At 59.4% G+C, this 115,343-nt stretch carries 87 protein-coding genes, 2 tRNA genes and 1 riboswitch (2 of these 90 only partly in view); of the genes, 32 read left to right on the forward strand and 57 right to left on the reverse strand.

What is annotated here, in order from left to right; translation table 11 throughout:
• Positions 1-1,210, reverse strand: partial view of an L-piperidine-6-carboxylate dehydrogenase gene (gene amaB, locus VSQ83_RS21510; RefSeq protein WP_326427489.1) — the 5' portion only. Its footprint begins 281 nt before the window's first position; only the first 1,210 of its 1,491 coding nucleotides appear in the window; the start codon lies at positions 1,208-1,210; its stop codon lies off the left edge, out of view.
• A gap of 155 nt (positions 1,211-1,365) precedes the next feature.
• Here amaB and VSQ83_RS21515 point away from each other — a divergent pair, with 155 nt between their 5' ends.
• From VSQ83_RS21515 to VSQ83_RS21530, 4 genes are all read left to right on the forward strand, one after another.
• Positions 1,366-2,262, forward strand: a complete 897-nt coding sequence (locus tag VSQ83_RS21515; protein WP_133076622.1) for a LysR family transcriptional regulator — start codon at positions 1,366-1,368, stop codon at positions 2,260-2,262.
• 224 nt (positions 2,263-2,486) lie between these two features.
• Positions 2,487-3,701 (forward strand): nicotinate phosphoribosyltransferase, encoded by a 1,215-nt coding sequence (pncB, locus tag VSQ83_RS21520; protein WP_326427491.1) that lies wholly within the window; start codon positions 2,487-2,489, stop codon positions 3,699-3,701.
• Between the two features lie 3 nt (positions 3,702-3,704).
• The gene (gene nadE / locus VSQ83_RS21525; RefSeq protein ID WP_326427492.1) at positions 3,705-4,532 is read left to right on the forward strand and encodes an ammonia-dependent NAD(+) synthetase; all 828 of its coding nucleotides are present in this window, start codon (positions 3,705-3,707) and stop codon (positions 4,530-4,532) included.
• 207 nt (positions 4,533-4,739) lie between these two features.
• On the forward strand, positions 4,740-5,762 hold the full coding sequence (locus tag VSQ83_RS21530) for a 2-oxoadipate dioxygenase/decarboxylase family protein (protein WP_133076626.1): 1,023 nt from the start codon (positions 4,740-4,742) through the stop codon (positions 5,760-5,762).
• A gap of 58 nt (positions 5,763-5,820) precedes the next feature.
• On the opposite strand, the gene azu is transcribed toward VSQ83_RS21530, so the two are convergent.
• Entirely contained in the window at positions 5,821-6,267 is a 447-nt protein-coding gene (azu, locus tag VSQ83_RS21535) for an azurin (RefSeq protein ID WP_016783322.1), read from the reverse strand.
• Between the two features lie 406 nt (positions 6,268-6,673).
• Between azu and VSQ83_RS21540 the strand changes: the two genes are divergently transcribed.
• Entirely contained in the window at positions 6,674-6,874 is a 201-nt protein-coding gene (locus VSQ83_RS21540; RefSeq protein ID WP_219262127.1) for a hypothetical protein, read from the forward strand.
• Between the two features lie 335 nt (positions 6,875-7,209).
• On the opposite strand, the gene VSQ83_RS21545 is transcribed toward VSQ83_RS21540, so the two are convergent.
• The 8 genes from VSQ83_RS21545 to rnr form a co-directional block, all read right to left on the reverse strand.
• The gene (locus tag VSQ83_RS21545) at positions 7,210-9,516 is read right to left on the reverse strand and encodes a YgiQ family radical SAM protein (RefSeq protein ID WP_133076628.1); all 2,307 of its coding nucleotides are present in this window, start codon (positions 9,514-9,516) and stop codon (positions 7,210-7,212) included.
• 226 nt (positions 9,517-9,742) lie between these two features.
• Positions 9,743-11,137, reverse strand: a complete 1,395-nt coding sequence (gene dnaB / locus VSQ83_RS21550) for a replicative DNA helicase (protein ID WP_095035110.1) — start codon at positions 11,135-11,137, stop codon at positions 9,743-9,745.
• Positions 11,138-11,257: 120 nt separating this feature from the next.
• Complete coding sequence (gene rplI, locus VSQ83_RS21555; protein WP_003439047.1) at positions 11,258-11,704, reverse strand: 50S ribosomal protein L9; 447 nt, start codon at positions 11,702-11,704, stop codon at positions 11,258-11,260.
• Positions 11,705-11,723: 19 nt separating this feature from the next.
• A complete protein-coding gene (locus VSQ83_RS21560; protein ID WP_133076630.1) occupies positions 11,724-12,620 on the reverse strand; it encodes a hypothetical protein in 897 nt (298 codons plus the stop codon).
• Positions 12,621-12,656: 36 nt separating this feature from the next.
• Complete coding sequence (rpsR, locus tag VSQ83_RS21565; protein WP_003171373.1) at positions 12,657-12,887, reverse strand: 30S ribosomal protein S18; 231 nt, start codon at positions 12,885-12,887, stop codon at positions 12,657-12,659.
• 28 nt (positions 12,888-12,915) lie between these two features.
• Complete coding sequence (gene rpsF / locus VSQ83_RS21570) at positions 12,916-13,341, reverse strand: 30S ribosomal protein S6 (protein WP_003439045.1); 426 nt, start codon at positions 13,339-13,341, stop codon at positions 12,916-12,918.
• Between the two features lie 306 nt (positions 13,342-13,647).
• On the reverse strand, positions 13,648-14,415 hold the full coding sequence (gene rlmB, locus VSQ83_RS21575; protein ID WP_326427493.1) for a 23S rRNA (guanosine(2251)-2'-O)-methyltransferase RlmB: 768 nt from the start codon (positions 14,413-14,415) through the stop codon (positions 13,648-13,650).
• The gene (gene rnr, locus VSQ83_RS21580; RefSeq protein WP_133076632.1) at positions 14,412-17,075 is read right to left on the reverse strand and encodes a ribonuclease R; all 2,664 of its coding nucleotides are present in this window, start codon (positions 17,073-17,075) and stop codon (positions 14,412-14,414) included. The genes rlmB and rnr overlap by 4 nt, the downstream gene beginning before the upstream one ends.
• A gap of 224 nt (positions 17,076-17,299) precedes the next feature.
• On the opposite strand from rnr, the gene VSQ83_RS21585 reads away from it, so the two are divergent.
• The 8 genes from VSQ83_RS21585 to VSQ83_RS21620 all read left to right on the forward strand — a co-directional run bounded on the left by VSQ83_RS21585 (position 17,300) and on the right by VSQ83_RS21620 (position 26,144).
• A tRNA-Leu gene (locus VSQ83_RS21585) sits at positions 17,300-17,386 on the forward strand.
• A gap of 175 nt (positions 17,387-17,561) precedes the next feature.
• Positions 17,562-17,648 (forward strand) — tRNA-Leu (locus VSQ83_RS21590).
• A 192-nt stretch (positions 17,649-17,840) separates the two neighbouring features.
• The gene (locus VSQ83_RS21595) at positions 17,841-18,347 is read left to right on the forward strand and encodes a sigma-70 family RNA polymerase sigma factor (protein WP_133076633.1); all 507 of its coding nucleotides are present in this window, start codon (positions 17,841-17,843) and stop codon (positions 18,345-18,347) included.
• On the forward strand, positions 18,340-19,302 hold the full coding sequence (locus VSQ83_RS21600) for a FecR family protein (protein ID WP_326397259.1): 963 nt from the start codon (positions 18,340-18,342) through the stop codon (positions 19,300-19,302). The genes VSQ83_RS21595 and VSQ83_RS21600 overlap by 8 nt, the downstream gene beginning before the upstream one ends.
• A 154-nt stretch (positions 19,303-19,456) precedes the next feature.
• Positions 19,457-22,240, forward strand: coding sequence for a TonB-dependent receptor plug domain-containing protein (locus VSQ83_RS21605; RefSeq protein ID WP_326427496.1), 2,784 nt, complete (start codon positions 19,457-19,459; stop codon positions 22,238-22,240).
• The gene (locus VSQ83_RS21610; RefSeq protein WP_326427497.1) at positions 22,237-23,334 is read left to right on the forward strand and encodes a cytochrome-c peroxidase; all 1,098 of its coding nucleotides are present in this window, start codon (positions 22,237-22,239) and stop codon (positions 23,332-23,334) included. The genes VSQ83_RS21605 and VSQ83_RS21610 overlap by 4 nt, the downstream gene beginning before the upstream one ends.
• 234 nt (positions 23,335-23,568) lie before the next feature.
• A complete protein-coding gene (locus VSQ83_RS21615; RefSeq protein ID WP_133076636.1) occupies positions 23,569-24,591 on the forward strand; it encodes an iron ABC transporter substrate-binding protein in 1,023 nt (340 codons plus the stop codon).
• Complete coding sequence (locus VSQ83_RS21620; RefSeq protein WP_219262130.1) at positions 24,591-26,144, forward strand: ABC transporter permease; 1,554 nt, start codon at positions 24,591-24,593, stop codon at positions 26,142-26,144. The genes VSQ83_RS21615 and VSQ83_RS21620 overlap by 1 nt, the downstream gene beginning before the upstream one ends.
• Positions 26,145-26,268: 124 nt before the next feature.
• Here VSQ83_RS21620 and VSQ83_RS21625 read toward each other — a convergent pair whose 3' ends face one another.
• The 12 genes from VSQ83_RS21625 to VSQ83_RS21680 form a co-directional block, all read right to left on the reverse strand.
• A complete protein-coding gene (locus VSQ83_RS21625; protein ID WP_326397254.1) occupies positions 26,269-28,203 on the reverse strand; it encodes a methyl-accepting chemotaxis protein in 1,935 nt (644 codons plus the stop codon).
• A 134-nt stretch (positions 28,204-28,337) separates the two neighbouring features.
• Positions 28,338-29,627 carry an adenylosuccinate synthase gene (locus tag VSQ83_RS21630; RefSeq protein WP_019826237.1) on the reverse strand — a complete coding sequence of 430 codons (1,290 nt, stop codon included), beginning with the start codon at positions 29,625-29,627 and terminating at the stop codon, positions 28,338-28,340.
• A gap of 54 nt (positions 29,628-29,681) precedes the next feature.
• Complete coding sequence (locus VSQ83_RS21635) at positions 29,682-30,869, reverse strand: ATP phosphoribosyltransferase regulatory subunit (protein WP_133076639.1); 1,188 nt, start codon at positions 30,867-30,869, stop codon at positions 29,682-29,684.
• A gap of 416 nt (positions 30,870-31,285) precedes the next feature.
• Positions 31,286-32,161 carry a protease modulator HflC gene (gene hflC, locus VSQ83_RS21640; protein WP_133076640.1) on the reverse strand — a complete coding sequence of 292 codons (876 nt, stop codon included), beginning with the start codon at positions 32,159-32,161 and terminating at the stop codon, positions 31,286-31,288.
• Positions 32,161-33,342 carry an FtsH protease activity modulator HflK gene (hflK, locus tag VSQ83_RS21645; protein WP_133076641.1) on the reverse strand — a complete coding sequence of 394 codons (1,182 nt, stop codon included), beginning with the start codon at positions 33,340-33,342 and terminating at the stop codon, positions 32,161-32,163. Before hflK ends, hflC begins: the two co-directional genes overlap by 1 nt.
• A gap of 96 nt (positions 33,343-33,438) precedes the next feature.
• Positions 33,439-34,740 carry a ribosome rescue GTPase HflX gene (gene hflX / locus VSQ83_RS21650; RefSeq protein WP_133076642.1) on the reverse strand — a complete coding sequence of 434 codons (1,302 nt, stop codon included), beginning with the start codon at positions 34,738-34,740 and terminating at the stop codon, positions 33,439-33,441.
• A gap of 13 nt (positions 34,741-34,753) precedes the next feature.
• Positions 34,754-35,014 (reverse strand): RNA chaperone Hfq, encoded by a 261-nt coding sequence (hfq, locus tag VSQ83_RS21655; protein ID WP_016783304.1) that lies wholly within the window; start codon positions 35,012-35,014, stop codon positions 34,754-34,756.
• 90 nt (positions 35,015-35,104) lie between these two features.
• Positions 35,105-36,085, reverse strand: a complete 981-nt coding sequence (miaA, locus tag VSQ83_RS21660; RefSeq protein WP_133076643.1) for a tRNA (adenosine(37)-N6)-dimethylallyltransferase MiaA — start codon at positions 36,083-36,085, stop codon at positions 35,105-35,107.
• Positions 36,085-37,998, reverse strand: coding sequence for a DNA mismatch repair endonuclease MutL (gene mutL / locus VSQ83_RS21665; protein ID WP_442800244.1), 1,914 nt, complete (start codon positions 37,996-37,998; stop codon positions 36,085-36,087). The genes miaA and mutL overlap by 1 nt, the downstream gene beginning before the upstream one ends.
• Positions 37,998-39,419, reverse strand: a complete 1,422-nt coding sequence (locus VSQ83_RS21670; protein ID WP_219262197.1) for an N-acetylmuramoyl-L-alanine amidase — start codon at positions 39,417-39,419, stop codon at positions 37,998-38,000. The genes mutL and VSQ83_RS21670 overlap by 1 nt, the downstream gene beginning before the upstream one ends.
• A 2-nt stretch (positions 39,420-39,421) precedes the next feature.
• A complete protein-coding gene (gene tsaE, locus VSQ83_RS21675) occupies positions 39,422-39,892 on the reverse strand; it encodes a tRNA (adenosine(37)-N6)-threonylcarbamoyltransferase complex ATPase subunit type 1 TsaE (RefSeq protein ID WP_048360336.1) in 471 nt (156 codons plus the stop codon).
• Positions 39,880-40,740: an NAD(P)H-hydrate dehydratase gene (locus VSQ83_RS21680; protein WP_133076645.1), complete on the reverse strand. Its 861-nt coding sequence runs from the start codon at positions 40,738-40,740 to the stop codon at positions 39,880-39,882. The genes tsaE and VSQ83_RS21680 overlap by 13 nt, the downstream gene beginning before the upstream one ends.
• Before the next feature lie 62 nt (positions 40,741-40,802).
• Here VSQ83_RS21680 and queG point away from each other — a divergent pair, with 62 nt between their 5' ends.
• Positions 40,803-41,870: a tRNA epoxyqueuosine(34) reductase QueG gene (gene queG, locus VSQ83_RS21685; protein ID WP_326397250.1), complete on the forward strand. Its 1,068-nt coding sequence runs from the start codon at positions 40,803-40,805 to the stop codon at positions 41,868-41,870.
• A 16-nt stretch (positions 41,871-41,886) separates the two neighbouring features.
• On the opposite strand, the gene VSQ83_RS21690 is transcribed toward queG, so the two are convergent.
• Together VSQ83_RS21690 and orn are read right to left on the reverse strand one after the other, a co-directional pair.
• On the reverse strand, positions 41,887-42,498 hold the full coding sequence (locus tag VSQ83_RS21690; RefSeq protein ID WP_133076647.1) for a trimeric intracellular cation channel family protein: 612 nt from the start codon (positions 42,496-42,498) through the stop codon (positions 41,887-41,889).
• Between the two features lie 146 nt (positions 42,499-42,644).
• A complete protein-coding gene (orn, locus tag VSQ83_RS21695; RefSeq protein ID WP_133076648.1) occupies positions 42,645-43,187 on the reverse strand; it encodes an oligoribonuclease in 543 nt (180 codons plus the stop codon).
• Between the two features lie 105 nt (positions 43,188-43,292).
• On the opposite strand from orn, the gene rsgA reads away from it, so the two are divergent.
• The gene (rsgA, locus tag VSQ83_RS21700) at positions 43,293-44,324 is read left to right on the forward strand and encodes a small ribosomal subunit biogenesis GTPase RsgA (protein WP_019826259.1); all 1,032 of its coding nucleotides are present in this window, start codon (positions 43,293-43,295) and stop codon (positions 44,322-44,324) included.
• 114 nt (positions 44,325-44,438) lie between these two features.
• Here rsgA and motB read toward each other — a convergent pair whose 3' ends face one another.
• Together motB and motA are read right to left on the reverse strand one after the other, a co-directional pair.
• Positions 44,439-45,419 (reverse strand): flagellar motor protein MotB, encoded by a 981-nt coding sequence (gene motB, locus VSQ83_RS21705; protein ID WP_326427498.1) that lies wholly within the window; start codon positions 45,417-45,419, stop codon positions 44,439-44,441.
• Positions 45,420-45,422: 3 nt separating this feature from the next.
• Positions 45,423-46,274, reverse strand: a complete 852-nt coding sequence (gene motA / locus VSQ83_RS21710) for a flagellar motor stator protein MotA (protein ID WP_219262136.1) — start codon at positions 46,272-46,274, stop codon at positions 45,423-45,425.
• 152 nt (positions 46,275-46,426) lie between these two features.
• Here motA and VSQ83_RS21715 point away from each other — a divergent pair, with 152 nt between their 5' ends.
• From VSQ83_RS21715 to asd, 3 genes are read left to right on the forward strand one after another with little or no spacing between them, the layout of a single operon-like run.
• On the forward strand, positions 46,427-47,965 hold the full coding sequence (locus VSQ83_RS21715; protein ID WP_326427499.1) for an HDOD domain-containing protein: 1,539 nt from the start codon (positions 46,427-46,429) through the stop codon (positions 47,963-47,965).
• Between the two features lie 39 nt (positions 47,966-48,004).
• Positions 48,005-48,832, forward strand: a complete 828-nt coding sequence (locus tag VSQ83_RS21720; RefSeq protein WP_133076652.1) for a rhodanese-like domain-containing protein — start codon at positions 48,005-48,007, stop codon at positions 48,830-48,832.
• A gap of 9 nt (positions 48,833-48,841) precedes the next feature.
• On the forward strand, positions 48,842-49,693 hold the full coding sequence (gene asd / locus VSQ83_RS21725; RefSeq protein WP_326427500.1) for an archaetidylserine decarboxylase: 852 nt from the start codon (positions 48,842-48,844) through the stop codon (positions 49,691-49,693).
• A 116-nt stretch (positions 49,694-49,809) separates the two neighbouring features.
• Here asd and serB read toward each other — a convergent pair whose 3' ends face one another.
• Positions 49,810-51,024, reverse strand: coding sequence for a phosphoserine phosphatase SerB (gene serB / locus VSQ83_RS21730; protein WP_133076654.1), 1,215 nt, complete (start codon positions 51,022-51,024; stop codon positions 49,810-49,812).
• Between the two features lie 132 nt (positions 51,025-51,156).
• Between serB and VSQ83_RS21735 the strand changes: the two genes are divergently transcribed.
• The gene (locus VSQ83_RS21735) at positions 51,157-52,707 is read left to right on the forward strand and encodes an AhpA/YtjB family protein (RefSeq protein ID WP_133076655.1); all 1,551 of its coding nucleotides are present in this window, start codon (positions 51,157-51,159) and stop codon (positions 52,705-52,707) included.
• Between the two features lie 68 nt (positions 52,708-52,775).
• Here VSQ83_RS21735 and VSQ83_RS21740 read toward each other — a convergent pair whose 3' ends face one another.
• The 9 genes from VSQ83_RS21740 to VSQ83_RS21780 form a co-directional block, all read right to left on the reverse strand.
• Positions 52,776-53,480: a PqiC family protein gene (locus VSQ83_RS21740; protein ID WP_219262140.1), complete on the reverse strand. Its 705-nt coding sequence runs from the start codon at positions 53,478-53,480 to the stop codon at positions 52,776-52,778.
• A gap of 178 nt (positions 53,481-53,658) precedes the next feature.
• Entirely contained in the window at positions 53,659-55,923 is a 2,265-nt protein-coding gene (gene parC, locus VSQ83_RS21745; RefSeq protein WP_133076657.1) for a DNA topoisomerase IV subunit A, read from the reverse strand.
• A gap of 11 nt (positions 55,924-55,934) precedes the next feature.
• Entirely contained in the window at positions 55,935-56,456 is a 522-nt protein-coding gene (locus VSQ83_RS21750; RefSeq protein ID WP_133076658.1) for a retropepsin-like aspartic protease family protein, read from the reverse strand.
• Positions 56,453-57,433 carry an esterase-like activity of phytase family protein gene (locus VSQ83_RS21755; RefSeq protein ID WP_326427501.1) on the reverse strand — a complete coding sequence of 327 codons (981 nt, stop codon included), beginning with the start codon at positions 57,431-57,433 and terminating at the stop codon, positions 56,453-56,455. The genes VSQ83_RS21750 and VSQ83_RS21755 overlap by 4 nt, the downstream gene beginning before the upstream one ends.
• Positions 57,433-59,337: a DNA topoisomerase IV subunit B gene (gene parE / locus VSQ83_RS21760; protein WP_133076660.1), complete on the reverse strand. Its 1,905-nt coding sequence runs from the start codon at positions 59,335-59,337 to the stop codon at positions 57,433-57,435. The genes VSQ83_RS21755 and parE overlap by 1 nt, the downstream gene beginning before the upstream one ends.
• A 52-nt stretch (positions 59,338-59,389) precedes the next feature.
• Positions 59,390-59,998 (reverse strand): YqiA/YcfP family alpha/beta fold hydrolase, encoded by a 609-nt coding sequence (locus tag VSQ83_RS21765; protein WP_133076661.1) that lies wholly within the window; start codon positions 59,996-59,998, stop codon positions 59,390-59,392.
• A 95-nt stretch (positions 59,999-60,093) separates the two neighbouring features.
• Positions 60,094-60,909, reverse strand: a complete 816-nt coding sequence (gene cpdA, locus VSQ83_RS21770; RefSeq protein WP_133076662.1) for a 3',5'-cyclic-AMP phosphodiesterase — start codon at positions 60,907-60,909, stop codon at positions 60,094-60,096.
• A 32-nt stretch (positions 60,910-60,941) separates the two neighbouring features.
• Positions 60,942-61,394: a DUF1249 domain-containing protein gene (locus VSQ83_RS21775; protein WP_133076663.1), complete on the reverse strand. Its 453-nt coding sequence runs from the start codon at positions 61,392-61,394 to the stop codon at positions 60,942-60,944.
• Positions 61,385-62,002, reverse strand: coding sequence for an NUDIX domain-containing protein (locus VSQ83_RS21780; RefSeq protein ID WP_326427502.1), 618 nt, complete (start codon positions 62,000-62,002; stop codon positions 61,385-61,387). The genes VSQ83_RS21775 and VSQ83_RS21780 overlap by 10 nt, the downstream gene beginning before the upstream one ends.
• Positions 62,003-62,222: 220 nt before the next feature.
• Between VSQ83_RS21780 and VSQ83_RS21785 the strand changes: the two genes are divergently transcribed.
• Positions 62,223-62,969: an RsiV family protein gene (locus VSQ83_RS21785; protein ID WP_219262142.1), complete on the forward strand. Its 747-nt coding sequence runs from the start codon at positions 62,223-62,225 to the stop codon at positions 62,967-62,969.
• A gap of 44 nt (positions 62,970-63,013) precedes the next feature.
• Here VSQ83_RS21785 and cytX read toward each other — a convergent pair whose 3' ends face one another.
• Together cytX and thiC are read right to left on the reverse strand one after the other, a co-directional pair.
• Positions 63,014-64,285: a putative hydroxymethylpyrimidine transporter CytX gene (gene cytX, locus VSQ83_RS21790; protein ID WP_326427503.1), complete on the reverse strand. Its 1,272-nt coding sequence runs from the start codon at positions 64,283-64,285 to the stop codon at positions 63,014-63,016.
• A 141-nt stretch (positions 64,286-64,426) separates the two neighbouring features.
• On the reverse strand, positions 64,427-66,316 hold the full coding sequence (thiC, locus tag VSQ83_RS21795; protein WP_219262143.1) for a phosphomethylpyrimidine synthase ThiC: 1,890 nt from the start codon (positions 66,314-66,316) through the stop codon (positions 64,427-64,429).
• 154 nt (positions 66,317-66,470) lie between these two features.
• Positions 66,471-66,576, reverse strand: a riboswitch (TPP riboswitch).
• Positions 66,577-66,748: 172 nt separating this feature from the next.
• Between thiC and VSQ83_RS21800 the strand changes: the two genes are divergently transcribed.
• Together VSQ83_RS21800 and VSQ83_RS21805 are read left to right on the forward strand one after the other, a co-directional pair.
• A complete protein-coding gene (locus tag VSQ83_RS21800) occupies positions 66,749-68,185 on the forward strand; it encodes a TolC family outer membrane protein (RefSeq protein WP_133076668.1) in 1,437 nt (478 codons plus the stop codon).
• Positions 68,186-68,307: 122 nt separating this feature from the next.
• On the forward strand, positions 68,308-72,987 hold the full coding sequence (locus tag VSQ83_RS21805; protein WP_326427504.1) for a dermonecrotic toxin domain-containing protein: 4,680 nt from the start codon (positions 68,308-68,310) through the stop codon (positions 72,985-72,987).
• A 2-nt stretch (positions 72,988-72,989) separates the two neighbouring features.
• Here the strand turns inward: VSQ83_RS21805 and waaA are convergent, their stop codons facing one another.
• Positions 72,990-74,267 carry a lipid IV(A) 3-deoxy-D-manno-octulosonic acid transferase gene (waaA, locus tag VSQ83_RS21810; RefSeq protein WP_326427505.1) on the reverse strand — a complete coding sequence of 426 codons (1,278 nt, stop codon included), beginning with the start codon at positions 74,265-74,267 and terminating at the stop codon, positions 72,990-72,992.
• Positions 74,268-74,412: 145 nt separating this feature from the next.
• Between waaA and VSQ83_RS21815 the strand changes: the two genes are divergently transcribed.
• The 4 genes from VSQ83_RS21815 to VSQ83_RS21830 all read left to right on the forward strand — a co-directional run bounded on the left by VSQ83_RS21815 (position 74,413) and on the right by VSQ83_RS21830 (position 77,920).
• Positions 74,413-74,745: a DMT family transporter gene (locus tag VSQ83_RS21815; RefSeq protein ID WP_016783272.1), complete on the forward strand. Its 333-nt coding sequence runs from the start codon at positions 74,413-74,415 to the stop codon at positions 74,743-74,745.
• A gap of 192 nt (positions 74,746-74,937) precedes the next feature.
• On the forward strand, positions 74,938-76,113 hold the full coding sequence (locus tag VSQ83_RS21820; RefSeq protein ID WP_133076671.1) for an NAD(P)/FAD-dependent oxidoreductase: 1,176 nt from the start codon (positions 74,938-74,940) through the stop codon (positions 76,111-76,113).
• Positions 76,110-76,922, forward strand: a complete 813-nt coding sequence (locus tag VSQ83_RS21825; protein WP_219262146.1) for an aldo/keto reductase — start codon at positions 76,110-76,112, stop codon at positions 76,920-76,922. Before VSQ83_RS21820 ends, VSQ83_RS21825 begins: the two co-directional genes overlap by 4 nt.
• Before the next feature lie 41 nt (positions 76,923-76,963).
• The gene (locus tag VSQ83_RS21830; protein ID WP_326427506.1) at positions 76,964-77,920 is read left to right on the forward strand and encodes a metal ABC transporter ATPase; all 957 of its coding nucleotides are present in this window, start codon (positions 76,964-76,966) and stop codon (positions 77,918-77,920) included.
• A gap of 120 nt (positions 77,921-78,040) precedes the next feature.
• On the opposite strand, the gene hldE is transcribed toward VSQ83_RS21830, so the two are convergent.
• Positions 78,041-79,462, reverse strand: coding sequence for a bifunctional D-glycero-beta-D-manno-heptose-7-phosphate kinase/D-glycero-beta-D-manno-heptose 1-phosphate adenylyltransferase HldE (hldE, locus tag VSQ83_RS21835; RefSeq protein ID WP_133076674.1), 1,422 nt, complete (start codon positions 79,460-79,462; stop codon positions 78,041-78,043).
• A gap of 151 nt (positions 79,463-79,613) precedes the next feature.
• Complete coding sequence (gene msbA, locus VSQ83_RS21840) at positions 79,614-81,422, reverse strand: lipid A export permease/ATP-binding protein MsbA (RefSeq protein ID WP_133076675.1); 1,809 nt, start codon at positions 81,420-81,422, stop codon at positions 79,614-79,616.
• A gap of 157 nt (positions 81,423-81,579) precedes the next feature.
• On the opposite strand from msbA, the gene VSQ83_RS21845 reads away from it, so the two are divergent.
• The gene (locus tag VSQ83_RS21845) at positions 81,580-83,454 is read left to right on the forward strand and encodes an O-antigen ligase family protein (protein WP_133076676.1); all 1,875 of its coding nucleotides are present in this window, start codon (positions 81,580-81,582) and stop codon (positions 83,452-83,454) included.
• A 68-nt stretch (positions 83,455-83,522) separates the two neighbouring features.
• Here the strand turns inward: VSQ83_RS21845 and VSQ83_RS21850 are convergent, their stop codons facing one another.
• From VSQ83_RS21850 to VSQ83_RS21880, 7 genes are all read right to left on the reverse strand, one after another.
• Complete coding sequence (locus tag VSQ83_RS21850) at positions 83,523-84,143, reverse strand: CatB-related O-acetyltransferase (protein WP_326427507.1); 621 nt, start codon at positions 84,141-84,143, stop codon at positions 83,523-83,525.
• A 15-nt stretch (positions 84,144-84,158) separates the two neighbouring features.
• On the reverse strand, positions 84,159-85,043 hold the full coding sequence (locus VSQ83_RS21855) for a glycosyltransferase (RefSeq protein WP_133076678.1): 885 nt from the start codon (positions 85,041-85,043) through the stop codon (positions 84,159-84,161).
• Complete coding sequence (locus VSQ83_RS21860; RefSeq protein ID WP_219262151.1) at positions 85,040-86,191, reverse strand: glycosyltransferase; 1,152 nt, start codon at positions 86,189-86,191, stop codon at positions 85,040-85,042. The genes VSQ83_RS21855 and VSQ83_RS21860 overlap by 4 nt, the downstream gene beginning before the upstream one ends.
• Positions 86,188-87,630 (reverse strand): PIG-L deacetylase family protein, encoded by a 1,443-nt coding sequence (locus tag VSQ83_RS21865; RefSeq protein ID WP_326427508.1) that lies wholly within the window; start codon positions 87,628-87,630, stop codon positions 86,188-86,190. The genes VSQ83_RS21860 and VSQ83_RS21865 overlap by 4 nt, the downstream gene beginning before the upstream one ends.
• A gap of 142 nt (positions 87,631-87,772) precedes the next feature.
• A complete protein-coding gene (locus tag VSQ83_RS21870) occupies positions 87,773-88,669 on the reverse strand; it encodes an antimicrobial resistance protein Mig-14 (protein ID WP_133076681.1) in 897 nt (298 codons plus the stop codon).
• Positions 88,669-89,799 carry a glycosyltransferase gene (locus tag VSQ83_RS21875; protein WP_326427509.1) on the reverse strand — a complete coding sequence of 377 codons (1,131 nt, stop codon included), beginning with the start codon at positions 89,797-89,799 and terminating at the stop codon, positions 88,669-88,671. The genes VSQ83_RS21870 and VSQ83_RS21875 overlap by 1 nt, the downstream gene beginning before the upstream one ends.
• Entirely contained in the window at positions 89,783-91,540 is a 1,758-nt protein-coding gene (locus VSQ83_RS21880; protein WP_133076683.1) for a carbamoyltransferase family protein, read from the reverse strand. The genes VSQ83_RS21875 and VSQ83_RS21880 overlap by 17 nt, the downstream gene beginning before the upstream one ends.
• 270 nt (positions 91,541-91,810) lie before the next feature.
• On the opposite strand from VSQ83_RS21880, the gene VSQ83_RS21885 reads away from it, so the two are divergent.
• Positions 91,811-96,100 carry a membrane-targeted effector domain-containing toxin gene (locus tag VSQ83_RS21885; protein WP_326427510.1) on the forward strand — a complete coding sequence of 1,430 codons (4,290 nt, stop codon included), beginning with the start codon at positions 91,811-91,813 and terminating at the stop codon, positions 96,098-96,100.
• Positions 96,101-96,249: 149 nt separating this feature from the next.
• Positions 96,250-98,349: a TonB-dependent receptor family protein gene (locus tag VSQ83_RS21890; protein WP_326427511.1), complete on the forward strand. Its 2,100-nt coding sequence runs from the start codon at positions 96,250-96,252 to the stop codon at positions 98,347-98,349.
• Between the two features lie 109 nt (positions 98,350-98,458).
• Here the strand turns inward: VSQ83_RS21890 and VSQ83_RS21895 are convergent, their stop codons facing one another.
• The 9 genes from VSQ83_RS21895 to glnE all read right to left on the reverse strand — a co-directional run bounded on the left by VSQ83_RS21895 (position 98,459) and on the right by glnE (position 109,450).
• Positions 98,459-99,901 (reverse strand): lipopolysaccharide kinase InaA family protein, encoded by a 1,443-nt coding sequence (locus VSQ83_RS21895; protein ID WP_326427513.1) that lies wholly within the window; start codon positions 99,899-99,901, stop codon positions 98,459-98,461.
• Positions 99,901-100,653 carry a lipopolysaccharide kinase InaA family protein gene (locus VSQ83_RS21900; RefSeq protein WP_133076687.1) on the reverse strand — a complete coding sequence of 251 codons (753 nt, stop codon included), beginning with the start codon at positions 100,651-100,653 and terminating at the stop codon, positions 99,901-99,903. The genes VSQ83_RS21895 and VSQ83_RS21900 overlap by 1 nt, the downstream gene beginning before the upstream one ends.
• Positions 100,650-101,384, reverse strand: coding sequence for a lipopolysaccharide kinase InaA family protein (locus tag VSQ83_RS21905; protein ID WP_019825369.1), 735 nt, complete (start codon positions 101,382-101,384; stop codon positions 100,650-100,652). Before VSQ83_RS21905 ends, VSQ83_RS21900 begins: the two co-directional genes overlap by 4 nt.
• Positions 101,384-102,190 (reverse strand): lipopolysaccharide core heptose(I) kinase RfaP, encoded by an 807-nt coding sequence (gene rfaP, locus VSQ83_RS21910; RefSeq protein WP_326427514.1) that lies wholly within the window; start codon positions 102,188-102,190, stop codon positions 101,384-101,386. The genes VSQ83_RS21905 and rfaP overlap by 1 nt, the downstream gene beginning before the upstream one ends.
• The gene (locus VSQ83_RS21915) at positions 102,190-103,311 is read right to left on the reverse strand and encodes a glycosyltransferase family 4 protein (protein ID WP_219262156.1); all 1,122 of its coding nucleotides are present in this window, start codon (positions 103,309-103,311) and stop codon (positions 102,190-102,192) included. Before VSQ83_RS21915 ends, rfaP begins: the two co-directional genes overlap by 1 nt.
• On the reverse strand, positions 103,311-104,372 hold the full coding sequence (waaC, locus tag VSQ83_RS21920) for a lipopolysaccharide heptosyltransferase I (protein WP_219262157.1): 1,062 nt from the start codon (positions 104,370-104,372) through the stop codon (positions 103,311-103,313). The genes VSQ83_RS21915 and waaC overlap by 1 nt, the downstream gene beginning before the upstream one ends.
• A complete protein-coding gene (gene waaF, locus VSQ83_RS21925) occupies positions 104,373-105,407 on the reverse strand; it encodes a lipopolysaccharide heptosyltransferase II (protein ID WP_326427515.1) in 1,035 nt (344 codons plus the stop codon).
• Positions 105,408-105,465: 58 nt separating this feature from the next.
• Positions 105,466-106,389, reverse strand: coding sequence for a branched-chain amino acid transaminase (locus tag VSQ83_RS21930; RefSeq protein ID WP_019825360.1), 924 nt, complete (start codon positions 106,387-106,389; stop codon positions 105,466-105,468).
• 118 nt (positions 106,390-106,507) lie between these two features.
• Entirely contained in the window at positions 106,508-109,450 is a 2,943-nt protein-coding gene (gene glnE / locus VSQ83_RS21935; RefSeq protein ID WP_219262159.1) for a bifunctional [glutamate--ammonia ligase]-adenylyl-L-tyrosine phosphorylase/[glutamate--ammonia-ligase] adenylyltransferase, read from the reverse strand.
• 383 nt (positions 109,451-109,833) lie between these two features.
• On the opposite strand from glnE, the gene aceE reads away from it, so the two are divergent.
• The 3 genes from aceE to VSQ83_RS21950 all read left to right on the forward strand — a co-directional run.
• Positions 109,834-112,479 carry a pyruvate dehydrogenase (acetyl-transferring), homodimeric type gene (gene aceE / locus VSQ83_RS21940; RefSeq protein ID WP_133076695.1) on the forward strand — a complete coding sequence of 882 codons (2,646 nt, stop codon included), beginning with the start codon at positions 109,834-109,836 and terminating at the stop codon, positions 112,477-112,479.
• Positions 112,480-112,490: 11 nt separating this feature from the next.
• The gene (gene aceF / locus VSQ83_RS21945; RefSeq protein ID WP_326427516.1) at positions 112,491-114,125 is read left to right on the forward strand and encodes a dihydrolipoyllysine-residue acetyltransferase; all 1,635 of its coding nucleotides are present in this window, start codon (positions 112,491-112,493) and stop codon (positions 114,123-114,125) included.
• A 269-nt stretch (positions 114,126-114,394) separates the two neighbouring features.
• Positions 114,395-115,343, forward strand: the 5' portion of a protein-coding gene (locus VSQ83_RS21950) for an alkaline phosphatase D family protein (protein WP_326427517.1). 437 nt of this gene lie beyond the right edge of the window; only the first 949 of its 1,386 coding nucleotides appear in the window; its start codon is at positions 114,395-114,397; its stop codon lies off the right edge, out of view.

Genomic DNA, 115,343 nt, shown 5'->3' on the forward strand with positions numbered 1-115,343 from the left:
AGCGCAAAGCCTCGGCAAAGTCGCTGTAACCGACGACGTACAGAATCGGGGCGAAGGTTTCGTCGCAAACCACATCGCTCTGCTCCGGCATTTCAACAATCGCCGGGGCCACGTAGTAAGCGCCGGGATACTGGCCAGCCAACTGACGCTCACCCCCAAACACCCGCCCGCCTTCGCTCAAGGCCTGTTCCAGTGCGTCCTGCATGTTTTCAAAGCTGTGCTTGTCGATCAGCGGGCCCACCAGGTTGCCTTGCAGCGGGTGGCCGATACGGACTTTGGAATAGGCGGCCTTGAGCCGGGTGACGATTTCTTCCTTGACCGATTCATGGGCGATTAGCCGGCGCAGGCTGGTGCAACGTTGACCGGCGGTACCGACGGCGCTGAACAGAATGGCGCGTACGGCCATGTCCAGATCGGCGCTCGGGGCCAGGATCATTGCGTTGTTGCCGCCCAGCTCCAGAATGCTGCGGGCAAAGCGGGCTGCGACTACGGGTGCCACTTCACGCCCCATGCGCGTGCTGCCAGTAGCGCTGATCAGTGCTACGCGCGGGTCTTCAACCAGTGCCTGGCCCGCATCACGACCGCCGATAATCACTTGGGCCAGGTACTTGGGGGCGTCGGCAAATGAATTCAGGACCCGATCAAACAACGCCTGGCAAGCCAGCGCGGTGAGCGGGGTTTTCTCGGACGGCTTCCAGATCACGGCGTTGCCGCACACCAGCGCCAGCGTGGTATTCCACGCCCAGACGGCCACCGGGAAGTTGAATGCGCTGATCACCCCAACCACACCCAACGGATGCCAGGACTCACGCATATGGTGGCCCGGGCGCTCGGAGGCGATGGTCAAACCGTACAGCTGACGCGACAGGCCGACGGCGAAGTCGCAGATGTCGATCATTTCCTGCACTTCGCCCAGGCCTTCCTGGGTGATTTTGCCCGCTTCCCACGACACCAGCTCGCCGAGGTCAGCCTTGTACTCACGCAGCAAATCGCCGAACTGGCGCACCAGCTCACCACGGCGCGGGGCCGGCACCTTGCGCCAGGCCTCGAAGGCGTGCTCGGCGCGGGTGACGTGCTGCTCGGTTTCGGCACCACCTTCCCAGTGAACGGCACCTATCTGGCTGCCATCAATCGGCGTGTAAACCGGCTGATTGCCCTGTTGATACAGCGCGGGGTTTACACCCAGACGATCCAGTAATGCAGCGACCATTGAAGGCACTCCTTGAACGTGAAAAAGATAATTCGCAGGCCAGTAGTTGTAGCTGGGTCCCATGACGGCAACAAACGACCTTTAAGCGAGATATCATTCCGAAAATTCATGCTGGGTTGGTAACCTTGCCTGACAACAAGAATTAGGGGCCTTTCATGCTCAACAAGCGCCATCTACCCTCGATCACGGCCTTGCAGTGTTTTGAGGCCGTCACGCGCCATCTGAGCTTCACCCGCGCCGCCGAAGAACTGAACCTGACCCAGAGCGCGGTCAGCAAGCAGGTCGCGCAGTTGGAGGAGCTGCTGCAGCACCTGCTGTTTCGCCGGGTGCGACGCCGTTTGCAACTGACGCCCGCAGGTGATTTGTACCTGGTAGAAGTCCGAAAAATCCTGACCCAGATCGAAATGTCGACCCATACCCTGCGCTCCTATGGTGGCGAAACGGAGGTCTTGCGGGTCTCGACGCCATCAACCTTTGGTGCCCGCTGGCTGGTACCGCGACTCAAGGGCTGGGGCATACGCCATCCGCACATCCATCTGGACCTGTGCAACGAGCAGCAAGGCGACGACCTGCTTCAAGGGCGCAGCGATCTGGCGTTTTATTTCGGCCAGGGCTCACGGCCTGGCACCGAAAGCCTGAAGCTGTTTGGTGAAGAACTGGTCGCCGTGTGTGCGCCCGCAAGCCTGCCAAGCACTGCCCTCACCGATCCGACCCAACTGACCGATATGGTGCTGTTGCAGAACGCCTCTCGGCCCCAGGCCTGGCACGAATGGTTTGAGCATCAGGGCTTTTGCACCGACCACAGCTATCACGGGCCGCGCTTTGACACCTTTTATATGTGCATCCGTGCGGCGCAAGTAGGGTGTGGCGTAGCCTTGCTACCCAGATTTCTGGTGGAAGAGGAATTGGCCGACGGCAAACTGGTCATCGCCTGGCAGCACCTGATGCCGAGTCGCGACTCGTATTACCTGGCGTATCCTGAGCATTCGGCAGGCGTGCCCAAGGTGCGCGAGTTTGTGAGCTGGATGATGGAGCAACTGAATGACCCGTAATCCTGTAGTCGCTGCCGCAGGCTGCGATAAGGGCTGCAAGCCCTTTAAAAACCAGGGTCGCTGCGCAACCCATCGCAGCCTGCGGCAGCGACTACAGAGATCCACGTCGCTTCATTCTTAAAAACCGCTGGCAAAACCGCCCGCGGATATGCGCCACTAGCGCCATTCATTGAAAAAGCTGAACACCGTGGCAATCAGGCACGGGCAGCATGGAGATTGCCGCTATGAGCGAGAGTGTATTTGCCGATCGCATCGTGCAGAACCTGCTCGACACCGACTTCTACAAATTGACCATGATGCAGGCGGTGCTGCACAACTACCCCAACGTTGAAGTCGAATGGGAATTCCGCTGCCGCAACAGTGAGGATTTACGCCCGTACCTCAACGAAATTCGCCACCAGATCGAGCGTCTGGGCGAGCTGAGCATGACTCAGGACCAGTTGGGGTTCCTGGAGCGAATCACGTTTATGAAGCCCGACTTCATACGCTTTCTGGGCCTGTTTCGCTTCAATATGCGCTACGTACACACCGGCATCGAAAACGGCGAGCTGGTTATCCGCCTGCGTGGGCCGTGGCTGCATGTGATTTTGTTTGAAGTGCCGATGCTGGCGATTGTCAGTGAAGTCCGTAACCGCTCGCGTTATGCAGGCACCGTGCTGTCCCAGGCTCGCGAGCAGCTGTATCGCAAGTTCGACTGGCTGCAGGCCAACGCCAGTACCGAAGAATTGTCCGAGTTGCAGGTCGCCGATTTCGGTACTCGTCGACGTTTCTCATACCGAGTGCAGGAAGAAGTCGTCAACGTGCTCAAGCATGACTTCCCCGGGCGTTTTGTTGGTACCAGCAACGTCAACTTGTCCCGCGAGCTGGGCATGAAGCCCCTGGGCACCATGGCCCACGAGTGGATCATGGCCCATCAGCAACTGGGCCCACGGCTGATCGACAGCCAAAGCGCAGCGCTCGATTGCTGGGTGCGCGAGTACCGCGGGCTACTGGGCATTGCCCTGACGGACTGCATCACCACCGATGCCTTTCTGAAAGATTTTGATCTGTACTTCGCCAAGCTGTTCGACGGCTTGCGCCACGACTCGGGCGACCCGGTGGTATGGGCCGAAAAATGCATAACCCATTACCACAAGCTGGGCATTGATCCGATGAGCAAGACCCTGGTGTTCTCCGACAGCCTGACCCTGCCCCGCGCGCTGGAGATTTTCCGGGCACTGCGCGGCAGGATCAACGTCAGCTTCGGTATCGGCACCAACCTGACCTGCGACATTCCGGGTGTTGAGCCGATGAGCATCGTGCTTAAAATGACCGCCTGTAATGGCTCGCCAGTGGCCAAGATCTCGGATGAGCCGGGCAAGACCCATTGCTCGGACCCAAACTTCGCCGCCTATTTGCGCCACGTTTTCCAAGTTCCTGAACAGTCTTCCAAGGAGTGAATCATGCAGGCCGTACAGCGTCAGATTGCTGAAGACCTCAAGGTCCAGCCGCCGTTTAAAGACCTCCCGGCCCTTGAGGCCGAGGTCGCCCGACGCATCACTTTTATTCAGTGCTGCCTGCACAATTCCAGGCTCAAGACCCTGGTGCTGGGCATCAGCGGCGGGGTCGATTCACTGACCGCAGGGCTGATGGCGCAACGGGCAGTCCAGCAGTTGCGCGAGCAGACTGGCGACCCGTCCTATCGATTCATTGCCGTGCGCTTGCCTTACGGCGTGCAGCACGACGAAGTCGACGCCACGGCGGCTGTGGACTTCATCAATCCGGACGAGCGCCAGACCGTCAACATCGGCCCTGCGGTCAAGGCCCTGGCGGCTGAAGTCACGGCCTTTGAAGGCAAGCCCCCGGCCACCGTTGATTTTGTGCTGGGCAATACCAAGGCGCGGATGCGCATGGTGGCGCAGTACACCATCGCCGGCGCAACGGGCGGGCTGGTGATCGGCACTGACCATGCAGCGGAAGCGGTGATGGGTTTCTTCACCAAATTCGGTGACGGCTCCTGCGATCTGGCGCCGCTCAGCGGGCTGGTCAAGCATCAGGTGCGGGCTATTGCCCGGCATTTTGGAGCCCCGGAATCGCTGGTGGAAAAAGTCCCGACTGCCGACCTTGAAGACCTGGAGCCGGGCAAGCCTGATGAAGCCTCCCACGGCGTAACCTATGCCGAGATCGATGCCTTTTTGCATGGTCAACCGGTGAGCGAAGAGGCGTTCAGGATCATCAGCAGTACGTACGAAAAAACCCATCACAAGCGTGAGATGCCGTTCGCACCTTAAACGCTGTAGGAGCGGGCTTGCTCGCGACAGGATCACCTCGGTTTGCCTGACAAATCGCGGCGCCTGCATCGCGAGCAAGCCCGCTCCCACCGTGTTTCATCAAAGGCAGTACGAAAAAACGGAATGAACCCCGCATTTTTTTTCGCTTGTGGCTCCCGCACTCAAAGGCTTTGATAAGCGTCTATTTCGTCGCCAGAGCCCTGCCCCATGTCTTCTTTCGATGGTTTGTTCTCACTTGTCGATTCTTTGCTCGGTCAATCGGCATCCGGTTGGCTGCGCAAGCATGTCGAGGTGCCCGAAGGCCTGCTGCGCTTCAGTTGGCATGAGCAGGCGCTGCACCGGGCCTGGCTTGCCGAAGCACTGAACCTGTGCCTGCTGCACAAGCTGGTAGAGGCCGTGCCGGATGGCCGACGCTATGTGGAAGAGCAGGCCCGGCAAGGTCGCAAAGTGGTGTTCGACCACGGAGCCATTCGCACGGTGGACTGGCCCGAAAACGGAGAGTTACCCCGTGGTCGTCAGGCATTTTCGCGTTTGCTGGAGCCGCTGGGCTTTACTGACGTGCGAACTTATCCACTGACCAAACTGAACATGACCGGCTGGGGCTACAGACAAATGGACCTGCCCGAGGACATCGCCCAGTTCTTTGTCTCGGAACTGCACCCCGGCCGTTTCAGCGAGGCATTTCAACAGGCCGTTACACGGGTGGTCGGCGCAAGCCTCGATCCGCTGCAAGCCGAACACCAAAGCATCCTCAAACGCCTTAGTCTCACCCGTCATTGCAGCCTGAGTGAAGCGCACACGTTATTGCCGGCGTTGTATGAGGCATTCGGTCGCCAGCATGGGGTGGTGCATGAAGGGGATTACCAGTGCCTGCTCAATGAAAGTGCCGAAATGGCCTGGATTGCCACTGAGGGCAACAGTTTCAACCACCTGACCGACCGGGTTGTGGATCTGCAAGCATGCGTCGCGCAACAACGCGACCTGCAACGCCCCATGAAAGACAGCATTGAAGTGTCGGCCTCGGGGCGAGTGATGCAAACCGCGTATCGCGCCTGTACGGTCAGTCGCGGCCTGGTCGATGCAACAGGGGTTTACCGCGAGCACGCAGTGCCTGGCTCGTTTGTGGAATTTATCCAGCGCGAGGTCGACCCTGACACTGGCCGGATCGACCTGAACTTCGACAGCAGCAACGCCCAGGGCATTTTCAAGATGACCGACTCAAAGGCCTGAATGCAAGCAGCCCTGACGGCGCATGGCACGTCAGGGCTGCTGGTGGGCTCGCGGAGTCTTATTTAAGAACCACAGCGCCTTTCATCATCGAGTTGTGGCCCGGGAAGGTGCAGAAGAATTCATATTCTTCGCCCGCCTTGAGCTTGGCCACGTCGAAGGTCACGGAGTCTTTCTCGCCAGCGCCGATCACTTTGGTGTGGGCGATTACGCGCTCGTCACCGTCCTTGAGGTAGTTTTTATCCAGACCGGCTGCAATACCGTCGGTGGAAACTGCCTGCATGTCTGCCTTTTTGCTCAAGACCCAGTTATGGCCCATGACGTTTTTCGGCAAGTTACCGGAGTGCGTCAGGTTAACGGTGAACGTCTTGCAGGACTTGTCGATGACGATCTCTTTCGTGTTGTAAGACATTTGGTCAGTCGAATCGACAGTCACAGCGCACTCAGCCGCCAGCAAATGGCCGCTGGCCAGCGTCAAAAGGGATACCGCAACAACTTTGGCAAACATGGTCTATCTCCAAGGCAGGGTATGAAAAACTAAAATCTGTATACAGATTTCCTGAAAATTGTCTCGATTCATATGATCTGCGTCATGGTCTATCGCCGCGATCGAGAGAATCCATCCCAAAATGGACTTCAGGCCTATAACCTTAGGTCATCATTTTGAATATTGGGGAATAAGTAATGGGACTTCCTGCATTGATGACCTGTTTGCTCGCCACGTATGCCTGTGGGGCTTGCGGCCATGACCGCCTCTGGTCCGAGATTTAATCCACAACAGGCTTTTGGGTGGGTGTAGAGTCGTATTTTTAGCGCAAAGTACAACCTTGCAAAAACCCAGCTAACGGCTAAGCACTAATACAGGGCAGAATACGCGCCGCTTAACCTCACCTTCGACCCCAAGAGGATCGCCCATGGCCAAACCAAACTATAACTTCGCTAAGCGTCAAAGAGACTTGGCTAAAGAGCAGAAGAAAGAGGAAAAGGCTGCACGCAAGAAAGCGGCGGCTGAAGGCGGCATCGCAGACACCGAGCTGGACCAGGACGTCGACACCGAAAATGAAGGCGCCGCAGAAGATACCGGCGCTACAGAAGATAAAGCTCCAACCGCTTGAGCCCTACCTAGGCCCGGTTATCCACAACCCGGCCCACAGGATCTGTGATCAGGATCAGCAGCCCGGCTGTTGATCCTCGCAGTTAGCCTGCTGCCCTCTCAGACGCTTCAAACCTCATCCCCTTGCTCTGCGACAGCGAACAGCCTACAAACCCGTGGCAGGCTTCTCAGCGCGCAGAATGCACAACGCCAGCCCGAAGGCTGGCGTTGGCATGGCGCTACCCTGTAGCCGCCGCAGGTTGCGATAAGGGCCGAAGGACCTTCGCTCTTGAAAAAGCGCGACCCCTTCGGGCTCGATCGCAGCCTGCGGCAGCGACTACAGGGCTTGCATCAGGTTTAGCGCGGCACGACCGGCTTGCGGGTCGGCTTTTGGCTTTTTCCGCCCTTGGCTGCTTCGTGACGCTCTTTGGCAGCCTGTTTGTTACGGGCGAATGCGGCGGCCTTGGCCTGTTCACGCTTGTCCCACGGGTTGCCGCCATCGCTGGCACGCGGCGGGAGGCCGGTATGCTGGGTCAGGATCTTGGTGGTCTTTTCCCCGGCAACCTTGTGGCTGCCAGCGGGCGTCGAGTTTTTGCGGCGCGCACTCTGGTAGCTGTCAGTCGCAGGCTGGTGCAACGGGATCAGTTGATCCTTGCCCGAACCGATCAGGTCGGCGCGCCCCATACGGGTCAACGCTTCACGCAGCATCGGCCAGCCTTTCGGGTCGTGGTAACGCAAGAACGCCTTGTGCAGACGGCGCTGCTCTTCGCTCTTGACGATGGTCACCGAGTCGCTCTTGTACGTGACCTTGCGCAGCGGGTTCTTGCCCGAGTGATACATCGCGGTGGCAGTGGCCATCGGCGACGGGTAGAACGCCTGGACCTGGTCGGCACGGAAACCATTGGTCTTGAGCCAGATCGCCAGGTTCATCATGTCTTCGTCTTTGGTGCCCGGGTGGGCAGCAATGAAGTACGGAATCAGGTACTGCTCTTTACCGGCTTCCTTGGTGTACTTCTCGAACATGCGCTTGAACTTGTCATAGCTGCCAATACCCGGCTTCATCATCTGGTTGAGCGGACCTTCCTCGGTGTGTTCCGGGGCGATCTTCAGATAACCACCAACGTGGTGGGTGACCAGTTCTTTGACGTATTCCGGCGATTCAACCGCCAGGTCGTAGCGCAAGCCCGATGCGATCAGGATCTTCTTCACGCCCGGCAAGGCACGGGCACTGCGATACAACTGGATCAGCGACGAGTGGTCAGTGTTCAGGTTCGGGCAGATGCCCGGGAACACGCAAGACGGCTTGCGGCACGCGGATTCGATTTCCGGCGTTTTGCAGGCGATGCGGTACATGTTCGCCGTCGGGCCGCCGAGGTCGGAAATAACACCGGTAAAGCCAGGCACCTTGTCGCGGATCTCTTCGATTTCACGAATGATCGACTCTTCGGAGCGGTTCTGGATGATCCGGCCTTCGTGCTCGGTAATCGAGCAGAAGGTACAGCCGCCGAAGCAGCCACGCATGATGTTGACCGAAAAACGAATCATGTCGTAGGCAGGGATTTTTTCCTTGCCGTACGCAGGGTGCGGAATACGTGCGTAAGGCATGCCAAACACGTAGTCCATTTCTTCGGTAGTCATCGGGATCGGTGGCGGGTTGAACCACACGTCCACTTCGCCGTGCTTTTGTACCAGCGCACGGGCGTTACCCGGGTTGGTTTCAAGGTGCAACACGCGGTTGGCGTGAGCATAAAGCACCGCATCGCCACGCACTTTCTCGACCGAGGGCAAGCGGATGACTGTCTTGTCGCGGGTCATGCGCGGGCTGGCCAGGATCTGTACGACCTTGGCTTCGTTCGGGTCTTCAACCGGACCTTTTTCCTGCTCGATCGCGCAGGCCTGGGTGTCCTGGGTATTGACGTACGGGTTGATGATCTTGTCGACCTTGCCCGGACGATCGATACGCGTTGAATCGACTTCATACCAGTCTTTAGGCGTATCGCGGCGAATGAACGCGGTGCCGCGCACATCGGTAATGTCTTCAATCTTGTGGCCATAGGACAGACGCTGGGCCACTTCAACAATGGCGCGCTCGGCGTTGCCGTACAGCAGGATGTCGGCGCAGGCGTCGATCAGGATCGAGTTGCGAACACGGTCCTGCCAGTAGTCGTAGTGCGCGATACGGCGCAGGGAAGCCTCGATGCCGCCGAGGACAATCGGCACATTCTTGTAGGCTTCTTTACAACGCTGGCTGTACACCAGGCTGGCGCGATCCGGACGTTTGCCAGCCATGCCACCAGGGGTGTAGGCGTCATCGGAACGGATCTTTTTGTCAGCGGTGTAACGGTTGATCATCGAGTCCATGTTGCCGGCAGCGACGCCGAAGAACAGGTTGGGCTCGCCCAGCTTCATGAAATCGTCTTTGGACTGCCAGTTCGGCTGGGCAATGATGCCCACGCGAAAGCCCTGGGACTCCAGCAGTCGACCAATGATGGCCATGCCGAACGAGGGATGATCGACATAGGCATCACCGGTCACGATGATGATGTCGCATGAATCCCAGCCAAGCTGATCCATCTCCTCCCTGCTCATTGGCAGGAATGGTGCTGGGCCGAAACATTCGGCCCAGTACTTCGGATAGTCAAATAGAGGCTTGGCTGCTTGCATGTCGATGACCGGTGTTGAGTACAGAAAATGGGGGCGCGGCATTTACTAAGAAATTCGCGGGCGCGGAATATAGCACAAAAAGTGATCAATTCCGACGGCGATGGTCGGAATTGATCACTCACCCGTGGGAGCGGGCTTGCTCGCGATGGAATCGCTGCGGCTGGACAGAGATACCGAGCCGCTTGAATCGCGGGCAAGCCCGCTCCCACAGAGAAGTGCCGGGTGTTTAATCGTCGTCGAAGTTGTAACTGCCCGGCGCCAGGTTTTCGAAGCGCGTGTACTTGCCGATAAACGCCAGGCGCGTCGTCCCGATAGGGCCGTTACGCTGCTTGCCGATGATGATCTCGGCAATGCCCTTGTGCTCGGTCTCGGGGTGGTACACCTCGTCCCGGTACACGAACATGATGACGTCGGCGTCCTGCTCGATGGCTCCGGATTCACGCAAGTCGGAGTTGATCGGGCGCTTGTTGGGCCGTTGCTCAAGGGAACGGTTGAGCTGCGACAACGCCACTACCGGGCAGTTGAATTCCTTGGCCAGCGCCTTGAGGGATCGCGAGATCTCGGAAATCTCGTTGGTACGGTTGTCACCGCCCGAACCCGGGATCTGCATCAATTGCAGGTAGTCGATCATGATCAGGCCGATATCGCCGTGCTCACGTACCAGTCGTCGGGTACGGGCGCGCATTTCCGATGGGCTGATGCCCGCCGTGTCGTCGATAAACAGCTTGCGGTCATTGAGCAGATTGACCGCCGAAGTCAGGCGCGGCCAATCGTCGTCTTCGAGGCGACCGGCCCGGACCTTGGTCTGGTCGATACGCCCAAGGGACGACAGCATACGCATGATTAGCGATTCGCCTGGCATCTCGAGGGAGTAAACCAGTACCGCTTTTTCGCTGCGCAGCACTGCGTTTTCAACGAGGTTCATCGCAAAGGTGGTTTTACCCATCGATGGACGACCTGCGACGATGATCAAGTCGGCAGGCTGCAGGCCGCTGGTCATGCCGTCCAGGTCGGTGTAGCCGGTGGACAGGCCGGTGATGGCGTTGTCGGTATTGAACAGCGTGTCGATACGGTCGATGGCTTTGGTCAACAGATCGTTGACGCTGACCGGGCCGCCGGTTTTTGGCCGGGCCTCGGCAATCGCAAAGATCTGGCGCTCGGCCTCGTCGAGAATTTCGGCAGCATTGCGGCCTTCGGGGTTGAAGGCACTGTCGGCGATCTCGGTGCTGATGCCGATCAACTGGCGCAAGGTGGCGCGCTCGCGAACGATCTGCGCATAGGCCTTGATGTTGGCGACCGACGGCGTGTTTTTTGCCAGCTCTCCGAGATAACCAAGACCGCCGACTTGCGAGGTCTGACCTTCCTTGTCCAATTGCTCGGCAAGGGTCACGACGTCGATCGGGGAGTTCTGGTCCGCCAGCTTGGCGATGGCACGGAAGATCAGGCGGTGGTCATGCCGATAGAAATCACCGTCCGAGACCTGATCCAGCACGCGTTCCCAGGCGTTGTTATCCAGCATCAAACCACCGAGCACAGCCTGTTCGGCCTCGATGGAATGCGGAGGCACCTTCAGGGCTGCGGTTTGTAGATCGTATTGCTCAGGAGCGGAGATATCGTTCATGGCCACTTGGAATAAGTATGAAAATCAGAAACTGCAGAAAGACAAAGGGCACGACCTGTAAACAGGATCGTGCCCGATGTTAACCGTCCGGCACACAAGGTGCCAGTCAGTTAAGACTGCTTAAGCAGCTACCACAACAACGCGTACGGTTGCTTCAACTTCGGCGTGCAGGTGCACAGCCACGTCGAATTCGCCAACGTTGCGGATAGTGCCGTTCGGCAGACGAACTTCGCTTTTAGCAACTTCAACGCCGGAGGCGGTCAGTGCATCAGCGATGTCGTGAGTGCCGATCGAACCGAACAGCTTGCCTTCGTCGCCAGCGGTGGCAGTGATAGTCACTTCCAGCTCAGCCAGTTGGGCAGCGCGTGTTTCAGCCGAAGCTTTCTTGTCTGCAGCAGCTTGTTCCAGCTCAGCACGACGCTCTTCAAACGCAGCCAGGTTGGCAGCGGTTGCAGCGGTAGCTTTGCCGTACGGCAGCAGGTAGTTACGACCGTAACCGGCCTTAACATTTACTTTGTCGCCCAGGTTGCCCAGGTTCGCGACTTTTTCCAGAAGGATCAGTTGCATGTGAAAATCCTCTTAACTTTTAACCTTCACCGTCCGCAGAGTCTTTATCGGCACTTTTCGGTGCCAGACGTCCGCGAAAATCAATCAGGCTGTCGACAATGGCCAAAACCACGAGCAACGGATAGATCAGCTGCATAAACAGCAACAGCGTGACGTACAACCCCACCAGCCAGAACCTGGCCAGTCGCTTTTGCGCCACCAGCCCATGAATCAGGGCTAGCCCGGCGAAGAACAGCGCTACGCTGCACAACGGCGTAAGCATGGCCATTTCAGGACCGAAGTTCGGTCCTACAAGCATGCACGCCAGCAATACGAGCGCTGGTCCCAGCGGTAGGCGGATGCTGCGAAATTCGCTGGCAAAACCGCCCGGGTTGTACAACAACGCCTGCCAATAACGCCCAAGCATCAGGCTAAGCACGCTGACGACCTGCATCAAAGCTGCAATCAATCCGGTGAGGACGGGTGCAATCAGTGCTCCAAGGCGCGCTCGCTCTACGTCAGATAACTTGTCGTAGAGACCATTGAGGACCTGCGGCAGAAGTTTTTCCAACTCCTGCGCCATCGCACCAATGGGTTCGCGGAAAACCGTACCCAGGATCACGCCATACACCACACCCAACGCTACGCTGACCAGCAGCACGCGGTTCCAGGACTGTTCGGCGCGCAACATCAACGCCAACCCCAGAGTTCCAAGCAGCACCATAAGGGTGCGAGGCTCTCCGAGAAACCACCAGACCAAGGCCGGCAGTAAAGCCCATGAGAGGATGCTCAAGGCATCTCTCGGACCGCGCCGCAGGAGCACAAGGCTACCTGCAGCAGCACTCAACCAGAACAAGAACGGCAATGCCGCACATCCGGCCACGATTAACGTGGCCTGCACACGGCCTCGCATGATGAACTCAGCTAAGGCGCGCATGCTTTCAATCCTTTACTACTTGTCGACTGCCCGGTCTCAGCGGCCGTGGCTGTCGGTGTAGGCCAGCAGGGCCAGGAAGCGGGCGCGCTTGATAGCGGTGGCCAGCTGACGCTGATAACGAGCTTTAGTACCGGTGATGCGGCTTGGAACAATTTTGCCGGTCTCGGATACGTAAGCTTTCAGAGTGTTGAGATCCTTGTAATCGATCTCTTTCACTTCTTCTGCTGTGAAGCGGCAGAATTTACGACGACGGAAGAAACGTGCCATGTAATTGGCTCCTCAAAAGGTCCGTGGATTACTCGTCAGCGTTATCGCTGGCGTCGCTGTTATCGCTGTCATCGCCATCGGCGCTGTCAGAATGCTCAGGACGGTCACGACGCTCACGGCGCTCACTGCGGTTTTCTTCAGCCTTGAGCATCTCGGACTGGCCAGTTACGGCTTCGTCGCGACGGATGACCAGGTTACGGATCACAGCATCGTTGTAACGGAAGTTGTCTTCCAGCTCAGCCAGGGCTTTGCCAGTGCACTCAACGTTCAGCATCACGTAGTGAGCCTTGTGAACATTGTTGATTGCGTAGGCCAGTTGACGACGGCCCCAATCTTCCAGACGGTGGATTTTGCCGCCGTCTTCTTCGATCAGCTTGGTGTAACGCTCTACCATGCCGCCGACTTGTTCGCTTTGATCCGGGTGGACCAAAAAGATGATTTCGTAATGACGCATGAATGCTCCTTACGGGTTGTAGCCTGCCGCTAACTAAAAAGCGGTCAGACAAGGAGTGAATGACACTTGTGTGTCTTGCCTAGAGAGGCACATATGCGCCCGCCATGACGGCAAGGGGCGCAATTGTAGAGAAGGGACAACAGGGGCGCAAGGCAATTGGTGATTATTTGAACAATATTGCATTGCAAACACCTCAAACAACGATGGGAGCGGACTTGGTCGCGACGGCATCGACGCGGTCATCCTGACACACCGCGTGATATGCATCGCGAGCAAGCCCGCTCCCACCGTTAAATCCGTCTGCGGTTACTTCTTTTTCACAGGGGACTTGGCTTTGACGCTGCGCTGACGCAAGGCTTCGAACAGGCAAACGCCTGTCGCTACCGAAACGTTCAGGCTGCTGACACTGCCCGCCATCGGCAGGCGTACCAGGTAATCGCAATGCTCACGCGTCAGGCGACGCATGCCTTTGCCTTCGGCACCCATGATCAGAATGGTAGGCCCGGTCAGGTCTTGCTCGTACAGCTCCTGCTCGGCTTCGCCGGCAGTACCGACGATCCACAGACCGCGCTGCTGAAGCTTCTTCAACGTGGCCGCAAGGTTGGTAACTGCAACCAACGGAATCACTTCCGCTGCACCACAGGCTACTTTTCGCACAGTAGGGGTCAACGTTGCAGACTTGTCCTTAGGCACGATAACCGCCAAGGCGCCGGCGGCATCAGCCGTACGCAGGCAAGCCCCCAGGTTGTGCGGATCGGTCACACCGTCCAGCACCAGAATCAGCGGAGCACCTTCGGTGCGATCCAGCAATTCGTTGAGCATGGCCTCGCCCCACACCTGGCTCGGGCTCACATCAGCCACAACACCCTGGTGTACGCCCTCAACCCAAACGTCCATCTCGCGACGTTCGGCATTACCTACCGGCACCCGGCTTTCATCAGCCAGCGCGATCAGGGTCTGAACGCGCGGATCGCTACGACCCTCGGCCAACCACACTTGCTTTACGCGCTTGGGATGATGACGAAGCAACGCTTCTACGGCGTGGATGCCGTAGATTTTTTCCAACTGACTCATGACTTGGCCTTAGGTTTGCGCGACCCGCCGCTTTTGGCAGCAGGAGCGGCGCCCGATTTTGGCGGGCCTTTACGATGTTTACTCGGTTTTGAAGGCTTGCCTGCATCTTTAGCAGGTGCTGCCCTACCCGACTTTCCCGGCTCCGATGTCCGACCGCCGCTTTTAGCTTCGGCCAACAGCGCCTGTTTCAATTCGCGACTCTTGCGCAACTCGGCGTTTTTTGCGGCGGCATCACCAGGGCGATAGGCGTCGTCAGTCGTCTTTTTCACGGCCTTGGCTGGCGCGCTGCGTCGTGCAGCAGGTGCTGGCTCGACTGGCTTTTCAGTGGCCTTGGTGCCCGACTTGCCGGCATTTTTGGCCTTGGGCGCATCAGTGGTGCGATTTTTACGACCAATCGGTGCACTGAGGGTTTTTTCCGCCATTTCGAAGTCGATCTTGCGTTCGTCGAGATCGACGCGCATCACCCGCACTTCAACGGTGTCGCCCAAGCGGAAGCTACGACCGGTGCGTTCGCCCGCCAGGCGGTGATGCACAGGGTCGAAGTGATAGTAGTCACCCGGCAAGGCGGTTACGTGAACCAGACCTTCGACATAGATATCGGTCAGTTCCACAAACAGACCAAAACCGGTCACCGCCGTCACCACACCAGGGAACGACTCGCCGACGCGATCCTTCATGAACTCGCATTTGAGCCAGTTGGTCACGTCACGCGTAGCTTCGTCAGCACGGCGCTCGCTCATCGAGCACTGCTCGCCGAGCTGCTCCAGAATCGCTTCGTCGTACGGATAGATACGCGCTTTCGGAATGGTCATCGCGCCAGCACGGCGAACGTGCGGGGTGTCCATTTTGGAATGGATCACGCTGCGAATTGCACGGTGCGTCAACAGATCCGGATAGCGACGAATCGGCGAAGTGAAGTGGGTATAGGCTTCATAGTTCAGGCCGAAGTGGCCCTGGTTATCAGCGCTGTACACCGCCTGACTCAACGAGCGCAGCATCACGGTCTGGATCAGGTGGAAATCCGGGCGATCCTTGATGGTTTCAAGCAGCGCCTGGTAGTCCTTCGGCGACGGACCATCCTTGCCTTTGTGCAGGCTCAGGCCCAGCTCACCCAGGAAGGCGCGCAGTTTTTCCAGACGCTCCGGTGGCGGACCATCGTGAACGCGATACAACGCAGGAATTTCGTGCTTCTTGAGGAACTCAGCGGTGGCCACGTTGGCTGCCAGCATGCACTCTTCAATCAGCTTGTGCGCGTCGTTACGGGTGGTTGGGCGAATTTCAGCGATTTTGCGCTCGGTACCGAAGATGATCCGGGTTTCCTGCGTTTCAAAATCAATCGCGCCACGGGTATGACGAGCGGCCAGCAGCACTTTGTACAGCGAGTAAAGCTGCTTGAGGTGCGGCACGACATCAGCGTATTCGCTGCGCAGTTGCTTGGCCTCAGTGGTTTTTGGCTGTTCCAGAATGGTGCTGACCTTGTTGTAGGTCAGACGTGCCTGGGAGTGAATCACCGCTTCATAGAACTGATAATCAGTCATTTCGCCGGTTTTGGAGATGGTCATCTCGCAAACCATGGCCAAACGGTCGACTTTCGGGTTCAGGGAGCACAGACCATTGGACAGCTGCTCAGGCAGCATCGGGATCACGCGCTCAGGGAAGTACACCGAGTTACCGCGAACCTGCGCTTCGGCATCCAGAGCGGAGCCGATTTTCACATAGCTGGAAACGTCGGCAATCGCCACGTACAACTTCCAGCCACCGGAGAACAGGCGCAGCTTGCCAGGCTTGGCTTCACAGAAAACCGCATCATCGAAGTCGCGGGCATCTTCGCCGTCAATGGTGACGAATGGCAGATGACGCAGATCGATGCGCTTCTCTTTGTCTTTTTCTTCGACTTCCGGCTTCAACCGGGCCGCTTCCTTAAGGACAGCTTCCGGCCAGACGTGGGGAATGTCGTACGTGCGCAGGGCAATATCGATTTCCATGCCTGGGGCCATGTAGTTCCCTACGACCTCAAGCACATCACCTTGCGGCTGGAAGCGCGGCGTCGGCCAGTGAGTGATCTTCACTTCGACGAACTGGCCAATTTTTGCGCCAGCGTTGCGACCCGGCGTAACCAGCACTTCCTGCTGGATCTTCGGGTTATCGGCCACTACGAAGCCAATGCCGCCTTCTTCGAAGTAGCGACCCACGATGGTTTCGTGAGCACGCGAAACCACTTCCACGATCACGCCTTCACGACGACCACGGCGGTCCAGCCCCGAAACACGGGCCAGGGCACGGTCGCCATCGAACACCAGACGCATTTGCGACGGGCTCATGAACAGATCGTCACTGCCATCATCCGGGATCAGGAAGCCGAAGCCATCGCGGTGACCACTGATGCGGCCGAGAATCAGGTCGAGCTTGTCCACCGGCGCATAAGTGCCACGGCGCGTGTAAATCAGTTGGGCATCACGTTCCATCGCTCGCAGGCGACGGCGCAAGGCCTCGATTTGGTCTTCTGTAGTCAGACCGAACTCTTCCACCAACTGTTCGCGAGCAGCAGGCGAGCCACGCTCGGCCAGATGCTGAAGGATCAGTTCGCGGCTAGGGATAGGGTTTTCGTATTTTTCCGCTTCACGTGCGGCCTCGGGATCGAGGGTCTGCCAATCGGCCATTAGATAGTTTTCACCTTGTCTATATGCGGGTTAGTTTGGCATACGCGTATTGAAACGGGAAATTTCAGGGCCACACTGGGCCTTAATAGTCCTTAATGACGCGCTTTGACGCTACCAGCCAACCGTTCGCGAAAAATTTTCAATATTTTTAATCACAACGCTTTACAGGTCAAAGGGTCATCCGTATAGTGCGCGCCATCGACAACGGCAACGTTGAAGATGTTGCCCAGATGGTGAAATTGGTAGACACGCCAGCTTCAGGTGCTGGTGATCGCAAGGTCGTGGAAGTTCGAGTCTTCTTCTGGGCACCAATTCAGAGAGTCAGAGTAGTACAACTCTGGCCCTCACACAAAAACCCGCGAAAGCGGGTTTTTGCATTTCAGATATTCATAAGCCCCTGATTTAATAAAATTAAAACAGGGGTTTACAGATTCAAAAGCTCTCCGTATAGTGCGCCACATCAACAGCGGCAACGTTGCTGATACTGCCCAGATGGTGAAATTGGTAGACACGCCAGCTTCAGGTGCTGGTGACCGCAAGGTCGTGGAAGTTCGAGTCTTCTTCTGGGCACCAATTCAGGTTTACAGATTAACGCTGTATAACCACTCTAAAAGCCCGCGAAAGCGGGCTTTTTAGTTTCCGCAATTGCTTACCCTCCCCCCAAGATTTCTTTATCAGCGATCCCAAAGTCGCATTTGATAATCCATCTCATCCGCATTAATATCCGGCCACCTTCAGATCGCTAGCGCGCCCACCCGGATTCTCGTGCCCGACAACAACGACAGGCTACAGCTCTACCTCACGCATCGCCTTGCCCTGGTCGATTACGCCGCACCTATCGTGGGCTGTCGGGCCAAGGCAGAAGACGTGGTTCAAGAAGCCTGGCTTCGTTTCAGCCAAGGCGCGGACAACCTGATCCCGCTGACGCAGCCGGTCGGCTACCTTTATCGCATCGTGCGCAACCTGGCCTTCGACCTCAATCGCCGGGCAACCCTGGAAAACCGCCACACCACACGCAGTGAATCACTGGACGAACATATTTCCAGCACCCCGTCCCCCGAGCAGCAAGCCCTGCATCTGGACGAACTGCGCAAATTGCAACATGCTCTGTCGCGCCTGCCAGAGCGTACGCGACAGGCCTTTGTACTGCATCGACTGAACGGCCTGACGTTTCAACAAATCGGCACACAACTTGGAATCTCCGTGAGCCTGGCCCACCAATTGGTCCGCGACGCCCTGACCTACTGCGCGGAACAACTGAGTGATGACTGACAATCCAAACCCGATCTGGGAAACCGCACTGGACTGGCTGCTGCTGATCCAGGAGAACCCCCACGACCACGAACTGGCCGAACGCTTGAGTCATTGGCGAGCCAGCGCTCCCGAACATGACGCGGCGTATCGCAAGGCCCTGAAAGTGTGGCGTTTGAGCGGTGAAGCCTTGAGTTCGCCGATTGCCGCAGTGCCCGCGCCGGTGACTCTACGCCCTCCCACACCCCTGAGCCGACGCAAGCGCGCACTGGTCGGCGCTGCCGTGGCCGCGAGCGCCCTGCTGATGTGGGGCCCCGACTGGCAAGCGATACAAGCCGACTACCGCAGCCCAATCGCTGAACACCGCACCATCGCGCTGAGTGATGGCAGCCAGATGCTTCTGGACAGCAATACCCTCGCTGACGTGCAGTTCAATCCTGAACAGCGAGAAATCACGCTGGTGCGCGGACAGGCTTTTTTCTCGGTGACACACGATGCCAACCGCGCCTTCTACGTAAACGCCGGCGACGTGCGGGTTCGCGTGACCGGCACTGCCTTTGCGGTCAATCTGGGCGACAACGGCGTCGATGTCAGCGTCGAGAGCGGGACGGTTGTCGTGCAAACACCGCAATCCTCGACCTCGTCCACACACCTGCTGGGCCAAGGCGATCAACTGCACTTCACTGCAAGCGATCAGCACACCCGCATCGCGCAATTGCCCCCGGAGCAAATCGCCCCGTGGCGGCGCTGGCAGCTGGTGGCTGTTGATCAATCGATCGATGACGTGATCATGCAGTTGCGCCGCTATCAGCCCGGCCTGATTGTGCTGACCGACAAGGCACTGGGCCAACGCCGCATCACCGCCGCCCTGAACTTGCGCAATCCAAAAAGCGCATTGCAGGCCGCAATCGCCCCATTGGGTGGGCGCCTGCAAGACAGCGTGCCGTATACCCTGATCGTCTCGACCAAGCCTTAGTCATCTCAGAACAGCTGCACCTCACTCCGGCAGTCTTTTAAAACTATTTTCATTTATTTCTGGAAATCCTGCGGCACCAAGAGTCTTTACCTACGAACGTCACTGATAAAGATTCGCATTAGTGACTATGGCGTTTCATTTCGTAGGTCACTTCATGCCCTCTTTGCGTTTGCAATGCGTCAGCCTCCTGCGCTGCCGATCGCTGTCCATGGCCCTGCTGCTTGGATTGCCTGCGCTGGCCATTGGCGCCAGTCCTGTGTCCAACGTGCAAACAAAACAACAGCAGTTGCCGTTGCATTTCCAGATCCCGGCCCAGCCATTGGCCAGCGCCCTGATTGCGTTTTCCCAGCAGTCAGGCTGGCAGGTCAGCGCGGAAAGTGCATTGCTCACCGGCCTGAGCGGTTCATCAGTCGATGGCAGCATGAGCCCCGAGAAAGCCCTGGCCCGCCTGCTACGCGGCAGCGGCCTGCAATGGGAGGTCACCTCCGCCGACAGCGCCTCCATCCTGCCTCCTGCTGAAAACGATGTGCTGCAGATCAAAAGCACGCCAATCACGGCCATAGACTCGGTGTTCCAAGGCGAACAGGTCATTGACCGGCATATGATCGAAAGCCTGCCTTCAGGCAATGGCGATATCACCAGCCTGCTGCGCACCAACCCCAACGTACAGTTCGATAACAACCAACTGAGCAGTAAGACCCCGGGGGAAATTGCCCCTGCCGATATCAGCATCAACGGCGCAAGGCCCTGGCAAAACCTGTTTATCGTTGACGGCATGAGCATGAACAACGACCTGGACCCCGGTGGTACCAACGATGACTTCGATGAAATGCCGGGCCGCAGTCAGGGGCTGGCACTGGATACCGATCTGCTCCAGGACATCAAGGTCTACGACAGCAACGTACCCGTGGAATTTGGCGGCTTTAACGGCGGCGTGGTCCAGGCCAATACCCGCGACCCCAAGGCCGACTTTCACGGCAAGCTCTCGGTACAGATGTCACGCTCCGAATGGACCCGCTATCACCTGAATGAAGATGACCCGGACCTCGACAATTTCGAGGCCGGCTTTGGCAACAACAGCCAACCCGACTTTAAAAAAATCATCACCCGCGCCACCCTCGAAGGGCACTTGAGCGACAACTTCGGTTTGCTGGGCAGTTTTTCGCGCAAGGACTCGACCATGCCCACCCGTGTGTTTGCGGTGTCCAACCAGACCGATACGGCCAATGCGGCTGAAGTACAGACCCGGCGCATCGACAATTACTTTCTCAAGGCTGTCTGGCAGGTCAACGAGGACTGGAAGCTGGACGTGAGCCTGACCCACGCCCCGGAAACCGCCAAGACATTTGGCCCCAGCGCAATCTTCTCCGCTCGTGAAATGGAGGCTGGCGGCGATAGCCTCAGCGCACGGCTGGTGTGGAATGCTGCGCTGGCCCGAGTAGAACAAAACCTGAGCTGGAGCAAACTGAACACCTCCCGCTACTCCGACAGCGACTACATGGTTTTCTGGCGCACCTCCACGACCAAAAACTGGAGCACCTCAGGGGCGGCTACCGAGGGCGGTTTTGGTGATATTGAAGAAACTCAGAAAAGCCTGGCTTACAAGCTCAAGGCCGACTGGAACAGCTTCAGTTGGCTGGGTGTTAACCACGCCTTGCAAACCGGCCTTGAACTGTCGCAAAACACCGCCAGCTATGAGCGCAACACGCCATACAACAGCTACACCGTCGCCGCCACAAGCGCTTGCGTGGGCAATGACCCCTACTGCTCGATGGGCACCACCCTCACCGATGGCTGGGACGGCCAGTACGCTAAAAAGAAAACCCTGAGCCAGGGCAAAACCAGCCTCGACACCCGCACCTGGGCGTTGTACGTGCAGGACGAGATGCGCTACAAACGCCTGACCGTAAGGCCCGGCGTGCGGATCGACGGTGATGACTACATGAACCAGACCACCGTGGCACCGCGCCTGGCGATTGAACTGGACGTCTTCGGCGACAGCTTGACCCGCATCACCGGCGGCGCCAACCGCTACTACGGACGCAATCTGTACACCTACCGCCTGCGTGACGGCGTCGCCGCCATGGGCACCGAATACTCCCGTGCCAGCCAGACCTCCGACTGGGTACTGAACAAGCAAGTGGCCAACGACAGCAAATTCAACCAGCTCAAAGTACCTTACGATGACGAACTGACCCTGGGCCTGAGCCATGTGCAATGGAACACCGAGTTCGCCGTCAAATACGTAAAACGCATGGGCCGGGAGCAAGTCAGCCGCGCCTGGGGCTCGCAAATCGGCGAGCCCTCCGATGACACGGCCACCCTGGCAGCCAACTACTACACCTACTACAACGGCGGCAAAAGCGACGCCGACATCTACACCCTGACCATCACCCCGCTGCAAGCCTTTACCCTGGGCAGCACCCGCACTTCAGGGCAGTTCGCCATGGACTGGAGCAAAATCCACAACACCGGACTGTCCAGCTATACCGCCAATATTGGCGCCACCTACGTCGAAGACCCGACCATCCAGTACGACGGCAAGTTCATGAAGTACTCCGACATGCCAGCGGCCAACTACAACCGCCCGTGGACTGCGCGCCTGACCACCCTCACTGAAATCGAGCCACTGCATCTCACCTGGAGCAATTTCTTGCGTTATCGAGACGGCTATCGCCGCATCGCCGCCACGGGCAAGAAAGTCCAGCACGAGGGAAAGGACGCTTATGTCTGGGCACAGACACCCTTTTCCAGAGCGCTGACCTGGGACACCCGCCTGGCCTGGGAGATGCCCACCGCCAAGGAACAGACGGTGTTCGTCAACCTCGACGTGACCAACCTGCAGGACAAGAAAATCGTCGGCGCCACCGAGACCAGCGGCCTGGCTACCTATGAAGTCGGCCGTCAATTCATGCTCGAAGTGGGGTACACGTTTTGAAACCTGCAGCCCTCTTCGTCGGCCTGACCCTGAGCGGCCTGACCCTGAATGCAAGCGCCTGCGATGAACAGGCCGCCAACTACAAGGCGTGCATCGCCCAACAGTACCGTCAGCCCGTCGCCCAATGGCCCGCACCCCAGGTGGATACCGATGTGGACTGGCAGGAAATGGCCGCCTTGCCTGCACACGCTCCCGCACCTCCTGAAAACCCCTTCAGCGAACCCAAGGCCGCACTGGGCAAAAAACTGTTCAACGACCCCACGTTGTCGCGCTCCGGACAGATTGCCTGCGCGTCGTGCCATGAGGCCGATATGGCCTTTGCCGATGGCCGCCGCGTGTCGTTCGGTCATGACCGCCAGAGCGGTCGGCGCAATGCTCCCAGCCTGGTAATGAGCGGCTACAGCACGGCGCTGTTCTGGGACGGGCGAGGCGGCAACCTCGAACAACAGGCCATGCACCCCATCGTCGATCCGGTGGAAATGGCATTCGACATCCCGCAACTGCTGCAACGACTCAATACCGACACCGCCTACCGCGAGCAGTTTGCACAGGTTTTCGGACCGGGGCCGATCACCACGCAGCAAACCGCCCAGGCCCTGGCCACCTTTCAGCGCACACTGGTGAGCGCCACACGCAATACCCCCTTCGAACAACTGCTACGCGGGCGCCCGCAACGCATGAGCGAGGAGCAGCTCTACGGCCTGCACCTGTTTCGCACCAAGGCGCGCTGCATGAACTGTCATTTTGGCCCGGCCCTGAGCGACGAGCAGTTTCATAACGTCGGCCTGAGTTACTACGGGCGTAAATACGAAGACCTGGGGCGCTACGAGGTGACGCGCAAACCTGAGGACGTGGGCGCATTCCGCACCCCGTCGTTGCGACTGCTGATGAAAACCGGGCCGTGGATGCACAACGGTCTGTTCGTGAACATGGAAGGCACCCTGGCGTTCTACAACATGGGCATGCCCCGCCCGCGCCCAAACGCGCAACAGGTCGATGACCCGCTGTTTCCGCGCACAAGCGACCGGCTCAAGACGCTGAACATGGATAAGGACGAACTGCGAGCCTTGCGCAGCTTTCTGGACACGCTGTAGACAGCAACCTGCTTTGTGGGAGCAGGTTTGTTCGCGATGCAGACGACGCGACCTACCCGTAAAACTGGCAGCGAACCCATCGCGAGCAAGCCCGCTCCCACAAAAGCAGAACGGGTCGCCAACATCTCATTTCGTCGCGCTGGCACAATTGGACGCTGGGTCAAGCGCACTTGAGAAACAATATCGTTTATTATTGTTACAAGTTTTGTAGTACCCAAGCGAGGAACCCAGCGAATGATGCTCCGAAATACCCGGCTTGCGACATCCCTACTGCGCGGTCTGACTCTCTCCATTCTTGGTCTTGCACTGACCTCTCCCGCCCACGCTGGCGAACCTGTGTCGCTGACGCTGTACAACGGCCAACACAAGGAAGTCGGCGACAACCTCGCCAAGGCCTTCGAGGCCAAGACCGGTATCCACGTCAACGTGCGCAAGGGCAGCAGCAACCAGCTGGCCAGCCAGATCATGGAAGAAGGCGACCGCTCGCCTGCGGACGTGTTCTACGCAGAAGAATCGCCGCCGCTGAACAACCTGGGTGAGCAAGGCTTTCTGGCCAAGGCCGATGACAGCACGCTGCAAGCACTGCCCAAGGAATATGTAGCTGCCAACGGCACCTGGATCGGCGTCACTGCGCGTACCCGCGTCGTCGCGTTCAACCCGAAGAAGATCAGTGAAGACCAGTTGCCCAAGTCGGTACTGGATTTCGCCGATCCGCAATGGCAAGGCAAGATCGGCTTTGTCCCCACCAGCGGCGCTTTCCAGGAACAGGCCGTTGCAATCATCAAACTGCACGGACGCGAAGCCGCCGAAGAATGGCTGACCGGCCTGCGCGCTTTCGGCAAGACCTACACCAACAACATGGTGGCGCTCAAAGCAGTAGAAAACGGTGAAGTGGCCGCGGTTCTGGTCAACAACTACTACTGGTTTGCCTTGCAGCGCGAGAAGGGCCAACTGGACTCCAAGCTTTATTACTTCACCGATGGCGATGCGGGCGGTTTGGTGACCGTGTCCAGCGCTGGCGTGCTGAAGGCCAGCAAACACCCCAAGGAAGCCCAGCAATTGCTGGCTTACATGGCCAGTGAAGAAGGCCAGCGCGTCATCACCAACACCACCGCTGAATACCCGATGCGCAAAGGCATGGTGTCCGAGCGCGGCCTTAAGCCATTTGAAGAGCTGCAACCGCCAAAAGTGACCCCGGCCGACCTGGGCAACGCGGAAGAAGCGCTGGACCTCGAACGTGATGTAGGCCTGCTCTGATGCTGTCTGGCGCCCAACCTGCACGCTTTACGCCCACCCGCAAAAAGCCTTCGATCTGGCTGTTGTTGCCCGTCCTGCTACTGGTGGGCCTGAGCCTGTTGCCGCTGCTGTATGTCGGCACCAAGGCCTGGCAAGCCGGATGGTCTGAAGCACTGCACCTGTTGTGGCGACCATACGTTTTTGGCCTGATGCGCAACACCCTGATGTTGATGGTCGGCGTCACCGTGACGTGCGCGCTGATCGGCCTGTCCCTGGCCTGGCTGCTTGAACGCAGCAACCTGCCGGGACGGCGCTTGTGGGGTGTGATCCTGTGCCTGCCGTTTGCGGTGCCGGCGTTCGTCAGCAGCTTTACCTGGGTCTCCCTGAGCGCCAGCTTTGAAGGCCTGGGCGGAGCGATCCTGGTGATGAGCCTGTCCAAGTACCCGCTGATTTTCCTGCCGGTCGCGGCCACCCTGCGCAACCTTGACCCGGCCCTGGAAGAGTCGGCCCGTACCCTGGGACAGAACCGCTGGGGGGTATTTTTCAACATCACCCTGCCACTGCTCTGGCCCTCGCTGCTGGCCGGTTCATTGTTGATTGCCCTGCATATGCTGGTGGAGTTCGGCGCACTGTCGATCATTGGGCTGCAAACTTTCACGACGGCGATTTATCAGCAGTTCGAGCTGGAGTTCAGCAACGCCAACGCGGCGATGCTGTCTGCGGTGCTGCTGGTGATGTGCCTGAGCCTGCTATGGCTGGAGTTGAAAGTGCGCGGCAAGGGTCGCCATATTCGCATCGGCCAGGGCGCGGCACGCCACGCCGAACAAGTACGCCTGGGCAAGTGGTCGGTGCCGGGGCAACTGTATTGCCTGGCGCTGGCAGTGGTTGGCAGCGGCATCCCGCTGGGCATGCTGGTGTACTGGCTGGTCAAGGGCAGCTCGGCCGCTTTCCCGATGGCCGAGATTGGCGAGGCATTGCTCTCGTCGCTGTCACTGGCTTTGGGCGGCGCAGCGCTGTGCCTGGTCCTGGCCGTGCCGGTTGGATTACTGGTGGTGCGCTACAAAGGCCCGCTGGCGATCTGGGCGGAACGTTTGCCGTACCTGCTGCACGCCCTGCCGGGGCTGGTCATTGCTCTGGCGCTGGTGTACTTCGCCCTGCACTTCGTGCCGGCGCTGTACCAGACTTCAGCGTTGCTGCTGATTGCCTATGCCCTGCTGTTTTTGCCGTTGGCGCAAGCACCGATCCGCACAGCCCTGAACAAGGCAGCACCGCAACTGGAAGAAGCGGCCCGCACGTTGGGTGCCACATCGTTTTCGGCATTTTGCCGGGTAACGCTGCCGATCATCTTCCCGGCCCTCGGGGCAGCGTTTGCCCTGGTGTTTCTGGATGCCATGAAGGAACTGACCGCCACCTTGCTGCTGAGCCCCACCGGGCTTAACACCTTGGCGACGCAGGTTTGGTCCCATACCTCGAATATAGAATTTGCAGCGGCGGCGCCTTATGCGGCGTTGTTGATTCTAGTGTCGGGGCTACCGGTGTACTTGCTCACCACGAGGATGTATTTGAGCCGCTGACAGCGGATCCAGCATACCCCGTGCGGGAGCGGGCTTGCCCGCGATGGCATCGACGGGGCATGCAGATACATCGCGTTGCCCGCATCGCGAGCAAGCCCGCTCCCACAGGGGCAGACCCGCTTCTTTACGCCCTGAACTGCCCCAGGCTCGCCTTGAGCTGCGCCGCCAACCCGTCCAGCACCTTGCCGCTGGCCGTGGTCTGGGTCACGGCCTCGGCCGCACGCTCCGCCTGGGCATGGATCACCTCAACCCGCCCGCGCACCGCATACGCACCTTGTGCCTGATGCTCTGCCGCCTTGGTGGCCTCGCCAATGGCCGTGTGCACCTGTTCGACCGAGGTCTGTACGGTTTGCTGCAACTGAACGCTGCCACGCAGCACAGCCAACCCCTCATTGGCCTGACGCCCTGCCAGACCAATCGCCGCAACAGCCTCTTTCGCGCCCTGCTGCAATGCCACGATATGAGCCTGTATATCCCCTGTGGAGCTTTGGGTTTTGCTGGCCAGCGCCCGCACCTCATCTGCCACCACCGCAAAACCGCGCCCCGTCTCACCCGCCCGCGCCGCCTCGATGGCCGCGTTAAGTGCCAACAAGTTGGTTTGCTCGGCAATGCCGTGAATCACCGTCAGGACGACTTCGATCTGCTCGCTTTGTTGTGCCAGGCGCTCAATGACCTTGGCGCCCTCGCCTACCTGCCCTGCCAGCGCCTCGATCAGGCCGCCCACCTTGGCCGAGGTGCGAGTGTTTTCATCCGTGGCCTGACGGATATCGACCACTTGCTTGAGCGCGGCCTGCATTGCCTGACTTTCGGACTGCGCCGCGTCCGCCATGGTCGACAGCGCGTGCAGGCTTTGCGCGACTTCATCACGCTGTAGTTTCGCGGCAGCATCCGCGCCCGCGTTGCGCAGGGTCATCACGCCGATCTCGATGCCGGTGCGCTGCGCCACATCCCCCGCTTCACGCACGATGGGCTGCAGCTTGTCGACAAAGCGATTGACCGCCGCCGCCATGTCGCCGATTTCATCCTTGCTGTTCAGGCCCACACGCTTGGTCAAATCACCTTCGCCCGCGGCCAGATCATCCAGGGCCGCAATCAGCAACAGCAACTTGTTGACCACACGCCGCCCCAGCACCACGGCCAGCAACAGCAACACCCCTAGGCCCACAACCGCCAGCCCCATGCCTATGCGCCAGCGCAAAGTGTCAGCCGCCTCGCGCACGGTTTGCGCGGTGTTGGCCTGCATCTGTGCCGCAGCAGCCTGCGCCGACTCCAGCCGCGCCCCCAGTGCCGCCGAACTGTCGCTGGCAGCGCCTTGCAGGCTCTCACCGACCAACTGCTCGCTGTTGACGATCAGGGTCGCAAAACGTTTATCGAGTGCGGCCAGATCCTGTTCAACCGAGGCAGTGGAAACCCCCATCAGTACTTTGCCGATTTCGACCCCATTCGGGTTGATGGACGCTTCGAGGTAGTACACCGACGGATCGTGACGGGCAGCATCGAGAACTTTATCCAGCGCCCGCTCCCCCTTGCCCTTGGCCAGGAGGGCCTGGTTGATCGGGATATCGCGATTGAGGTATCGAGTCAGATGTTGACCTGTAGCGTCGTCATACACCACGAACAACACATTGGGATTGCGCTGAGCGCGACGGGCGAAATCGGACAGCGTGGGCACGTCATTGTCCCAGATGGCACGGGGCGCCACGGCGGCCAGCAATTGCGCCATGTCGTTGGCCGAATCCTGCAGGTTCTTCTCCAGCGCTTGCTTGAGTTGCATTTGCTCGTCTTTCAAGCGCGGTTCCAGGCCCGCGGTGAGACGCTGGCGGGTACTGGCAGACAGCGCTTCAAGGCTGCTTTTGACTTCACGGCCAGCCTGCTCCAGTTCGGCCGTCAGCTTTTGACTGTCAGCCCCCAGACGGGCGTCCAGATCGGACTCCAGGGCCGTCACCGTGCTGCGCGTCAGTGCGACAGCCACCAGCACTTGCACCAAAAGAGCGATACCCAGGGTAACGAATACAGGCCGAAGCAGACGGCTTTGTAACAGTGAGAGAACGGCAGACACAGAAAACCCTCCACTTAGGTGCCATTATTTTGATAGCACGCTTATTGACGGTTATCACAGCAAGGGTCGTGCCGCACAACAGGCAGAAACAACAAAAGGCCCCGAAGGGCCTTTTGTTTAACATCGACAGCGACTTAAGCGAACGGGTGACGCAAAACGATGGTTTCGTTGCGGTCCGGGCCAGTCGAGATAATGTCGATCGGCGCGCCGATCAGTGCCTCAACGCGCTTGATGTAAGCACGTGCGTTCTCTGGCAGCTCTTCCAGGGTTTTGGCACCCACGGTCGATTCAGTCCAGCCCGGCACTTCTTCGTACACAGGCTGAAGGCCTACGTAGCTGTCAGCATCGGTCGGAGCAATTTCAACACCATTTGCGTCTGTGTAGCCTACGCAGATGTTGATGGTTTCCAGACCGTCGAGTACGTCCAGCTTGGTCAGGCAGATGCCCGAAATGCTGTTCACATCGATAGCGCGACGCAGGATGACGGCGTCGAACCAGCCACAACGACGAGCACGGCCGGTGGTAGCGCCGAACTCGTGACCTTGCTTGGCCAGGTGAGCGCCGACGTCGTCGAACAGCTCAGTCGGGAACGGACCCGAACCTACGCGAGTGGTATAAGCCTTGGTGATGCCCAGGATGTAGTCCAGGAACATCGGGCCAACGCCCGAACCGGTGGCAACGCCGCCAGCAGTGGTGTTGGAGCTGGTCACGTACGGATAGGTACCGTGGTCGATGTCCAGCAGCGAACCCTGGGCGCCTTCGAACATGATGTCTTTGCCAGCACGACGCAGGTCATGCAGCTCGGCAGTCACGTCCAGCATCAGCGGCTTGAGCAGTTCGGCGTATTCCTTGCACTCGGCCAGGGTCTTGTCGAAATCGATGGCTGGCTCTTTGTAGAAACCCACCAGCATGAAGTTGTGGTAGTCCACCAGTTCACGCAGCTTGGCTTCAAAGCGCGGCATGTTCAGCAGATCGCCAACACGCAGGCCACGACGAGCAACCTTGTCTTCGTAAGCCGGGCCAATGCCGCGACCGGTAGTACCGATCTTCAGCTCGCCACGGGCCTTTTCACGCGCCTGGTCCAGCGCAACGTGGAAGGACAGGATCAGCGGGCAGGACGGGCTGATACGCAGGCGCTCGCGCACCGGTACGCCTTTCTCTTCCAGCTTGATGATTTCACGCAGCAGGGCATCGGGAGCAACCACGACACCGTTGCCGATCAGGCATTGCACGCCTTCGCGCAACACGCCCGACGGAATCAGGTGCAATACGGTTTTTTCGCCGTCGATCACCAGCGTGTGGCCAGCGTTGTGGCCACCTTGGTAACGCACTACAGCGGCAGCATGTTCGGTCAGCAGATCAACGATCTTGCCTTTGCCCTCATCACCCCATTGGGTGCCCAGGACTACGACATTCTTACCCATAACACTTGTCCTCATTCGCGCAAACTTGGTGCCGGCAGCCGCCGGCAGGAAAACTCAAGAAACCAGCGGCACTACTTGCCACAGGCCGTTCTGCTGAATCAATTGGCGGTCGCAGTCTGCCTCATGAGCGCCAGCCTGCTGTTGCCCAGGCAACGCCTGAACCACACGCTGACCTTCACTGCGAAGCTGGCAAACCTGCTGCCAGAGTGCCGCGTCTGTGCTGTCAGGCATCCAGATACCGCCAGACGGTAGCTCGACTTCAGCACGCCCCAGGGTCACCAGGGTTTTCAGATCGGTCGAGAAACCGGTAGCCGGACGGGCACGTCCGAAAACAGCACCGATATCGTCATAACGACCGCCCTGGGCGATGGAGTCCCCAACGCCCGGTACAAAGACCGCAAACACCACACCTGTGTGGTAGTGATAACCACGTAACTCACCCAGGTCAAAATACAGCGGCAACTGCGGGAAACGCACGGACAACCCCTCGGCAATCGCCACCAGGTCATCCAGAGCAGCCAGCACGGGGGCCGGAGCCTTTGCCAGACGCTCACGCGCAGCAACCAGCACGTCGCGGCCGCCACACAAACTAACCAATGCCTGAAGCATGCCTGCCAAATCAGCCGGCAAACCTTCGGTCAAGGCCGTTACTTCGTCGATCGCCTTGCGTTGCAGGGCGTCGAACAATTGTTGTTCCACTTCAACCGACAGGTTGGCCGCACGGGCCAGACCACGGTAAATACCAACATGCCCCAGGTCCATGTGCACATCCGGCACATCGGCCAGTTGCAGCATCGCCAGCATCAGGCTGATGACTTCAACATCGCTGCTAGGGCTCGCATCGCCATACAACTCGGCACCCAACTGGATCGGGCTGCGCGAGGATGACAACGCACGCGGCTGCGCATGGAGCACGCTACCGGCGTAGCAAAGACGGCTTGGGCCTTCGCGACGCAGGGTATGCGCATCGATGCGCGCCACTTGCGGCGTGATGTCGGCACGAAAACCCATCTGGCGACCCGTTTGCGGGTCAATAACCTTGAAGGTACGCAAGTCGAGATCCTGGCCAGCCCCTGTCAGCAGGGACTCCAGGTATTCGATATGCGGAGTGACGACGAACTCATAGCCCCAGCTCTGGAACAGATCCAACACCTGACGGCGCGCCACTTCGATGCGGGCTGCCTCAGGTGGAAGTACTTCTTCGATGCCATCTGGCAAGAGCCAGCGGTCTACCGTTGCCATTACGCCATTCCCCTATGATCCGGGCGGCCAGCCAGCAGGCAAGCCTTGAGTAAAGCAGAACGTGGCTGCGTCTTGAACGCGCACAGCAAAAAAGCCCAAGCGACAGGCTTACACAGCACATTCCTCGAAAAATCTACCGATGCTGTAACAGCCATTCGGTCAATCAAACATGCAGACGCAAAAAAGCCGGGAATTTCCCGGCTGCCGCATCATACACCCGTTTTCTAAAAGGATCACCCCGCGAGGCCATTTGACCGCCCGGCGGAGTGAAAGCAGGGTCTGTGATGAACATGCCAACCCTTCTGAAAACAGTGTGGGAGCGGGCTTGCTTGCGATGGCATCAACTCGATTTAGCAGACATACCGAGTTGTTTGCATCGCGAGCAAGCCCGCTCCCACAGGTTTCAAGCGTTTTTACTACTGTGCAGGCTTGGATTTTTCCAGGTAGCGGAAGAAATCGCTGCTTGGGTCCAGAACCAGTACGTCGCTCTTGTTCGCAAAGCTTTCGCGGTAAGCGCGCAGGCTGCGATAGAACTTGTAGAACTCTTGATCCTGACCATACGCCTTGGAGTAGATCGCAGCAGCCTGGGCATCACCATCACCGCGTGACTCTTCGGACTGGCGATAAGCCTCGGCCAAGAGTACGCGGGCCTGACGATCGGCGTCAGCACGAATGCCTTCTGCCAGCTCGTTACCCTTGGCGCGGTGCTCACGAGCTTCACGCTCACGCTCACTGCTCATACGCTCGAACACGCTGCGGTTAACTTCCTTCGGCAGGTCGATAGCCTTGACCCGAACATCGAGAACTTCGATACCCAGCTCTTTTTCAGCCATTTTGTTCAGCGATGCAGTCAGTTCTGCCATCAGCGCATCGCGCTCACCGGACACAACTTCGTGCAACGTGCGCTTACCGAACTGGTCACGCAGACCCGATTCGAGACGACGCGACAAGCGCTCGTCAGCAACCTGCTTAAGACCCGAAGTCGCAGCGTAGAAGCGACCCGCATCTTTCACACGCCACTTGGCGAATGCATCAACCATTACTGCTTTCTTTTCCAGCGTCAGAAAACGCTGAGTCGGTGCGTCCAGCGTCATCAAGCGGCCATCAAACTTGCGCACCTGGTTGACGTAAGGAATCTTCACATGCAGACCCGGCGGAACATCGTCCTGCACCACACGGCCAAAGCGCAACATAACCGCACGTTCGGTTTGTGAAACGATGTAGAAGCTGTTCCAGGCAACAATCGCCACGACAACGGCAACAATAAGGGCGATCAGCGATTTATTGCTCATCAGCGACTCTCCCTGGTACGCGGTGGTGTCGGCATTTCCGACTTGGCATGGGATGCCGAGTCGTTATTGCCCGCCGCAGCTGCCGAACCCGTTGCCGGGTTGCTGCCATTACGGCCTTCTATCATTTTGTCCAATGGCAAGTACAGCAAGTTGCTCTGGCCGTTTTTGTTGCCGGTCACGAGTACTTTGCTGGTGTTGCTGAAGACATCCTGCATGGTGTCCAGGTACAGACGATCACGCGTTACATCCGGAGCCTTGCGATACTCGGCAACCAGTTTGGTAAAGCGGTCGGCTTCACCCTTGGCACGAGAAATCACTTCATCACGATAGCCGTTCGCGTTTTCGATGATGCGCTGGGCCTGACCGCGCGCTTCCGGCACCACGCCATTGGCGTAGCTTTCTGCCTGGTTGCGGGCACGCTGCTCGTCTTCACGGGCACGGATCACGTCATCAAAGGCTTCCTGTACTTCACGCGGTGCCGCTGCGTTTTGTACGTTGACCTGAGTGACGGTGATACCGGTCTTGTAGGTATCCAGGAAGCGCTGCAAGCGTTCCTTGATGTCTACAGCCATCTGCTCACGACCTTCGGTCAACACCTGATCCATCGCCGTGGAACCCACGACGTGACGCAAGGCGCTTTCGGTAGCCTGTTGCAAGCTGACTTCCGGTTGATCAACGTTCAACACGAAATCACGCAGGTTGCTGATTTTGTACTGCACGGTCAGCGGTACTTCGACGATGTTCTCGTCTTCAGTCAGCATTTGACCCTGCTTGGTGTACGCACGCTCACGCGTCACGTTCTCCATGTACTTTTTATCGAACGGCGGGAAGTAGATGTTCAGACCCGGCCCAACGGTGTCGTAGTACTTGCCCAGGCGCAGCACGACGGCTTGCTCCTGCTCATCGACTACATAAACAGCGCTGTACAGCCAGGCAGCCGCCAGTACGACAAGGCCGATGCCGAGCAGGCCGTAACCGGCGCCCTTGCCATTCGAACCACCATCACTGCCGCTACCGCCAGTACGTTTTTTCCCACCACCGAACAACCCATTCAGGCTTTCCTGCAGCTTTCGGAAGGCCTCGTCGAGATCTGGTGGTCCCTTGCGGTCGCCATTATTAGGGCGTTTTCCACCCCAAGGATCTTGATTATTCGAGTTGCCACCCGGCTCATTCCAAGCCATAGCGCTCTCCATCTGATAAAGCAAAGACGCGCCCACGGCGCGCCGACCAATGCTACAGAATGCCTATCACAGCGGCACAGCCGCTTTGCGAGGCTTTTATTGCAAAGTGTGTTCTTCGATGAATTCCAGCGGCTGCATCCCTTCGCGGCTGACCAAGCGATTCAACTCGGCTCGCGGCAGGCGTACGTCCAACAGACTGGAGCCCTCATCGTCATGCTCTTCCTTTTGCACAACCCCCAGTTCGAAGAACTGTGCACGCAGTCGAGCAAAACGTTGCGGCAAGCGCAAGGTGCCAACAAACAAATCATTGCCCAGCAACTCGGCGATGGCCTGTTCAAGCAACTCCAACCCTTGACCATCACGGGCCGACAACCAGACCCGCTGCGGCTTGCCATCGGCATCACGCTGGATCTGCGGCTCGACACCTTCAAGCAAATCGATTTTGTTGTAGACCTCGAGAATCGGCAAGTCCTGCGCACCAATTTCGCCCAGCACCACCATCACCTGCTCGATCTGAGCCATGCGCTCAGGTTCGTGCGCATCAATCACATGCAGCAGCAAATCGGAATTGCTCGACTCTTCGAGCGTAGACCGGAAAGCTTCAACTAGCTTGTGCGGAAGATGGCGAATGAAGCCCACGGTATCGGCCAGTACGATCGGCCCCAGATCGCCCAGATCAAGGCGGCGCAAGGTCGGATCGAGCGTGGCGAACAACTGGTCAGCGGCGAATACGTCAGAGCCGGTGACCTTGTTGAACAGCGTGGATTTGCCGGCGTTGGTATAGCCCACCAGCGACACCGTAGGAATATCGGCGCGCTGGCGGCCTCGACGGGATTGCTCCCGTTGACTGCGGACTTTTTTCAGGCGGGCTTTGATCTGGCTGATGCGTACACGCAACAGACGGCGGTCGGTTTCGAGCTGGGTTTCACCCGGCCCGCGCATGCCAATGCCGCCACCCTGACGCTCAAGGTGAGTCCAGCCACGCACAAGACGCGTGCTCATGTGGTCAAGCTGGGCCAGTTCGACCTGCAGCTTACCTTCATGGGTACGGGCGCGTTGAGCGAAGATATCGAGAATCAGCCCGGTACGATCAAGCACGCGACACTCGAAAACTCGTTCGAGGTTACGTTCCTGACTGGGCGTGAGCACGTGATTGAAAATCACGATGTCTACCTTCTCGGCCTTGACCAGGTCGCGCAACTCCTCGACCTTGCCACTGCCAATCAGGTATTTGGCCGATGGCCGATGACGCGGCACGTTAAAAAACGCGACGGTATCGGCGCCAGCCGACACAGCTAACTCCTGGAACTCCTGCGGATCTTCGCGCGCCTCAGGGTCCTGTCCTTCCAAGTGAACGAGGATTGCTCGCTCACCACCACCGTGGCGCTCAAAGAACAAAGGATGCTCCTATTTAGGCGTTACCTGGTTCAGCGTCTGCCAGATCCGATTCAGTTGCGCTAGGCAGACGAATTGGACGTACTGGTACGACTGTCGAAATTGCGTGTTTGTAAACCATTTGGCTGACGGTGTTTTTCAGCAGAATCACGAACTGGTCGAAAGACTCGATGGTCCCCTGCAGCTTGATCCCGTTGACCAGGTAGATGGAAACGCCAACCTTCTCTTTACGCAAAGTATTCAAGTAAGGGTCTTGTAGCGAATGCCCTTTTGACATATGCCGCACTCCTGTAAGGATAAAAAATAGAAACAAAAATTAGATGACCGCTGTCGCCACATCCATAGGATAGACGGCATTTGCCAAGACTCAGCTCAATATGGAGACCGATTCCAGGTATTTCAAGGCTCGTGGCAGATTGTCGCAGTCCAGACTGTCCAGCCAATGCAGGTCGTCCCAACTGCGCAACCAGGTGAACTGACGCTTGGCCAGCTGGCGCGTGGCAATGATGCCGCGCTCCTGCATCTGCGCCGCTGTCAGCTTGCCGTCCAGGTAATCCCAGACTTGGCGGTAACCTACAGCACGTATAGACGGCAACCCGGCATGCAGGTCACTTCTACGGCGCAGGCTTATGACCTCGTCAATGAACCCCTGTTCCAGCATCTGCCCGAATCTTAGTGCAATTCGCTCATGCAGCACCTGACGGTTCGCCGGAGCGATGGCCAGATTCGCGACAGTATAGGGCAATTGGCTGTGCCCAGAAGCCGCTGCTTTAGTCGTTTGCTCAGATTGTTTTTGCCGGTGGGCCGTCACACTCATGCCGCTGACCCGATAAACCTCCAGCGCCCGCGTCAGACGCTGAGGATCATTGGGGTGAATCCGCGCTGCAGACTCCGGGTCGATGGCCGCCAGCTGGTCGTGCAAGGCTTGCCAGCCAAGGCGCTGAGCCTCTTCTTCGAGCTGCGCACGCACCTCGGGATCGGCCGGGGGCATGTCTGCCAGGCCGTCGATCAGTGCTTTGTAATACAGCATGGTGCCGCCCACCAGCAGCGGAATATTGCCGCGCGCGGTGATTTCGGCCATTGCCTTGAGTGCGTCGCGGCGAAAATCAGCTGCCGAATAGCTCTCAGCCGGGTCGAGAATATCGATCAACTGATGAGGGTGGGCAGCCAGAATTTCTTTCTCCGGCTTGGCCGTACCGATATCCATACCGCGATAGACCAGTGCCGAATCGACACTGATCAGCTCGCACGGCAGCACCTTGGTCAGCTCGATGGCCAGATCGGTCTTGCCGGCAGCCGTCGGCCCCATCAGAAAAATGGCCGGGGGTAAAACGTTGGAACCTGTCATCAGCGACCGCGCAAAAAGAGTTTGTCCAAGTCGTCCAGGCCCATTTGGGTCCAGGTGGGACGACCATGATTGCACTGACCACTGCGCTCGGTGTTTTCCATGTCACGCAACAGGCCGTTCATTTCCGGGATCGCCAAACGGCGATTGGCCCGGATCGCACCGTGGCAGGCCATGGTGCCAAGCAGCTCATTGAGATGCGCCTGAATCCGGTCACTGGTGCCGTATTCCATCAGGTCGGCCAGTACGTCATGGACCAGGCGCTGAGCCTCAGCCTGCTTGAGCAGGGCCGGGATCTGGCGGATAGCCAGGGTTTCCGGGCCAAGGCGCTGCAGCTCAAAGCCCAGGCGCTGGAACCACTCGGCGTGCTCTTCTGCACAGTCGGCTTCACGCTGACTGACCGCAATCGATTCCGGCACCAGCAGCGGCTGACCACTCAAGCCTTCGCTGGCCATGGCGATTTTCAGGCGCTCATACATGATGCGTTCGTGGGCCGCGTGCATATCCACCAGCACCAGTCCCTGGGCGTTTTCGGCAAGGATATAAATGCCCTTGAGCTGCGCCAGCGCAAAGCCCAACGGCGGGATATCGCCCTGCCCGTCCGGCAAGGGTGCAGCATTGGCCTCGGGCAATGGCGCGAAAAACTCGCGATAGGCATTGCGCGCTTCTTCGACAGGAACCGAAGGCGTCGAAGACTGCGGCCGGTACTGATACTGATAACCCGCCCCGGCCCCCGAGCCTGCAACATGCGGGTTCGGCGCAGCTTGCGGCTGCTCCAGTACGTTGGCTGCCAGACGCATTTCACCTTGCGGACCAAACTCACCGGCGTCGAGCCCCGTAGGGCGTTCGGCACCGGGCACAGGCGCAGGAGCGGCCAGTTGGTCTTCCGGACGCACATCACCCAAGGCGCGATGCAACGTGCCATACAAAAAGTCATGCACCATGCGCCCGTCACGGAAGCGCACTTCGTGCTTGGTCGGGTGGACGTTGACGTCGACAACCGAAGGGTCGACTTCAAAAAACAGGACAAAGGTCGGATGACGACCGTTGAACAGCACATCGCGATAAGCCTGGCGCACCGCATGGGCCACCAGCTTGTCGCGTACCGCACGGCCATTCACATAGAAATACTGCAAGTCAGCCTGGCTGCGCGAGAAAGTCGGCAGACCCACCCAGCCCCACAAATGCAGGCCATTGCGCTCGATCTCGATCGGTAGCGCCTGCTCCAGGAACGCCGAGCCGCACACCGCCGCCACACGTCGGGCGCGGGCAGTATCGTCCCGGGCTTCATGCAGATTGAGGATGGTTTTACCGTTGTGTCGCAAATTGAACGCCACATCAAACCGGGCCAGCGCCAGGCGCTTGATCACTTCTTGCAGATGATCGAATTCGGTTTTTTCGGTTTTAAGAAATTTTCGCCGCGCCGGGGTATTGAAAAACAGGTCACGTACTTCAACCGAGGTGCCGACCGGATGTGCCGCCGGTTGCACCCGGGGTGCCATGTCGCGGCCTTCAGTCTCGACCTGCCAGGCCTGATCGGCACCACGGGTGCGCGAAGTCAGGGTCAGGCGGGCAACGGAGCTGATGGAAGCCAGGGCCTCACCGCGAAAACCCAGGCTCATCACCCGCTCAAGGTCTTCAAGATCACGAATCTTGCTCGTGGCGTGACGCGCCAGTGCCAGCGGCAAGTCGTCGCTGGAAATACCGCTGCCATCGTCACGCACCCGTAGCAGCTTGATCCCGGCCTGCTCCACATCCACGTCAATGCGCTTGGCGCCCGAGTCGAGGCTGTTTTCCAGCAACTCTTTGATCACCGATGCCGGACGCTCAACCACTTCGCCAGCAGCAATCTGGTTGGCCAGGCGCGGGCTGAGCAGTTCAATCCGCGCGCTGCTGTTCAAGACGCCGTCACTCATTATTGAGCCGCCAGGGCGGTGGCCGGAATGTTCAGGTTTTGGCCGACTTTAAGCTCATCGGTTTTCAGGCTGTTGCTCGAACGCAGCGTCGCCACACCCACTTGATAACGCACGGCAATCATCGCCAGTGTTTCGCCGGGACGGACCGTGTGTTCACGGGCGCCCTGGGCAATTTTGCCCGTGTCACGCAGCCAGGCGATATACGTGCCCGGTGGCGGGTTTTGCTGGAAGAACTGACGCACGCCGCTGCTGATCGAACGCGCCAGCGCTTGCTGGTGGCTGCTCGACGCCAGTTTCGAAGCTTCGTTGGAGTTCGAGATAAACCCGGTTTCGACGAGGATCGATGGAATATCCGGCGACTTGAGCACCATAAACCCGGCCTGCTCCACGCGCTGCTTGTGCAGCGGTGTCACCCGACCGATGTTGCTCAAGACCTTTTGCCCCACGTTCAGGCTGGACGTCAGCGAAGCCGTCATCGACAGATCGAGCAATACACCCGCCAGCATGCGGTCCTTGTCGTCAAGGCTCACATTGCCCGCGCCGCCGATCAAGTCAGAACGGTTTTCGCTGTCTGCCAACCAGCGCGCAGTCTCGGAAGTCGCACCTCGCTCGGACAAGGCAAACACCGAAGCACCAAAGGCGGCCTTGGACGGCGCGGCATCGGCGTGGATCGACACAAACAGGTCGGCGCCCTTTTTGCGGGCGATTTCGGTACGGCCACGCAACGGAATAAAGTAGTCGCCGGTGCGCGTCAGCTCAGCCCTGAAGCCTTTCATGCCATTGATCTGGCGCTGCAGCTCTTTGGCAATTGCCAGCACCACGTCTTTTTCCCGCTGGCCTGCAGAGCCCGAGGCCCCCGGGTCTTCACCGCCGTGGCCGGCGTCAATGACGACCACCACACTGCGTTTTCCGCTCGGAATCGGCGGCAACTTGACGTCAGGCTGGGCCGGAGTGACCGGAACCACAGGCACCGTCGCCACATTGGTGGCAGGCAAGCTCGGAGAGAGGTCGGCACCCTGGTCATACAGGTCAACCACCAGACGGTTACCGTACTGGGCATTCGGCGCCAGCACGAAGCTCTTCGGAGTCACCGCCTTTTTCAGGTCGATCACCACGCGCAAATCCGTGGGGGTACGTTGCGCCGAACGCATGCTGGTAATGGGCGTATTGGCGGTTTGCACATTCAACGGGCCGGCCAGGGTCGCACCATTGATATCAATCACCAGACGGTCAGGGGCTGTCAGCGTAAACACGCTGTGCTGCACCGGGCCGGTCAGATCAAAAACCAGTCGTGTGTTGTCCGGCGCCCGCCACAAACGTACGCTTTTGACCTGTGTCGCCGCCAAAGCGTTGACCGCCATGACACTGAGCAACACACCCACCACACTTACTAACGCGCGAAAGCGCATACCAAACCCCATCATTATTTGTATTCCGGTGCCAATGCGGCACACCAAGACTCGCCACGTGAACCTTGGGGCGTCAGCTTCAGCAAACGCCCGGTGTTGTGCGGGCTAATGGTAATGGTCAGGTCAGGCTTTGGCAAAAAGCCTGCACCTTTATCGGGCCATTCAATCAAGCATAGGGCGTCTTCGTCGAAATAATCGCGAATCCCCATATATTCGAGCTCTTCAGGGTCGACCAGACGGTACAGATCAAAATGAAAGGCGCGAATATCGCCAATTTCATAAGGCTCAACCAACGTAAAGGTCGGACTTTTAACCGAGCCGGTGTGCCCAAGGCCGCGAATCAAGCCTCGTGACAGGGTGGTCTTGCCCATCCCCAGATCACCGTCCAGAAAGATCAGGCCATGACCTTGAGTCACGGTCGCCAGGCGCGCGCCAAAGGCGGTCATTGCCTCTTCATCGTCCAGTTGCAGTGTTATTTCGTGCACGGTGCGTGTTCCTCCAACAACTGACGAATGACTGGAATCAAATCACTGGCCGCCAGCCCACGGCCCAATTGTCCCTGTTGTTCTCCGGCGCGGGCATGCAGCCACACCGCCAGGCACGCCGCATCGAAGGCGCTCATGCCCTGGGCCAGCAGCGCGCCAATCACGCCTGCCAGCACATCCCCCAAACCGGCCGTAGCCATGGCAGGGTGTCCCTGATTGCAAATGGCCAATTCACCGTCCAACCCTGCAACCAGAGTGCCTGCTCCTTTAAGGACGCAGACCACTGAATATTTTTTAACCAGCGCTCGGGCCGCTGCCGGGCGATCTGCCTGTACTTGCCCGGTACTGATGCCCAGCAACCGCGCGGCTTCGCCCGGGTGCGGGGTGATCACCGAGCCGGACGCCAGCCCAATGACTGCGTTGGACAACAGATTCAGCGCATCGGCATCCCACACCTGAGGCATTTTTGCCTGCGCAGCTGCCGACAACAGACTACGCCCCCAGGGGGCCTGCCCCAAACCCGGGCCCACCACAACCACCGAAGCCTGCGCCAGCACACCCATCAACTGATTGGCTGACGACACGCCAAGTGTCATCACTTCAGGCACCTGCACCAGAGCGGCCGCCACGTGCTCGGGACGCGTGGCCAGTGATACCAGGCCAGCGCCACAGCGTAGTGCAGCCTGGGCACTCAGGGTAATCGAGCCGCCAAACCCGCGATCCCCACCCACCAGCAGCACATGGCCGAACTGGCCTTTGTGGGCGCCTGGGGCCCGCACAGGCAGTCGCGGCAGGTTATCTGCGCAAAGGGCTTTGGGGTCAGCTAAAAGGTGTTTGGTCTGCGGCATACGTGTCGGGCTCCGATGTCTGGCAGAATTATACGCATCTCAGCTCCGGTTTCTCTTGCCTCATGCCTGCTATTACTGCCGACCTCCCCGCTCTCGCTCAGTCCATCAAGGAATGGGGCCGCGAGCTGGGCTTTCAACAAGTCGCCATTGCCGGCCTCGACCTTGGAGAACACGAACACCATCTGCAACGCTGGCTCGATGCTGGCTACCACGGCGACATGGACTACATGGCTGCCCACGGCAGCAAGCGTTCGCATCCCGAAGAACTGGTCCCCGGCACATTGCGCGTGGTGTCCCTGCGCATGGACTACCTGCCCGGCGACACCCACATGGCGCAGCTGCTGGCCCAGCCTGAAAAAGCCTACGTGTCGCGCTACGCCCTGGGTCGCGATTACCACAAGCTGATCCGCAAGCGCGTGCAGCAACTGGCCGACCGCATCCAGAAAGACATCGGCCCGTTTGGCTTTCGCGCCTTTGTCGACAGCGCCCCGGTCCTGGAAAAAGCCATTGCGCAGCAGGCTGGCCTGGGCTGGATCGGCAAAAACACTTTGGTGCTCAATCGCAAGGCGGGCAGCTATTTCTTCCTGAGCGAGTTGTTTGTCGACTTGCCGCTGCCGGTCGATCCTCCCCACGAGACAGAGCACTGCGGACGCTGCACTGCCTGCCTGGACATTTGCCCCACCAATGCCTTTGTCGGCCCCTATGTACTGGATGCGCGCAAGTGCATTTCGTACTTGACCATCGAGCTGAAAACCGCGATCCCCGAAGAGCTGCGCTCAATGATCGGCAACCGGGTGTTCGGGTGTGATGATTGCCAGATTGTCTGTCCGTGGAACCGTTTTGCCCGCACTACGGCAGAAGGCGACTTCAAGCCAAGGCACAACCTGGACAACGCCGGGCTGGCCGAGCTGTTTATGTGGGATGAAGACACGTTCCTGAGCAGCACCGAGGGCTCCCCTCTACGCCGGGCAGGGTACGAGCGCTGGTTGCGCAATCTGGCAGTGGGGCTGGGCAATGCGCCGTCGACGATCCCGGTGCTTGAAGCCTTGAAGGCGCGGCGCGACTACCCGTCCGAGCTGGTGCAGGAACATGTGGAGTGGGCGCTGGCACAACACGCCAAGCGCGCCTGACCACTCCCGCAATTGCTTAATGCTCGTCGTTGTAAACGAACTTGGGCATTTCCCAGTTAAAGCGGATCGCCAACAAACGCAGCAGTAGCCCGCCGAACAAGGTCACGAAAATAGCCTGCTCGTTGGGCATTTCGAGCCAGGTACACAGCAAGAAACACCAGGCTGCGGCAAACGATACGCTGGCGTACAGCTCGCGACGGAAGATCAGCGGGATGTCGTTGCAGAAGATGTCCCGCAGGATGCCGCCAAATACCCCGGTGATGACCCCGCTCACCGAGGCCACCAGCATGCCTTGGCCCATTTCCAGCGCAGTCATGCAACCAATCAGGGTAAACGCTACCAGCCCCAGGGCATCGAGCACCAAAAACAGCGAGCGCAAATGGCGCATTAATGGCGCGATAAAGATCGTCACCAGCGCGGCAAAGGTAGTCAAGACCAGGTATTCCGGGTGTTTGACCCAGGTCAGCGGGTAATGCCCCAACAGTACGTCGCGCACCGAGCCGCCGCCTAGCGCCGTGACACAGGCAATCAGCACCACGCCGAACCAATCCATGCCCCGACGCCCGGCAGACAGCGCCCCGGTCATGGCTTCGGCAGTAATGGCAACTAAATAGAGCATCAGCAACATGGCAGCGATCCTTGCAAGAAGGCGCGCAGTCTACTCTCAGTTGGCATTGGCACCAAAAGGGGGCGTAACTTTGTAGTCGCTGCCGAAGGCTGCGAACCTGAGATCTGAACAGCTCGCAGCCTTCGGCAGCGACTACAACGTTACGATCAGAATTTGATGAAATGCTTGCGGTAGTGCTGCAGTTCGGCGATCGACTCGCGAATGTCGTCCAGCGCAAGGTGCGTGCCTTTCTTCACCAGGCTGTCGCGCACTTCAGGTGCCCAGCGCGCGACCAGTTCCTTGAGCGTCGAAACGTCCAGGTTGCGGTAGTGGAAGTAGCTTTCAAGCGCTTTCATGTGGGTGTACAGGAAGCGGCGATCCTGACAGATGCTGTTGCCGCAGATCGGCGACTTGCCTTTGGGTACCCACTGTTCAAGAAACGCGATGGTTTGCGCCTCGGCTTCGGCCATGGTGGTGGTGCTGTCTTTGACGCGCTGGGTCAGGCCACTGCCACCGTGGGTGCGGGTGTTCCATTCGTCCATGCGGGCCAGCACTTCATCGCTGTGGTGGATGGCGATGACCGGACCTTCAGCCAGGGTATTGAGGTTGCTGTCGGTAACGATGGTGGCCATTTCGATAATGACGTCGTTGTCAGGGTCCAGACCGGTCATTTCCAGGTCGATCCAGATCAGGTTCTGCGCGTTTTGCATAATGGCCTCCAGTGCTTGGTTGCGCAGTTTAGCTTAGGCGTGCAGCCCTCGTGCTAAACTCGCCTGCGTTTACCCTTCTTATCGTTTTATCAACACGGAACACCCATGGCCAAACGCCAGCTCAATCGTCGTCAGAATTGGCGCATCGAAAAGATCCAGGGCGAGCGCGCTGCCCGCGCCGCCAAACGCGAATCCAGTGCCGTCGAAGCGCTTGAGGGCGGCGATTTAGGCCCCGAGCAACTCGGCCTGGTGATCGCGCACTTTGGTGTGCAGGTCGAAGTCGAAGCCCAGGAAGGCGAGCTTAAAGGCCAGATGTTCCGCTGCCACCTGCGCGCAAACCTGCCCGCACTGGTGACCGGCGACACGGTTGTATGGCGCGCCGGCAACCAGGGCATCGGCGTCATCGTCGCCCAACTGCCGCGTAAAACCGAACTGTGCCGCCCGGACAGCCGTGGTCAGCTCAAGCCGGTCGCTGCCAACGTCGACATGATCGTGATTGTGTTCGCGCCCATGCCCGAGCCCCATGCCAACCTCATCGACCGTTACCTGGTCGCCGCCGAGCACGCGGGGATTCGTCCGCTGCTGCTGCTCAACAAGGCTGACTTGATCGACGATCAAAACTCACCGGCGCTCAATGCGTTGCTGGGGGTTTATCGCCAGCTGGGTTATCCGGTGCTGGAAGTGTCGGCGCACCACGGTGATGGCATGCAGCAGTTGCAAGCGCAACTGGACGGCCATATCAGCGTGTTTGTGGGTCAGTCGGGCGTGGGCAAGTCGTCCTTGGTCAACAGCCTGCTGCCAGAGGTCAACCTGCGGGTCGGGCCGCTGTCGGAAGTCTCGGGCCAGGGCACACACACCACTACCACGGCGCGGTTGTTCCACTTCCCGGGTGGCGGCGAGTTGATCGACTCACCGGGTATCCGCGAGTTCGGCCTGGGCCACGTGAGCCGGGCCGATGTCGAGGCGGGCTTTATCGAGTTCAACGACTTGATCGGCACCTGCCGCTTCCGCGACTGCAAACACGACCGCGAGCCTGGCTGTGCATTGTTGATGGCCCTGGAAGATGGCCGCGTTCAACAGCAGCGCATGAACAGCTATCGCTCGATCATTGCCAGCTTGCCCGAGTCGAGCTACTAAGCCACGTAACGATGTAGTCGCTGCCGCAGGCTGCGATCGGGCCCGAAGGGGTCGCGCTTTTCAAGAGCGAAGGTCCTTCGGCCCTTATCGCAGCCTGCGGCAGCGACTACAAGGTTACGGTGCCTTGTCGTCAAACAGATTCAGCTTCTGGCGCTCTTCATGCATCGGCAGTGGCTGTTTGTCGGCGGGCAACTGGATCGGATCGATCGCAGCCTTGGGCAACTCCTGGGCCTTAACCGGCTCCACACCCTGCTCACCTTCAATCGCCTGCTGGGCCTTTTTGGTCAGCACCACGATGTCAATTCGACGGTTGATCGGGTTATAGGGGTTGGCCTTGTCGAACAGCACTGACGACGCATACCCCACCACCCGCGCAATCTGCGCATCAGGGTAGCTACCCGCCACCAAGGCACGCCGGGCCGCATTGGCACGGTTGGCCGACAATTCCCAGTTGCCGTAATCGCCACCTCCCGCATAGGGCATGGCATCGGTGTGGCCGCTGATGCTGACTTTGTTCGGCACCGCTTTGATCGTGTCGGCCATGGCCAGCAAAATATCTTCGAAGTAAGGCTTTAGCCGCGCGCTGCCCACATCAAACATCGGGCGATTTTCGGCGTCCATGATCTGGATCCGCAAACCGTCCGGAGTGATTTCAAACAGCAACTGATCCTTGAATTTACGCAGTTGCGGGTTTTCTTCGACCTTGTTCTGCAACTCCTGAAGCAGCAGTTCGAGACGTTCTTTCTCGACCTGCTCCGCCATGTTTTCAACCTGATCGGCATCGACTTTGATCTTGTCGGGCTGAGGCTGCAGTTTCTCTTCGGGATTGAGGGTGTTGTCCGGCGCCAGCGCGGGCGTGCCGCCCAGGTCGATGATGTACGGTGTGCCGCTTTCGCTGAAACCGATCGGGTCTTTGAAGTAGCCGCCAATGGCGATCTTTTGCTCTGGCGTGGCGGCCGTCATCAGCCACATCACCAAAAAGAACGCCATCATCGCCGTGGCGAAGTCAGCAAAGGCAATTTTCCAGGCGCCACCGTGATGGCCTGCGGCGTAGCGCTTTACGCGCTTGATGATGATGGGCTGGTTGTTTTCCATAACTCAGCGACCGCGAACCACTTGTTCAAGCTCGGAAAAGCTCGGTCGATGCTTGGGGTACAGCACTTTACGACCGAACTCGACGGCAAGCGACGGCGGCATGCCCGAGGCCGAGGCCACCAGGGAAGCCTTGATCGACTCGTAAACGTTGATTTCTTCCTTGGCATCGTGGGCCAGGGACGTCGCCAGCGGACCGAAGAAGCCATAGGCGGCCAAAATACCGAAGAACGTCCCCACCAGCGCGGCACCAACGTGCATGCCGATTGCGGCCTGATCGCCCTCACCCAGCGAGGCCATCGTCACGACAATACCCAGCACCGCCGCCACAATGCCGAAACCGGGCATGCCGTCGGCGATCCCGGTCACGGCATGGGAAGGATGCTCCAGCTCTTCCTTGAGGTTGAAAAGCTCCATGTCAAACAGCCCTTCGAGCTCGTGGGGCGCCATGTTGCCCGACGACATGATGCGCAGGTAATCGCAGATAAACGCCGTCATGCGCTCATCCTTAAGGACAGTGGGGTACTTGGAGAAGATCGGGCTGGCGGCCGCGTCTTCAATATCGCTTTCGATGGCCATCATGCCTTCGCGGCGACTTTTATTGAGAATCTCGTAAACCAGCCCCAGCACTTCCAGATAAAAAGCGTGGGAGAAGCGTGATCCAAACATGCTGAGTGATTTTTTGATCACGTGCATGGTCATGTAGCCGGGGTTGGCTTGCAGGAACGCGCCAAAGGCCGCCCCACCGATGATCAAAACCTCGAACGGCTGAATCAACGCACCGATTTTGCCGTGAGAAAGCACGTATCCGCCAAGCACACTCGCGAACACGACAATGATGCCGATAATTTTAGCCATAGATAAAAAGTACTTACTGAGTCGGGTTCAAGGTCATATTCCAGCGAAGCTAAAACTCTTCTTCTCCTTATCGGCGAATCTGCGCCAGACTATAGCCGGCAAAGCCGAAAATCCATTCGACCTCCACAATCGATGATGATCGCGTTCCCCTAATGGCCAACGAAACCTGCGCACCGACATCAACACCCACTACTCTGGATGCCTGGGTATCACGCCTGGACGCTGTTGATTTGCCGATCCCGCAAAACAGCCATGAGCGCGTATTCAAGACGATCAACGACAGTCGCCGCTCATTACGCGAAATTGCCGAGGTCATGCAGGACAGTCCGGCGCTGGCGCTGAGGCTGATCCGCGAGGCCAACCAACACGTCCAGAGCAGCCTGAGCGAGCCTGCCGAAAGCCTTGAAGTGGCCATCAACCGCCTGGGCCTCAAGCGCACCCAAGTGTTGCTCGAACGCGTACCCGCACTGGCGATCGAAGACATCCCGATGGCCTATCGACAAATCCAGCTCATCAGCCAGCACGCCGCACAACAAGCAATCGGGCTGTTCGGCAATCGCCTGGCGCGCCTCTGGCAAGAAATCTACTGGAGCAGCCTGCTGTTTCTGTCGCCGTTATGGGCGTTGGCGCTCACTCACCCGCTGCTGCTTGAAGCCTGGGAGCGACGGGTGATCGAGCAAGGGGAATGCGCCAAAAAGGTCGAGCTGGAGCTATTTGGTGTTCCGCTGTTTGATATCTGCCGCACGCTGGCCGAACTCTGGCGATTGCCCGCCTGGGTGATGCAGGGCTATACGGTCATCACCGACGAGCGCCGCACGCTGGTCAAGGTGCTGCACATTGCCCGCGACACTCATCATCCGCTGCGCCAGCAACAGGACCTGGACGCCGATCCCGAGCTGCGCCGCTGGTTCAACCAGCCCGCCAACAGCGTGCTGCTGGCCAACTGCCTGGCACTTTCAGCGCAACAGGCATGGGACACGCCGCACAACTTGCGCTGGCAGTACGTCACCAGCCTGTACCTGCAAATGCCGCTGGATGACATACAACAGCAAGTGCACCAGCACGCGGTAAACAGCGGGCGCTATCACTCGATGCCAGAACTCTGGCACCCGGCCCAGGCGCTGCTCTGGCCATGGGATGCACGCCGCACCCGCCACAGCTCGCTGGCCGCGCCGCCCCCCTCGGCCGAGGCGCTGGCGGCGTGGCGCAGACATTGCGGGCAATTGCTCGAGCAACCCAGCGCATTCAGCAACCCGATGCACCTGACCACTTGCGCCCGCGAAGCCCTGCTGGCGTGCGGCATGCGCCGAGTGATGCTGCTGACACCCGACAAGACCTCAACCGCCCTGAGCGTGAATCAGATAGCCGGACTGGCAAAGACAGCCTTCGACCTGAACATCACCATCAACGAGAGCACCGCACTCCAGCGCTTGATGGCGCAACCGGCTCAGGTACGCCTGACACCCGAGAACAATGGCGTCATATCCGCGGTTTTACCCTACAGCCTGCGCAGCCTGTTCCCTGGCGAGCATCTACTGTTACGCTCTCTGAGCAACAACGGCCGCGTGGTCATGCTGGTACTGGCAGACCAGGGCGGCGGACCCTTTTCGGAAACCAGCGTGCAGGCATTCGGCAAAACGGCCCAATGCATCGAGAAAGCCCTGAATAGCTTTAGTAGTCGCGGGCGCTAGCGCTACAATCCCCCCCCTTTTTTGCTCTGGAGGCTTCACATGCCTGGCTTCTCTGGCTTGCCGTTAGTGATTGAACCAAGCGACCTGTTCGCCCGGCTCAACGCTCCCGAACTGATCGTGGTCGACTTGACCAGCGTCGCGCGTTACGAAGCCGGGCATATTCCGGGGGCTCGCTTCGTCGACCCGAAGCGCACGCAACTGGGGCTGCCACCGGCGCCCGGCCTGCTGCCGACCCAGGCGGCGCTCGAAGCGTTGTTCGGCGAGTTGGGGCACAACCCCGATGCGGTCTACGTCGTGTATGACGACGAAGGCGGCGGCTGGGCCGGGCGCTTCATCTGGCTGCTGGATGTGATCGGACACAAGGCTTATCACTATCTGGATGGCGGCATTCACGCATGGACAGGTGACGGTTACGCCGTCAGCCAGGATGTACCCGCTGCAGCCGGTGGCCCGGTGGCACTGACTCTGCACGATGAACCCACCGCAACCCGCGAGTACCTGCAAAGCCGTTTGGGCGCCCCGGATCTGGCGATCTGGGATGCGCGCAGCGAAGCCGAATACACGGGCGAAAAAGTGCTCGCCGCCAAGGGTGGGCATATCCCCGGCGCGAAGAATTTTGAATGGACCGCAGGCATGGATAAAACCCGCAACCTGCGTATCCGCACTGACATGGCGCAGATCCTCAAGGATCTGGGCATCACGCCAGACAAAGAAGTGATTACCCACTGCCAGACTCACCACCGTTCTGGCTTTACTTATCTCGTTGCCAAATCGCTCGGTTATCCGCGCGTCAAAGGCTACGCCGGCTCTTGGGGCGAATGGGGCAACCATCCCGATACCCCTGTCGAGCTGCCTGTAAAAAATTAAGGACCTTGAATGAAAACGCGTTTGTTCCTCCTCAGCCAGTACCTGTTGCCGCATCACCTGCTGTCACGCCTGGCCGGCTGCATTGCCGAGTGCCGCGTGCGCTGGTTCAAGAATGCATTCACAACCTGGTTCGCCAAGCGTTACCAAGTGGACATGTCCCAGGCACTGGTTGAAGACGTTACCGCCTACGAGCACTTCAATGCCTTCTTCACCCGCGCCCTGAAAGACGGCGCCCGCCCGCTGGATCAAACTCCGGACGCCGTGTTGAGCCCTGCCGATGGCGCTGTCAGCCAACTGGGCCCGATTGAACATGGTCGCGTGTTCCAGGCCAAAGGCCACAGCTACAGCGTGCTGGAACTGGTGGGTGGCGATGCCGCTGTGGCAGCACAGTTCATGGGCGGCGACTTTGCCACCATCTACCTGTCGCCAAAGGATTACCACCGCGTACACATGCCGTTGGCAGGCACCTTGCGCGAGATGATCTACGTGCCGGGCCGCCTGTTCTCGGTTAACCAGACTACCGCCGAAAACGTGCCGGAGCTGTTTGCCCGCAACGAGCGTGCCGTGTGCATCTTTGATACCGAACGCGGCCCGATGGCCGTGATTTTGGTGGGTGCCATGATCGTGGCGTCGATTGAAACCGTATTTGCCGGCCTGGTCACGCCGCCTAAACGCGAGCTGAAAACCTTCCGCTACGACGAAGCTGCACGTGCGCCGATCCACCTGGAAAAAGGTGCCGAGCTGGGTCGCTTCAAACTGGGTTCGACTGCAATCGTGCTGTTCGGTGCCGATCAAGTGAAGTGGGCTGAAGGCCTGGCGGCGGGAACGCCGGTGATGATGGGGCAGAAGATCGGTGAGTAAATAATGTAGTCGCTGCCGAAGGCTGCGATGGGCTGCGAAGCGGCCCCCGCTTTTGTATTAAAAGCGAAGGCCCTGCGGGCCTTATCGCAGCCTGCGGCAGCGACTACACGTACTCACTAGCCCTGGCTGTTACGGTCGCGCTGGCCCAGCAGGTACAGCACACCATCCAGGCCCAGAGTCGAAATGGCATGTCTGGCCGATTTTTTAACCAGTGGCTTGGCGCGGAATGCCACACCCAGCCCGGCAATTGCCAGCATCGGCAAGTCGTTGGCACCATCACCGACCGCAATGGTCTGCTCCAGGCTCAAGCCTTCCTTTTGCGCCAGCTCACGCAGCAAGTCCGCCTTGCGCTGTGCGTCGACAATCGGCTCAACCGCAACACCGGTCACCTTGCCATCCACCACTTCCAGCTCGTTGGCGAACACATAGTCGATGCCCAGCTTCGCCTGTACCTGCTTGGCAAAATACGTGAAGCCGCCCGACAGGATGGCGGTCTTGTAGCCCAAGCGCTTGAGTTCCGCGAACAGCACTTCGGCGCCTTCGGTCAGGCGCAGCGAGGCACCGATGGCATCCAGCACGCCCACATCCAGACCTTTGAGCAGTGCCATGCGCTCCTTGAAGCTGGCCTTGAAGTCCAGCTCACCGGCCATGGCGCGTTCGGTGATTGCAGCCACCTGGTCACCCACGCCCGCAGCCTTGGCCAACTCGTCGATCACTTCGGCTTCTATCAGGGTCGAGTCCATGTCGAACACCGCCAGACGGCGATTGCGGCGGAACAGGGTGTCTTCCTGAAGCGCGATATCAACACCCAGCTCTTGGGCCAGGTTGAAGAAATCGGCACGTAGCGCGTCAATATCCGCAGGCTCGCCGCACACACGCAGTTCGATGCAACTTTTGCTCAACTGCGTCGGGGCGTCCAGCGGTACACGGCCAGACAAGCGATCAGTCTGTTCGATGTTCAAACCGTGCTGGCTGATCACCGATGTCACGCGCTGCAACTCATGGGCAGTCACCTGGCGGCTCATCAGCGTCACCACATGACGGGTCTGGCTTTGCTCATTGACCCAGCGCTGGTAATGCTCTTCGCTGATCGGGTCAAAACGCAGTTGCAGTCCCTCTTGGGCGATCAATGGCTGCAGGTCTTTGAGCACCGCCGAAACCAGCTCTGCTTGTGGAATTTCCACCAGAAAACCCAACGACAAAACGCCATGGATAGCGGCCTGACCGATGTCGAGAATATTCACACCATTGCTGGCCAATACACCAGTAATGGCCGCAGTGAGACCCGGACGGTCCTCACCTGTGATGTTTATCAGGACGATTTCGCGCAAGGCACACCCCCATTCGCTAAAAAAAACGCATTCTACCCACTTTCAGTGACCATCGGGCACCGCCAAGGCTTTGCCGCCTTCAGGCTGCTCGCTATACTGCGCACCAACTTAACGGACTAAGAGCCGCGCTCAGTGAACCGGCCATTGCCTGTCAAAACCGATAATTTCTTCCTGTTGATCTTCCGGGCCCTGCGTGATCGCCGCGTTCCGATTGCTCTGCGTATCGCCAGCCATAACGTGATCCTGGTCGCCCTGGCGCTGGTCATTTATGCCGTGGTGATGGGACTGCAATTCAAGCAGGCCATGCACGAGCAGGCAGATGCCCTGGGTCAGAGCCTGACCACACAAACCGCCACCTCGGCGACCGAGCTGCTGGTGTCCAATGACATCCTCAGTCTCAACGTGCTGCTCAACAACCTGACCAAAAACCCGCTGGTGGCCCACGCGGCTATCTACAGCGTCGATAACCGGATCCTCGCCGAAGCCGGCCAGCGTCCCAAAAACGGCTTGCTGGGCGAAACCGAAGGCGTGTATCAGACCAAGATCACCTTTCAGGATGTGACCGCCGGGCATCTGCGCATCAGCCTGGACATGCACCAGTTTGAGCAGCCGATGACCATCAGCCTGCAGAGCATGGGCATTTTGAGCGCCATTCTGCTCGCCCTGGCCCTGGCCTTGAGCTTGCGACTGGGACGCCACATCACCACGCCGCTGCTGCAATTGCGGGTATGGTTGCGCGAGCCCGATCCTTACACCCCGGCCATCCAGCGCCAGGATGAAATCGGTGATCTGGCCCGCCAGCTTCACAGCCGCCTCGCCCCTGCGGCGCCAGAGCCGGAACCCGAGCCAGAACCGGAAGAAGACTACGACGACAGCGACTACGAAGAAGCCGAAGACAACGAGCCGACCTTCGAAGTGCGCAACCTGAGCGATCCGACGTTCGATGAAGCGCCTGCTGCGCCTGCTCCCAAAGCCGCTCCCCGGCAGTTGGTCAGCACCGCAGAAGACGAAAACGACGACGAAGACCCGTTCGCTGACTTGCGCGACACCAGCACAGCCACTGCTGCGCCGATTGCGCTGGCCAAGCCCAAACAGGTCGTATCAGCTGCGCCACAGCCAAGCGCCGTACTGGCGGTGCAACTGGGGGCACAGGAACAACTGCGTCGCCTGCCCCGCGCCCGCCTGATGGAACTGCTGGAGCGCTATCGCGATTGCCTGAACCAGGCAGCTTCGCTGTATCAAAGCGAGCTGCATACGCTCAACGATGGCAGCACGCTGATGCTGTTCCATAGCGAAGACAGCGGCGACGATTACCTGACCAACGCCATTTGCTGCGGCGAACTGCTGCGGGCCCTGGGTCACGCCTTGCAGATCGAAGTCGCGGACAGCGGCATCACCCTGCAATTGCAACTGGGTCTGGTGCTGGGCGAAGGACTGAACGGCATGAGCCAGATTGACTTGCTGCTGACTGAAGTCGCACAGGACGCCCTGGCGCTGTCGCAACACAGCCGCAACTTGCTGCTGGTGGAGCGCAAGATCAGCGACGACCCTCTGATCCGTCAGCGCGCCCGTATCCGCCCGATTGCCAGCCCTGAAGGTGCCTGCTGCGTCGAGCGCCTGATGGAGCCGTATCCATCCATGCTTGAGCGCCAACTGGCGCGGATGCATGAGAATCGTGGCTGACGGCGTGCTCCCGTAGAGGCAAAAAAAATCCCGCACATGTGCGGGATTTTTTGTTTCGGGTTACGGCCTCAGAAGCGAAACACTTCCATATCCGTACGGATCGGTGAAGCCATCGGAATTCGAGGTTTCTCCGCACCCTGCTTCGGTGCAGCCTTGGTCTCGGGCTTGCGCATCTCAACCAGCGGCGGCTGGTTGGCCAGTGGCTTGAGCGCCACGGCCAATTGCTCGCTCAGCTGTTGCAACAACTGACCTTGAGCCTTGACCTGATCCGCCGTGCTGCCCCCGTGTGGCTGCTCCAGGTGAACAATGCGGTTGTCACGCACCTGACCGCGACGGTCGATCAAACGCCATTGCGCATCCAGCACCGCAGGCAAGTTCTTGCCCGAGTCCAGGCGAGTGATCGACAACAGCACCTGCACATCCGGGCTGAAGCCCGCCGTAGCCGGTGCCAGGACAACCCGCTGGCTGTCCAGGCGCCACGCCAGTTGACGTACCAGAAGTTGATCGATATCCGAAGACAGGCTGCCAGCCCATCGACCATCAGTGGCCGCACTCAGACTGCCATCGGGCTGACGTTGCAGCAGGGTTTCACGCTGCAGGTAGTCGGCCACGCTGATCGGGCCAAGTACCACGGCCATGCCGGCGCTTTGCGCGGGCTGGCCTGGGGCGCCGCTGTCCAGTTGGTACAAGGCCGCTGGCTGGTGCGTGGTGCACCCCGCCAGACCCAGCACACCGGTCAGCAACGCAATTAAAGGAAGGCGTAGAACGTTCATCATTCCATCCAGGTGGCCGCCATAGGGCCAGCCACAGTGTGATTCTCGAAAGGTTCGCAAGCACATTGCCATAAGCCGTGCAGCAAACGCGGCATATCATCCGCGAATATTGGACCTGACTCCAGCGTTGTCGCGCCGATCTGCGCGTAAAAACCCAGATCGGGGGCGCTAAACAGCCTTAATTGGGCGTTTCTACCAACAAGGCATCCACACGCTGGAAACCACGGGGCAGCTTATTGCCACGACGGCCGCGCTCGCCTTTGTAGTGCTCCAGGTCGTCAGCCTTGAGTGACAGTGTGCGCTTGCCCGCCTGCAATACCAGCGTGGCGTTGTCTGGCAGCACGGCGAGGTCGGTCACGTACTCTTCACGACTGGCCACGCGCTCACCGGGAATACCGATGATCTTGTTGCCTTTGCCTTTGCCCAGTTGCGGCAAGTCGCTGACTTTGAAAATCAGCAGACGACCTTCCGTGGTCACGGCCGCCAGCCAGTTGTGCTCGCGATCTGCCACAGGTCGTGGCTGCATGACTTGCGCCCCTTTAGGCAGGCTGAGCAGCGCTTTACCGGCCTTGTTCTTGGCTTGCAGGTCTTCACCCTTGACCACAAAACCGTAACCGGCGTCGGACGCGATGACGTACAGCGCATCGTCTTCAGGCAACAGCACGCACTCGAACGTCGCACCCGGCGGCGGGGTCAGGCGCCCGGTCAACGGCTCACCCTGGCCACGGGCATTGGGCAGTTTGTGAGCAGGCTCAGAGTAACTGCGCCCGGTCGAGTCGATAAACACCGCGAACTGGTTGGAGCGTCCGGAGGCCGCTGTCTTGTAGCCATCCCCTGCCTTGTAGGACAGGCCGGTTGCGTCAAGGTCATGGCCTTTGCCGCAACGAACCCAGCCTTTTTCCGACAGTACAACTGTGACGGCTTCAGTCGGGACCAACTCGTTTTCAGACAGGGCCTTGGCTTCAGCACGGGACACAATCGGCGAGCGACGGTCGTCTCCATAGGTTTCGGCATCGGCCAGCAACTCGGTACGCACCAGCTTTTTCAGCTTGGTTTCGCTGCCCAGCAAGGTTTTCAGCTTGGCTTGCTCTTTGCGCAACGCATCCTGCTCGGTGCGCAGCTTCATCTCTTCAAGGCGCGCCAATTGGCGCAGACGCGTGTCGAGGATGTAGTCAGCCTGGATTTCGCTCAGGGCAAAGCGCGCAATCAGCTCGGCCTTGGGATGCTCCTCGGTGCGGATGATGTGAATCACTTCATCGAGGTTCAAGTAGGCGGTGAGCAATCCGTCCAACAGGTGCAGGCGGCGCTCGACTTTATCGAGGCGGAACTGTAAGCGACGGCGTACGACATTGACCCGGAATTCCAGCCATTCCACCAGCAAGGCGCGCAGGTTTTTCAGTTGCGGTTTGCCGTCCAGACCAATGATGTTGATGTTGACCCGGAACGTGGACTCAAGCTCGGTCACGGCGAACAAGTGCTGCATCAGCTCGTCGAGATCGACTTTGTTATTGCGCGGAATGATCACGATACGGCACGGGTTTTCGTGGTCGGACTCGTCGCGCAGGTCGGTGACCATTGCCAGCTTGGTTGGCTTGGCCTGCATCAGGGCCGCGATCTGCTCCAGTACTTTGGCGCCCGATACCTGATGGGGCAGCGCAGTGACCACAATGTCGCCGTCTTCAATGTGATACACGGCACGCATGCGCACCGAACCACGGCCGGTCTGATAGATCTTCAGCAGGTCGGCACGGGGGGTGATGATTTCAGCTTCGGTCGGGTAGTCCGGGCCCTGGATGTGCTCGCACAGCTGCTCGACCGTGGCCTTGGGCTCATCGAGCAAGCGCACGCACGCGCTGGCAACTTCACGCAGGTTGTGCGGTGGCACGTCAGTGGCCATGCCTACGGCAATGCCGGTGGTGCCATTGAGCAGGATATTGGGCAAGCGCGCAGGCAAAACCGCAGGTTCGTCGAGGGTCCCGTCAAAGTTGGGCACCCAGTCCGCCGTGCCCTGGCCCAGTTCGCTGAGCAGCACTTCGGAATAACGGGACAAGCGCGCTTCGGTATAACGCATGGCCGCGAACGACTTGGGATCGTCCGGCGCACCCCAGTTGCCCTGGCCGTCGACCAGGGTGTAGCGGTAGCTGAACGGCTGCGCCATCAACACCATTGCTTCGTAGCACGCCGAGTCGCCGTGGGGGTGGAACTTGCCGAGTACGTCACCGACGGTACGCGCCGATTTCTTGTGCTTGGAATCAGCGTCCAGGCCCAACTCGCTCATGGCGTACACAATGCGCCGCTGTACGGGCTTGAGGCCGTCGCCGATGTGCGGCAAGGCCCGGTCCATGATTACGTACATGGAGTAGTTGAGGTAGGCCTGTTCGGTGAAGTCGGCCAGTGACCGGCGTTCTACGCCGTCCAGGCTGAGATCAAGGGAGTCGCTCATGCGGACCTCATTCAATTCGTTGTCTGGCGCAGCAGCATGGTGCCGCCGCGCTGGGTAAATTCAAGTTTTTTCAGCGCACTCATGCCCAGCAGCACTTGCTCGCCTTCAAGCCCTGGAGCAGCCACTGCACGCACGTCGCGCAGCACAATGGCGCCTAGTTGCAGGCGGTCGATGCGGGTCTGATAGCCCTGAGTGCGACCATTGGCAGTGTTCAGCGTCACCGGGACACCTTTGGGCAATGCCAGTTGCCTGGCCAGCTCCATCGGCACCGCCACATCGGTGGCGCCGGTATCGAGTAAAAATTCCACCGGCACGTTGTTGATCCGGCCGCTGGCAACAAAATGACCCTGGGCGTTGCCGAGCAGTTTGACTTCGATATAACCCTCGCCCTGTTGCGAGGAGACTTCGGTGTTGGGGTTTTCCTGACGCTGTTCCCAGCGCCCGAAAAACTGCGCGGCCAGATACAAACCGGCACACCAGGCCACAATCATAAAGACCCGACCCACACCTTTACCCGGCGCTTGCTCGCTCATGACTTGGCACTCCAGCCACCTTGCGGGGCAGCAAAGCGCCAGACAATGGGGCGTTTTTCGCCATCGGCGCGTACATGGTTGCCGTTATCGACGCCGATCCAGGCACCTTGGGCATCCAGGCTCAAGGCCTCGGTATTGCCATAGCCACTGTTGTATAGCCGGTTGTCGGTCAATGCATCGTTGGCAAACGACCAGCAGCGTTCGATTTCACCTGTGTCCAGGGTACGACGACAAATGCGGTAGGCCATGCGTTCAAGGGTGAACAGCTTGCCTTCGAACAGCGCCAGGTCGGCAAAATCCTTTTGCTGCGCCTTGGCCTTGAGTTGTGGCGGCGCCTGTTCAAGCCCCCCTTCACTCATCAATACGCAACCGTTTTCGCAGTCCCACACACTCTGCTTTTTGCGGATCGTCAGCAAGCCGCGGCGCTCGCGCTCGGCCGCCAGCCATATCTGGTTGCCCTGCGGGTTGACGGCGATACCTTCAAACAGCGCATTGAAATGCAGCAGCATGCCGCTGGCCCGGGCCTGACGGACCAGCGAAGGGTCGATCTTGAGCCACACCGGTGGGCCTGCCGGCGGAACTTGCAACACCGCCGCATGGGCTTCACTGACCACATAACGGTTGCCCGCGTCGTCGCAGCTGATGCCTTCAAAATCCAGATTGCCGCCGCGCAACGGGCTGATGGCTTTACCCATCATGCGTACACCCCACGGCAAACCGCTTTCGGGCGGCGTCGGAACATCGATGTTCAGGGCCTCGGCGCTCCATTCGGGGTAGCGCTGGTCAAGACGATAAATCTGATCGTCATCACGATCGGATACCGCCCACAACTCACCCGAGCACAGGGCCAGGCCAGACAGGTTGCCACCTCGCATGCCTTCTACCGGATGCTCCGACTGCATGACCAACTCTGGCCAGGTGCTGGCCATTACTGGCGCAGCACCCAACCAGAGCAGCCCCAGCAAGGCACTGCGCATCAGGTCAGCACCTGCGCCAGGTTGCCTTTGGACTCAAGCCAGGTCTTGCGGTCACCGGCGCGTTTCTTGGCCAGCAGCATGTCCATCATCTCTGACGTGGCGGCGAAGTCTTCAAGGGTCAGTTGCACCAAGCGACGGGTGTTTGGGTCCATCGTGGTTTCGCGCAGTTGCGGCGGGTTCATCTCACCCAGCCCCTTGAATCGCGTGACCTGTGGCTTGCCGCGTTTTTTCTCGGCGACCAGTCGGTCAAGGATGCCATCACGCTCGGCTTCATCCAGGGCGTAGAAAATCTCCTTGCCCAGGTCAATGCGGTACAACGGCGGCATCGCCACGTAAACGTGACCGGCGTCCACCAGCGGACGGAAGTGCTGAACGAACAACGCGCACAGCAAGGTGGCGATGTGCAGACCGTCGGAGTCGGCGTCGGCAAGGATGCAGATTTTGCCGTAACGCAATTGGCTCATGTCAGCCGCGCCCGGATCGACACCGATCGCGACGGCGATGTTATGGACTTCCTGACTGGCCAGGACTTCGCTGCCGTCAACTTCCCAGGTGTTGAGGATCTTGCCGCGCAACGGCAGGATCGCCTGGAATTCCTTGTCTCGTGCCTGCTTGGCCGAGCCGCCTGCGGAGTCACCTTCCACCAGAAACAGTTCAGAACGCATCGGGTCCTGCCCGGCGCAGTCGGCCAGCTTGCCCGGCAAGGCCGGCCCCTGGGTAATCCGCTTGCGCTCGACCTTCTTGCTGGCCTTGAGCCTGCGCCCGGCATTGTTGATTGCCAGCTCAGCCAGTTGCATGCCCAGCTCGGGATTGGCATTGAGCCACAGGCTGAAGGAATCCTTGATCACGCCCGATACAAACGCCGCCGCTTCACGGGAGGACAGACGCTCTTTGGTCTGCCCCGAGAACTGCGGCTCCTGCATTTTCATCGACAGCACGAACGCAATGCGCTCCCACACGTCTTCGGGCGCCAGCTTCACGCCGCGCGGCAGCAGGCTGCGGAACTCGCAGAACTCGCGCATCGCATCGAGCAAGCCCTGACGCAGACCGTTGACGTGTGTACCGCCTTGAGCCGTGGGGATCAGGTTGACGTAGCTTTCCTGAACACTGTCACCGCCCTCAGGCAGCCACAGCAAAGCCCAGTCGATGGCTTCTTTATTACCGGCCAGGCTGCCGCAGAACGGCTCATTGGGCAGGCGTTCAAATTCGCTGACCGCGTCAACCAGGTACGAGCGCAGACCGTCTTCGTAATGCCACTCGACCTTTTCGCCGGTGTTTTTGTCTTCAAAGCTGACCAGCAGCCCCGGACACAGTACAGCCTTGGCCTTGAGCACATGCTTGAGGCGGCTGACCGAAAACTTGGGCGAGTCGAAGTACTTCGGGTCCGGCGCGAAGTACACGCTGGTACCGGTGTTGCGCTTGCCGACCGTACCGATGACTTCCAGATCGGTCGCTTTATAGCCATCGGCGAAGGTCATCTGGTATTCATTGCCGTCACGCTTGACCTTGACCCGAACCAGTGTCGACAGCGCGTTGACCACCGAAATCCCCACGCCGTGCAGGCCGCCGGAGAACTGATAGTTTTTGTTGGAGAACTTGCCACCCGCGTGGAGCTTGGTAAGGATCAGCTCGACACCTGACACGCCCTCTTCAGGGTGGATGTCCACAGGCATGCCGCGCCCATCATCGCTGACTTCCAGCGAGTGATCGGCGTGCAGGATGACTTGCACCGACTTGGCGTGACCGGCCAGGGCTTCGTCGACACTGTTGTCGATGACTTCCTGGGCCAGGTGGTTGGGCCGACTGGTGTCGGTGTACATGCCGGGGCGTTTGCGCACCGGGTCGAGGCCCGAGAGGACTTCGATGGCGTCGGCGTTATAAGAGCTAGCGCTGGGAGTGGCCATAGGGTCTCGTCGTTAGTCGTAAATGAAAAATAAGGGCCATTCGACGGGTGCCTCAGAGGGCCGCGAAGTCGATGGTTTGAAACTGTTCGGCGCCAATCCCTGCAAAATTCAACAGATCAGGCAGTTGCTGGGCAAAACCTTGATAACTGTGGTCACCGCCCGCCTGAATACGTAATGTACACGCCGCGTAGTACTTTTCAGCGTAGCGGTAGTCCAGGGTTTCATCGCCAGTTTGCAACCACACCTGATACCGCTGCGGGTCTTGGGGGGCTGCCACTTCGAGTTCGGCCAGGGCCTGGACGTGATCGTGGGTCAATTCCCAGGTTTGGCCGCTGTAGTGGTTGGTCTGCGTGCCCAGATAACCGTCGAACATCCGATGCGGGCTGACGGCCGGGTTGACCAGTAAGGCCTTGAGGCCATGTTGTTCGGCCAGCCAGGTCGCATAGTAGCCGCCGAGCGAGCTGCCTACCAGCAATGGGCGGCCCAGCTGGCTGATTGCGGCCTGCAATTGGGCCATTGCCTCACGCGGATGGTGGTGCAAGGCAGGCACCCGCAGCTGCTCGGCAAGCCCCATGCGCTGCATCACCGAGATCAACTGTGTGGCCTTCTTGGACTCGGGGGCACTGTTGAACCCGTGGATATACAAGATGGAACCCGACATGCGATGACCCCCGAAGACACATTAAGCTGAACACAGCATCAAGAAAGACGCGCAGTTTAGCCTGACTCAGGGGCAATGACTCGCTTCAAGATATTTCAGTAATTGTTGGCGCTGTAATCCGGCTCGAACGAGAAATCAGCCAGGCGTGACACGCCGGTTTGCAGCGTGCCATCAGGCTGCAAGCGCAACCAGCGATAGCCCGGGGCCTCGTTGCTGACCTTGAAGTCCGGGCTGGCGACAGCAAACTGGATGCAGGTCGAGGGCGATGCCAGCAACCTGACACCGTTGCGTTGCTGATCGAACGGCTGGTGGACATGCCCCCAGAGCACCGCCCGTGCTTGTGGATAACGGTCCATGACCGACCAGAAATCCTTGGCATTGCGCAGACCAATCGGCTCCAGCCATTGGCAACCCACCGAGACCGGGTGGTGATGCAGGCACACCAGGTGATGGCGTTCGGGGGCTTCGCTCAAGGATTGCGCCAGCAGTTGCAACTGGTCGTCTTCCAGATAACCGGGGGTGGAATGGGGCACTGCCGAGTTGAGCAACGTAATGCGCCAATTGCCGATATCGACCACGGGCTCAAGCAGACGGCTTTGCACGGCCGCTTCGCGCATCTGCGCAATTTGGTCATGATTGCCGGGGATCCAGCGGGCAACGCCGCCCAGCGGTGACGTCATCCTGCGAAAGTGCTGATAGGCCTCGACGCTGCCGTCCTGGGTCAAGTCGCCCGTGGCCAGAATGCCGTCGATGTGCGGTTGTTCGGCGCGAGCCAGATCGATCACCTGCTGCAGGCTTTGCGCAGTCTTGAGGCCGAGCAGGGAACCGTCTGCGTCAGCAAACAAATGGCTGTCAGACAACTGCACCAGCAGCACCGCATCTTCGGTGGTCAGCGTGGATACATTCGGCAAGATGACTCTCCCGGGGGGTGTTGATTTCAAGGCTAGCGTACTTCTGCGTATTCATGCCCGCATGCCAGGCAATGGCTGAGCCACTCACCCAGAAACACATTGAGCTGGGCTTTTTCGTCGGGCTGGTGCATGGCGATGTTGGGGTACGGGTAGATGCTGCGAAAGCGCCGGGCGTGCTCGGCAGCAACGACTTCAGCCATGCGCGCATCGTGATAAACCTGAACCTGCAACTCGGGCACCGGCAACCAGGGCAAGCTATGTTCCTGACGGATGCGCAGGGTGCTGGTGTACGGGCAATCGAGGATCACCTCAAGCGTCAGCACGCCCAGCATCTGGTCCCCCTGAGTCACGGCAATCCGGCGCGGGCCGGGTTGCTCGCGCATTTCAGGCAACAAACGCATCAGGCGCGCATAGTTGGCCTCGCAGGCAGCCTGCAAACCGATCAGGTCGACTCGATAACGATCGCGAACCCCATTTACGACCATAACCCCCTCACTTCAGCGCGATTAAGCGCCAGCCATTGCAGGGCAATAATGCTCGCTGCATTGGAAATACGTCCATCACGTACAGCTTGCAGCGCATCTTCGTACGCCCATACCGTTACACGAATATCTTCTGCCTCTTCTTCCAGCCCATGCAAGCCCCCCACACCCAAGGTGCTGCAACGCCCCAGAAACAAGTGAACAAACTCGGTACTGCCCCCCGGCGAAGGGAAATAGCGGGTGATGGGCCACAGTGACGAGAACGTAAGACCGGCCTCTTCTTCGCCTTCACGGTGAGCGACTTCTTCGGGCACTTCAGCCTTGTCGATCAGCCCGGCCACCAGTTCGATCAACCAGGGCGTTTGGGTCTTGCCCAGGGCGCCGACCCGGAACTGCTCGATCAGCACCACTTCATCGCGCTGGGGGTCATACGGCAGCACACATACCGCGTCATGGCGCACGAACACTTCACGACTGATCTCACGGCTCATGCCACCGGCAAAGAGTTCGTGACGCAGGTGCACGCGGTCCAGTTTGTAAAAACCCTGATAACCGTTCTCGCGCTTTACGATCTCAACGGCACTTGGCGTGGCCTTGGTGATGTCAGTCATTGCAAACCCCTTACTGGCGAATTTCACCGGGGTGGCCCTCGGCATCGCGCATCCTAACGCGCCTGCACCTGCGGATGCAGCCTCTTTTATGAAGCGGGGATAGACGGATCGCCTGCAAAACAACTCTAATTGACTCTATCAAGCTTAGTGGCGAACCGATGCCCATGCTGGCAGTCGAACCACCATAATTTTCTCTTTCTTTCGACGATGAAGGACGACCATGTCGCTTTTAAAGTTTGCCTCCATGACTTGCATCGCCCTGACCCTGGGTGCTTGCCAAAGCGTGTTTCAACCTTCGGCACAAAAGCCGCTGGCGTTTACCAATGACGCCTCGGAGCAGGTCAAATCCGGCTGCACTGGCCCGGACTGCCCGCTGGTGAATATCGACACCCTGCACTTTGCCGATGCTCCCAACCTCGACGCGCTGATCGAAAACCGCCTGTTGAAGATGACCGTAAACTCGCCCGACGACAAACTGGCGCCATCGCTCAACGCGTACCGCGAGCATTTCCTGCGCACAGCCGACAGCCGCAACAGCACCTACTTGCAAGCCAAGGTACGCGAGGAGCATGACGGTCTGGTGATTGTCGAGTTGTCCAGCTACCTGGACACCGGCGGCGCTCATGGCATGCCGGGGCGCGGCTTTATCAACTACTCGCGCAAAGAGCAGAAAGAAGTGACCTTGCAGGACATGCTCTTGCCGGGCCAGGAGCAAGCCTTTTGGGGGGCCGCAAAAGTGGCCCACAACAACTGGTTGATCAACAGCCATTACAGCAGCGACCCGGAATACGTCAAAAACTGGCCGTTCCAGAAAACCCCGCACGTGGCATTACTCAAGGACAACGTGGTCCTCAAATACGACGTGTACAGCATTGCGCCGTACTCTGAAGGTCATATTGAACTGAAGATCCCGTACTCGCGCCTGAACGGGATTCTGAAACCCGAGTGGTTCCCGGGCCGCGGGTAATCACCCCATCTCCCGTGGGAGCGGGCTAGCCCGCTCCCACAAGGTCATGCAACCGCTTTTGAGCGCCCTGCCACCCACTGCAACAACCCCGCCAGCAGCAACGCCGGCAACGTCGCGCCCACATCAGGCATAAAGTTCGCCAGCAGGTGATAAGTCACCACTCCGCCCAGCCATGCCAGCAAGGTCGTCCAGCGCAGCAGGGTCGGTGCGACCCGGGCACTGCGCTTGCGCAATATAAAATGATCCACCAGGACCACCCCGAACAATGGGGCGAACACCGAGCCAATCAGCAGCAGGAAGTTCTGGTACTGCGCCAGCGGCGCAAAGCAGGCGATCAAGGTGCATACCACACCGATAGCCAAGGCCAGATGCTCGACTTTCAAACGCAGCAACATCCCGCCGGACACCGCCGCCGAGTGAATATCGGCAAATGCGTTTTCGGACTCGTCGAGCAAGATCAGCAGCAGTGGAATCCCCAGGCCTGCCCCCGCCAGCGCCAACAGCAGCACATTGACTTCACCGCTCGGCGCAAAGGCCAGGGTGTAGGCCACGCCCAGGCTCATCAGCCAGAAGTTGCCCATAAAGAAGCCCAGTGCCGTACCGCCAAACACACTGTTGGCGCGCTTGCCGAAGCGCGAATAATCCGCAATCAACGGCAACCACGACAGCGGCATGGCGATGGCAATGTCAAAACCCACGGCAAACGGCAGTGAGCCATCGCCCTTTTGTGCCCACAATGCGGGCAGGTCGGCCTTGGCGAACAAATTCCAGGTCAACCAGATGCAAGCCGCCAGCAGCAACCAGATGCCCCATTTGCGCAAGACCTTGCGCACAAAGGTCAAAGGCCCGCTGACCGCAAGCAGCGTGGCCAGGGCGCCGAAAAACAGCGTCCACATCAAGGGGTTGCTCAACCAGCTGCCTTCATTGAAGGCCCGTGCACCCAGCAGGCTGGCCGCATCGCGCATCACAATGATTTCGAACGAGCCCCAGCCGATCAGTTGCAACACGTTGAGCACGGCCGGGAGCATGGCGCCGCGGCTGCCGAGGCTGAGTTTCAGCGCGGCCATGGACGACAGCCCGGTGTCGCTGCCGATCACACCGACCGAGGCCAACAACGACACGCCGACCAGCGTGCCGAGAAAAATCGCCAGCAATGAACCCGAAAGGCCCAGTCCCGGCGCAAGCAACGCGCCGGTCTGCAACACCATCAGGCCTATGCCGAGGGAGAACCACAGGGAAAACAGATCTCGACCGCCGAATACGCGCCGGTCCTGAGGGACAGCAAGGTCGGGAGAGTAGGTACTGGGTGTGTTCAATGGGTTGAATCTCACAAATAGAGAGTTGCCTGAAAGCCCTGTGGGAGCGGGCTTGATCGCGATAGAGTCGACACGGTTACACTCAAAGACCGTGACGTCTGCATCGCGAGCAAGCCCGCTCCCACAAGGGAACTGCTCACATCACACTTTTTTGTACAGCTGGCTGCCTTCCTGCTTGAAGCGCTCGGCCTGTTCGGCAAGGCCCTTCGCAACATCCACATCGATGGCATCGATGCGCTGGTTGGCGGCGTAGATACGGACTTCCTGGGTGATTTTCATCGAGCAGAATTTCGGCCCGCACATGGAGCAGAAATGCGCGACCTTGGCCGAGTCCTTGGGCAAGGTTTCATCGTGGTACGAGCGGGCGGTGTCCGGGTCCAGGCCAAGGTTGAACTGGTCTTCCCAACGGAACTCGAAGCGTGCCTTGCTCAAGGCGTTGTCACGGATCTGCGCACCCGGATGGCCCTTGGCCAAGTCGGCAGCGTGGGCCGCAATCTTGTAGGTGATAATCCCGGTCTTCACGTCATCCTTGTTCGGCAACCCCAAGTGTTCCTTGGGGGTGACGTAGCACAGCATGGCGCAACCGAACCAGCCGATCATGGCCGCACCGATGCCCGAAGTGATGTGGTCGTAACCCGGTGCAATGTCGGTGGTCAGCGGGCCGAGGGTGTAGAACGGCGCTTCGTCGCAGCACTCCAGCTGCTTGTCCATGTTCTCCTTGATCAACTGCATCGGCACGTGACCGGGGCCTTCGATCATGCATTGCACGTCGTGCTTCCAGGCAATCTTGGTCAGCTCGCCCAGGGTTTCCAGCTCGCCGAACTGGGCCGCGTCGTTGGCGTCGGCAATCGAGCCCGGACGCAGGCCGTCGCCCAGCGAGAAGCTGACGTCGTAGGCCTTCATGATTTCGCAGATTTCGTCGAAATGGGTGTAGAGGAAGTTCTCTTGGTGGTGCGCCAGGCACCACTTGGCCATGATCGATCCGCCACGGGACACAATGCCCGTCACACGCTTGGCGGTCAGCGGCACGTAGCGCAGCAGCACGCCGGCGTGGATGGTGAAGTAGTCGACGCCTTGCTCGGCCTGTTCGATCAGGGTGTCGCGAAACAGCTCCCAGGTCAGGTCCTCGGCCACGCCGTTGACCTTCTCCAATGCCTGATAAATAGGCACGGTGCCGATCGGAACCGGCGAGTTGCGGATGATCCACTCGCGGGTTTCATGGATGTGCTTGCCGGTGGACAGGTCCATGACCGTGTCCGAACCCCAGCGAATGCCCCAGGTCAGTTTGGCCACTTCTTCTTCAATCGAAGAGCCCAGTGCACTGTTGCCGATGTTGCCGTTGATCTTCACCAGGAAGTTGCGGCCAATGATCATCGGCTCCAACTCAACGTGGTTGATGTTGGCCGGGATGATGGCGCGACCGCGGGCGATTTCTTCGCGCACGAATTCAGCGGTGATTTCTTTCGGGATGCTGGCGCCGAAGCTGTGGCCAGGGTGCTGCTGATCCAGCAGACCTGCCGCCCGGGCTTCCTGCAGCTTCATGTTTTCGCGGATGGCGACGTATTCCATCTCGGCGGTGATGATGCCCTGACGCGCATAGTGCATCTGGGTAACGTTGACACCGGCCTTGGCCCGACGCGGGTTTTTGACGTGGGCAAACCGCAGTTTGGTCAGCTCTGCATCCTCCAGGCGCATTTGCCCGAAGTTCGAACTCAAGCCCGGCAGGCGCTCGGTATCGTCACGGTCATCGATCCAGGCCGAACGCACATCGCCCAGGCCTTTGCGCACGTCAATTTGCACAGACGGGTCGGTATACGGACCCGAGGTGTCGTAGATCAATACCGGGGCGTTCACTTCGCCGCCAAAATCGGTGGGGGTGATATCCAGGCTGACTTCACGCATCGGCACCAGAATGTCCGGGCGCGAACCCTGTACGTAGACTTTTTGCGAGCGGGTAAACGGCTTGACCGACTGCTCATCGACCTTGGCCGAATCACTGAGGTTGATCGCGTTTTTTGGTTTTGTACTCATCACGGCTCTCCAGACTGCATCCAGGCGGATTGTCGGAGGGAGAACCTGAAAAATGTACGGATGCACCCAAGGACTGGGTGCTGAGTGGCGGCCTCGAACAACTGATCATTTTTTGACCAATTGATCCCGGACAGCACTCAAGAGGACTCGCCGGGAGACGAGAAATCTTGTTCCCTACGCAGGCGTTAACCTGATCAGGTTCAACGGGATCCGAAATTATTCGATCTCAGCCTCATAGCAAGGCACCCCGACAAGAACCCGGCCAGTCTAGACAAGAGTGAGGCAGAACGCCAATCCCACAATTAATGCAGTGATGAAAGGCGTAACAATGGCATTGTTGCAAGGTGCCACCACTACTACACTCGCTACGGCTTGAAACCGCGAATCGGGCTCGGGCACTTATTTTTCGCAACCTTGAACTAGGGATCGCTCATGCTGCGCAAACTATCACTGGCTATAGCCGTGTCTTGGGCGACCAGCGCAATGGCTCTGGATACAACCGCCCCATTGTCCAGTCAAAACGGGTTGGTCAGCGTTTACCACGAAGCGGTAGACAACAACGCGGACCTGGCTGCAGCCCGCGCCAATTACGCGGCTCAAAAGGAAGTGGTGCCCCAGGCCCGCGCCGGTTTGCTGCCCAACCTGTCCGGCGGCGCCGAGTCGAGTAATGTGCGCACCGCCATCGACCAGCCTTCGCTGACGACCACCCGCAGCGCCGTGGTGTACCAGGCCACGCTGGCACAACCGATTTTCCGGATTGATCGCTGGTTCCAGTTGAAAGCCGCCGAATCGATCAACGAGCAGGCCGCGCTGCAACTCTCGGCCACCGAGCAGAATTTGATCCTGCAGAGCGCCAACGCCTATTTCTCGGTGCTACGCGCCCAGGACACGCTGGCCGCGACCAAGGCCGAAGAAGCCGCCTTCAAGCGCCAACTGGACCAGTCCCGGGAGCGCTTTGACGTGGGCCTGTCGGACAAGACCGACGTGCTGCAATCCCAGGCCAGTTACGACACGGCACGGGCCAACCGGATGCTGGCTCAGCGTCAGGTAGAAGACGCCTTTGAATCCCTGGTCACCCTGACCAACCGCCAGTACAACGCGATTGAAGGCATGCGCCACACCTTGCCGATCCTGCCGCCGATGCCCAATGACGCCAAGTCCTGGGTCGACACGGCCGCACAGCAGAACCTCAACCTGCTGGCCAGCAATTACGCGGTCGATGCCGCCGAAGAAACCCTCAAGCAGCGCAAGGCTGGCCACGCGCCAACCCTCGATGCCGTCGCGCAGTACAAGACCGGGGACAACGACGCCTTTGGCTTGAGCAACCCCAATGCCCTCAACCAGCGTTATGGCGGCGACGTGTCGCAACGCAGCATTGGCGTGCAGTTGAACATCCCCATCTACAGCGGCGGCCTGACCAGCTCGCAAGTGCGTGAGTCGTACTCGCGCCTGGACCAGACCGAACAGCAGCGCGAAGCCTTGCGTCGCCAGGTGGTCGAAAATACCCGCAACCTGCACCGGGCGGTGAACACCGACGTTGAGCAGGTACAGGCGCGCAAACAGTCGATCATCTCCAACCAGAGTGCACTGGAAGCCACGGAAATCGGCTACCAGGTGGGCACGCGCAACATCGTCGACGTGCTTGACGCCCAGCGCCAGCTCTACAACTCGGTGCGTGACTACAACAACAGCCGTTATGACTACATCCTCGACAACCTGCGCCTCAAGCAGGCAGCGGGAACCTTGAACCCTGGCGACCTGGACGCACTGTCGCGCTACCTCAAGGCCGACTACAACCCGGACAAGGACTTCCTGCCGCCCGACCTGGCCAAAGCAGCCGAAGCCAACTTGCGCTCACCGGGCAATTGAGCCAGCCCCTCCCGCAGGGGGGGGATTCACAGAACTATCCAGCTACCACCCCTCCTTGTGAGCACCAGAAGTTAATACGGCACCGGTCGTGTGACCTTCTGGCACTCTCAAGGAACCCCCTTATGACAACGCCCCACCTCGCCCCTGCACAAAACGCCGTTCGGGAACAATTCGCCAACCCGCCCTCACTTGAATCTGTCACCCGGCAAATGCTCGCGGCGGCCATTGCCCAAGAGTACCCCACCCTCAAAATTGATCTGGCCCGCACCCGTCTGGCCGTCCCCCGGCCTCAAGGGGGCTGGGACTTGCAGCCATTCATGCCCAAGGTGCTGGATTACCTGGGCACAGGCGCCGAACTGGATCTAAGCCCGATCAACACGCAACCCTACTACCTGACCGATGACGCTCCCGACTGGCTCAAGCCCGAAGAGGGCGAGCTGGATATGCGCGTCATCGAGCGCCTGGTCAAAGAGCTGACCTGGCGCCTGCCCATTGGCCTGCAAAATGCTTTGAGCAACTTTTGGTCAGAGCCGGCGGATACCGGCGTCAGCCGTTGGCAATGGCTCAGCGATGTGCTGAAAGACACCCTGCGCATCGGCGCCCTCCAGCAATCCGACCTGCCTCAGACAGCCCGTGAGGCCATCAACCAAGTGATCAACGCCCCCGAACTTGAAGAGCGTGTCCGTCAACACGCACAAAACGCTGTTCACGCTTACTGGCTCAAAGCCACGCTCGTGAATGCAGGCGTGACCCGCTCCGGGATGAGTTCACGAATCGTCCTGGTGACTCCGGAGCACATACTCGTGTGCAATGCCAACGGCAAGACCCTGACCTATCGAAATCAGGATTCATTGGGCCGGGGCTGGGCCCGAAAGATCAGCCGGTCCTTCAGCGTTGACGAAGTCCGTCTTGAACAATATGAGCTCGACGGCAATGTATTCGACGCCGCCAGCGCTGCCCTCCTTAACCGGCAGCTGGAGAGTATTGGCTTGCTTGAACTGCCTTCCAGCGTCGGTTGGCAGGCGCTGGACACGGTATACAGGCATATCACCGAGCCCTCCCGCTATTTTGTCGCCGCCCCTCAAGCCAATCTGCACACCCTTGAAACCCTCAAGCAACACTTGCCCGACTGGCTGAAAAACGCGAGTGCTGCCGATCAGGCACGCTTGCGCCAGTACAGCCTGGCCTTGGCCGCGGCGAAAAAAAACAGCCAGGGCCGGACCTACCTGTCCGACATCAGTACGCTGCGTGCGTACGCCGCCGATGTGCTGCATCAACAAATGCGGACCGATCAACTGCAATTTGAGCTGGACACGCCCGTACACGCGATCAGCGAGCTGTTGAACCCCGACGAAATCGAGCTGACCTTTCTGACAGTCGCCGGGGCTTATGGCACCTTGGGTGTCGTGGAGCCCGTGACCATGAGCCTGACCGACCTGGCCCTGAAAAACCTGATCGGTCGTCCCAAAGGCACGCTGAGCGTGCGCCACCATCTGGGTCTGGACCTTCCCCAGTGGCTGACGCCCGATTACATCACACGACGCGGCGGCCTGATTGAACAGGTCAACATCGGCAAAGCCTACCCCGAGCGCCTTGAAAGCTTGCTGCTGAGCAACACACCCGACGCCCAGGCGCGCGAAAAACTGTTCGCCGAGCACCTGCGCGCGCAACTGCCACTCCAAGCCCTGGAACTGTGCCTCAAGCAAGAAGGCTCCATGACCACCCTGGGCGCCAGTTATGTCGCGGCGGTGGTGCAAAACCGCGCCGCCGATCGCGTGGTCGAGGGCGTGCCAGTGGTGATCCGTCACCTGGCGCTGGTGCGACAGCCCGAAGCGGTGCCGGACATCGTCAATAACATGTTCATCATTGAACCCGCCAACGTTGAACATGGCCCGCATGTGCTGTATCGCCCGCTCTACGCCCCTTCCTTGCTGGAATTCAGCACCCGTGACGCCTTGCTGGACGCTATCGCCGAGTCCGGGGAACTGCAAAACAGCGTCATCACCTGGTTAAGTGACAGGGCCCGCCCGATCTACGACCACGGAGGTTTCAAGGAACCCCACTTTGTACGTTTTGGCCTGGGTAGCGAATACGACCCCATTGAAGTGCCCAAGCCCGCGCTGCTCGCCGTTGACGGCATCAGCAACGAGTTGCTGCAATACCTGCACAACGGCCAATTGATGCAGTTCCTGTACGGCTGCAATGCCAGAGCTCTGGTGGAACAGGCCAACGCAGAATCGGTGACCAACAGTGAAAGCCGCTGGGCCGTGCTGCTGGAGGGTGGCGGTCTGATTTTCAACAGCCTGCTGATGCTGCCGGCGGTGCCGGCGCCCCTGATGGTGACGGGCGGGTTGCTGGGCCTGATGGGCCTGGCCAGCCAGACTATCCCTGCACTCGCAAGTAATGACCCGACCGTTCGGGAGCAGGCCGCCGCCGACATACTGCTCAACGTCGGGCTGTTGCTGCTTCACGAGGCTCCCGGTTCCCGCAGCGTACTCACGGCACTGCCCACCGGGCTGCGGACGCAAGCCATGCGCCCGTTTACAACCCTGCGCGTGCCGCAGGTCTGGCCCGAGCCAGCGCCGCCTCGCGTTATCTCCGGCAGCGTGGCGCTGCCCGGCCAATTGCCCAACGCAGAAAGCACCGTGCTGGATTTAAGCTTCGCCAATGCTCGCAATCAGCTGACACCCAGCCAGCGCGAACGACTGGCCAGCTTCAAGGTGACGCGTCCCGCTGCGCTGCCGACCGCACAACCCGACGGCCCCCGCAAGGGACTGTATTACATCGACCGGACCTGGCATGCCTTGATCGACCAGAACCTGTACGCCGTCGATATCGACCCCGAAGGCACGGCGGTCATCGTGTCCATCACCGATCCCCGCCACCCGGGCCCCAGCCTGCAATCAGACCGTCATGGCAACTGGTCGCTTGATCTGCGATTACGCTTGCAGGGCGGTATGCCGCCCAAGCGCATCGCCGCCTTTCAACAACACAGGGCGCTGCGGATAACCCAGCTGGGCAATGATCTGAAAGATTTTTTCCCACGGGAAATACCTCTTCAAAGAGCCGTTGAAATCACTCACAAGGCCCTGAAAAACGCTAACGCCGACCCCCGTTTCACCGAGCAACAACTGGCCGGCCTGCGTGACAAACTGAGTACAGCCCTGCACGCCGAATTGAGCGCTTACCAGGCATTGCTGGCCAGCAATCAGGAACGCACTGAGCTCAAGATCCCCTTTCACGAAAGCATCGTGGTGTCCTTGCTCGAAAAGTCCTTCGACAACCGCAGTTTTTCCATGGCCATTTCGGCAGGCGAGCAGAGCGCACTGATGCAAAAGTGGGCGCAGTTCACCACCCCGGGGCCCGGCCAGGAAGCGGCGGCAGAAACCGATAGGGCAGGCTTCGCCCAGTTCATGCATGAGCAGGTGGCACTCAACCAGGCCACCATCGAACGCATCGAGCAAAGAAACCACTACCTGGAAGAATTGTTCAACCTCAGCGAAGCCGGGGCCACCGTTGCCGGCAATCTGGCCCTGGAGATTCCCGCCGACGCGCACACCAGTCTGAGTCTCAAAAGCTTTCAGCTGGACTGCCTGAAACTGTCCAGTTCCATGCCCTTGGCAGGCAGCATGGTAGAGGGCACTCTGGACATCACGATTGATCCGCTTAAAGAGCATGTAAACACCCATAACCAGCTCAACCTCCTGGAGTTCGACACCAGCAAGCGCCTCGAAATTCTGGGCAGTCTGGTGGAGTGCTACGGGCAGGCGCTGGATGCCTTGCAAGGAATTGGCATCGTTTACAGTGATGAACTAAACCTCGAATACTTCAACCAGCTATCTGCCCTGGTCACCGATCTTTACCAGGACGCCACCCGCCAACTGGCGGCCGAAATCAGGCCGCCGGCGCAACCGCCAGCCAAGAAGCCACGCAAACGCACACCTTCGACTGCGGGCGTGCGACCCAGAAAAATGATCAGTGTGCGAGGCAAAGGCAAGTTGATTGGCGAGCTAAGACCCGCCGACAGCGAATGGCACAAGGAGGTCATTGAAGTCCGTTCCGACTACGACAAACACCTGCTCTCGACCTACTTGCAGCATGGCGACGAATGGGTCGAGATCAAGGCCGATCACCCCGCACCAGCACCGCACACCCGGCCTCTCAACGTCATCAAGGGCGATGCGCGCAAGCTGTTCAGCCAGTTCGAAGGTCATCTGCGCAAGGCCGGGCACTACAAGGCCCTGTCCCGCCACCCGCAGGAGGTCGAAGAACTGCTGACCTACGAGGCCCAAAAACTCGACAAACTGGCCACCGAAATGCACGTCGCCTTGCAAGCTCAGCCTGACGACGCTCGCCTGCAGGACGATCAAACCCTGGTCAACAGGATGCGCAATGCGGCGCAGCAGATGGTGAGTGAAGGCAAGGCCATGCGCATTCAGTTGAGCCTGGAACTGCCACCGACCCACGGCAACCTGCAGTACCTGATTGATCAGGAACTGGTCCAGATTGCCGGTCTTGGCAGGCGCATCCAGTTAACGGGCGAGCGCCGGGACTTTATCCAGGAATATGCAATCAACGACCGTAAGGGTGAGGCGCTGTGGTATGCCCACTTTCACTATGCCGAGGCCGACACCCCGAAGCAGGACTACACCGTGGCTCATTTGAAGACCAAGGCACAACGCACGCTCAGCTATTGGTCGCAGCTGGCCAATGCAAAAAGCGGACAAGCCATTGTCAACGTCCACCGTGGCCAGATCGGCCGGGCACTGGCAGAACGCTGGTTTCTGCCAGTGGGCCAATAGGCTTAGCGCGCCATCAAGCGCGCCAGGCCGTCGAGCAATCGCTGCAAGGCGCCCTGATTGAGCTGCATGACTTTGAGGCCTGCCTCAGCCATGCGCTGTGCGTCTTGCGGCAACTCAAACAGGCGCTGCACGGCGAGGGCCAGACCTTGCGCATCCTCGACCTCTTCCAGGGCTGCCGCTTCGCGCAGCTTGGCGGCAATTTCGAGGAAGTTGAACAGGTGCGGCCCGCTCAGCACGGGCTTGGCCAGCGCCGCCGGTTCCAGCAGGTTATGCCCGCCGTTGGGCACCAGGCTGCCACCGACAAAGGCGCTGTCTGCCAGGGCATACAAAAACAGCAATTCACCCATGGTGTCGCCCAGCAGCACCTGGGTTTGAGCCGCAACCGGCTCACCGCTTGAGCGGCGCACGGTGGCAAACCCTTCGCGCTGGCACAATTGGAATACCGAATTGAAACGTTCAGGATGACGCGGCACCAATATCAGCAGCCCATTCGGGTAACTGGCGAGCAATTGACGATGGGCCGACAACACGATCTCGTCTTCGCCCTCGTGGGTGCTGGCAGCAATCCACACCGGACGCTCTTGCGCCTGCCATTGCTCACGCAACGCTCGGGCTTTGATCAGTAGTTGAGGATCAATGCTCAGGTCGAATTTGATCGAGCCGGTGACCTCAACGCATTCAGGGCGCGCGCCCAGGAGCCGAAAACGCTCAGCCTCCGCCTCGGTCTGCACGGCGATCAGGCTCATTTCTTCGAGCATGGGCCGGGTCAGGCCCGCAAACCGCGCATAGCCTTTGGCCGAACGCGCAGACAACCGGGCATTGGCCAGCGCCACCGGGATTCCGCGCTTGGCGCACTGGTGGATATGGTTGGGCCACAACTCGGTTTCCATGATCACGCCAAGCCTGGGCTTGACCCGATCCAGAAAGCGCGCTGCCGCCCACGGCAAATCGTAGGGCAGGTAGCAATGCTGAATACGCGGCTCGTTTGCGAACAGCGCCTGGATCCGCTCGGACCCGGTCGGCGTCATGCAGGTCACGGTGATCGGCAACTGTGGATAACGCTTGAGCAGCTCGCGAATCATGGGCGCGGCGGCAATGCTCTCGCCTACAGATACCGCATGTACCCATATCCCGCCCGGCTGCATGACCGGCAGGTTCAGGGCAAAACGTTCGCCAATGCGCCGGGCATAGGCTGGCGCCTTGCGCGCCCGCAGCCACAAACGAATCGCCACCAGCGGCAGCCCCAGATGAAACAGCAAGGTGTAGAGAGTTCTATTCATGGGCACGGAGTTTACTTGAAAAAGTATTCACGATGATGGCACCGAATAGCCCCTGCCCTGTCGCAACCAGAACGCACTACACACTTTCACAACTACTAGAATGGCTAGCTGTTAAATTGCCCCGCACCACACTCAGGACTCCACCATGAACGCCTACTACTATCTGGCCATCGCCATTTGCGCCGAAGTGATTGCAACCGTCTCCATGAAAGCGATCAAGGGCTTCAGCACGCCATTGCCTCTGGTTCTGGTGATTGCCGGCTACGCCACTGCGTTCTGGATGTTGACCCTGGTGGTTCGCACCATCCCGGTAGGCGTGGCTTACGCCGTGTGGGCAGGCATGGGCATCGTGATGGTGAGCATCGCGGCACTGTTTATCTACGGTCAAAAGCTCGATGTGCCTGCCATGCTCGGCATGGGCCTGATTGTGTTGGGGGTGGTGGTGATCCAGTTGTTCTCGAAAACTGCGGGGCACTGAAACAGCCCACCCTGTAGTCGCTGACGAGGAACGAAGGCTGCGAGCTCTTCCAGATCAAGAGCTCGCAGCCTTCGTTCCTCGTCAGCGACTACCCAGGCAAGTTGCGTCTGCCATAGAGTATTTACAGGTCAAGGCAGGTTGAAGATCAGACTGTATACTTGCGGTCTTTGTCTTTAAACGCTGAGGTCGCTCATGCCATCTGTTATTTCCACCGACGTGCTGATTGTCGGCGCTGGTGTTGCCGGCCTCTGGCTCAATGCCCGCCTGCGACGTCAGGGGTTTTCCACGATTGTGGTCGAACGTGAAAGCCTGGGCGGCGGTCAGAGCGTGAAATCTCAGGGCATCATTCATGGCGGCGCCAAGTACGCGCTGCACGGCGCCCTGACCGGCGCCTCTGAAGCCATCGCCGATATGCCCCGGCGCTGGCGTGAAGCCCTGGCCGGTGATGGCGAACTGGATCTGAGCGGCGTGCGCCTGCTCTCCGAAGCCCATTACCTGTGGTCACCCGGCACGCTGGCGGGCAACCTCACCAGCTTCTTTGCCAGCAAGGCCGTACGGGGCCGGGTCGATCAAGTCAAAGGCGACCAATTGCCCCCCGCCCTGCAAGACCCGCGCTTCAAGGGCAAGGTCTATCGTCTGGCGGAGCTGGTGGTCGATGTTCCCAGCCTGATTGAGCGTCTGGCCGAGTTGGCGGGCGACGGCCTGCTGGCCGGCCAGACCATTGAACCCCTGTTTGAAAACAACGAGCTGATCGGCCTGCGGGTCGACGGACGCGACATTCATGCCCAGCGCATTGTATTGAGCGCAGGTGCAGGCAATGCCGAGCTACTGGCCAGTGCCGGTATCAGTGTTCCAGCCCAGCAACTGCGTCCGTTGCACATGGTGCTGGTCAAGGGTCCTAGCCTCAAACCGCTCTACGCCCATTGCCTGGGCGGCGGCCCCAAGCCGCGCATTACCGTCACCACCCACCCGGCCGCTGATGGTGAATGGGTATGGTACCTGGGCGGAGACATCGCCGAAGCCGATGGTGTTGCCCGCGAACCTGCCGAGCAAATCGCCGTTGCCAAAAAAGAGCTGGGCAATTTGCTGCCGTGGGTCGATCTGAGCCAGGCGCAATGGGCCACGTTGCGGGTCAACCGCGCCGAGCCTGCGCAGTCGGGCCTGGTGCGCCCGGACAACGCCTACCTGGCGGATCAAGGCCGCCTGCTGGTGGGTTGGCCTACCAAGCTGGCACTGGCACCTGACTTCTCGGATCGCGTGATCCAGGCACTGGAAAACGACGGTATCAAGCCGGGCAATGCCCCGGCCCTGCCTGCGCTACCGCGCCCGCCTCTGGGCAAGACCGCCTGGGAGCAACTGTTGCCATGAGCCAGCCAACCCTGCACGAACTTCATCGACCGCTGGGCCGTACCGGCCTGCTGGTCTCGCCACTGGGCCTTGGCACCGTGAAGCTGGGCCGCGACCAGGGGGTCAAGTACCCCAGCGGTTTTCAGATACCGGGGGATGACGAAGCGCGAATGCTGCTCAAGCTCAGCCGTGACCTGGGCATCAACCTGATCGACACCGCGCCCGCCTACGGCCGCAGTGAAGAACGCCTGGGCCCGCTTTTGCGCGGCCAGCGCCAGGACTGGGTGATTGTCAGCAAAGTGGGCGAAGAGTTCGTCAACGGCCAGTCGAGCCATGATTTCAGTGCAGCTCATACTCGGCGCTCGGTGGAGCGCAGCCTGCAACGTTTGGAAACGGATTTCATCGATCTGGTCCTGGTGCACTCTGACGGCAATGACCTTGCGATTCTCAATGAGTGCGAGGTCTACGAGACCCTTGCCGAACTGAAACGCGAAGGCAAGATTCGCGGCTTCGGCCTGTCGGGCAAAACCGTTGAAGGCGGGCTCAAGGCCCTGGAAACAGGCGATTGCGCGATGGTCACCTATAACCTCAATGAGCAGGCCGAGCTGCCTGTTATCGAATTCGCCGCGGCCCACGGCAAAGCCATTCTGGTTAAAAAAGCATTGGCCAGCGGGCATGTTTGCTTGAGCCCGGGGGTTGATCCGGTACGCGCCAGCTTCGAACTGGTATTTGGCCATCACGGAGTTGCCAGTGCTATTGTCGGCACCATCAATCCGCTGCACCTGGCCCATAACGTGGCGACGGTTGCGCAGGTACTGCGTAAAACCTGAAGCTGGCGATGTGGCCGACCCCGACGCAAGAAGGAGCCAAGATGCCGCGCATGCTGATCCGCAAGAACCCCAGCGACTTCAAAACCCTGCCGTTGTATGTCGAAGCCACACCTGAGGGGCTGAGCTATCAAAGCGTCGGCATGCCGCTGAACTTCACGCAAACCCTGCAAAAACGCCGACCGGTGAAAGTGGCCAACAGTGAGCGCTTTTCCCTGGAACTGGCAAACCTTGGGGTATCGGTGCGCTTGACCTTGCATTGGCAATGCCGCGACTACTGGGTGTTGGTGCGCCAGCGCAGGCAGGATCGGGGCGATGTGGTGCTCAAGCTGATTTCAGGCTATGTGCCAGCCCATGAGGTCAACCTGCCCCTGCATACGGCGATCCAGGAAATTGCCGAAGAGTGCTTGCTGGAAACCCCCGAAGGCTGGCTCAGCGGGCGCTTCAACGAAACGTGGCTACCGGCCCCTTATGCAGCCGCCCTGCATTACCGTGAAGCCCTGCCCTTTCGCCTGACGCCACTGTCTGGAGCGGCGCGGCCCGTCCGCTGTGGCAGCCAGCCCCTGCTGGAACGACCACGGGCCTACGTGCATTTACCGACGGCGTCACTGCAACTGATTTACGACCTGCGCCTGGAGGTCCCCAAGGAAGCCAAGTCCCTGAGCCTGTTTCATGTCGACGAACGACTGGAAGGCGATCAACTGGTCGCGCGCCTGGACCGCAAGCACCCGGACCTGTACTTGATCCCGCTGACCGATGGCCAGCCCTGCGCCGAGCTGTACACCCTCACCAAAGACCAATTGCACCCTGCCAGTACCCGGGGCGTGCGCCTGGCCGAGAGCTTTGCGCCTCAGGACGGTTGGGTGGTACACGACGAGCGGATTCACTGGAAGGATTGGGTCAAGCAGCAAGGCTTGAGCCCGCCGACACCGGAGTCCAGGCTCAAGCGCCTGACCGGCAGGGCGCGGCAGATATTCAGAAAGGTCGTGAAGAAGGTTTAAACCCGGAGCAATGCACGTGTGGGAGCGGCCTTGCTCGCGATACAGTCGACGCGGTCTTCAGAAAAACCGGGGCGATCTTATCGCGAGCAAGCCCGCTCCCACATTGCATTCGCTTGATCGTTACTGACCGCGAATCTTCTCGACAATCGCCGTGGTCGAGCTGTTTTCAACCAGCCCCAGCACTTTGACCGTACCGCCATAAGCCGCCACGATATCGGCACCGACCACTTGATCGATCCCGTAATCACCGCCCTTGACCAGTACATCCGGCTTGACCTGGGCCAGCAGGTTCTCTGGAGTCGCTTCAGGGAAGCTGATCACCCAGTCCACCGCGCCCAAACCCGCCAATACGGCCATACGCCGGTCAACGCTGTTGATCGGGCGACCAGGGCCTTTGAGGCGACTCACTGAAGCGTCATCGTTGACCGCAACGATCAGGCGATCGCCCTGGGCCCGCGCTTGCTCCAGGTAGGTCACATGACCGGCATGGAGGATGTCGAAGCAACCATTGGTGAAGACGATTTTCTCGTTATGCGCCCGTGCATCTTCGATGGCCTGTAACAGCTGATCGAGGCTCAGAACACCACGTTCAGAACCTTCGGAGCGCTGAATCGCCCGGCGCAGTTCCGGCGCACTGATGGCTGCCGTACCCAGCTTGCCGACAACAATACCGGCCGCCAGATTGGCCAGCGCCACGGCGTGGGGCAGTTCTTCACCGGCAGCAATGGCGGCGGCCAGGGTCGAAATAACGGTATCGCCAGCACCTGTAACGTCAAACACTTCACGTGCCCGAGCGGGCAAGTGCATGGCTGCAAAGCCCGGACGCAACAAGGTCATGCCATGCTCGCCACGGGTCACCAGCAAGGCCCCCAGATCCAGATCAGCCATCAGCCTGGCGCCTTTGGCCACCAGGTCAGCCTCATCGGTGCAGCCACCGACGATGGCTTCGAACTCGCTGAGATTGGGCGTGATCAGGCTTGCACCACGGTAGATAGAGAAGTCCTTGCCCTTGGGGTCAGCCAGAACCGGAATACCTTTGGCCCGCGCAGCCTGGATCAGCACCTGATGGTTTTTCAGGGCACCTTTGCCGTAGTCGGACAGCACCAGCACCTTGATGCCTTCGAGCAGGTTTTCAACTTCGGCGCCCAATGCCAGGGCGTCAGTGGCGAACGGTTCTTCGAAGTCGATACGCAGCAGTTGCTGGTGACGGCTCATGACCCGTAGCTTGACGATGGTCGGCTGGTGCGCGATTCGCTGGAACAATGCACGAACACCGGCGCCTTCAAGCCGATTGGCCAGGCTGTCGGCGGCTTCATCGTCGCCGGTCACACCGACCAATGAGGCAGGCGCACCCAGTGCGGCAATGTTGAGCGCAACGTTGGCAGCGCCGCCCGGGCGGTCTTCGATTTGCTCGACCTTGACCACCGGCACCGGCGCCTCAGGCGAAATCCGTGAGGTCCCGCCATGCCAATAACGGTCGAGCATGACATCGCCTACCACCAAGACAGGGGCTTGATCGAATCGCGGCATGGACAACTTCATGGAGATCCCACATACAAAATGAACAGGGGCGCGATATTAACACAGGGTGAACGCAGGTCCGTTCACGGTATTAATCGCAGCGAATGAGAATCAGGCATAGCGAACGCGTTGTGTCGCCGCTACCGAAGGCTCCGGCAGCGGCGACACCCTGCTAGGCGATATCGCCCGAGGTTTGAGGCGCATCAAGGCCCATCGAGTGAAGGCGCGCGTAGTAGCCGTTTTGCGCCATCAGCTCGGCATGGGTGCCGCGCTCGACAATTTGACCCTGATCCATGACCAGGATCAGATCGGCTTTCTCGATGGTCGTCAGGCGGTGAGCGATCACCAGCGTGGTACGGCCTTTCATCACGTGGTCGAGTGCTGCCTGGATATGGCGCTCAGACTCGGTATCCAGCGCCGAGGTGGCTTCATCCAGAATCAACAATGGCGCATTCTTGAGCAACGCCCGGGCAATGGCCAGACGCTGGCGCTGACCGCCGGAAAGCAGCACGCCGTTCTCGCCGACCTGAGTGTCCAGGCCTTGTGGCAATTGCTCGATAAAGTCCATCGCGTAGGCATCACGCGCCGCTTTTTCGATATCGGCACGGGGTGCACCCGCCAAATCGCCATAGGCAATGTTGTTGGCCACGGTGTCGCTGAACAGGGTCACATGCTGAGTCACCTGGGCAATATGACGGCGCAGGTTAAGCAGGCGGTAATCCTCGATATCAACACCATCGAGCAGAATTTCGCCCGACGTGTGGTGATAGAAACGCGGAATCAGGTTCGCCAGTGTCGACTTGCCGCTACCGGAACGCCCCACAAGCGCCACCATCTGCCCTGGTTCGGCCGTGAAGGTCACGTCCTTGAGCACCTGACGATCGGTGTCCGGGTAGGTGAAGTTCAGGTTACGCACTTCAAGGCGACCGCTGACGTGGTCGCGCTCAACAGTGCCGGTGTCGACTTCAGGCTGCTCGTCCAGTTGTTCAAAGATGCTTTCAGCACCGGCCACACCCTTCTGGATCGTCGAGCTGACTTCAGACAGCTGGCGAATCGGCTTGGGCAACAAACCGGCCAGGGTGATGTAGGCAATCATGTCGCCCGCCGAAGAGTCGCCGCGCAGGTAAAGCACCAGGAACATCAGGACGCCCATGGCCACGTAGATGACCAGTTGCAGCATCGGGGTGTAAATCGCCCCGGTACGGGTCATGCGCAGTTGCTTGTCAGTGTTGCTCTGACTGGCTTCCAGAAAGCGCTTCTGCTCGTAGGCTTCACCGCCAAAACTGCGTACAACGCGATAACCCTGAATAGTTTCCGAGGCGACGTGCGTCACGTCACCCATCGCTACCTGGATCTTCTTGCTTTGCTTGCGGAATTTTTTGCTGGCCGTGCTCACCATGACGGCAATCAGCGGCAGGATCGCAACCATCACCAGCGTCAGGCGCCAGTTCATCCACAGCAACGAGCCAAACAGGAACACAACGGTCATGCCTTCACGGATGACGACCTTGATCGCATCGGTGGCAGCGCCGGTGACCATGGTCACGTTGAAGGTGATACGGGAGATCAGGTGGCCCGAGTTGTGCTTGTCAAAGTAGCGATTGGGCAGTACCAGCAGGTTATTGAACAGCTGAACCCGCAAGTCATGCACCAGGCCCAGAGACACCTTGGCCAGGAAGTAGTTACCCAGGAAGGAACCCAGGCCCTGCCAGGCGGCGATCAATACGATCAGTATCGGCACGACCTGCAACAGGCGCAGATCACGCAAATAGGGAACAGTGGGGAACAGCACTGCATCCGGATTGGACAGGCCATCGACGAAATACTTGAGGATGTAACCAAGCATTGGCTGGGTCGAAGCGAAAATAAGAAACCCGAGGATACTCAGCAGGAAAAGGCCGACATAAGGCCGGACATAGCTGAGCAGGCGCAGATATATCTTCAAGCTCGATTCGCTTGTGCTGGGGCTGGATTCGGTCATATCACGCGGCGGTTAGTCAAAAAGGATGCTGACTTTATCACAGCTTCTCTGGTGTACTGACTGCCGCTTGAACCCCAGCCTCCCAGGGCAGTAAAAACGACACTTCAGGGCCAGTACGCTAGTATGGCCGTCCAAAACCTGGAATGAACCTTTCAGCATGCAATTCAGTTACTTAAATTATTCAAAGCAGCGGGTGTTTGATTTCATCTGCCTGTGGCTACTACCTGCCGGTCTTTTATTGCTTCTATCCGACCTTTATTTTCTGCCAGGACGCAGTCTTCATCACAAGTTGTATTACGGCCTGTTCAGTATTCCGACCCTTATCGCGATCATCTTGCGGCCCAAAGAGCTGAAAGAGATTCTGCGTGACCCGATAGTCCTCGGCTTCATGTTGTTTGCCGCCTGGGCGATGGCCAGCCTGATGTGGACCAACGGCGAAGAAGACTTCGTGGGTTCGCTCAAGCCGGCCTTGCACCTGCTGATGCTGTTCTGGGGCTGCGCGCTGCTGACCCGATACCGCAGTGAAAGCCTGCAACCGGTGTTCTTCGCCGCTGCTGTGATTGCCTTGGTCGCGACTGTCTATAACCTGTACATGTTCATTCCCATCAGCCTTGTCGTCCCGGAATACCGGATGATCGGTGCGGGCGCCTTCGACAACCCGCTGCTGAGCTCTCACGCGTTCGGCTTCTTTTGCATTTACTGGCTCACCCTGGGCATGACCTGCAAACGGCCGCAGATCCTGTTTATCGCGATCCCAGCCTTTACCATCATGTTCGCAGCACTGCTGGCCACCGGCTCCAGAACCCCTCTGGTGGCAGTCGTAATGGCCATGGTGTGGCTGAGCTTTATCTGCTGGAACCGTCGCTCACTGGCGCTGATGAGCATGCTGGTTGTGGGAGGGGCAGTGGTGGTCGCGCTGTTCTGGGAAATGCTCATAAGCCGTGGCAGTTCATTTCGACTTGATCTGTGGAACATGGTGCTTGCGCTGATAGAACAACGCCCGTGGATCGGTTATGGCTACGAAGCTACTCTGGGCCTGGAACTGCCGGGCACCGGCGGCTACATCGTAAGCGAACCACACAACTTCGCCCTCGGCGTGCTGTATTACACCGGCATTCTGGGCTTCACGCCCTGGCTGTTCATGCAGGCATGGGGGCTTTACAGCAGCTGGCGCCATCGTGTGCAACCGCTGTTCATCCTGGCGTCTGCCTGGCTGGTGTACGGCATCGGTGCCGGCATGACCGAAGGCGGCGGCATATTGCCAAGGCCGAAAGAACACTGGTACCTGCTGTGGATTCCCCTGGCCCTGATTGCTGCTCTGAGCATCAACCAGCGCCTCAAGACCTTGCGCGACCGACCTGTTCGCAACCTTTCCCGGGCGGCGTTCGACACCCTTCAGGCCCATGCGCAGGTGATTGAAGAAGATGGTCTGGGCCCCAAAGTACTGCGCCTGGAAAACGGCAACTTCCTCAAGCTGTTCCGCGGGCGTCGCTGTTATACATCCGGCAGTTTCAACCCTTACTCCGAACGTTTTGCCGTCAACAGCGAGCGCTTGCAGGGCATGGGGATTGCCGCACCGAAAATCCTGGACCTGTATCAACTGAAAGATGGCAGTACGGCTGTGCTGTATCAGCCGCTGCCGGGCCAAACCCTGCGTCAGGTCATGCAATCGATGGGGTCGCCTGCGGTTCGCCAGGCACTGGTGGAGCGATTCGGCAAGTTCCTGGCGGTACTGCACGACAAGGGCATTTACTTCCGCTCGCTACATCTGGGCAATGTGCTGCTGATGGACGATGGCGAATTCGCCCTGATCGATATCGCCGACATGCACCTCTACCCTTCAGCGCTCAGGATCGCCTTGCGCCAGCGCAACCTGCGCCACATGCAGCGTTACCCCGAAGATCGCCGCTGGTTGTTCGAAGAACAACTGCAGGCGCTACTCGACGGCTACGCCAGCCTGGCCGACCCGGTGGCCGTCAACAGCCTGAGCCAGCAAATCAAACAGCTGGGCACGGCACACGCTGCAACCTGACACATCAGCGGAGCGCCCTCGGGCGCTCCCGACCACGGCCACAATCAGCCGTTGTCTGCTGATCGTGCTCAGGCCTGACGCTGACGGGCCCAGGTCAAGAAGCCTTCAATATTGTCACTGCACAACTGGCCGACCGCTTGCTCGATATCGGCATCCGGCCATTCCCACCAGGCAGTTTGCAACAAGGCCAGGCGCTGCTCCTCAGGGAACCTCCAGCGCAGGAACTTCGCCGGGTTGCCACCCACGACTGCATACGGTTCAACATCACGCGTCACCAACGCACCGGCCGCCACAATGGCGCCGTGGCCAATGCTGACACCCGACAGCACGGTGCTGTTGGAGCACAGCCACACATCACTGCCCACCACCACATCGCCACGGGTGCCGTTGTAATCGGTAATGTGCTGCGCCGCCTTGAGCATCGCCGGAAAGGGATACGTTGTTACCCAGTCGGCGCGATGGTGCCCGCCCAAAAATATATTCACCCCTTCGGCAATCGAGCAAAAAGCCCCGATGCGCAGGGTCGAGCCTTCTTTCCAGTCATGCACCAAGGGCAGACCATAGCTGCCACGACCCATTTCGTAGTCGGGATAGCACTGTTTGAAACGGGCAACGCCCCGCTCGATTTTCGGTAATTTACGGATTGCACGCTTGGCGCGCTTCTCCTGAAAACGTTCAATCCAGCCCATGGTGCACTCCCCGTCTCAGTCTTTTTCCAGCGGTGAAAAATACAACCGCCCCAAGCCACGCCAGGTTTTACCCGTCCAGTGCCTGAACGGAATCTGTGCCAACAACTCACGGGCCAGGGCACGATTGCGGTTGGCCGTTTTCAGGAACATGGAGTTGAGAAACTTGTAACGCACCTCGTCATACAACGGATGGTCACTGAAGAGCGCATAGATGCGCAAAATACTGTCGATCATGAAGCGATGGTTCTTGTACGAGTTGGTGGCGTGCTTGCGATAGCGCGCCATCACCACGTTCAGGCCGTCGATAAAGTACCCGGCGTGGGTAATTTTCAGCTCGATGTACAGATCTTCAAGGCGAATGGCCGGATCAAAGCCCCCCACCTTGTCCAGCGCTTCGCGGCGGATCATCAGGGTTGGCGCTGGCGGATAAGGCTTGCGCTCAAGGAACATGTCATCAAAATCCAGACGCCTGAACGGCACGTCACGGCGCTGGCGATTCTCCGGAAACAGGTTGCCGTCGGCATCGATCAACTCGATATTACCCGCGCAAATACCCACTTCGGGCTTGCCATCCATGTACGCGACCTGCACCGCAATGCGGTCCGGCATCATGATGTCATCGGAGCCGAACGGCACAATCAGGCTGCCCTTGGCACGGGCAATCGCGCCATTCAGGGTGTTGGTCAGGCCCTGATTCTGCTGTACCCGAAAGTCGAAACCATGCACCGCCTGCAAGCGCTCAATGCGCTCGACACTGTCATCGGGCGAACCGTCATCAACCACCAGCAACTCAATATTGGGATAGGTCTGATCCAGAACACTCTGAATGCTCTGCTCGATATAAGGCCCGTGGTTATAGGAGGCGATGATCACCGTTACCAAGGGTTGCGAATCTGTCATGGGTGTTCCTTGCGTGCCTGGCTCAAGCCAGAGTCGATCAAATCCAGATACTGCTGACGGAACACTTCAATGTCGTGGTGCTCCTGCAAGTAGCGATACGCCTGTTCACCCTTGGCCTTCAGCGCCTGATCCGACAAGGCCAGGTACTCATCCAGCGCGGCGGTGAGTGTCGCCACATCACTGGGCTTCACGGCCAGGCCGCCAGCGCCTTCAATCAGCGGCAACATGGCCGGCACATTGGTTGCGATCACAGGCAAATGCCCGCTCATGCCTTCAAGCAGCGCCAACCCCAGGCCTTCTGCCAGCGAAGGCATGGTCCAGATATCGAAGGCGCGCACGTACTGCAGTGCGTTCTCCTGGAAACCCAGCAGGTGCGCACGGCCAGTGAGGCCCAACTGCTCGATCTGTTCGCGCAAGCGCGACTCTTCACGCCCGGCGCCAATGATTGCCAGCTGCGCTGTCGGGTATTTGTCTTTCAACGTGGCGAAGGCTTGCAGCAAGAAACGATGGCCCTTGATCGGCACCAAACGTCCCAGAGCACCAATCATCCGTGCATCCTGATCCAGGCCGAGCTGTTCACGTGCCTGCTGGCGTGGCAGCTGCAAGGCTTCGGCTTGCTCGATGTCGATGGCATTGGTAATCGCGTAAGTATTTTGCTCGGTGAAACCGCACTTGCAGTCGAGCAGGTACTGTTTGACCGCAGGTGACACGCCTACAAAACGCCATGCCTTGTCGATCAGGCGCTTGGCCTGGCTACGACGATAGAAGCGGTCGTATTCACCAAATCCGTGGGAAATGCCCACACACAGCGGAATTTTCAGCCAGCGGTTGAGTTGCAGCATCATGTTCACGGGCTTGAAGCGGTTGCAGATCACCACATCAAACTGTTCTTTACGGCAGAACTTGTACAACGCCCACATGGCGCGCAGGCGCATGCCCTTGAGCGACTTGTCGCTGAACTCGAAATACACCGAGTGATCCGCCTTGCTCACCGGCTCGCCCGGACCCGGACGCCCACGCAAAAAGGCCGCCGTGATTTCGTAGCGCTCTCGGGGGAGCGCGCGCACGATCTGCTCGGCGAGATCGGCAAAGTCATGGGATTTGACGTTGTAATCGGGCTGCAATTGCAAAACCTTGGAACGCTTCATAAGTCTCCCTGATGAAACCCGGTTGCATCATGTTCTTTCACTATCCAAAACAGTTCGTGACGCCGAACCGCTTTACGGAAGAATTCATTTTCGCCATAAGGTGATGGCTTTCTACCTGCCAAGAGCTGCTGTATCGACCGCCGCACCCTGCGCTTGAGCGCGGCCCGGGGTTGCAGGTCATGCATCATGCCCAGCGCCATCGCCTTGTCGCGCTGCTGTTCAAGGGTCAGCGCCAGGCTGCACGGTTGCAGGCTGAGCGAGGCATCGAACACCGGCGGCAAGGCAATGCCATCACCGCTGTTGCCCATCGGCCAACGATCGTTGTCATGCAGGTGGTTGGCGTAGCCGAGCACGGTGGACGGCTGCCATTCAAGACCCTCAAGGGCTTCAATCACGGCAGCGTGGGCACAGATATGGTCAGGATGAGGGTCGATTGCCGGGTGCGGCAGCACGATCACTTCAGGGCGAGCGCGAAGGATCAACGCCCGCAAGTCAGCCAGCAGGTTATGCCAGGTCGGGGCGCCGTCCAGATCACCGGGCAGCGGGAACGGGTTGAATTGGCGGAACACGCGAATGTCGCTCAAGTCAGCCTCTCGCGAAGCCACGGGTTGATCAGGGGCCGCCTGCATGGCGGGCAATTGCAGGCAAAAATACCCCAACTGCGCGCAACGGTCTTCAGGCACACCGGCCCAACGCGGCACGACCATGCTGTCCCAGGCGCGCAAGCGGCCTTTGAGTCGGGCTGCGTCGGCGCGTTCCAGCCCCATCTGCTGATAATGCCCGGCTTCGATTTCACCGGCGGTCAGGGTCACAATCCAGGCTTCCCTGGCCTGACTGTATAGCCCGAAAGCCGCAAGCTCGGCGTCATCGGCATGGGGAGCGATCACCATCACACGCTGATCGCGGTAATCGGGCTGGCGAAAAACCCACAGCTGCGGCTGACCCATGACGCGGCAAAAACGACCGCGCACATGCAGTGCGCCATCGACCAGGGCCGAGCCGCAACCGCTGATATTCAGATAGCGCAGGCCATTGACCCCACGCTCGAAGGTTTGCCTGTCCGCAGAGTCGCTGCCCGACAGTTGTACATACGGATCAAAAAACCGCCCCAGCCAGCCACTTTTGATCGTGATCGCCAGAATCAGGGTTTCATCGCCATCCAGTATCAGCGGCTGATCAACCCTCAGCTTGTCGCCCTCAAGGCGTACTGCCGGTTGCTCAGCGTCGGCAGCAAAGTTGTACCGGTAATCGTCCTGGGCCGAATAGAACAAGTGATCGGCAAACCAGGCTTCGTGGGCTACCCAGCCCAGCACCGCCAACACCGGGACCAGCCACCAGGTCAACAGCACACCGCTGGCAATCAGCACCAGCAGGCCTATCAGCAGGCTAATGCGCTTGTTGCGCCGGTGGCGCTTGAGGAGCTGTTGTTTGCGACTCATGGGCTGGCTCATGACTTGGCTCTTGTGATTGAACTCCCGCGGGAGCGAGCCTGCTCGCGATGCAGGCACTACGGCATGTCAAAAAAACGCAGTGATACCATCGCGGGCAAGCCCGCTACCACAAGGTTTGTATGCGTATGTTTCAGACCTTGAACACGGGCACCGGGTTACACCAACGCTCTTTGTACTCGCGGTCAGCCCGGCCAAACGAAAAGCGCAAAGGTTTGTCGACGCTGCGGGCCTGCTCCCAGGCTGACTGGGTATTGATAAAGCTCAACACGCTGCCAGGGCTGAATTCGCGGGTCTGAGGATCGACGCCACCATTGACGTACTCCACGCTGATCCACTCCGGGGATTCGGCTCGGTACACCAGCTGAATCGCAATCGGCGCATCATTGAGGAAAATCACCGAACCGATCAACAGTTCACGCAACAGCTCGATCACTTCGGCCATGCGTTCGGCACCGGTGGCGACAAAACCCCAGCGCCGCAGGAACAAATCGCAATAGATGCTCGCCAGCTCAACGCTGGAAAACTCCGAAACCGGGCGCACAACGCCGCCGGCCTCCTCCAGCAAACGCAATTCGCGGCGCTGGTTGTAGCGAAACTTTTTCGACAATTCTTCGGGCGTGCGGGCCATCGCCAACTGCTCGGCCTGAGGCTTCAAGGTGCTGAAGCGGCCTTCATTGAGCTGTGACAGATAACGCCCGCGGTGACGCAACGGCGCTTGAGCATCCGCAGCGGCGGGCAGGATCAGTTCGGCATTGCCCAGATCGAACAGGCCTTTTTTACCGTGACGCTTGAGCACATCCTTGGACAAGGCAAGGTCGCGCCCCCAGGTCGGGATCGCCGCCTGCAGTTCGCCGCCTTGCTCCCAGGCCAGATACCGCACCGGGATACCCGCCAACTGCGCCAGGCGCTCAACCACCAGCGGATGGGTCGCCACGCTGCCGCCAAAACGCTGCCAGGCACCGGCATAGGTGTCAGCATCCACAACGCTCCAGCCGCGCTCGCGCCAGCCTTGAAATCGATTGAGCATCAGGACTCCGCAGTCAGGTCGGTGACTTGCGCCAGGCGCCAGAAGGTATCGCGCACTGCTTCATCGCTGAAGCGCTCATGCAAGCGTTCCAGCATCAGCTCGGCACAGGCCAGGCGCTGCTCGTCATCGAGTCGCGCCAGGTGCTGCAGGCCCTGGGCCAGATGTTCGGCATCGCCCAGTGGAAACAGAATGCCCACGCCCTCGACCACTTCTTTAGCACCGCCACACGCGGTGGCCAGCAACGGCACGCCTGCGGCCATGGCCTCAAGCAGCACCATGCCGAACGGTTCGTGATCGGAGCTCAGCGCAAATACATCAAACGCCCGGAAATAGCGCCGTGCATCGGGCACCTGACCCAAAAACAGCACCTGCTCGCCGACCCCGAGTTCATTGGCCAGCGCTTTGAGATCCTGCTCCAGACGGCCCTTGCCCATGATCACCAACTGACTGTCAGCAGGCAGATTGGGCAACGCCGTGGCAAAACCGCGAATCAGCGTGGCCTGGTCCTTGTCCGGATGCAGGCGACCGACGTTGCCGACAATAAAACCATCGACCGACAGCCCCAGAGCTTCACGCGCCGGAGTGCCTGACAATTGATCGGCTTGAACGGTATCGATATCGATGCGGTTATAAAGCGTGTTAATTCGACCGGTCGGCCAATTGGGCAGACACTGGCGCATGTCGTCGCGCACCGCGTCCGAAACACCGAGCAGGCTAAGGCGCTTGCGAAACAGGTGGGCGAACAGTTTTCGGCTGCGCCGCTTATAGTCGCCAAAGGCATGATGCACACCGATCACCGGCAAACCGGTGGCCAACAAGGCGATGTAAATCGGCTTGAAGCGGTGGGCAATGCAAAAACTGAAAGGGCGCGAAGCTGCGATCTTGCGCAGCCTGGCGATGGCGCCCAGCTTCAGGCCACGGATGGCCCTGGAGCTGAACTCCATGAACAGCACTTCATCAGAGCCACAGCCTGCAGCCACTTCAGGGTCGGCCGCCCCGGTCAGAAAGACCGTGGTGACCTTGTACCCGGTGCCGGAAAACAGGCTGGCGTACTGGCGTGCGCAGTCCAGAAACGGCCCGTCATAGCCGTGGCAGAACTGCAGCACATGACGCTCAGTCGAGCGATTCATAAGTCTCGGCGCCGTCTTTAACTACCAAAATATCTTCCATGATCAGGTACTGCAGATCGGAACCGAAGAACATGTTCAGCGCGTCCGTCGGCGAGCAGACCATCGGCTCGCCACGACGGTTGAGCGACGTGTTCAGCGACACACCGTTACCGGTCAGCACTTCGAGCGCCTTCATCATGTCGTAGTAACGCGGGTTGTATTCGCGCTTGAGCACCTGGGCACGGGAGGTGCCATCTTCATGGACAACCTCTGGCACGCGGGTTTTCCACTCGTCCGACACTTCAAAGGTGAAGGTCATGAACGGTGCCGGATGATCGACCTTGATCATCTGCGGACCAACGGTGTCGAGCATCGACGGGCAGAAAGGCCTCCAGCGCTCGCGGAACTTGATCTGTTCGTTGATACGGTCAGCCACGCCTTCGCTGCTCGGGCAACCGATGATCGAACGGCCGCCCAATGCACGCGGACCGAACTCCATGCGGCCCTGGAACCAGGCCACCGGGTTGCCGTCGACCATGATCTTGGCGATCTTCTCCGGGGTGCCTTCGATCTTGCGATACGCAGGCTTGCCAGGGTGACGGGCACAGGCCGCGATCACATCTTCGTTGCTGTACGCAGGGCCGAGGTAGACGTGTTCCATCTTCTCGACCGGCACGCCGCGAGCATGGGACACGTAGGCTGCCGCACCCACCGCCGTACCGGCATCGCCGGACGCAGGCTGCACGAACAGCTCCTTGACTTCAGGACGGGCAATGATCTTCTGGTTCAGCTTCACGTTCAACGCGCAGCCGCCCGCAAAGGCCATCTTGCCGGTCTCCTTGAGGATGTCACCCAGGTAGTGGTCGATCATTTGCAGCGACAGTTTTTCAAACAGCGCCTGCATGCTGGCCGCGTAGTGGATGTACGGCTCGTCGGCGATATCGCCTTCGCGCTTTGGCCCCAGCCACTCGATCAGTTTTGGCGAGAAGTAGAACCCCTTGCCTTTTTCTTTGTAGCGACGCAAGCCGATCACGTTGGCGTATTCGGTGTTGATCACCAGCTCGCCGTTTTCAAACGAGGCCAGACGCGAGAAATCGTATTTGCTGGCGTCGCCGTACGGCGCCATGCCCATGACCTTGAATTCACCGTCCAGCATCTCGAAACCGAGGAACTCGGTGATCGCGCCGTACAGGCCGCCCAGGGAGTCAGGATCGAAGAATTCCTTGATCTTGGTGATCTTGCCGTTTTCGCCGTAGCCGAAGAACGTCGTGGCGTACTCACCCTTACCGTCGATACCCAGGATCGCGGTTTTTTCTTTGAAACCCGAGCAGTGGTAAGCGCTGGAAGCGTGGGCCAGGTGATGCTCAACCGGTTCAATCTTGATTTTCTTCGGGTCAAAACCCAGTTGCTCAAGGCAGAACACGATCTTGTTGCGATAGCGCTTGTAGCGACGGTTGCCCATCAGGATCGCGTCAAGGGCGCGGTCCGGGGCGTACCAATAGCGCTTGGCGTAGTGCCAGCGGGCCTTGCCGAACAAGCTGATCGGGGCGAACGGGATCGCTACCACATCAACGTCGGAAGGTTTGATACCCGCCTGCTCAAGGCAAAATTTTGCGGATTCGTAGGGCATGCGGTTCTTTGCATGCTTATCACGCACGAAGCGTTCTTCTTCAGCCGCCGCTACCAGCTTGCCGTCGATATAGAGGGCTGCGGAGGGATCATGGCTGAGGGCGCCGGACAGGCCAAGAATCGTCAATGCCACTGGATTAGCCTCTTTGGAATGCAGGCAGGCGGCGGGCGCCTGAACAAATAATGTGCCCCTCGCCAGGCGAGAAACAGCTAAAGAGCGGGATTATAGCGTAAAGACACCGCAAATGACCCAGCGCGATTTGCCACGCCCAGCCGCGCCAGGTCTGCTCGTAAAAGACACGGCACTCCAGACATATGTAAGCCCACCCCCACCCGCCGTTGGGATTTCCTGTGATCACACCGTCGCGTGCGACCCGCACGCTTCACTCAACAGGAAATCAGCATGCCCACCCATCTGGAACACTTCAAAGGCTGCGAAGCCGAATGGACAAAATTTTCTGACACTTTCCCGGATCTCGCTCTGTCGCTGGACCACCGACTACGGGTGTTTTTCCCACAACTGCCCGTAGAGGCCTGCACCGACTACCTCTACTTCAATTACGAGCGGGCAGCCGAGCCGTGCCAGTCGCCCGTTATCGTCAGCCAAACCCTGAGCATGCTGATCGAGCAGTGCCACCTCACCGGGCAGGTGCCGACCTTTGTGCAAAATACAGCCCGCGTTTACAACCATGCCTACACCCTGGCCGAGCAAGATCTGGTCGCAGAGATTACCGTGCCACAACTCGAAAAATACCTCGAGTTCACCACCCACAGCCTTGAGCTGTGTGTGAGGGATGCTCACCGTGACTACTGGCAAACACCCCATGAGGACCTCGACTCCCTCACCCCGAAAAGCTGGCTGTCACGCTTTACCCAGAACCTGATCCTGTCTGAAGCAACCCTGCGCCATGGGGACAGAACCCTCAGCCCGCAAGCCATGAACGCTATCGATCAGGTGTTCCCCCTGTCTGCACAGCCATCAACGCCAAGCGCCTACGGGTTTTACACGCTGACCTTGCATGGCCGGCCCCCTCAGCCCGCCTCGCTGCTGCACGGCGTGTTGGTGATCACCACCAAAGATTTGCCGCGGGCTTCTGCCGACCCTCTGGACACGCGCATCGTGCAAGACCAAACCCCGCGCACAGTGGTGCTCTACACCCCCAACACCGGGCTCGAAGCCTTCACCTCACTGGCAGCGCTGACCCAAGAGTTGAGCGCGCGACTCAAGGACGGGCGTCAGCGGGAGGCGTTACTCGATTGCGTGCTGGCAGAAGAACGTATCGGCGCACAGGCCTTTGAGCAGGTGAACTACAGCCCGGTGCCGGAGCAGCAAGTAAAGACGTTTTACAGCGAGCAACTGATCGAAAAACAGAAGCGCGACATGCGCCATGCCTGGGCATCCATGCGCACTGATCAGCCAGGCGCCACGCTTGAGCAACTGGTCGAGATGGTCGATCAGTCCCTGAATTCAAGCCTGCCCATCAAGCCCGCGAGCCTGTTGCGTGCCCGCTATACCCGGCTGCTGGAGATTCAGCTGCCCGAGTGGCTCAAAACAGCGTCCGAGGCCAACAAGACAAAATGGCGCCTGGCGGTTGAGCGCCTCAACCATGAACGCGCGGCTTCAGAGGCTCCCGACACCGAGCCCCTGGCAGAAATCGGGCAAATCAACACCCTGCTTGGTTACGCCAGAGCCCGGCTCAAGCAACAGATCAAAGCCGATCACGGCATTGATATAGACCCCGACACCGTCTTCATCTCGACTACCGAAGCGCTGCAAACCGGCGCGGTGATTAACCCGATCACCGGCTCCGGATTTGCCGCTGGCGCCAGCGTGGACCGAACCGGACCTACGATCACCTATAAGACCACCCGACGCAGCCTGAGTGAGTTGGCGCTGTCCAATGTGGGCATATGGGATGTGACATTTGCCCTGACGGCTCAGGTCAAGGATGCCCACGGCACCCCCCACCCCATTCTCACCAGCAGCTACCTCAAGACCCTGGTACGCCAGCTCGATATTGGCCAGAGCTACAAGGCCAGGCTCAACCATCTGCTGGTCAATTCCGCTCAGGCACGCTGGCGCAAGGAACATTACGTTGCCCTGCGCGCCGCACAGCTGAACCTGGACCTGTTGGAAGCCAGCATGGCGGGCACCCTGGGTGCCGAGCAGGCGGCATGGGTTCAGGCGGCACTGGATTACCCCGTTGAAAGCAGCCGCCCGCTGGTCAACGGCGCGCAGATCAAAGCCCACCTGTTGATGCTGCGCTACAAGCCACTGCCGGGCGCGCTGGTGTTAACCTCCACCGGTTCGACCAACCTCGTGTGCTACTTGCCAGGCGCCCCTGACCAGCGCTGGTTTGCCACTGTGCCTTCGCGCAATGAGCTGGGTCGAGTCCTGTCCCGTGCACATTTACGCACCTACGTCATGCGCCGCGTGACCACCGCGCAAAAACCGTACATCAAGCCACTGATCGAAGCGGGACTCAGCCAGAGCAACGTTCAACTGCAACCGATCAGCCATCACCTGCTGGAGGCGTCCTACGACACCGAAGCCTTGCATGCCATTCACGAGGCCGACGATCAATCGACTTCCACTTGGGAAAGCAACCTCAATACCGCCAGGGAAACGGCCTTGACCGTGATTGATGTGGTGTCCTTCGTGCTGCCGACCAAGGTGCTGCTGCCCATTGCATTGGCACGGTTCATCTACCAGATTTATCAGGGCGTCGATGCCTTGCAACGCGATGAAGGGCACGAAGCCCTGTTGCACTTCATGGAGTCCATCACCCACCTGACTGACGGCGCCTCGGACTTTGCCGGCTCTGCGGTGTTTGGCAGATCCATCCGCCAACGTGCCAGACAGCCCGCACCAACGCTGAGTCCCGGCGCGGCGAGCCGTCACGCAGCAGCGGGGCTCACGCTGCGCAGAGGTGACGAATACGGTTCTGGAATCTATGAGTTCAGCACAACGGGCGCAGGCTCAACTCACCATTACCTCAAAGACCGGCAGGGCAGACTTTACCCCTGCCGGTACGACACCCTGGATGAGCGCTGGCGCGTAATGGATGAGCGCAAACCGGATGCGCGCAGCCGCCTCCCGGTTCGCGAGGTATCGGCTGGCATATGGGATGTGGACCCGACCACGCCGTTGCTCAAAACCGGGATTGAGCGCGTCATCGAAAGCGCCCGTATCAGCAGCGTCAATCTCGACAGCCTCACCCCTGACGCCCAGGGCGTCTACCGCGTCAGCCACAACCGGTATATCCAGCAAGACGGCGTGGTGTTTGAGGTGTACAGCGGCTGGCTCGGCCGTCACTGGTATTTGCAACTGCCCGCAGGCTCAAGCAGTGGCGTCAGCGGCAGTTACAAGCTGCGCCGTACGGCCGGTTATTGGGAAATCAAACACCGCCTGGCCGACAACACCAAACGCTGGAGCCCCTTGCTGGGTGATGGCGCTCATCTACCGGAAGCCGTGCCTGACGTTATCCACAGCCCCTATGATTTGCCATCGGAGTACAAAGGCAGGGTTCAGGATCTGGTCAGGAACCATAAAGGTTTACTGGATGCCAACTGGATTTCACCCAATACAGAGATCACCCGCACCAGCCAGTTTTTTTCGAATTTCAGGCTGCGATTACTGGCTGACGCACGGGCTTTCCTGGCCACAAAGCCCGCAAAACCCCGCGTCACTCGCCCCATCGTTCCAGCGGCCACAAGCCCGCAGGACTTGTTCAAACACCTTTATGAATACACCGACGGCGTCGTAATCGGCGAAGTCCATTCCAATCAGTCAGGCAAAAAACTGCTCACCACCCAAATGAGCAAGCTCGCTGAGCTTGATGTGAAAGTGCTTTACCTGGAACACCTGCAAACTGATTTTCATCAGACCTTTCTCGACGATTTCTTTAAAACCGGAAAAATGCCGATTGTCCTGGATGAGTTCCTCAAAGCCCAGGACGCGGGTCACGGGATCAATCCCGCAAGCCCCCACACGTACAGCAAGCTGGTGCGCGAGGCCAGGCGACATGGCATCGAAGTCATCGCCACTGATTGCGCGGCCAGTTACAACCACAGGGGCCTGCACCCTGAAGCCAGTGGCATGGCCGGCAGTCCTGCCGAGCTTATTCGCTATGAAATGTTCAGCTACTTTGCGTCACAGGTAATCCGCGCACATCAGGTCAAAACCGGTACCAGAAAATGGATTGCCCTCACCGGCAATACCCACGCCAACACCTATCAGGGTGTGCCCGGCCTGGCGGAGCTTGAGGGCGCGATTGGCGTGCGGATTTCAGACACGTTCCCCGGCTCCAGCCGTGGGGTTCGCCTGAACATAGGCGAAGTCGTGCCTACAGATCACACACACCGCGACTTCACCTTTTTGAAGAACGATTACTGGCTGCAAATGGATATTGCCGGCACCAAACCGCAAATACCCGCGCTGTCCCCGGCCCAGAACAATGAACGGCTCATCGCACCCGGCATGTTCAGGTTTGAAAGCGCCACGCCGGACGGCGCACACCTGATCCATCGAGCGAGCAACCACGAAATGGTGCACACCCCGGTGCAGACAGATCCTGGCGGCCAGTTTTATATCGAGCGGCCCAACTGGATACCCGTCCACCAGAAACGCTACGACCGCCTGCAAGATCTGATACATGACTTGCAGGACATGAACATGACGCAGATGCAGTAACCCGTCACCTGCGCACGAGGGCGCCCTATATCGCCCTCGTTGCCCGGTTTTACTGGATATCCCGCCCTCAGCCGCTAAACTGCGCGCCCTCTGCTAGCCTCATCCCGTTGCCCTGGACGGGTCGCGTCACACGGAACCCCGATTTGCCCATGAAATATTTCGTACCTGCTCACGTTGCCCTGTTACTGCCTGGCCTCTGCCTGACACCCATCCTCAGCGCAGCTCCCCTTGAACTGGACCCCAGCGTCATCACCGGCTCGCGCAGCACCAGCCCGAGTTTCGACCTGCCGTACTCGGTCGACAGCATTAACCAGGAGCAAATCAAGGATGGCCAGCTAGGCATCAATGCCTCCGAGGTGCTGTCCCGCGTGCCAGGGCTGGTGGTGCAAAACCGTCAGAACTACGCCCAGGATCTGCAGATCTCGTCCCGTGGCTTTGGCGCCCGCTCGGCGTTTGGTGTACGTGGCATCAAGCTGATTGCCGATGGCATTCCAGCCAGCACCCCGGACGGCCAGGGGCAGGCGGCGACCTTCAACCTCGACACCGCCGAGCGCATTGAAGTACTGCGCGGCCCGGCAGCCACCCTGTACGGCAGTAACGCCGGTGGCGTGATCCAGATGTTCTCCCGCGACGGCGAAGGTCCGCCGCGCATTGGCGCTGAAACCCTGATCGGCAGCGACGGCATGAACAAGAACCACCTCACCGCCGAGGGCGCCACGGATGACGTGGGCTTTGTGCTTGACGCCTCGCGCATGGACACCGACGGCTACCGCGACCACAGTGCCGCTCGCCGCGACCAGACGTTTGCCAAGCTCAACCTCAAGCCCGATGAAGACAGCAAGCTGGCGCTGATCTACAGCAGCCTTGAGCAGAACGGCACGCAAGACCCGCTGGGCCAAAGCTGGGCCGCCTACAAGGCCGACCCGCGCTCGGTAACGCCAAACGCCCTGACCTACAACACCCGTAAAAGCATCGACCATCAACAATTGGGGATGAACTACGAGCGCTATATCGGCGACGCGACCCTGCAGGTCAATGCCTATACCGGCACCCGGAGTGTGATTCAGTATCTGGCGATCCCCAAAACTATCGGGAATCCTCCAACGCCTAACCCAAGCAATTATCAGGGCGGCGGTGTTGTGCAATTCGACCGCAAGTTCTACGGCGGCAGCCTGCGCTGGCTGCAACCGGTGGATGGCGTGCCGGGTGACCTGACCCTGATTGGCGGCCTGGATTTCGACCAGAGCCAGGACAGTCGCCACGGCTACAACAACTTCATCGGTGATCAACTGGGCGTCAAAGGCGCACTGGTGCGCGATGAAGTGGACACCGCCCGCAGCCTCGACCCGTATGTGCAGGCCAACTGGGCGCTGGACAACTGGACCGTGCAGGCCGGCTTGCGCTACAGCACCATGGAAATGGACGTCGATGATCAATTTTTGAGCAACGGCGACGACAGCGGCACCAAACGCTATGAAAAAGCCACGCCGTCGATGAGCGTGATGTACGCCTTCACTCCTGAGCTGCATGGCTATGTCAGCGCGGGCAAGGGCTTTGAAACGCCGACACAGGCCGAATTGGCGTACTCGCCCAGTGGTCGAGGCTTTAACTTCGGCCTCAAGCCCTCCGAAAGCACTCAATACGAGATGGGCCTGAAAGCCCAGCTAAACAACACACGGATCAACGCGGCGGTGTTCCAGATCACCACCGAAGATGAACTGGTGGTTGCAAGCAATACAGGCGGACGGACCACCTACCAAAACGCCGGCCGCACCCTGCGCCGGGGCTTTGAACTGGGCATCGAAAGCCAGCTGGCCGAGCATTGGACCTCAACCCTGGCCTATACCCGTCTGCAAGCGACCTACGACAGTGACTTTGCCAGCACCAAAGGCACGGTCGACAAAGGCAACTACTTGCCCGGTGTTCCACAGACCACGCTGTTTGCCGAAGTGAACTGGAAACCGGTGGATTGGCTCAGCACCGCCGTTGAAGGCATGTACCGCAGCAAGGTGTATGTCGAAGACACCAACACCGCCAAGGCAGCTCCGGCCTACACCGTATTCAACTGGCGGGCGAAGTTTGAGCAGAAGGTGGAACACTGGACCTTCCACCAGACGTTGCGCCTGGACAACCTGCTGGACCGTCAGTACGTGGGTTCTGTGATCGTGGCGGACGGTAACAGCCGCTTCTACGAAGCCGCGCCGGGACGGTCGTGGTATGCCGGAGCCGGAGCCCAGTACAGCTTCTGACAGCACGGGCACGCTCCTGTGGGAGCGGGCTTGCTCGCGATGGCATCAACGCGGTCAGCCTGACAGGCCGCAGCGCTTGCATCGCGAGCAAGCCTGCTCCCACAGAGTCTTAGCCAAGGTCTTTGGGCAAGCGCCCGTCAATCAGCTGATACAACGCACTGTCCACCGGCCAGTTGCGCATAAAGCGCGCCCGGTCACGGGCGTACGCGGTGGCGAAACTCCTCAGGCTGGCGTGCTGGCACATCGAGTCCAGATCGATCAATGCCCAACGGCCATCATCCCAGAACACGTTATGCCCCTTGAGGTCACCGTGGCTGATGCGCTCGCGGATCAAATCGGCAAACAGATGATCCAGTGCCTGAAGTTCGGACTCCGGCGCATCCCCCCGCTCAACATAGGGTGCAAAACGCTCGATGATGTCCGGCCCCGGCAAAAACTCTGTCACCAGATACGCCTTGCCCCGCAACCACAGAAAACGGGTTTCCAGCAGTGCCAGCGGCTTGGGCGTGGCAATGCCCAGTAACGCCAGTCGATTGCCCTCGCGCCATGAGTGCCAGGCACGGCTCGGGCGCCAGAAGCGTTTAAGCCAGTGGGCAAAACCCTTGATGTTGTAGCGTTTGACCACCAGGGTGCGGCCCGCCACTTCAACCTTGCCGACACTGGCCGCGCCACCGGTTTTATACAAGTGGCCCTGATCCAGCAAGGCATCGGCGTGAGCCAGAACCGGCAGCATCGCAGGCTCTTCTTCACGGCGAATCGCACGCAGGACAAAGGCGGTGCGCTCAACGCTGAACAACGAGCAGTCGCGACCCACCTTGTTCAAGAAATCATTCAGGCGCCAGGCACGAACCTTCTCGATCTGCTTGAGCAGCGCTTCGAGCGGCAAGGCGTGCTCACCATTGCTGAGCAGGTAGTGCACCAGCAACTCTTCGATAAATGGCTCAAGGCTTTTAGGCAACTGAGCGAAGAACACGCCGAGGTTTTCCAGGACTTTTTGTCGCGACAGCGGCTTGCCGGCTTCTTCGACGCAAATACCCGCGCCATCGATCAAGTACAGTTTGGCGCCCTGACGCAACAGGTTGTCCAGGTGCAGGTCTTCCTGCCAGAGGCCCTTGAGGTGCATCTGGCCAATGGCAGCCAGCGCCTGGGCCAGTACGGCCACTTGCTCATCTGCCAAAACCGGCAGCGACTGCACCGCGCCCCAGGCGTCACCCAGGCTCTGGGCATTTTCCAGAAACTCGAACAGCAACCAGCCGCCCTCGCCTTCCTGCAAACCATCAGCCAGTAACTTCGGCGTGGTCAAACCTTGATCAGCCAGCAGGCGCACACCCGTCAACTCTCGCTGGAAGTTGCGCGCAGCCTTGTTCCCGACCATCAATTTGGCCAGCACCGTACGCCCGCGCCACACCCCGGCGCCTACGTAACGCTGCCCGGGCAATACCCGCAACAAGCTCAGCAGTTGCAACTGCGCAGGCCCGGCCGCGTCGGCCAGTTCGATACTCAGCGGCAAGCCCGGCGCACGACCCGCCTTTTGCAGTTCGGACAAACGCATCAGCGCGCTCCCTTGTGGCTGCGACGCACGTTCAGTCGCGCCAGCCAGGCATCCACCAGACCACTGTCGACAGGCTGATCCAGATAGGCAGCGAGCAACACCCGCACCTCGGCATCGCTCCAGGCATGGGCCCGACGCAGCAACGGCTCGATGTCCTTGACCCGGTCACGCTGGCCCAGCAACAAGGGCCGGGTTTTCTCCAGATCGATCAATTGGGCGCGATAACCCAAGCCGTCAGCCTGCAAGAAAATGTGCTTGGGATAAAAGCAGCCATGAACCTGACGCGCAGCGTGCAGGCGACGCGCCAACAGGCCGCATTCACGCAAAATTGCCTGCTGCTGCTCAGGGGTCAGTTGCGGCCATTGTTCAAGCAACGAATCGAGGTCATTCCAGCCATCCAGCGCACGGGTCATAAGCACCGCGCGATGTTCGCCAGGCACTTTCCGCTCGCCAAAAAACACCGCTTCCAGCGCCGGAATACCCATTTGCTGATAACGCTGAATATTACGAAATTCGCGGGCGAAGCTCGGCTCGCCCAATGGCCGGTGCAGGGTACGGGTCAGGTAGTTGCTTTGACGCTTGAGGTAAAAGCCCTGGCCTTCGAGGTCCATGCGAAACACGCTGCTCCAGCCACCACCGCTGGTGTTGGGCTCGTCCACGGCTTCCAGTTGCACAGCCCACAGCGCATCGAAGTCGGCCAGTCCGTTGCGCTCAAGCAAAGCCCGATCCGCATCCGCTAAAAAATCAGTCATTCCCGGCCCTCAAAAAAACGCACGATATGACGAACACGCTCCTTGTCCGCCGCATTGAGCGTAGTGCGCCCGGTGTATTGGAAATAGAAACGCAAACGCTGGGTGTAGGACAAATGGTACTTGGCCACTTTGTCGAGGCACGCCAGGTCTTTGGTGATGCGGTACTTGAGCCAGAAACCGCGCCAGAAGTCACCGTTCGGGCAGTCGATCAAAAACAGCTTGGGCTGATCGTCGACCAGCAGGTTTCGCCACTTCAGATCGTTATGGGTAAAGCGATGGTTGTGCATGATCCGGGTGCATTTCGCCAACTGGCGGCTGACGCAGTCGACCCAGGCACGGTCCTTGAGCAACGGATCATGGTGGTCCGCCAGTTCGGACAAATCGCGGGTATTGGGCAGCTCACGGGTGATCATGGCACCACGGGAGTAGGCAAAGCCACTGCGCTCAAGGCCCCATGCCACGACTTCGGCGGTGGGAATGCCCCACTTGTCGAAACGCTTGAGGTTCTGCCATTCGGATTTGACCCGAGGGCGGCCCAGATAGCGGCGCAAGCCCTTGCCCGCACCGGTATAGCGCTTGACGTAATAATTGACGCCATCGCGCTGCACACGGATCACTTCCGAAAGAGGATCGCGGGTCAGGTGCTCGCCCTGGAGGGCAAATACCGCTTCCAGACTGCCAAAATCAGAAGCGAGTGCACTGTAAGCGGGTTCAAGATTCCAACCCGCCATTACAGTGCATCCCCATAACGTAGTTTGCGTTCATAAAGCTTGCTCGCCTTGCCTTCCAGCCACGCCAGCAGGCGGGCTTCTTCGCGCAGGATCTGACGCAGCGGCATCTGGAAGTAACCCCGCAGGAAGCGCAGCTTGTCCCGTTGGGTCAGGCCGATGTCCAGTGCCGAAAAGTACAGCGCGGCCAGGTCCTTGTTGCGCCAGCGTTTGCTGATGACCGGTCGAACCTGGGCACGGTGCAGGTCAATGACCGACAGGCGGAAATCCTTGGCCGTGACCGGTTTGTCGGTGTGCAACAAAAAGTGGCAGATGTAGCAGTCGCGATGGTTAACCCCGGCGCGGTGCATCATGCCGGTCATGCGCGCCACTTCGGCGATCAGCCCATGCTTGAGGGCTGGCTGTGGCGGCTGCTTGATCCAGTTGAGGCTGAAGTCTTCGAGGCTGACCGTAGGTGCCAGCTCTTCGGTGATGATGAACGAGTGCTGCTCCGCCGGGTTACTGCCCTTTTCGCCATACGCGACGGCGGTCATGGTGGGTACGCCGACTTCGTGAAGACGCTTGATTGCCCGCCATTCCTGGCCCGCGCCCAACACTGGCAGCTTGGCCGTGAGCAGGTTTTTGAACACCTCACCCCAGCCAATGCCACGGTGGATTTTCACAAAATAACCGCGGCCCCCGACTTCAGTACGCAAGGTACGTCGGCCATCCAGCTCGCGGTAAACCTCGCCCTCCAGGCGCTCGACTTCGGTGAACGCATCGCGTCCTGCCCACAAGCTCTTGAACGGTTCGGCAAGAATCAGTTTCATCAGTGTTGCTCCGCCAGAATCACATCCGCAGCGTGCTGCGGCATGCTGTAGAGGTCGGCCGTCTGCGCGTAGGCCAGGCCGTTTTGGCTCCAGGCCGCGCGCGCAGCATCGTCGGACAACATGCGTGTCAGGTATTCATTGAGTTGCGCCTGCTCGAACGGCTCGTCCAGTACACGGCCGCAATCGGCGTCGCTGATGTAATGGGCGTAGCCACAGACGGCGCTGACCAGCACCGGCAACCCTGCCACCAGAGCTTCAAGCAGCACGGTGCCGGTGTTTTCGTTATAGGCCGGGTGAATCAGCAGGTCTGCGCCCAGCAGGAAGCGCGGGATATCGCTGCGCCCCTTGAGGAACTGCACGTGATCGCCCAGCCCCAGCGTGGCGCTCTGTAATTGAAAGACTTTGGGATCGTCCTGGCCAATGACAAACAGCCTGGTGCGCTTTTTAAGCTCGCCCGGCAACGCCGCCAGGGCTTTAAGGCTGCGATCGACGCCTTTGGTCTTGAACCCGGAACCGATCTGCACCATCAGCAGGTCGTCGTCTGCCAGGTTGAATTCACGCCGGAACCCGGCGCGAATCTCGGCTGCATTGGCGGGCGCGCGACGGTCCAGAGCAATGCCCGGCGGCAACAGGTGGAAGCGCTCGAGCGGCGTGTCGTAATGCTTGATAAACAGCGGCTGCTGGACTTCGGAAATCATCAGGATTTCAGTCTTGGCGTTCTTGTCGAACACTGCCCGCTCGTATTCGGCAAAGTGCTTGTAACGCTTGAAGAAGCGATAGAACGAATGGCGCAGGTTTTGCGCCTTGTCTTCAAAACAGCCGTCGGCCGCGTAGTACACGTCCAGCCCCGGCATTTTATTGAAGCCGACGAGGCGGTCCACCGGGCGTTTGGCCAGGTCGGCCTGCATCCAGGCGAGCATTTTTTCGTTGCGAGTATGGTTGTGGAACGCCTTGACCGGCGCCACCAGCACTTCAAATCCAGGGGGAATGTCACCCTCCCAGATCATGGTGTAGACGCGAATTTGATGGCCGCGTTTCTGGCACTCCAGCGCAATGCGCATGAAATCGCGTTGCAGCCCGCCAAACGGGAAATATTTGTACAGCACAAAAGCCAGTTGCATCAGCGCAGTTCCTCAGCCAGTAACAACGTGCTTAATCGACTCGCGACACGCTCAGGGTTCAAACGGGTGAAGCACAACGGCCACTCGTTTTTCAGATCAAACCGCTGCTGGTCCTGTGCAGTCGGAGTGTAGGTGCATTTTTTCTGCAGGCACGGTGCGCACGGAAAATCGCTGGCCAGGTGGATTTGCACCTTGCCATAGGCACCGGTCAGGCCCGGATTGGTGGGGCCAAACAGGGAGATGGTCGGTACATCCAGCGCCGCCGCCAGATGCCCCAGCCCGGTATCGACCGCGACACAGGCGCTGGCGCTGGCCAGTACCTTGGCAACCCCCGCCAGATTCAGCTTGGGCAGCACCACTGCGTTGCTCAAACCGCTGGCAATGCGCTCGGCACGGGCCTTCTCTGCCGGGTTGCCCCAGGGCAAGCGCACTTCGACACCCATGTGCCCCATGCGCAGGGCCAGGTCACGCCAGTACACTTCGGGCCAGTGCTTGGTGTCCCACGTGGTGCCGTGCAAGAACAATACGTAAGGCTTCTTGCGCGGTAATTCAATCAGGCGCTCAACGTCGAGGCCATAATCACCCAACCCTTTGGGCAGGTCGTAGCCCAGCGCCACGGCAAACAATTGGCGTAAACGCTCGACCGCATGCTGCCCGCGAGCCACCGCCAGACGACGCTGATAAAAGCGGCTGGCCAGCGGTTCACGGGCTGAGTCTTTATCCAGACCGGCCACCGGGGCGTTTACATAGCGGGTCAGCCAGGCACTTTTGACCAGGCCCTGGGCATCGATCACCAGGTCGTATTGCTCGGCGCGCAGGCTTTGCTTGAAGCGACGCCACTCACCGCTCTTGATGGTTTCCCAGATATTTTTGCGCCAACGGCGAATCGCTACCGGAATAACCTTGCCCACTGCCGGGTGCCAGGTCGGAATTTCGGCAAAGCCTTCTTCCACGACCCAGTCAAACGTGATGCCCGGAATCGCCCGCGCCGCATCGGTCAACGCGGGCAAGGCATGGATCACATCCCCAAGGGATGAGGTTTTGACCAACAGAACGCGCACCTAGTTGACCTCGACCGGTGAGCCCTGCAAACGCTGCAAGGCTTCAACCACAGGCTGCGGCATCAGTTCGCGCAGGCAGTTGTAGTGGCCAAAGCGGCAGGTGCGATCAAAACACGGGCTGCACTCGAGCCCCAGGCGCACGATTTCGACCTTGTCGGCCAACGGCGGGGTAAAACCCGGCGATGTGGAGCCGTAGACCGCCACCAGCGGGCGGTTCAACGCAGCAGCCACGTGCATCAGCCCGGAGTCGTTGGATACCACGGCATCGGCGCACGACAGCAAATCAATGGCCTCGGCCAGCGAGGTCTCGCCGCTCAGGTTGACAGACTCTTCACGCAGCCCAGGGATCAACCGCGAGCGGATGTCTTCGCCCACAGCGTGATCGTTTTTGGAGCCGAACAACCACACCTGCCAGCCTTCGCGGATCTTTTGCTCGGCAACTTTGGCGTAGTGCTCGGACGGCCAGCGCTTGGACTCGCCAAACTCGGCACCCGGGCACAGCGCCAGCACCGGGCGGTCCAGTTCCAGGCCAAATTTTGCCAGTGCGCCGGCACGGCTTTGCGGATCGATCTGCAAGGCCGGGCGCGGATAAGGCTTGGGCAGGTCGGCACCCGGCTCATAGGCCAGCGCCATAAAACGCTCGATCATCAACGGGTAGCGTTCTTTGTCGAGTTTGCGCACATCGTTGAGCACGCCATAACGAAACTCGCCACGCCAGCCGGTGCGCTTGGGGATGCCCGCAAAGAACGGCACGAGGGCTGATTTCAGCGAGTTGGGCAGCAAGATTGCCTGATCGTATTGGCCCTTGAGGGACTTGCCGATCTTGCGTCGCTTGGCCAGTTCAAGCGCGCCGTGGCCGAGCGGAAAGCTCAAGGCCTTGCGCACTTGCGGCATGCGCTCAAGGATGGGCCGGCTCCACTCGGGGGCCAGCACATCGATTTCGCACTGCGGGTGGCGCTGCTTGAGGCACTGAAACAGTGTCTGCGCCATCACCATGTCACCGACCCAGCTGGGCCCAACGATCAAAATATTCATAAGTTTCCATAAACAAGCAAGGGAGGCATTCGCCTCCCTGCTGTAGTGCCATATCGCTTTATTTGACCAGTGTACGCCACTCTGGGTGATCCGTTGTCTTGCCGGTCACCAGGTCGAAATAGGCTTTTTGCAGTTTTTCGGTGATCGGGCCACGGCGGCCGATACCGATATGACGCCCGTCGACTTCGCGAATCGGCGTCACTTCAGCGGCAGTGCCGGTGAAGAACGCTTCGTCGGCGATATACACCTCGTCGCGGGTAATGCGTTTTTCAACAAACTTGTAACCCAGCTCGGTGGCCAGGGTCAGGATCGTGCTGCGGGTGATGCCGTTCAGGCAAGCCGTCACGTCCGGGGTGTAAATCACGCCATCCTTGACCAGGAACACGTTCTCGCCCGAGCCTTCGGCCACGAAGCCTTCCGGATCCAGCAACAGCGCTTCGTCGGCACCGCCGGAAATCGCTTCCTGCAGGGCCAGCATCGAGTTGATGTAGTGACCGTTGGCCTTGGCCCGGGTCATGGAAATGTTCACGTGGTGACGGGTAAAGGAGCTGGTGCGCACCTTGATCCCGACTTCCAGCGCTTCGGCACCCATGTAGGCACCCCAGCTCCACGGCGCGATGATCACGTGGACTTTGAGGCCAGTGGCGCGCAGGCCCATGGCTTCGGATCCGTAGAACACCATCGGGCGGATGTAGGCGCTGTCGAGGTTGTTTTCACGCACCGCAATGCGGGTCGCTTCGTTGATTTCGTCTTTGCTGAACGGGATCTTCATGCCCATGATGTGGGCCGAATCGAACAGGCGGTCAGTGTGCGCCTGCAAGCGGAAAATCGCCGCGCCCTGCGGGGTTTCGTAAGCGCGTACACCTTCAAACACGCCCATGCCGTAGTGCAATGTATGGGTCAGCACGTGCGTCGTAGCATCACGCCACGGCACCAGCTTGCCGTCATACCAGATCACACCATCACGATCAGCCATCGACATCATTACGCTCCTCAAAGAATCCAGCACCCGCGCCACGAGGCGTCAGGCAAATTGGACGGGCCTTATGGACCCGCCGGATACGTTCTTACAGCTTTAACTCTGTACTTAAGCCAGCGAACTAGCTCAATCCCAGCTCGGACCATATGCGTCGCACGTGTTGACGTTCGACTACAAGTTGATCCCCCGTGACCACGCCGGCCTCCTTTTGCAAGGCTTGACGGTGGGCGACGGTGCGAAAGGCCTTGTAAGCCTCGCGCAACAGGTTGGCATCAGTGGCGGGCATCAGCCCGACCTGCTCCAGCCCTTCCAGAATGCGGATGTTATCGGTGTAGCGCAGTAACGCCGGATGTTCCCTGGACCACGCCAGGGCCGCGTATTGCACCATAAATTCAATATCGACGATACCTCCGGCATCTTGCTTGAGGTCGAACGGCACCGTGGCCTCGAAGGCGTTTTCAGCCGTTCCGGCAGCCGTTATCCGGGTACCAAGATTGCCACGCATTTTGGCCCGCATCTCGCTGACCTCCTGGCGCAGGACAGGCAGGTCGCGCTCACGCCCCAGCACGCTGGCACGTACTTTTTCGAACGCACTGCCCACTTGTTTGCAGCCCACCAGCACCCGCGCCCGCACCAGCGCCTGGTGCTCCCAGGTCCAGGCCTCGCTTTCCTGGTAGCGCTCAAAGGCGCCAAGGGAACTGACCAGCAATCCCGATGCGCCTGAGGGACGCAGGCGCATGTCGACGTCATACAGCTGCCCGGAGTTGGTCTGGGCCGTCAGCAAGTGAATGATGCGCTGACCCAACCGGGTGAAAAACTGCGCGCCATCAATCGGCTTGGCGCCATCGGTTTCGGCATTCGGGTCACCGTCGTGGATAAACACCAGGTCCAGATCCGAGCCGTGTCCCAGCTCGATTCCGCCCACCTTGCCGTAGCCAACAATAATAAAGCCGGGGTCGCACAAGCTGCCGTCCGTGCGCTGGGGCGTTCCGTACTTGGCCACCGTCTGGCGCCAGGCCAGCGCCAGCACTTGCTCCAGAATCGCCTCGGCCAGCCAGGTCAGGTAATCGCTGACTTTCATTAAAGGCAGGCTGCCCGCGATTTCCGAGGCAGCAACCCGCAGGCGGTGGGCCAGCTTGAAGTTACGCAAGGCCTCCATCTGCTGCTCAAGATCGTCCTCGGGGATACGTGTCAGGCGCTCACGCAACTCGGCCGCCAGCTCTGGCGCCAGGGGCGGCTTGAACAGTCGACGCTCGTTGAGCAGCTCATCGAGCAACAACGGGAAGCGGGTGATTTGTTCGGCGATCCACGGGCTCGCCGCGCACAGCGTCAATAAACGCCGCAATGCGTCGGGGTTTTCGGTCAACAGCACTAGATAAGCCGAACGTCGGGCCACCGCCTCGACCAGCGGCAACACCCTCTCCAGTACCAGATCGGGGTTGGCGTGCTCTACGGCCTGGGCCAGCAAACGCGGGATAAACGCATCCAGGCGCTCGCGCCCCAAACGCTGCATGGCACGCAATTGCGGACTGGAACGCAGGGCCGCCAGTTGCTTCAAGGCTTTGGGAGCATCAACAAACCCGGCCTCTTCCAGCTGGACACAGGCAGCGGCGTCGTCCTGGACCTCCTCCCACAACGGCAACCACTCTCCGCCTACGATCAGTTCACCTTCATCGATGACTTCTTCCTCATCAGGGTCAGCAATGACCTGACGGAAATGCCAGTCGATGCGACCGCGCCACGCCATTAATTGCTCGTGGAATGCCGCCCAGGTGTCAAACCCCATAATAAATGCAATGCGCGCCTGATCCTGCCCGGTGTCGGGAAGCATTTGGGTCTGGCGGTCTGCTATGGCCTGGATCGCGTGCTCGGTGTAGCGCAAGAACTCATAGCCTTCGCGCAGTTCATTAACCACTTCGCCCGGCAAATACCCCTGGCCTTCCAGGGTCGTCAGCACTTTAAGCAGCGGGCGTTGCTGCAGGCTGAGGTCACGGCCGCCGTGGATCAGCTGGAATGCCTGGGCGATAAACTCGACTTCACGAATCCCGCCCGCCCCCAGCTTGATGTTGTCGGCCATGCCTTTGCGCCGCACCTCCTGCTGGATCAGCTGTTTCATGGTGCGCAGCGCTTCAATCGCCGAAAAATCGAGGTAGCGTCGGTACACGAACGGGCGAAGCAAACTGAGCAGCTGCGCACCCATCGCCTGATCACCGGCCACGACCCGGGCCTTGATCATGGCGTAGCGTTCCCAGTCGCGGCCTTGATCCTGGTAGTACTGCTCCAGCGCATTGAAGCTCAGCACCAATGAGCCGGACGAGCCGTACGGGCGCAAACGCATATCGACGCGAAACACAAAACCGTCGACGGTCATCGGGTCCAGGGCCTTGATCAGGCGCTGCCCCAGACGGATAAAGAACTCCTGATTGTCCAGCGGGCGCTTCGCGCCCACTGTTTCGCCGCCTTCGGGGTAGGCGAAAATCAGGTCAATGTCCGAAGACAGGTTCAGCTCTACGGCACCCAGCTTGCCCATCCCCAGAATCACCATCTGCTGCGGCTCGCCACTGCGATGCCCGGTGGGCGTGCCGAACTGCTGGCAATGACGTTGGTACAACCAGCGATAAGCCTGATCGATACTGGCATCGGCCATGTCCGACAGGTCGCGGCAGGTTTCAATCAAGTCGGCCTGGCGGTTGATGTCACGCCAGATAATCCGGATCTGTTGACGGGTACGCTGGCGGCGCAGTGCACGGCCCAGCTCGTCATCGGTGGGTGCAGCCTGCGCCGCAACGCTGATCTGGGCACACAACTCGCCGGGGGCAAAGCTGCGGTCCAGTTCGCCTGAGCCCGCAAGCTCAAGCAACATCAAAGGGTCACGTAATGACTGTTCTATAAAGAAGTCACTCGCGGCACTGACCCGGTTAAATGCCAACCAGCGCTGCGCCGACCAGTCATCGAGCCCCTGTTCGCCCTCAAGCCCGGCGACCGCCGTGCGCCAGGATTGCTCGGCGCGACTGGCCAATGGCTGTAAAAGACCTGGAATGGGTGCAAGCGACGGAAGGCTCATGGTCTATCCTTGATCGGCGATGGTGTTGCCGAGTACGGTGACAGGAAGAAACAGCGGTTTAATCCGACTGTCGAACAAAGGTTATAAATAGCTGTAAGCGCATATTGTTTAGCATCCAGCCTGCGCACATAAGGCTGAATGACGAGAAACACACCAACAATATCGATTTTTCGCACAACCAAACTGATGGCTATCAGGACCAATCCTGTAGTTTTACTACTGAGCCACACACTCGAAAGGCTGAAATGGCCGACGATTTGTAGTAAAACTACACGCCGCTGGAATCAACCTCCGGCCATCCAAGAATTTATGTCGTCTGCCCACAAGGCCAGTCGCAAACTCAGGCAACCGATTCTGGAAGCCTATCCGCCCTGGAGCAAGCCATGCAAGACCTCGATCCCGTCGAAACCCAGGAATGGCTGGACGCCCTGGAATCGGTTCTCGACAAAGAAGGCGAAGACCGCGCTCACTACCTGATGACCCGTATGGGTGAGCTCGCTACCCGCACCGGTTCGCAGCTGCCGTATGCCATCACCACGCCTTACCGCAACACGATTCCTGTAACCCACGAAGCACGCATGCCTGGCGACCTGTTCATGGAACGCCGCATTCGCTCGCTGGTTCGCTGGAACGCCATGGCCATGGTGATGCGCACGAACTTGAAAGATTCTGACCTGGGCGGTCATATCTCCAGCTTCGCTTCCAGCGCAACCCTGTATGACATCGGCTTCAACTACTTCTTCCAGGCCCCGACCGACGAACACGGCGGCGACCTGATCTACTTCCAGGGTCACACCTCGCCAGGCGTTTACGCCCGTGCGTTCATGGAAGGCCGGATCACCGAAGAACAAATGAACAACTTCCGCCAGGAAGTAGACGGTCAGGGCCTGTCGTCCTACCCGCACCCTTGGCTGATGCCTGATTTCTGGCAGTTCCCGACTGTATCGATGGGCCTTGGCCCGATCCAGGCGATCTACCAGGCTCGCTTCATGAAGTACCTGGAAGCCCGCGGCTACATCCCGGCAGGCAAGCAAAAAGTCTGGTGTTTCCTGGGCGACGGCGAGTGCGACGAACCAGAATCCCTGGGCGCGATCTCCCTGGCCGGCCGTGAAAACCTGGACAACCTGATCTTCGTTATCAACTGCAACCTGCAGCGCCTTGATGGCCCGGTTCGCGGCAACGGAAAGATCATCCAGGAACTCGAAGGCGTATTCCGCGGTGCTCAGTGGAACGTGACCAAAGTCATCTGGGGCCGTTTCTGGGACCCACTGCTGGCCAAGGACGTCGACGGTATCCTGCAACGTCGCATGGACGAAGTCATCGACGGCGAGTACCAGAACTACAAAGCCAAAGACGGCGCGTTCGTACGTGAACACTTCTTCAACACGCCAGAACTCAAGGCGATGGTTGCTGATCTGTCCGACGACGAGATCTGGAAACTCAACCGTGGTGGCCACGACCCGTACAAGGTCTACGCGGCGTACCACGAAGCGGTCAACCACAAGAACCAGCCAACCGTCATCCTGGCCAAGACCATCAAGGGTTATGGCACCGGCGCTGGCGAAGCGAAAAACACGGCGCACAACACCAAGAAAGTTGATGTTGAAAGCCTGAAGTTGTTCCGTGACCGTTTCGACATCCCGGTCAAAGACGACGAAATCGAAAACCTGCCATTCTTCAAACCTGAAGCAGGCAGCGCTGAAGCCCGCTACCTGAGCGAGCGCCGCACTGCACTGGGCGGTTTCGTTCCTCAGCGTCGTGCTCTGAGCACCAGCATTCCGACCCCGCCACTGGACACCCTCAAGGCCATCCTTGACGGCTCCGGCGACCGTGAAATTTCCACCACCATGGCTTTCGTGCGCATCCTGGCGCAGCTGGTCAAGGACAAGGAAATCGGTCAGCGCATCGTTCCGATCATCCCGGACGAAGCCCGTACCTTCGGTATGGAAGGCATGTTCCGCCAGTTGGGCATCTACTCGTCCGTCGGCCAGCTCTACGAGCCAGTCGATAAAGACCAGGTGATGTTCTACCGCGAAGACAAAAAAGGTCAGATCCTCGAAGAAGGCATCAACGAAGCAGGCGCCATGAGCTCCTTCATCGCCGCCGGCACTTCGTACTCCAACCACAACCAGCCAATGCTGCCGTTCTACATCTTCTACTCGATGTTCGGCTTCCAGCGTATTGGCGACCTGGCCTGGGCCGCTGGCGACAGCCGCACCCGTGGCTTCCTGATCGGCGGCACCGCCGGGCGCACCACGCTCAACGGTGAAGGCCTGCAGCACGAAGACGGTCACAGCCACATCCTGGCCGGTACCATCCCGAACTGCCGCACCTTTGATCCAACCTACGGCTATGAGCTGGCGGTGATCATTCAGGACGGCATGAAGAAGATGACCGAAGAGCAACAGGACGTCTTCTACTACATCACCGTGATGAACGAGTCTTACCAGCAGCCAGCCATGCCGGCCGGTGTCGAGGAAGGCATCGTCAAGGGCATGTACCTGCTCGAGGAAGACACCAAGGAAGCGGCGCACCACGTTCAGCTGATGGGCTCCGGCACCATCCTGCGTGAAGTCCGTGAAGCGGCGATCATCCTGCGTGAACAGTTCAACATCGGTGCTGACGTATGGAGCGTTACCAGCTTCAACGAACTGCGTCGCGACGGCCTGGCCGTTGAACGCAGCAACCGTCTGCACCCGGGCCAGAAGCCTAAGCTGAGCTACGTTGAAGAGTGCCTGACTGGCCGTAAAGGTCCGGTCATTGCCTCTACCGACTACATGAAGCTGTTCGCTGAACAGATTCGCCAGTGGGTACCGGTCAAGGAATTCAAAGTGCTGGGCACTGACGGTTTCGGCCGCAGCGACAGCCGCAAAAAACTGCGTCACTTCTTTGAAGTAGACCGTCACTTCGTGGTGTTGGCAGCCCTGGAAGCACTGGCTGACCGTGGCGATATCGAACCCAAGGTGGTTGCAGAAGCCATCGTCAAGTTCGGCATCAACCCGGAAAAACGCAACCCACTGGACTGCTGAGGAGAATATTTGTGAGCGAACTCATTCGAGTACCTGACATCGGCAGCGGCGACGGTGAAGTCATCGAGCTGTTTGTAAAAGTCGGCGACCGTATCGAAGCCGATCAGAGCATCCTGACGCTGGAATCGGACAAGGCGAGCATGGAAATCCCTGCTCCTAAAGCCGGTATCGTCAAAAGCCTGAAGATCAAGCTGGGCGACCGCTTGAAAGAAGGCGACGAATTGCTGGAACTGGAAGTCGAGGGCGCCGCTGCGGCGCCTGAAGCTGCAGCCCCTGCAGCGGCTCCGGCCGCAGCCGAACAACCTGCTGCTGCCCCTGCTGCCGAGGCCCCTGCGGCCCCGGCTGCACCTGCCGCTGCCACCATCCAGGACATCCACGTCCCGGATATCGGCTCGTCGGGCAAGGCCAAAATCATCGAAGTCCTGGTCAAGGCCGGCGATACCGTTGAGGCTGATCAATCGTTGATCACCCTCGAATCCGACAAGGCCAGCATGGAAATTCCATCGCCAGCCGCCGGTGTGGTTGAGAGCATTTCGGTCAAGCTGGATGACGAAGTCGGCACTGGCGATTTCATCCTCAAGCTCAAGGTTGCCGGCGCTGCTGCGCCAGCCGCTCCAGCCCAGGCTGCTGCTCCTGCTGCGGCAAAAGCTGAAGCGCCTGCTGCTGCCCCGGCACCGGCCGCCAAAGCCGAGGCAGCACCTGCCCCGGCCGCCGCGCCTGCGCCAAAGGGTGCCAAAGTTCACGCCGGCCCGGCCGTGCGTCAACTGGCCCGCGAATTCGGCGTCGAGCTGAGCGCGGTCAGCCCAACCGGCCCACACGGCCGTGTGATCAAGGAAGACGTGCAGGCTTACGTCAAAACCATGATGCAGAAGGCCAAGGAAGCTCCGGCTGCAGGCGCTACCGGCGGTGCCGGTATTCCGCCAATCCCGGTTGTGGACTTCAGCCGCTTCGGCGAAGTTGAAGAAGTGGCCATGACTCGCCTGATGCAAATCGGCGCGTCGAGCCTGCACCGCAGCTGGCTGAACATCCCGCACGTGACTCAGTTCGACCAGGCTGACATCACCGAGCTGGAAGCCTTCCGCGTTGCGCAAAAAGCCGTCGCAGAAAAAGCCGGTGTGAAACTGACCGTACTGCCTCTGCTGCTCAAGTCCTGCGCGCACCTGCTCAAGGAAATGCCGGACTTCAACAGCTCGCTGGCGCCAAGCGGCAAAGCGATCATCCGCAAGAAGTACGTCAACATCGGCTTCGCCGTTGACACCCCGGATGGCCTGCTGGTCCCTGTGATCAAGAACGTTGATCAGAAGAGCCTGCTGCAACTGGCTGCTGAAGCGGCTGCGCTGGCTGCCAAGGCCCGCGACAAGAAGCTCACCGCAGACGACATGCAAGGCGCGTGCTTCACCATTTCCAGCCTCGGTCACATTGGCGGCACCGGCTTCACGCCGATCGTCAACGCACCGGAAGTGGCGATCCTCGGCGTTTCCAAGGCAACCATCCAGCCTGTCTGGGACGGCAAAGCCTTCCAGCCGAAGCTGATGCTGCCACTGTCGCTGTCCTACGATCACCGTGTGATCAACGGCGCTGCTGCTGCACGTTTCACCCAGCGTCTGAGCCAGTTGCTGGGCGACATCCGCACGATCCTGCTGTAAGCCCCGCCCCGGCCTTCCTCACCGAAGGCCGGGGTAGCGCACTGTTTTCCGAGCGCCACGCTCGTACCTCAACCCCGCCATTTGGCGGGGCTTTTTTTGCCTGCGATTCAGCCATTCCCATACACACAATCTCCCACCACTCGCACCAGCGCCGCACTACAACCCACGCAGAATCCAGGAGTGGGTAGCTTCCCCCTGCGACTCCTACGGTTAACCAAAGGACTTTAACCGCGCGACAAATAGCGCCTTACATCAGAAAGGATTTCGATGTGAACAGACCTACCGTAGGCCCGATTCTGGGATTTACCACTGCACAACACGCCCGTATTTTTGTACGCGGCGCATCCGATAAAAAAAACGCTGTATTCGCGGGCATCCGGCATCGAAAGGTCGGTCAAAGCCAGTGGTCAGCAGGCGTGTACTCAAGGCTGAGCACTGAGTTCGACATGTCCGACACCCTGGTCCTGAGCGGGCTGAGCGCCGACACCCGCTACGAATACCAGGCAGGCTGGTTCTCCACCGAGCGCCATGACCACACACCCGAAACCGTCAAGCAGATCCCGCTCAAGTGGCCGCCACACCTTTACACTTTCAAGACCACGTCCAACCAACCCAACCGTATACGTCGCTATGTCACAGGCTCGTGCCGCTACCTCAGGCTGACGGCAGGCATACCTTCGGCCCCCGAACTGGGGGACAGAATCTTCAGTGCCATTGGCTCGCTGAACCAGCAGCGGCCCCTCGATGCCGTCGTGATGACCGGCGACCAGGTGTATGTCGACGACCTGAATGTCCTGTTGCCAGACCGAGAATTCGCTGCCATCAGCAAAAAATACCAGGCGGCGTTTTCACAACCCCATATCCGCAACCTGATGTCGGGCACGCCGACCTACATGATGCTCGACGACCACGAAATCGAGGATAACTGGCCAGCCAATCAGAACAGTACTGATCGAAAGCTCTACAACAACGCCATGACGGCTTATGAGATCTATCAATGCAGCCACGGTCCCGCACACGAACTGCGGCCCGATGGACGCATCAACCGCGATCTGAAGCACTACTGGTACTCATTTGGCGACGGCGATATCGACTGGTTTGTCATGGACTGCCGCACTGAACGCACCCTGTCCGGCAATGCCAAAAGCATGATTGGCACCCAGCAGGAATACGCACTGATGAAATGGCTGATCAACAGCACGGCCAAGGTGAAGGTCA

It is taken from the genome of Pseudomonas sp. DSV-1, assembly GCF_035830915.1.
Classification (GTDB): domain Bacteria; phylum Pseudomonadota; class Gammaproteobacteria; order Pseudomonadales; family Pseudomonadaceae; genus Aquipseudomonas.

Excerpts from the sequence above, each read along its gene's own strand:
- VSQ83_RS21515 (WP_133076622.1), top strand. The coding sequence starts at position 1,366 with ATGCTCAACAAGCGCCATCTACCCTCGATCACGGCCTTGCAGTGTTTT.
- pncB (WP_326427491.1), top strand. The coding sequence starts at position 2,487 with ATGAGCGAGAGTGTATTTGCCGATCGCATCGTGCAGAACCTGCTCGAC.
- nadE (WP_326427492.1), top strand. The coding sequence starts at position 3,705 with ATGCAGGCCGTACAGCGTCAGATTGCTGAAGACCTCAAGGTCCAGCCG.
- VSQ83_RS21530 (WP_133076626.1), top strand. The coding sequence starts at position 4,740 with ATGTCTTCTTTCGATGGTTTGTTCTCACTTGTCGATTCTTTGCTCGGT.
- azu (WP_016783322.1), bottom strand. The coding sequence starts at position 6,267 with ATGTTTGCCAAAGTTGTTGCGGTATCCCTTTTGACGCTGGCCAGCGGC.
- VSQ83_RS21540 (WP_219262127.1), top strand. The coding sequence starts at position 6,674 with ATGGCCAAACCAAACTATAACTTCGCTAAGCGTCAAAGAGACTTGGCT.
- VSQ83_RS21545 (WP_133076628.1), bottom strand. The coding sequence starts at position 9,516 with ATGCAAGCAGCCAAGCCTCTATTTGACTATCCGAAGTACTGGGCCGAA.
- dnaB (WP_095035110.1), bottom strand. The coding sequence starts at position 11,137 with ATGAACGATATCTCCGCTCCTGAGCAATACGATCTACAAACCGCAGCC.
- rplI (WP_003439047.1), bottom strand. The coding sequence starts at position 11,704 with ATGCAACTGATCCTTCTGGAAAAAGTCGCGAACCTGGGCAACCTGGGC.
- VSQ83_RS21560 (WP_133076630.1), bottom strand. The coding sequence starts at position 12,620 with ATGCGCGCCTTAGCTGAGTTCATCATGCGAGGCCGTGTGCAGGCCACG.
- rpsR (WP_003171373.1), bottom strand. The coding sequence starts at position 12,887 with ATGGCACGTTTCTTCCGTCGTCGTAAATTCTGCCGCTTCACAGCAGAA.
- rpsF (WP_003439045.1), bottom strand. The coding sequence starts at position 13,341 with ATGCGTCATTACGAAATCATCTTTTTGGTCCACCCGGATCAAAGCGAA.
- rlmB (WP_326427493.1), bottom strand. The coding sequence starts at position 14,415 with ATGAGTCAGTTGGAAAAAATCTACGGCATCCACGCCGTAGAAGCGTTG.
- rnr (WP_133076632.1), bottom strand. The coding sequence starts at position 17,075 with ATGGCCGATTGGCAGACCCTCGATCCCGAGGCCGCACGTGAAGCGGAA.
- VSQ83_RS21600 (WP_326397259.1), top strand. The coding sequence starts at position 18,340 with ATGACTGACAATCCAAACCCGATCTGGGAAACCGCACTGGACTGGCTG.
- VSQ83_RS21605 (WP_326427496.1), top strand. The coding sequence starts at position 19,457 with ATGCCCTCTTTGCGTTTGCAATGCGTCAGCCTCCTGCGCTGCCGATCG.
- VSQ83_RS21615 (WP_133076636.1), top strand. The coding sequence starts at position 23,569 with ATGATGCTCCGAAATACCCGGCTTGCGACATCCCTACTGCGCGGTCTG.
- VSQ83_RS21620 (WP_219262130.1), top strand. The coding sequence starts at position 24,591 with ATGCTGTCTGGCGCCCAACCTGCACGCTTTACGCCCACCCGCAAAAAG.
- VSQ83_RS21630 (WP_019826237.1), bottom strand. The coding sequence starts at position 29,627 with ATGGGTAAGAATGTCGTAGTCCTGGGCACCCAATGGGGTGATGAGGGC.
- VSQ83_RS21635 (WP_133076639.1), bottom strand. The coding sequence starts at position 30,869 with ATGGCAACGGTAGACCGCTGGCTCTTGCCAGATGGCATCGAAGAAGTA.
- hflC (WP_133076640.1), bottom strand. The coding sequence starts at position 32,161 with ATGAGCAATAAATCGCTGATCGCCCTTATTGTTGCCGTTGTCGTGGCG.
- hflK (WP_133076641.1), bottom strand. The coding sequence starts at position 33,342 with ATGGCTTGGAATGAGCCGGGTGGCAACTCGAATAATCAAGATCCTTGG.
- hfq (WP_016783304.1), bottom strand. The coding sequence starts at position 35,014 with ATGTCAAAAGGGCATTCGCTACAAGACCCTTACTTGAATACTTTGCGT.
- miaA (WP_133076643.1), bottom strand. The coding sequence starts at position 36,085 with ATGACAGGTTCCAACGTTTTACCCCCGGCCATTTTTCTGATGGGGCCG.
- mutL (WP_442800244.1), bottom strand. The coding sequence starts at position 37,998 with ATGAGTGACGGCGTCTTGAACAGCAGCGCGCGGATTGAACTGCTCAGC.
- VSQ83_RS21670 (WP_219262197.1), bottom strand. The coding sequence starts at position 39,419 with ATGGGGTTTGGTATGCGCTTTCGCGCGTTAGTAAGTGTGGTGGGTGTG.
- VSQ83_RS21680 (WP_133076645.1), bottom strand. The coding sequence starts at position 40,740 with ATGCCGCAGACCAAACACCTTTTAGCTGACCCCAAAGCCCTTTGCGCA.
- queG (WP_326397250.1), top strand. The coding sequence starts at position 40,803 with ATGCCTGCTATTACTGCCGACCTCCCCGCTCTCGCTCAGTCCATCAAG.
- VSQ83_RS21690 (WP_133076647.1), bottom strand. The coding sequence starts at position 42,498 with ATGTTGCTGATGCTCTATTTAGTTGCCATTACTGCCGAAGCCATGACC.
- orn (WP_133076648.1), bottom strand. The coding sequence starts at position 43,187 with ATGCAAAACGCGCAGAACCTGATCTGGATCGACCTGGAAATGACCGGT.
- rsgA (WP_019826259.1), top strand. The coding sequence starts at position 43,293 with ATGGCCAAACGCCAGCTCAATCGTCGTCAGAATTGGCGCATCGAAAAG.
- motB (WP_326427498.1), bottom strand. The coding sequence starts at position 45,419 with ATGGAAAACAACCAGCCCATCATCATCAAGCGCGTAAAGCGCTACGCC.
- motA (WP_219262136.1), bottom strand. The coding sequence starts at position 46,274 with ATGGCTAAAATTATCGGCATCATTGTCGTGTTCGCGAGTGTGCTTGGC.
- VSQ83_RS21715 (WP_326427499.1), top strand. The coding sequence starts at position 46,427 with ATGGCCAACGAAACCTGCGCACCGACATCAACACCCACTACTCTGGAT.
- VSQ83_RS21720 (WP_133076652.1), top strand. The coding sequence starts at position 48,005 with ATGCCTGGCTTCTCTGGCTTGCCGTTAGTGATTGAACCAAGCGACCTG.
- asd (WP_326427500.1), top strand. The coding sequence starts at position 48,842 with ATGAAAACGCGTTTGTTCCTCCTCAGCCAGTACCTGTTGCCGCATCAC.
- VSQ83_RS21740 (WP_219262140.1), bottom strand. The coding sequence starts at position 53,480 with ATGAACGTTCTACGCCTTCCTTTAATTGCGTTGCTGACCGGTGTGCTG.
- parC (WP_133076657.1), bottom strand. The coding sequence starts at position 55,923 with ATGAGCGACTCCCTTGATCTCAGCCTGGACGGCGTAGAACGCCGGTCA.
- VSQ83_RS21750 (WP_133076658.1), bottom strand. The coding sequence starts at position 56,456 with ATGAGCGAGCAAGCGCCGGGTAAAGGTGTGGGTCGGGTCTTTATGATT.
- VSQ83_RS21755 (WP_326427501.1), bottom strand. The coding sequence starts at position 57,433 with ATGCGCAGTGCCTTGCTGGGGCTGCTCTGGTTGGGTGCTGCGCCAGTA.
- parE (WP_133076660.1), bottom strand. The coding sequence starts at position 59,337 with ATGGCCACTCCCAGCGCTAGCTCTTATAACGCCGACGCCATCGAAGTC.
- VSQ83_RS21765 (WP_133076661.1), bottom strand. The coding sequence starts at position 59,998 with ATGTCGGGTTCCATCTTGTATATCCACGGGTTCAACAGTGCCCCCGAG.
- VSQ83_RS21775 (WP_133076663.1), bottom strand. The coding sequence starts at position 61,394 with ATGGTCGTAAATGGGGTTCGCGATCGTTATCGAGTCGACCTGATCGGT.
- VSQ83_RS21780 (WP_326427502.1), bottom strand. The coding sequence starts at position 62,002 with ATGACTGACATCACCAAGGCCACGCCAAGTGCCGTTGAGATCGTAAAG.
- VSQ83_RS21785 (WP_219262142.1), top strand. The coding sequence starts at position 62,223 with ATGTCGCTTTTAAAGTTTGCCTCCATGACTTGCATCGCCCTGACCCTG.
- thiC (WP_219262143.1), bottom strand. The coding sequence starts at position 66,316 with ATGAGTACAAAACCAAAAAACGCGATCAACCTCAGTGATTCGGCCAAG.
- VSQ83_RS21800 (WP_133076668.1), top strand. The coding sequence starts at position 66,749 with ATGCTGCGCAAACTATCACTGGCTATAGCCGTGTCTTGGGCGACCAGC.
- VSQ83_RS21805 (WP_326427504.1), top strand. The coding sequence starts at position 68,308 with ATGACAACGCCCCACCTCGCCCCTGCACAAAACGCCGTTCGGGAACAA.
- waaA (WP_326427505.1), bottom strand. The coding sequence starts at position 74,267 with ATGAATAGAACTCTCTACACCTTGCTGTTTCATCTGGGGCTGCCGCTG.
- VSQ83_RS21815 (WP_016783272.1), top strand. The coding sequence starts at position 74,413 with ATGAACGCCTACTACTATCTGGCCATCGCCATTTGCGCCGAAGTGATT.
- VSQ83_RS21820 (WP_133076671.1), top strand. The coding sequence starts at position 74,938 with ATGCCATCTGTTATTTCCACCGACGTGCTGATTGTCGGCGCTGGTGTT.
- VSQ83_RS21825 (WP_219262146.1), top strand. The coding sequence starts at position 76,110 with ATGAGCCAGCCAACCCTGCACGAACTTCATCGACCGCTGGGCCGTACC.
- VSQ83_RS21830 (WP_326427506.1), top strand. The coding sequence starts at position 76,964 with ATGCCGCGCATGCTGATCCGCAAGAACCCCAGCGACTTCAAAACCCTG.
- hldE (WP_133076674.1), bottom strand. The coding sequence starts at position 79,462 with ATGAAGTTGTCCATGCCGCGATTCGATCAAGCCCCTGTCTTGGTGGTA.
- msbA (WP_133076675.1), bottom strand. The coding sequence starts at position 81,422 with ATGACCGAATCCAGCCCCAGCACAAGCGAATCGAGCTTGAAGATATAT.
- VSQ83_RS21845 (WP_133076676.1), top strand. The coding sequence starts at position 81,580 with ATGCAATTCAGTTACTTAAATTATTCAAAGCAGCGGGTGTTTGATTTC.
- VSQ83_RS21850 (WP_326427507.1), bottom strand. The coding sequence starts at position 84,143 with ATGGGCTGGATTGAACGTTTTCAGGAGAAGCGCGCCAAGCGTGCAATC.
- VSQ83_RS21855 (WP_133076678.1), bottom strand. The coding sequence starts at position 85,043 with ATGACAGATTCGCAACCCTTGGTAACGGTGATCATCGCCTCCTATAAC.
- VSQ83_RS21860 (WP_219262151.1), bottom strand. The coding sequence starts at position 86,191 with ATGAAGCGTTCCAAGGTTTTGCAATTGCAGCCCGATTACAACGTCAAA.
- VSQ83_RS21865 (WP_326427508.1), bottom strand. The coding sequence starts at position 87,630 with ATGAGTCGCAAACAACAGCTCCTCAAGCGCCACCGGCGCAACAAGCGC.
- VSQ83_RS21870 (WP_133076681.1), bottom strand. The coding sequence starts at position 88,669 with ATGCTCAATCGATTTCAAGGCTGGCGCGAGCGCGGCTGGAGCGTTGTG.
- VSQ83_RS21875 (WP_326427509.1), bottom strand. The coding sequence starts at position 89,799 with ATGAATCGCTCGACTGAGCGTCATGTGCTGCAGTTCTGCCACGGCTAT.
- VSQ83_RS21885 (WP_326427510.1), top strand. The coding sequence starts at position 91,811 with ATGCCCACCCATCTGGAACACTTCAAAGGCTGCGAAGCCGAATGGACA.
- VSQ83_RS21890 (WP_326427511.1), top strand. The coding sequence starts at position 96,250 with ATGAAATATTTCGTACCTGCTCACGTTGCCCTGTTACTGCCTGGCCTC.
- VSQ83_RS21895 (WP_326427513.1), bottom strand. The coding sequence starts at position 99,901 with ATGCGTTTGTCCGAACTGCAAAAGGCGGGTCGTGCGCCGGGCTTGCCG.
- VSQ83_RS21900 (WP_133076687.1), bottom strand. The coding sequence starts at position 100,653 with ATGACTGATTTTTTAGCGGATGCGGATCGGGCTTTGCTTGAGCGCAAC.
- VSQ83_RS21905 (WP_019825369.1), bottom strand. The coding sequence starts at position 101,384 with ATGGCGGGTTGGAATCTTGAACCCGCTTACAGTGCACTCGCTTCTGAT.
- rfaP (WP_326427514.1), bottom strand. The coding sequence starts at position 102,190 with ATGAAACTGATTCTTGCCGAACCGTTCAAGAGCTTGTGGGCAGGACGC.
- VSQ83_RS21915 (WP_219262156.1), bottom strand. The coding sequence starts at position 103,311 with ATGCAACTGGCTTTTGTGCTGTACAAATATTTCCCGTTTGGCGGGCTG.
- waaF (WP_326427515.1), bottom strand. The coding sequence starts at position 105,407 with ATGAATATTTTGATCGTTGGGCCCAGCTGGGTCGGTGACATGGTGATG.
- VSQ83_RS21930 (WP_019825360.1), bottom strand. The coding sequence starts at position 106,389 with ATGTCGATGGCTGATCGTGATGGTGTGATCTGGTATGACGGCAAGCTG.
- glnE (WP_219262159.1), bottom strand. The coding sequence starts at position 109,450 with ATGAGCCTTCCGTCGCTTGCACCCATTCCAGGTCTTTTACAGCCATTG.
- aceE (WP_133076695.1), top strand. The coding sequence starts at position 109,834 with ATGCAAGACCTCGATCCCGTCGAAACCCAGGAATGGCTGGACGCCCTG.